This window comes from Paenibacillus sp. FSL R5-0527 (genome assembly GCF_038008055.1).
Classification (GTDB): Bacteria; Bacillota; Bacilli; order Paenibacillales; family Paenibacillaceae; genus Fontibacillus; species Fontibacillus macerans.
In genome coordinates this window covers 1,060,687-1,176,029 of sequence record NZ_JBBOYI010000001.1, presented here as the reverse complement: position 1 = coordinate 1,176,029, position 115,343 = coordinate 1,060,687, and the positions used below count along the sequence as shown (strand labels likewise).

Sequence of the window (115,343 nt, the reverse complement as noted above, 5' to 3'; positions counted from 1 at the left end):
CGGAACTTGTCCCGGTGGCACTTGTCCCGGCGGCAACCGCTCCGGCAATGTTCAATCCGCCGGCGCCTGTCCCGCCGCCGCCCTGGCCGCCTCTTTCGCGGGTGCCCGCGGCGTTCAGGCGGTAATCGTTGAACCCGTCGCTCCGGGTGTCCTCGAACAGCTTCTTCCGCTCCTCGATGGTCCGGAACACAAACAGCATGAATTGCTGGATAAGCGATTCCTGCTCCAGCGTCATCACGCCGCCGCAATGCGGAAGCTGCTCCAGCGCCCGGAACGAAGAGCCGCCGAAATCCATCACGTAGAGATGAACGTCCTCCGGCGAATATTTATGCGCCAGGGACAGGCACAGCGTTTTCAGCAGATACGTTTTTCCCGTACCGGGAGCGCCGTACACAAACAGATTGCCGTCTTGGGCGAAATCGATGTGCAGCGGCTCCTGGCGCTGGCCCCGCGGATCGTCCAGCAGGCCGATCGGCACGCTGAGCAGATCGCCGCTTGAGGCCCAACGGCCGAGGTCCGCCCGGAAGCCTTCCTCAGGACCGTAAATATCGTCCAGATAAACGGTATCCGGCAGCGGCGGCAGCCACGGCCCTTTGAGCGGCTCGATTCCGTTCGCGCCGGACACCGCGATGATATGATCGACCATCGCCTTCAGTTGGGTCGGCATTTCCTTTTTGGCAATTTTCTCTTCTTCACGCGGATAAATCTGCTCCGCCCGGCCATGCAGCGATACTTCGTAAATGCGCTTGGCCCGGTTTTCCCGTTTGAGCAATTCGCCCTCCGGGTCATAATCCGCGCCGGAATACGCCGACTGGAACAGCTCGAAAATTTCGTCGTGCCCGACCTGGATATACGCCCGGCCCGGCTCCTTGATCATCGCCGCGTCCGGGCGCTTGATCACGTCTTTGCTGTCCGTCTCGTCCTGCACCTTGAGACAAATCTTGAACTTGGAGTTGCTCCAGATCTGATCGTCGACAACGCCGGCCGGTTTTTGCGTGGCCAAAATCAGATGCACGCCAAGGCTTCGGCCGACCCGGGCCGCACTGACCAGCTCCTTCATGAAATCGGGCTGATCCTGCTTCAGCTCGGCGAACTCGTCGGCGATCATGATCAGGTGCGGTATCGCCGGCATGCTCGCCTGCTCGGAGCGGCTCCGGCTGTAGTACAGCTTCTGATACCGGTCGATGTTGTTGACCCCATATTCCGAGAACACGCGCTGCCTGCGCATCAATTCGCTTTTGATCGACAGCAGCGCCCGCGTCGTCTCGTTCCCGCCGAGGTTGGTGATCGTCCCGACGAGATGGGGCATCCCTTTGAAAACGTCGGCCATCCCGCCGCCTTTATAGTCGATCAGCACGAACACAACGTCATGCGGATGATAGTTCAGCGCCAGCGAGATGATGATGCTTTGCAAAAGTTCGCTTTTCCCCGAGCCGGTCGTGCCGGCGACAAGCCCGTGCGGGCCGTGTCCGGTTTCGTGCATGTCCAGGTAAAACAGGTTCCCCCCGGCTTTGACGCCGATCGGCACGCTCATCCCCTTAAACGGCTTGTTGCGAATCCAGCGCGAGGCCACGTCGACTTCGCCCGCCGCTCTCGCGCCAAGCAGCTCGAGCAGCGTCAGCGAGACGGGCAGCGAAAACTGGGCGGCCGTGTTTTTGATGCGCAGCGGCGCCAGCTTCCGGGCAGCCTGGTCCAACTGGGCGAAGTCGGCCTTGTCGGGAAGGAACGTGGATTTCTCCCCGGTTTCCCGATCCGCCAGCTCCCCGGTTTTGCCCTGCAGCAGCACGACCTGACGGCAGTTCATCGGCAGGTAGGCCGCGCCCTGGGCGATAAACACCGACGACACGCCCAATGAAGCGCATTTGTTGTATAAATACTTATGGATCGGTTCGTTTTCAAGCAAGCCGGGATCCTGAACGATAAATACGTAATGCGGAAGCATCGCCCCGCCTACCGTTTTCAGCTCGCGATCCTTGAGGACTTGGTACAGCTCGCCAAGCACCTGGTGCGCGATCGCCGGCCCGCACAGCAGGTACCGCGAATCGAAGCCGCCGGACCAGACGTGCGGCAAAGGCTTAAGCCAGCTCCAGCGGTCCAGCGTCTCCTCGGAGGCGAGCACGACAACCCGCACGTCGTCATATCCGTGATGAGTCACCAGCTGCAGCACCAGCTTGGTCACCAAGTCCAAAGCCAACTCTTCTTCGCCGGCGATACCGCATATTTCCGCCTTCATCAGATTGACGGAAACCGGCACGTCGGGCACGCGTTCGAACTCCAGCGCCAACCGCTGCGGCTCCATCAGGAGCGGATCGCTCTCCAGAATAATCGCCTGCTTCGTGTACTGGATCCGCCGCGCCGCCGGCACGCTGCCTACGCCGAGGCGCAGGGACAGAAAATCCGGATACGACGGCGTCCGTTCCCACAGCCGGCGGTCGAGCTGCTGAATGCGCTCCAGGCAGGCGGCCGGCTCCGGATTCAGCTCGTTCATCGCCTTGATCTGCTGCTCGCGGGCCAGCGTCAGCTCGCTCCGGCAGTCGGCAATGAACTGCAGGTACTTTTTCTCCCGTTCCTTCTTCTTGTTTTTGTATTTGCGGATCTGCGCCGTGGCGCTCGTGAGCGACACGATCAGCGTCATGACCGTCATGGCGATCGACAGCATCATAAACATCGATTGCGATGTGAGCGCCAGCAGGCCCGTGATCACCAGCATGACGGCCGGCGGCGCCAGCAGCGTAAACCAGGAAATTTCCGGCTTCTCATAGGCGTGCGGCGGCCCCGGAATCTCCAGCTCCCCGCCCGGCATTTCCGGCAGGAACCGGGGCTGGCGGTTAAACAAATGGTTTTCATTCATCATATTGGCCTCGCGAATTCGTTATGACTTTGGCAGCCTGTCCGCCCGACAAAAACATCTTGTGCCATTCGAAGCGGCTGCTGAAATACATTTCCCCGCCGATCACGTGCAGATGATCCGCGCTGTCGCCGCAAATCCGGATTTTGCTCCCCAATTCCAAATCGATACGGTAGATCGTATCGGCATGCATCCGGTTGCTGCAGTACAGGTAACGCCCATCCGTGCACAAGCTGCCGGGGACAAGATCGTCATACGCCCGCGCACTCCCCGTACGCAGGTCGAACACGGTCAGCAGGCGCCGGTTTTTCTTGTCGGCGTAAACCAGCTTCTCCCCAAGCAGAAACAGCCCGGCGGCGGCCGCGTCGGACACGATCTCCCGCTCGCTGCCGTCGGCGCGGCAGGTCCGAATCCCCAGACCCGTCGCGTAATAAATTTCGTCCCCGTCCATGGCAAAAGCCTCGACCGCCTCGTCGGCAATCCGGCTCTCTTCCCGTCCGTCCATCCGGAGGCGGTACAGCTTCCGGTCCTCTTCGTTGATATAGTAAAGCCAATCTCCCTGGCGGATCAGCCCCCCGCAAGGGGCCTGCGACACCGGCTCCACGGCCCCCGTCCGGGGATCAATCCGGCAGAGCCGATGGCCGCGCTGCTGGTCGCTTGCGTATATGCCGTCATCGGCCGGGTTCATAAACCAAAAAACGCCGTCCAGCAGCTTCGTTTCCCCGCTTGCGGGATCGAGCCAAAACGTGCCGGAGTAATGGCAAATGTCCGTCAGCAGCAGCTTGCCTCCTGCCGCGAGCACAAGCCCGCTGCCGCCAAAATGATCGCCCATCGATACTCCCCCTTTCTACACCAGCGTCAGCAGCGCCCCGGCCGCCACGCCTTCCTCCTCCAGCGTCCGGACCGGGTCCAGAATACGCCCGAGCGGCTCGGCCTGCAAACGATGCCCCGGCGAAACCGCAAGTCCGTAAGCGTCCGCCAGCATCTCCAGCAGCTCCGCCGAGGTCACGAACGGCGGAACCCACAGCTCCTTGCGGAGATGGGGCGCCTGAAAGGTTACCAGCATTATTTCATCCATCCGAAGCCCTTCCTCCCCGTCAGTTTGTGATCGTCAGCACCAACACCCGTTCCTCTTTGAGCTGGTAATCGACATCCTCCCCGGCCGCCGCCGCCAGCTTCAAGTATTTGGTCTTGAATTTATAATCGGAAACGGCCTCCAGCGTGACCTTGGTCACGACTTGCTCGCGCTCCGGGTCGGTCTCCTCGTCGAAATCGAGCTTAACGGTAAAATCGTTGTACTTGCCGTCGTTGGATCTAAACTCCAGTTCCGTGTTGCTTGCCCCCGGATTTTTTCGGGTGACGTTCATCGCCGCTTCAAACGCATCGGAGAAATACTCCGCAAATTTATCCTCGTTCACCTTCGCATCCAAATTCCGCTGGAATTCATATTCCAGGCTGCGGTCCCTGGCGGAGCGGGCCGAGTTGGACAGCGCCGTGCCAAGGATGATGTTTTCCCGGCCCAAATTGAGCAGTTCTACCAGCGGTTCGAGCAAAATCGAAGCGAGGATCACGACGAGCACGCCGATCGCTATGTTTTTCATGGCTCATCGCCCCACTGATCGAGGTATTCGTAATATTCCAGGTCCTTGTAATGCTTCAGTCCCGTCGCCGTCAGCGAAAACGAAACCGGAATTTCCCGCTCGTATTTTTTGCCCCAAAGCTCGATGCTGAGCGGATACACCGCCTCGATCGTCACTTTGACCGGCTTTCCCCGCTGGCGGTAAGGTTTTTCGTATTCCGTTAGGTCCTCGTAATAGGACGCATCGTCGTTGCCGATAGCATCATCACCGTCCGCGTTCACGGCGAGAATCTCAACGTCCTCGGCTTTCAGCCTGTAAATCGGGCGTTCCCGCAGCCGCTCCAGCGCATCGTCATAGTACGTTTGCTTCAAATAATTGTCGCTCGCCGCCACCTGGGACACGTTAAACGTCTCGATCACCAGCGTCATGTACCAGGGAAAAAAGTAGATCAGGTTCGTGAACAGCAGGATGCAGACGGTAACCAGTATGGATACGAGGATCGACTTGGCAAAAGCTCGCATGTCAGTTCTCCTGTCTGTCCGAAATTGAGATTATGCCGAGGCTCCCGTCATTTCATTGATCAGCCTCATAAAGAAATCCCATGTATCGTTCACCCAATTGGGCAGGTTTCCTCTAACGATGCCGACGATTATTCCGATGATAATGATGACAGCCACGGTAGCAGCAATCTGCTTTATGCCGAATTCCCCGGCCTCATCCTCCCAAAACGCACGGATTCCTTTCTTTGGACTCGCTTGTTTTTCCACCTGTTTCATCGTGACAACCTCCCCTTAACTCCTCATTTTTAGATGTTTATTGAAACATTTGAATGGAATCCATGATCGTAAACAGATAGTAGATGCCGATATACAACGCGAGAATCCCGATCAGCACGAACTGAATCCGGCCGTTGGTCCGCTCCCGCCGCTCCAGCTCCTCCTCCAAAAAACGAATCCGGAAGCTGTCGATTTCGTTTTTGAGATACACCATCTGCGAAATGTTGTCATACCCCTTTAGCCGGGTTTCCATCAAATCGCAAAACTTGATGATATAGTGAATCGGCACCCGCCGCTTTAGCTGCTTCAGCGCGAATTCCTCGCCGTATTCGATATTGTCCAGCATCACCCCAAGCTCCTCGGCCATGTCGGCGTTGGCGTTCGGCAGGTAATCGCGGATCACGTCGGCCAAATAGATGTTGATCGACTTCGAATACTGGTAGTACACCATGCTGTAAAACCCCGGGAAATCGCGGGCGATGTTGCGGTTTTTGCGCTCGATTTTTTTCTCCATCTCCGACACCGGGTACAGCCAGCCCAAAATGATAAAGATCGCCGCCACGCAGCCGAGCAGCCGGTTGGCGCTCAGGACGACCGCGGTCACCAGCACCGCGCCGCCGGTGTACAAAATCTGCTCGAGCCGCAGTTCCTCCGGCGTCATCGCCAGATCGAGCCTGTCCAGCATTTTTTTGAACCGCAGCCGCTCCGCGCCGCCTAGCAGGGGCCTGACGTATTTTACCGCGGCGTTTTTCTTCCATGTCCGCAGCTTCTCCCGGAACCGGGCGTGTTTGCGCTCCTTCAAATACTTGCGGTTGCGCTTCTTCTGCTTGGCCTGCACCGGCTTGAAAATCGGGTAAGCGAACACCTTGACCAGGTAAATGATCGACACCAGCGCGGCCAGCTTCGCCAAAAGCGTCATTTCAGCTCACCGCCAATCCCCAGATCCCCCTGCAAAGTCTGCGTCCGGGCAAAGCTGAGGCAGATGATGCTGATCATCACCGTATTGATGACCTTTCCGTAGCTGGCGTAGAGCATAAATTCGCGAAAGTCTTTGACGGACAAGGCATATATGAAAAACAACACGATAATCGCGGTTTTCAGCAGAAAATCCCGGTTCATCTTGCGGAAAATCCGGTCCTTGCGCGCGTTGATCTCCCGCAGCACCGCGTTTTCGTCCACGATGTCGAGGAAGATGTCGGCCATCCCTTTGCGCTCGTTGTATTCGAACACGATGGCTTTTTTCGTGAAGTTGTCGAATTTCGGACCAAGCTGCCGGTTCAGCACGGTGATCGCCTGCTTGAAGGAATAGCCGTTGTTTTCACAGTTGTCGATAAACTGCTGAAAGTAGGGCCGGATGCTCGGGCGGATGTATTCGTCGCTTTCCATCACTTTTTTGATTGCGACCAGCACCCCTTCCCGGGCGAGCGGGCAGATGATGTCCTCGGCATCCATGATGCTCTCCAGCTTCTCCGCCTTGATCGCCTTCGACTGCATGGTGAAATACGTGAGCAGGCCAACGAATATGGCGATCGTAATAACGACCGACAAGGTGACGTTCTCCATAAAAAGAATGATCACCAGCACCATGACGGCAAACGCGATGCACAAAAGGGAGGTGAAGCTTTCGAGCGTCAGCGGCAAGTTGAAGTCGAGAATAAGCCCTTCCACCAGCCGGTTGTATTTGGCGTAGATGTTCTCCTTCCGCTTAACGATCCGCTCTTTTTTGATCCGCTCCACATAACGTTTGGTGTTGTACCTGCCGAGGTATTCCGCCAGCGTATCCAGCATCCCGAGGAAAAAACGCCCCGTGCCTTCAAAAAAACGCACCTCAAACACGGCGTTGAATACGATGAAAGCGGCGATGCCGAGCAGCAGGCTAATGGCTGAAATCGTATCCATTGGGCGCATACTCCTCTATTTCGTCGTCTTCCGGCGGCCGGGTCAAAAACGCGAACCGGCTGCGCTTGATCCCGGCTTTGATCATCGTCTGCTGCACCTTTTCCGACAGCTGTCCCACGCGCTTGTGCTTGCCGACGATTTTCAGCACCCGGTGCGTACCCTCTTCTTCCAGCACGTCCTCGGAAATAAATTTGTAGATCGGGTTCACGATCGGCTCCAGCCCTTCGGAGCCCAGCACCTCCGAGATCGAGGTCACCTTCCGGGTACCGTCGGCCAGCTTTTCCTGAAAAATAATAAACTTGACCGCGCTGCAGATGTTCCGCAAAGCCAGCTCCGCCGGCTCGTTGGAGGCCATCAGGTAGGCGGTCAGGAAGCGGTAAATCGCTTCCCGGTCCCCTTCCGCGTGCAGCGTCGTGAAGAAGAAGTGCCCCGTCTGCGCCGCCCGCAGCGCGGTGGCGAATTCCCCCGGCGTCCGCAGCTCGCCCGGGCCGATCCAGTGCGGCGACTGGCGCATCGCATTGATCAGCAGGTTCTCCATCGTCGCCGGGCTGGCATCGTCCTCGTCGGGAACGGATTCGTACTGCAGCACGTCGTTGATGACCCGGCCGTGCTCGCCGCCGCCTTCCCGGCGCAGCAGCCGCATTTCGGAAGGATTTTCGATCGTAATGATCCGCGACAGCGGGTTGATCTCCTTGACCAGAATCTCGTTCAGGGTCGTCTTCCCGCTCCCCGTCGGGCCGACGGTAATCCAGGACAAATCGGCCTTCGGCAGCAGGGACAGCAGCTTGAACATATTGACCGAAAACGACTCGTTTTTGATCATCGTTTCCGGGGTGATGCTCTTCTTGCTGAATTTCCGGATCACCACGGCCGGCATGTCGTACGGCGAAATGTCCGCATGGGTGGCGTTTACCCGGTACCCTTCGATCGTCCGGGCGTTGACCATCGGCACCTTCGGGGTCAGCCGGACCTTAGAGACGCCAAGCAGCTTGGAAATGATCCGCTCCAGATGCTCGCGGTCGATAAAGTGCGGCTCCCAGGGCAACGTTTTTCCGCCGGTTTCGACAAAAATCTGCTCCGGTCCGTTGATGCGGATCTCGTCGATCGCCGGATCTTCCATCGCCTTCGTGATCGGGCCGTAATGGGTGATTTCGTCGGTCAGCGCGTGCTTCAGCGCGGCAAGCTCGTAATACCCTTCCACGACCGGCTTTTGCGAATCGACGAATTCGTTGATGAAGGCTTTGGTCATTTCCCGCTTGCGGGCCGGGTCGGTTTCCCGCCGGAAGGCGTGGGTGGCGACCTTCGTGATGTATTTCTGGCAAAGCTCCAGCGCCTCTTCGAATTGAATGGTCGTATATTTGTTTTTCAATTCTTCCAAATCTTCTTTTTTGCCGCCGCTCTGCTGCGACACTTTTTGCTGCATTTCGCTGATTTTGGCGCGCGTAAGCATCCTTCCACCCCCTTACTGCTTGCCCAGAATATCCGCGAGCCGCTTCAATTCCTTCATGAAGTACTTGTTCACCAGGGCGCTGTCCCTGACGTACAGCTTGCCTTCGAGCGACGCGGCATAAGCGGCTTTCACCAGCGGCATCGCCGCGGCGATGTTAAAGCCGTATTCGCGCAGGCCCTTGTAATCGTATTTGAGATCCTGCATGTTCATCAGGATGACACTTGTGAATTTGGCGGTGCTGATCCCGACCGAAGCCGCGAAATCGAGCAGCCGGACCATGTTGCTCAAGGCCTCAACCCGTTCGGACGCGGTGAAAAAGCCGATATGCGAGCTTTTCATCGCTCCAAGGCACAGCTCAAGCGGCGGATTGTTCGGGATGTCGAGCAGAATAATGTCGAACATCCCTTTCAAGGTGCCGATCACCCGCTCCAAATGCTCGAATTCGAAATCGAGATACTCCTCGATCAGATCATGGGGACTGGGGGCCAGCAGGTACAGCCGCTCATATTTCGTGCTTGTCATTTCCTCGCGAAAATCGACCTTGTCGCTTTTTAAGACCCGCAGCAATCCTCTCCCCTGCTTGGGCGGCTCCACGTCCAGGTAATGAAACAGGTTCGGCTGAAAAGCTTTTAAGTCGACGATGCACGTATTCAGCCCCTTCTGCGCCAGCAAATATCCCAAATTGCTGATCAGGATCGCGTTGTCGGCGAGATCGCAGGCCGGAATGAAGCCGATGACGCTGTAGATGAGCTTGCTCTCCTGGAGCTCCGCCCCGCCAAGGTAGTCCTTCGGCGAAATTTTTTGCAAAATCCGGTCAAGCTTTAGTTCTTCTCTTTGATCCATGACTCCACCTCATTTTGCAGCGTCGGCAGCTGATCCAGGATCACATCGCTGTTTTTGCGGCTTAGGATCGTGATGAGGTATTTCTTCCCGTCATAGCCGTTATATTTGGCAAAGTTGTCGATCTGCTCCTTGGAGCCCTCTAGCAAAAGCGCCCGCGGCTGGATGCTTTTCATGAAGTCCTCGCTTTTCATCACTTCCTGCCGTTTGTCCTCGCTTAGCTTGAGCACCTCTTTATACACTTCATAAATCGAGTGGCTGTTCGCATTGAGCATATCCTTCACCGTGATTTGATCGAATAGCACCTCGGTCTTGATCGCCGTGCTCGTTCCCCCAAAATTGGGATTGCCGGAGGACGTGCTTTCCTCCTTCTCATAGGAGACGCGGATTCTGACGGTGTCCCCCGGCATCAGGATGTCGCCGCCGGCTTCCAGGAAGTTGTAGGGCAGGGTCAACACTTCGTGCTTCTCATCGAGCTGGTACAGCCATTCGTTTTTGAGCGGTTTTTCTTCCCGCAGCTGGTCTTTATACAAAATGCCGCCGTCCCGCAAGTAATACTCCGCGTATTTGCCCGCCACCGCTTCCAGATCCGCCGCCAGTACCATATCCTCGGTATATTCCTTGCGGATGAGGGCGTATTTGCGGACCATCTTCTCGGTGATCACCTGATCGGCCGGAATGCCGCCGTCGTGATCGACGCGGAGAATTTCCACCGTGTCCTTGGCCGCCTCGTTGGCGTTGTTGAGCACGATGAACGAGACGATGATCACGGTAACGCTGACGGCCAGGGCCATGATTTTTTTGAAAATTTTGCGGTTCGGCGAAACGCTTTTGATCGTCGTTAAATCCATCGAGTGTTACGCACCTTCCATCAGTCTTAGAAGCATATTGCCGAAAGCTTGCTCGTACTCCGGCGCGAGATTCGTCAAGGCGATCTCCGTCTCGATCTGGGAGTCGAAGCCGTTATTGTACGGGACATGTCCCGCGAGGTTCATTTCGTAACGAAAACACTCGCTAAGTCCGCTGGCCAGCACTTCGCCCACGCGCTCCGGCGCAAACAAAGCGTCCTGGAACCGCGAGCGGTCGTTGTATTTGGTCACGATCACCTTCGACTTGGCGTTGAGATAGGCCGCCTTCTCCGCGTCCAGCACGACCTCGACGTTGCGGATCGTACTGAGCACCGCGTGCAGGTTGTTCGGAACGCACAATCCAAAAATATCGATGTGAATCATCGTTTCCCGGAACTCCCGGAACAAGTCAAGCGGCATATCAAGCAAGACCAGGTTAAACTTCGTCCTTAGCAAAGAGAGCAGGCCTACCAGCTTGTCGCTGGTGTAGAACTGGTCCATCAGCCTGCGGTCCTGGAACGAATAACCGAGCGCGGTCAGCCATAAATTGTCTTTGATGCTGCAAGCCGTCGTCATGTAATCCTGGGGCCGGGCGAGCGTGCGGATCAGGGAGGCGCTCATTTCGTCGTATTTATTGCTTTGTTCGTGGAATCTGCCGAAGTACATGTTCATGCTCCGGTACTCCGCGTCCATGTCGATGATCATCGTGCTCAGCCCGCGTTTGCTGGCTTCATGCGCCAGGTTCACCACGGTGCTGGTCAGTCCGCTGCCGCGGTGTCCGGTAACGGCCACGACCCGGCTCATGCCCCGGCTGATCCCCGCCATCCGTTTCGTCAGAGGATCGGTGGCCTCGGGCTGCGCTTCGCCTTTTTCGGCTTTGGCGCGGAAGCGGCTGAAGAAGGATCTTTTCTTCTCCGGCTTTGCCTCCTCCACAGGCGTGTCCACGGGAGCGCGCTGCGGTTTGGGGGACCGTCCGTGTCGCCCCGCAGCCAGCTCATCCAACACGGAACGGATCAGGCCGAGCGGGATTCGCGGTTCGTCGCAAACGACGATCCGCAGGCCGGCGTACTTCTGCAGGAGCGGCTCCAGTTGCTGGAACCTGAGCGGGTTCCTGGTGAGCCATAAGACCGGAACCTCCGCCCCGCGGCGGTCGCTGAACCAGTTCAAGGCCGCGTTAAGATGGACCAGATCCGGTTCCTGACTCCCTGAAAACGCCTCGTCGGTCAACAGTACGCCATCCACTGCCGGGTTGTTCTCCTGAAGATAGCCAGGCAAATCCTGCAGCGTCAGCGCATCGGCCGGGACAGCTTCAAGCCTGTCCGGCAAATAACCCGACACGATTCGATAAAATCCGCCGGAAACGATGAGAATTACCATAGATTAGTAATATTTTCCTCCCTTGTTTGTCGCTATTTTAGCAACAGCATGGTTTACATACAATACCTAATATGGTCCCCACAGCCTCTTTATGGACTTTTTTCCTATAAAAAAGAGTCTGAAGGCATTAAAGGAAAGCCGCGGGCGCCTTTCGATTGATATAGGTATCCGGAAGGAAGGAATTGGGGGCCGGACATGCCGGCCTCCCTTCCTTTGTCCCATTTCCGTCAGTCGTTCAAATCGTCAAACATGGACCCTACGATCGTGACCTCGATGTTATCGAGCACATCGACGCCCCGCAAAGTACCGAGCTTTTTGTAGGTATGGCCGCCCCCGGAGAGCGGCGCGTCGTCGATCCAAGCTTTGACGTAATACTTGCCGTTTTGCATGTTAGCGTGAGTATAGACCGGAATATTGTCCGGGTTGATTTCGATCGTGACGGTCGTTGTTTCGGTAATTTCGTACATCTTTGGTTGTTTGTCAGCAACGTACTCCCGATACTGGTAGTTGTCCTTGCTGCCTTGCGTATTGGACTCTTTGTAACCTTCGAGCACCCGTTTCCAGTATTGATGCGTTTTGCTTTCGTCCTGATCCTGGGAGTAATAGATTGGCTCAACCACTTTTCTGTATCGCGACTCGTCGTCTTCCCGGTCCAGCACGTTCAGCAGCACTTTGCCATCCACGCCTTTGGGCTGCTCGGCCGTCAGAATTCCGGCTTCCGCTCTGAACCCTCCGCCCTTGGAGGCCAATGGCTCGTTTGCGATATTGACCGCGTCCTTCTTGCTGTTGATATAAATCAGGTTCGTTTCGTAACGGAACGAATCGATCAACGCTTTAACCAGGTCCTTGTGATCCTGCGTATCGTTATCCGACTGTTTGTACATGACGGTTTTAACCGTAAACGTGTACTTTCCGGCCGGGTTGAAATAGTACCCGGATTTGATCGGATACGCGTATTTTTGCAGCTGCCGGTCGGTGGCGAATACCGCCTTGTCGTACAGCGATTTTCTGTTCGTTTTATTGCCGGCCGCTTCCCGGGCCTTCTGGTATTCCTGCGCCATCGTGCTTTCGCTTTTCCAGGTGATGTCCCCGCTGGCCTGCTGGGTGAACGTGCGCCGGAACCGGCCGGGGACGGCCGTCCAGTCGTACGGTTGACCGTTCTCGTCGAGGTGCTTCATCCAGCGGATGACGTCATACTCATAGGGTTCGTTTTCCCAGAACATCTTTTTGGTTTTGGAGTCCGAAGTATTGTTCTCGATCTCGTTCTTGTACGTATGTTTTCCAAGTTCCTTAGTCCCGTTGTAGACGTAGACGTCGTAGATCTCTCTGTCCTCGCCGGAGTCGAAATTGGCATGAGCCGTTTCCCTTCTGATCTCGGTGCGGCATACGCCATTACTGCAGACTACAACCTGATATTCATAGTCCCTTTTGACGGAACCTTCATAGGACACCGTCCCGCTTCTGCGGATCGGCACTTTAGGATTACTGTGAGGCGACCACTTGCGGTTTACCGGATCGTCCCCGAAATCCTCGCGTTTAATGGTGGCGTGAACAATCGGATTCCGCGAAATCCATGCACTTGGTTCATCGACCAATGGATTACCCTCAACTTTGAAATCGCGAAACAAATCCTTCGTATCGTTGTTCACCTTAAGTTCACCCGTCGCATTGCTAACCCAGTTAGCGTCCGGCCGCGGCAACGTCAAGGCGGCGGCAATCGGATTCCCGTTGTTTAATGGAAACTTCACTTTGGTGGACAGCACGTCGTAATTCAGCGGTATCGGCTTCAATAGTTTTATTGCCAGCGGGTTGGAATCGAGCACATTGTTGCCCAGGATCGTTTCTTTGGGCATTTTCCCATCTTCATTGACCTTAAACTGAATGCGGACGTCGCTGTCCGGCATCGTAAAGGTGGCGTAAAGAACAACGCCCGTTCGATTCTTGATTTCGAAAGCGCCGGATTCCTGATTGGCATGACCGGAAAACGACAGGTTGTCGTCCTGTGCGGTCAGCTTTGTTCCGTTTTTCTGCGTCAAAGTCCACGAATAGTTGGTCGTTACCGGATCGGCGAAGGTAGAATTCACCCTTACAGCCACCTGGACTTGTTCGCCCTTGGCCGCTTCATGCGGCAATTTCTCAAACGATGCCGACAAATCGGACTCCAACAAAGCGTAAGGGGCGATCGGGATGTCCAAATACGTCACGCCGATAGTGCTGTCCATATAGACGGTACCAAACCCCCAAGAAAACATGGTCGGGGGCTGCAAGACATGGACATAATCGATCCAGTTGCCGCCCTTACTCGGTTTGGCGCCCTCTTTATATACGTTTACTTTTGCATAATTAGAGTCTTTATTGTCGTACATAAATTCGGAGTAAGGTATTCCCCTGTACTCCGTATTTAGTCCTTGAATGATCAGTTGTTCAAAAGTTCCGTCGCTAAGATATTTGTTGGCGGGGTCTTTGTATTTGTCAAAGCGATTTGGCCGAATCCCATACTTTTCCGTAACCCTCGTTTTATTCCAAGGTTCAGGAATTAAATCAAAATCCTGAATTTGGGTCCCGCTCCAACCAGCATCCCAAGGAAAATCGTCGGAAGAAACGGATTGCCCGTTTACGCTGAACCCGCTGTACCGAACGACCAGTCTGCCTTTATGGACCAATTTGTCTCCATGATCCGCACCGTAAACCATTTGAAACGTGTTGTTTTTTCGTGCTTCTCTTTCAGTTTGTACCGGCGGCGGATTCAATCTTTTTTCGATCAAATCCTTTCGTAACTTGAGCGTCTGTCCGTCCTTCGGTATACTCTCGGGAAAGTAATTATCGAGGCCATAGTACTCCTTCATATCCCGATTAATTCTTTGAATCGCTTCCTCAACCGTCGTCGGTCGCGTATTCTCCGCTTCCGTGTTATCCGCAGCTTGAGCAGGCGGAAAGGGAAACGTTGCCGTCAGAAGTATTAAAACTAATATCAAACCAAACCATTTCACGCTTTTTTTCATATTCGATACCCGCTTTTTATTCAACTATATAATTCTTGGTTTCGTAGACTTGTACCGCAATCGGATCGGAGGTATTCGACCCGACCGAAATGACATAATTGCTGTCTTTGAACACCTTACCCTCAAGTTCTTCTCTCCAATTGGTTTTCTTTTGAATGTGCTGCATAATGGCTTCAACGGTTTTTTTATCCACCTTCTGCAAGAGAATTTCTTCCACTTCCTTGACCTGCATTTTATAATCGGCCCCCCTCATCTCCGGGAACGATATTAATAATGACAATACAGGCGTTTCCGGCTCATTTGTTCCCTTATCTATAAAAAGTTGAGATCCCGTATTATGCTTCACGATAAAGCCGTGCATGTTTTCTTCCACGACCTTGTTGCCGCCCGGCTCCTTCTCATCCTTTGGATCGAACGCGGTATCGCTGATGTACACCGTACGCACCGCGCCATCCCACTTGGTATAGGCGCCCAGCCCTTCGCTGACAAAGCGGATCGGCACGAACGTTCGGCCATTGATCCGGCGCGCAGCCGTGTCCATCTGTTTGGCTTCCCCGTTAACGTTATACACTGTCTGGCCGATCACCAAAGTGATTTCGTTGTTTTCCAGCCGGATCGTCACCGTTTTGCTCTCCGGAGCCCACTTTACATCGGCCCCTAACGCCTCGCTGACAAAACGGACCGGGACCTGCACCCGTTGCGCCTTATCCATAAACGGCTTCGCATCCGGAAAGTCGAGAAGCTTCCCCTGATATTCCACACGAAGCGGTAATTCCACCGCCGCCGAAGCCGCGCCCGGCACCCATGCCAGCGCAGAAATAAAACATGCCAATACCCCTATCGTTTTTTTCATATTGCTGAATTTCATTTTGCATAACCCTCCTAAAGCTTAAAATACGTGTATAACCGCGCTAAATTTATTCCTTGCATCCTAAGGGGCATGACTATAATACCAACATATTCCAGCTACCTGAGCTACCAAAATTATACACGGCAAAAAATACCTCCGGTGAGGGCTGGAAGTCTTGATTTATTGGTGCCTTTGCGCTAGTTCTGGAGAAATTCACTAAGCCCTAAGACTTAAAAATGCGAATATTTATGCAAAATGAAATTTTTTGACATGTTTCTAATTAAGAAAAACGCCTGACGGCGTCCTTTAATGGCTCTGACTTCTACTTTGGAGCGATTAGTGGCTCTCCCTAAACTTTGGACGCCGCTCTAACGGACACCAGCGACCTTATCCGCCCATTTCCCGGGTATTTCCCGACCTAACGGACACACACGACCCTATTTCGCTCTAAACCCGTTCATCCAGACCGATTTGTAGTAAATAACGTCATCTGTGTCCGTTACAATCTGCAAACCTCCGTTTTTTCGCAAATAACGGCTCTGGTGTCCCTTAGCCCCAGGTCCCTCTTCTTCTCCCCTCTCTACCGGCGCATCGCCCTCTACCATGCCCGAAATTTTATAAATTCTGGCGTGTAAATAAAAGCCGCCCCGAAAGCAGCTTCGCATAAAACAAATTGCCTTCGGGACGGCCCGGAATGGTTTATTAAATTTTGGCGGCAAGGATTGCGTTTACTCCGCAATAACCTCCTGATTTTTCAATACATTGATTTTATAATTCATGCCCCATTCATACATGGACTCCAAGATCGGCATCAGGCTTTGACCGTGTTCGGTGAGCGTATATTCCACTTTGGGCGGAACTACGGGATACACCTCGCGATGGACGATGAGATCCTCCTCCAGCTCCCGCAGCTGATTGACGAGCATGCGCTGGGTAATTCCGGGAATGAGGGAACGGAGCTCGTTGAACCGTTTGGTTCCCTCCTTGCCAAGATGCCACATGATGAGCATTTTCCACTTCCCGCCAATGATATGCAGGGTCAGCTCCTTTTCGCAGTTAAACGTTCTTTCATCAAATCTTCCCACGTTATCTCACCTCCAATCCCATCCTACCACAAAAAGGGGAGTACAGTATACTTTAGGACAATAGGTGCTAATCAAGTACATATAGGCATTTTCAAGTAACTATATGTTTTTAAAGTGCGTACTTACATCGTTTGCAGTTCACGGTTATGATGGGCTTACGTTCACCACATTCTAAATCATCGGGAGTGATAATCATGGAATTGCAGTTGGCGCTTGATCTTGTCAACATCCCTGAAGCTAAACAAATTGTCGCCGAGGTGCAGGAGCATATCGATATTGTGGAAATCGGAACCCCCGTGGTCATTAACGAAGGTCTCCGCGCGGTCAAAGAAATCAAGGAACAGTTTCCGTCATTAAAAGTGCTGGCCGATTTGAAAGTAATGGATGCAGGGGCATACGAAGTGATGAAAGCTGCGGAAGCCGGCGCGGATATCGTAACCATTCTGGGGGCGACGGACGACGCCACGATTCGAGGCGCTGTGGAAGAGGCCAAAAAACATAACACGAAAATATTGGTGGATATGATCAACGTAAAAGATATCGAAACCCGGGCCCGGGAAATCGACGCATTGGGCGTGGACTACATCTGCGTTCATACCGGTTACGATTTGCAGGCGGAAGGCCAAAGTCCGTTTGAGCAATTGCGGATCATCAAGAACGTCGTGAAAAACTCTAAAACGGCGGTGGCCGGGGGAATCAAGCTGGGTACCTTGCCCGACGTAGTCAAGGCGAAGCCCGATCTTGTTATCGTCGGCGGAGGCATTACCGGACAAGCCGACAAAAAAGCCGTGGCCGCAGAAATGCAAAGATTGGTCGCTCAAGGGTAATAAGCGGATGGATACGGTGCAATACGCCGCTAAAATTATCGAAGAGCTGCAGCATTCCGTCTCTTTTATTCAGGAAGCCGAAGCCGATCGGTTGGCGGACCGGCTGCTCCAGGCCGATAAAGTGTTTGTGGCCGGCGCGGGACGTTCCGGGTTCATGGCCAAATCGTTTGCCATGCGGCTGATGCAAATGGGCCTTAACGCCTACGTCGTCGGTGAAACGGTGACCCCCAGCATCGGCAAGGGCGACTTGCTTGTCATCGGTTCCGGCTCCGGAGAGACGAAAGCGCTGGTCAGCATGGCGCAAAAAGCGAAAACGCTGGATGCCGGGGTAGCGCTCGTCACCATATTCCCCGAATCCGCCATCGGGAAATCGGCCGACGTGATCGTACGCCTGCCCGGTTCTCCGAAGGACAAGGAGCTAAGCCGTTACAATACGATTCAGCCCATGGCTTCCTTGTTCGAACAAACGTTGTTGATTTTTTATGACGCGATCATTCTGAAATGCATGGAACGCAAAGGAATCACGGGCAGCGAGATGTACGGCAGGCATGCAAATTTGGAATAGCGCGTAGACCTGGAATAACACTAAACTTGGACTACACTAAACTTGGACTACACTAAACCTGAACTACACTAAACTTGGACTACACTAAACCTGAACTACACTAAGCCTGGACTAATAAGCCTGGAGTATCGCCGCAAAGCAGGCTGGACCTTTGGACGGCCTGCTTCTTTGCTTTACACTTTGTAGTTCATTTGGCATGGCATCAATAGCGCAACACAACTTTGCCATATCTTGCTTTTATTATGATTCAAGTGTCATAGGACTGCCTGAACCAGAGTTTCCATATTCGTGACTAAAGTCGTGATTTTACGAAAACTCGTTATCAAACCTTCTCCCCTCATCTATCAAAGCGGTTATATGTATCCCATCCATCAGCCCCTGCCTATACATGATCGAATAAACTTTGGAAATTCTTTCATTTTGCAGTTCCTCGTATTGATACAACTTGGATTGCTTGTCCTTAGGCAAACATTGAAGCATTTCATTGAATAACAATTGCAGTCTCTTTGATTTAGCACGATACTCATCCTGGATCGACACGCCATTCCCAATTTCATCAGTCCGCAGCTCTATCAGCTCATTCAAATAACTTCTTATCGTTTCCATGGACCATCACGCCCCATCCCCAAGTGATGCCAATATTATAACAATGTGAATAAATTTTTTATACGATCACATTGACATCAAAGTGATGTCACCATACTCATATTGCGCTTAAAACAAGGGAATTTTGAAAAAAATATATTCATAGACAATAAAAATAAACTCAAATCGGCAAAGCAAATTGAACTCTTAGTTGAACAACATTTCAAAGATTATGAAACGAAACATGGAACATACTCTTTCCGTGAACCTGCTTAGCGGACTTCCTCGCTTACTTAAGTTTCGACCGACTGGCAAAAATGTGCTTGATTGGCTTTACGGCGACGATTAATTGCAATTTGCACAGCTAACTTTATACCCTCTACCCCGTCATTCATTTTAGTTGCATTTCATACAATAACATTCCTGTTTCTTTACCCTTCCTTCAAATAGAGCGGGGTAATTGCAGGATTTGTACTTAATCAAATAATGGTATTGTTATCACATACTTAATATATATGGTAAGATTAGGGAGTATTATTGGTGAAAAAAGTGGGTTTATTCTCGATGATGCAGATAATAAGACTCTAATGGAATGGCGTTTAAATTTGATCTTAAAAATCGATATTATAATAAAGATAACGGTATTGATTATGTTGTCAAAAAAAACAGAGGATATATGATCTATGGAACTTTAAGAGCAAGTGATCAATATACAACAGGGGCTGCGAAAGTAACAAATATGACTGATACTGGTGTTACCTTTACTTATCAGGAATAAATAATTATAGAAGGGGAGGGCACTAGCTTCTTCTCCCTCTATATATTTTTCAGCAGGCGGTGAATAAAAAATTGGATACCCTTTTAATGTTCGGTTTACCGGTGGTAGCGGCAATTTTATATGTAACGACAATGAATATCATTAAGAAAACGATTAAGGGAGAAGAGGCAACTGGTTTAATAGGTATGGGTGCTTTGCTCCTCGCATTAATTCTTTTCGGAACTGTGCTTCTCATACGAACAGCAATTTGGCAATAAACGAATATATTCTCTTACTTAAAAGCCAAGCTATTTTGGGGATCCCTCCGCGCACCACCCACGAAACGGCCAAGCGACCCGGGAAAGCACCGGTTCCATTGGCCGTTTTGCTCTGAAAAAGAACATCGACAATATCGTTTGGACAAACACAAGTAAGTACGCTAACCCCCCTGCCGCCGCTCACGCGAAGCGGCTATTTTCTTTTCACGTTTATCGCGGCGGCAAAAAGAAAACCACATGGAGTTGTTGCACTCGCATGTGGTTAATTCTTAATTATTTCTCCAAGTTCATAAATGAGTTTCCAACTATTTCTAACAATTCTGCTTTTGAAACATACACTTTAGGATAACACTCTAAGGAAAACGCGTACAACACACAAATCGGATGGAGTATCCGCTTGATGGCGGTTCCATTGACGATTCATGGCGTGTACAGGTTGGAAACGCTAATATTTGCATTCGTGGAGAGCCATCGTAGGCAGAGATGGCATCATCAAACTGAATCCACGCACTCTCATTTTTTTCCTCCAGGTAAGCAATAATCAGATCGTCTTTTGAAGGAAAGTGACGATATAACGTACCTTTGCTCACTCCGGATACTTCCACAATTTTATCAACGCCTACGGCGCGAACAGTTCTTTATACCCAATCGGAGGTGCCGTGCGGTGCCGTCATCGCGGAATTGATCAGTATGGAAAAACCACATTGTCCCGCCACAATTTTGCCATGATTTAAAAGTGCTCCAATGGCCTGCATCCAGATGAAAAAAGAACGGCGCTATGCTACAATACTTGAATGTGTTAACGGGAAATTGCTTAGGAGGGTATTTGAATCGCCATGCTGATTATAGGTATCGCCGGCGGAACCGGCTCCGGGAAGACCACGGTAGCCCGCTCGGTAATAGAGCAGCTTGATACGGATAAAGTGACATTCATCTCGCAGGATAATTACTATAAAGATCAAACGCATCTAACGATGTCCGAACGGGAAAAGACCAACTACGACCACCCTTTCGCCTTCGACAACGAACTGCTCGTGGAGCATCTCACCCTGCTGAAAAACGGACAAGCCGCTTACGCGCCGGTATACGACTTTACGATCCATACCCGGTCCGACAAAACGATCATGCTGCAGCCGAACAATATCGTTATCGTCGAGGGACTGTTCGTGCTGTACGACGAAAAGCTGCGGGGCCTGCTCGACATTAAAGTGTTCGTGGACACCGATTCCGACGTCCGCATCCTTCGCCGTGTGTTGCGGGATATCGAGGAGCGCGGCCGTTCGATCCATTCCATCCACCAGCAGTACCTTGCCACTGTAAAACCGATGCACGAAGCCTTCATCGAGCCGTCCAAAAAATACGCCGACCTCATCATCCCCGAAGGCGGGCATAACGAAGTCGGCATCCAAATGCTGACGATCCTGACCGAAAAATATTTATCCGGAGACGGCCGTTAAATACGGACCGTCTTTATTTTTGCAGGCGCCGGGAGCTATGTAAATGGACTCCGCCCCAATAAGAAGATTTGCAGCGGGCCGCGGTTTGATGGGCGGGACATTTAGGCGTATGATAAAATGGCTATAAATCATTAGGGGGAGGACGGGATGTTTCGTGCGGGGAAAAACTTTACTGCTTCATCACATCAAATTGCATTTGCCGTTTTACCTGACGGCCATCGTGTTTCTGGCGGTTGCCAACATCACGTATTCGTATTTCCCGAAAGTGCTGGGGGAGTTTACCGATCACCTTCAGACGGGCAATTTGACGAGAAACGGCGTCGTTTACCACGCCTTGATCCTCGCCTTGATCGCGCTCGTTTACGGAGGCTGCTTTGGAATCGGCCAATACATCAACCATCGCCTCGGCCGCATCTTCGAATTCCGGGCCCGCCAGCAGTTGTTCGGGCACTTTACCCGCTTAAGCGAATCTTTCTTTTCCAAAAACGGCATCGGCAAGCTGCTGAGTTACGTGATGAACGACGTGACCGGCGTGCGCGAATCAATTGCTAATGGATTAAATCAAATGACCAATGCGTCGGTTTTGCTGATTTCCGTCATCGTGATGATGGCGGTGAGCGACATTCCGGCGCTTTTGATCGTGGTCAGCGTTTTGCCGCTGGTCGCCATCCCGTTTATGGTCGTCCGCATCGGCCCGCTGATTCGCGACCGCTCGCGGAAGGTGCAGGAGTCGCTGGCGGCCATGACCGAATCGGCGGAAGAGCAGTTTGAGGGCGTCAAGGTGACCAAAAGCTTCGCCGCCGAAGACACCGCCTACCGCCGGTTCGGCGAAACCGTCGACCGGATATTGGGCAATCAGCTGTCGCTCGTCCGTATCACTTCTCTGTTTCAGGTGCTGCTGCCGTTCACCGGCGCGGTGTCGATGGCCGTCGCCATCGCCTACGGCGGCATGCTGGTGACGCGCGGGGAGCTCTCGCTCGGCAATTTCGTGGCGCTGACGCTCTATTTGCGCATGATCATGAACCCGCTGCGTTTGATCGGCAACGTCATCAATGCGATGCAGCGCTCCAGGGCCTCGCTCGACCGGCTGAACCGGCTGCTTGCCGTGAAGCCGGACATCCGCGAAGCCGAAGGGGCGCTGCAGCTTGAGGACCGGCCGCTGAGCATCGAAATCCGGGATTTGACCTTTTCGTATCCCGAAGCCGCCAGACCGTCGCTTAAGGATATCCGCCTCCGCTTGAAGCCGGGCCAGACTTTGGGCATCGTCGGACGGACGGGCAGCGGCAAAACGACGCTGGTCAAGCTGCTGCTGCGGATTTACGATCCGCCGCGGGGCACGGTGTTGATCGGCGGCGCGGACGTCCTCGACTTGTCGCTGGAGAGCCTGCGCTCGCAGATTGCCTACGTACCGCAGGACGGATTCCTGTTCAGCACGACGATCCGCGACAACATCGCCTTTTTCGACCGGGATTCAGAGCTGAGAAAAGTCGTGGAAGCGTCAAAGCTCGCCGACCTGTACGACAACATCGCCGCCTTCCCCGACAAGTTCGAAACTAAGCTGGGGGAACGCGGGCTGACCTTGTCGGGCGGGCAACGCCAGCGCACCAGTCTGGCGCGGGGGCTGATCAAGGACGCCCCGATCCTGCTGCTGGACGACAGCGTCAGCGCGGTGGACGCTGTGACCGAGACAAAAATCCTGGCCAATCTGCGCCAGGCGCGCGAGGGCAAAACGACGGTGATCATCGCCCACCGCATCAGCGCCGTCAAACACGCCGACCATATCCTCGTGCTCGAGGACGGCCGGATCGCCGAGCAGGGCACGCATGACCAATTGCTGAATGCCGGCGGGTTATACGCCGCGCTGCACGCCATTCAGGAAGGAGGGGAAAGCGATGCCGGCTAAAACGATCGAACAAAGTCCGAAAAAATACGAGGTGTCCCCGGAAAACCGGCGCAAGGCGTTCGCCGCTCTTTTCGCTTACGCCAAGCCTCACCGCAAGGCGTTCCTCGGCGTGTTCGCCTTCGCGTTTCTGGCGATCGCCGCCGACCTTCTGCAGCCGGTGCTGATCAAATACGCCATCGACGAAAAAGTGTTGTTCGGAGCGCACGGGGCCAGCATCTTGTTAGCGCTCGCCATCACGTATTTGCTGTTGGAGGCCGTCAGCGGCGTGTTTTCTTATTTCCAGGCCAATATGCTGCAGCGCGCCGGCCAAAGCATTGTCGCCCGCTTGCGCAAAGACCTGTTCCGCCACATCACCGGCCAGTCCATGTCCTTCTTTGACCGCAGCTCCGCGGGAGGACTTGTCACCAACGAGTCCAGCGACACGGAGACGATCAACCAATTTTTCACCCAGGTGCTGCTAAGCCTCATTCGCGACGGGTTGTCGCTCATTTTGATCGTCGTTTTCATGTTCGCTCTGGACGCTCGCCTTGCCTTGTACTGCATGATCCTGTTTCCGATTATTACGGCCATTTCCCTGGCCTTCCGCAAATATTTGCGCACCTGCTACCAGCAGGCCCGCGCCCTGCTGTCCCGGCTGATCGCCTTTACCGCGGAAAACTTGACCGGGATGAGCTTGATCCAGTCCTTCCATCAGGAAAAGGAGCAGGCGTCGCGGTTTACGCAGCGCAACACCGTCTACCTGCAGGCCAACCTGCAGGAGGTGCGGGCTTCGGTGCTGTTCAACCGCTCCTTCGATATTTTGGGCAACCTGTCCATCGCCTTTGTCGTATGGATCGGAGGAAACGCGGTGCTGGGCCAGCGCATCGAATTCGGCGTGCTGTACGCGTTCATCAGCTATATCCGCCAGTTTTTCCAGCCGATCAACGCCATCACCCAGCAGTGGAACACCCTGCAATCGACGATGGTATCAATGGACCGGCTGTGGCGCATCTTCTTGGCCAGGCCGGATGTTCAGGGGCCAAAGCCGGAGGATGCCGTGCCCGTCGACCTCGCCTCCGTTCGCGGCCGGATCGATTTCAACCGTATCCGGTTTTCATACGCCGAAGGCCAAGAGGTGCTGCACGGCCTGGATTTGCATATCCGCGCAGGCGAGTTCATCGGCATCGTCGGCACGACCGGCGCGGGCAAAAGCTCGCTGGTCAACCTGCTGACCCGTTTTTATGACGTGGGCGAGGGCAGCGTCGAGATTGACGGCATCGACATCCGGCGCCTGCCGTTGGAGTCCCTGCACCGCATGGTCGGACTGGTCCAGCAGGACCCGTTCCTGTTCTCCGGCACCATCATCGACAACGTCCGCCTGTTCCGGCAAGAGATCAGCCGGGAAGAGGTCATTGAGGCGTGCCGCCGGGTCGGCGCCCATCCGATGATCGAGCGGCTTAAAAACGGATACGATACGCTGCTGTCCAACCGGGGCAGCGGGCTGTCCGCCGGGGAGCGGCAGCTGATTTCTTTTGCCCGTATCCTTACGTTTAAGCCAAAGATCTTGATTCTCGACGAGGCGACCGCTAACCTCGATTCTCAAACGGAGCTGCTGATCCAAAACGCGCTGCACGTCGTTGCCGAGGGACGGACCACCCTGGTGATCGCCCACCGCCTGTCCACCGTCCAGCACGCCGACCGCATCATCGTCATCCAAAGCGGACGCATCGCCGAGCAGGGAACGCATGAACAGCTCCTGGCGCAAACCGGCTATTACGCCGAGCTCATCCGCCACTCGCGGGGCGAACCGGGCGTGACGGCTTGAGTTGGCGTGAAGACCATCACGCTACCCTTGCCCCCTGAACGGAAGGGATAATCGTGCTAAGCAGTATGCAAGGGGCACCAGGACACGAACGCTAAAGAGCCGCCTCAGCCACTTGCTTTCACATATAGAAGACAACGTCACATTACAATTTGTTTCATACCCTGCGCACTGAAATGCCCGCACACCCGCTAGGCGATTGCCATATGATACGGTAAGACTAACGTCGGGTGGGTGACACAAAGATGATTTATACCGCGCTCGGGGATTCGATTACGTTCGGAGAAAATGCCACCTCTCCGGCCAAAGCCTATCCCCAGCTTGTCGTATCGTCGCTGAATGCCGCGAACTCCCGCAAGGTCAGCGGATTTGTGCTGGCCCGGCCGGGTTGGAGCAGCCATGAGCTGCTGGACGCCGTCTTATGGCGGGATTCGTCCATGATCAGTATGTCCGATGCCGTATCCGTATGGATCGGCGGGGTGGATTTGGCCAGCACGGCGATTTCTTCGCTTCTGACCGGAAAGCTGCAGCCGGACGAACGGCTTTTGAGCTCTTATCGGGCAAATTTGAACGGGATTTTGCAACAGATTCGCCATCTATGCCGTGCAAACCTGGTGTGCTGCACGCAGTACAACCCGTTTCCGAACAGCCCCGCCGCGGAGGAGTGGATCGGGCGGCTGAACCGGGTCACGAGAGAAGTCGCGGCTCGGCACGGGGCCAGGGTCGCGCCTGCGCATAAGTGGTTCGAAGGCAGGCAAGCGGAGTTCATTGCCGGTTATAAAACGGGGAGACTTCAGGATGTGTTAAGCGGATCGCTGCCCATTCATCCAAACGACCTGGGGCATCGGGCGATTGCCGAAGGTCTGGCGCCTTACATCCATCCTGTCCCCAAGCCTGTGAAGCGCCACAGCGTGAAGCGTCATAGCATAAAGCGCCGCAAACGGTAATTGTTCAAAAAAATATCCCCTTCCGGGTCTGCCTTTGCCGCACGGACTTATTGGCCACCCGACCGAAGGGGATTTTTTTCACATATTGCTCCATGGCGAACGATTATCTGGAAACGCGATCCTCGCTCACATCATTAAAGAATTTCAGCGAATACAGCGCGCAAATTCCAACGATAACGTAAATGATCCGGGACAAAGCGGAATTTTGCCCGCCGAAAATGCCCGCCACCAGATCGTATTGGAACAGCCCCACCAACAGCCAATTGATCCCGCCGATAATCAGCAGAGCCAGCGCAATAATATTCAATGTTTTCATGAACGGCAACTCCTTGTCAAAATCGTTTTTATTAACAAAATTCCCAAAACTCCCTGATATTATGCAATACTGGAAATTAACAGAAACCAAGGAGCTTGTATGCATACTTAAAAACATCCCGGAGCACAATTAAGGGGGAATGACAAATTTTGCTTGGAGGGAATTGAAACGATGAATAAGCTTGGCGCACATGAAGTTATGGAAGTCCACGAGATTTTAAGCAACGAAATCTCCGGATTGAATGCGATGATGCTTTACCGCCCTTACGTAAAAGACCAACAGCTGCAAATGATGATGAATCATCAAATGCAAGCCTGTACCATGGATTACAATCAACTTGTACAGCTGGCCCAGCAAACGGGGGCATCCCAAGCCGTACCGGCCCGCGGCCAAAAAACGGCGGCACACGCCAGCGGAGCGATGGCAACTTCCGGCGCGACCATGCCGACTGGGGGTGGGACTATGTCAACTTCCGGCGGAACGATGGGGGCTCATGAAACCATGCCGAACTATGCAAGCTCTTCGTATCAACCGATGTATGGCCTGCGTCAACCGGAAACGCAAACGCCGGCTCAAAACGCGGATCAACTTGACGATGCGGACGTAGCCCTGGCTCTCTTAAACTGCCATAAGCAGTCGGCCGCCTTAAAAATGAAAGCCGCGCTTGAAATGGCCAACCCCTCGCTGCGTCATTTTGTGCAAGCCAGCGCCAATAGATGCGCGGACATGGCTTACGAATGCTTCCAATACGCCAACCAAAAAGGGTACTACCAAGTGCCTACGCTGCAGGAAAATACAACCGATACTTTTGTACACGCCTACGGCACGGTTTCCCCGGGAAATCCGCAGCCGACCGGCGGCATGTTCATGTAGAACGGACGGCGGCCATTTCTCTGCTACTGTAGCCGAGAAATGGCCGCTTCCGTTTTGTAAATTACACTTGCTTTAAATTACACTTGCTTAAACTCGATCCAACCGATCTGCAGACCCGGCTTGGCGAATTCCAGCTTCAGCTCGTAAATTCCCGCTCCCAGCCCGATCTTCACCAGCTTTTGCCGAATCCAATTGCCGTCCGTTCCGTTCGTTTGCACCGTCGTCACGAGTTGACCGCCCAGCATAAGGTTGCAGGCGCTTTGGGCCAAATTGGTGTCCGCGTACATTAAGTTGACGATGATCCGGTATTGGCCGGCGCGGTCCACCTTGATGAAGGTCGATCCGTGAGCAGCCGGTTCAACCTGCGGGTTCACGGACAGATCCTGAACCTGCCCCGGAATCCGCTCCGAAACCAGCGCCGGATCCGCCTTGAAGTTATGAACGGTTTCCACGATCTCCTGTTTCCGCGAAAATACCGGCGCGTTCATCAGGAACCGGCAAATATTCATGGCGCAGCGCTGCAGTTCCCCTCGCGTCAATGACCCGTTCCCCAGCGATTCGATGGTGTTGTCGTCCATGGCGTTGACCTCCGCGCCGTAGTTGCTGACGACCATGTACAGATCGTTTTGCGCCCGGACCATAAAATTCGTATATTTCTTATCCGCCGGACCGCCGTTCGCCACATCGTTCATCATCGCCCACCAGTCCGTCATCACGATGCCCGTAAAGCCCCATTCTCCGCGAAGAATCGTCGTGTTCAGGTCGTAATTCGACGCCGCCCAATGCCCGTTCAGCGGATTGTACGCGGTCATGACCGAGCTGGCCCCGCCCCGCTTCACCGCCATTTCGAAGCCTTTGAGATACACCTCCCGGAGCGCGCGTTCGGAAACGACCGCATCGACCTTGCTGCGGTGCTGCTCCTGGTTGTTGCAGGCGAAATGCTTGAGCGTTGCATGGGAGCCGCCTTTCTTTATGCCGGCAGTGCAGGCCGTCGCAAAAATCCCGGTAATCAGCGGATCCTCGGAAAAATACTCGAAGTTCCGCCCGTTCAGCGGGCTGCGCCGGATATTGAGGCCCGGTCCGAGCAGCGTGTCGATGTTGTTTCTCAGCAGCTCCTTGCCTTCCAGCACATACAGCTCTTCGACCAGCTCCGGATCCCAAGTCGCCGCAAGCAGGGTGCCGATCGCCACCTGGGTCGCCTTTTCCCCGGTATCCATGCGGATTCCGGACGGGCCGTCCGCTGAACATCCGATCGGGATGCCGAAGCGGAACAAGCTGTCGCTCACTCCCCCAAACGCCGAAGCCGTGCCCGGGGTCACCAGCGGGCTGCTCATCCCTTCGCCGCGGACGATCGCGGCCAGGTCCTCGTCGCCAAGCTGGGCGACGAAGGTTTCCAGGCTGATTTTGCCGTCATGCACGTCCTTCAGTTTATAGCCGCGGTCCCCCGTTTGCTCCAGCGTTTCAGGAAGTCTTTGTTCAATCCGCTTCGCTAAGGATACGGTTCGTTTCGGCACCTCCACGTAGGTGATTTCGTAAGCTCCGTCCTCCTTGCGAGCCCCCGGCTTCATGCGGGTGAAGTCTTCCGTCGGCGCCAGCGCTTCTTCCAGCTGCTCCACAACCCGCAGCTCCGGCACCTCGTACCCGCTTTGTCCGTCCACGCCGACTTTTACGGTGTTTTTCACGCTGTTCCCCACATGAAAATAATAAGTCCCGGCTTCAAGCACGTAAGCGGAACGGTGACCGGTATAGCCGCCGTCGTCGTAGGAAGCCAGGGCATTGACCGGGAAGCTTATGGTTAGCCGCTGCAACTCTCCCGGCTTCAGCTCCTGCGTTTTGGCGAAGGCCACGAGCGCTCTGGCCGGTTTGCCCAGCTGGCCTTGGGGCGCTTCAACGTAAACCTGAACCACCTCTTTGCCGGGATAGGTCACGCCGGTGTTTTGCACGGTCACGCCGATTTCAAGCTGCTCCTCGCCATTTTTGACGACCCGCTTCGCCTCTTCCGGCTTGATGCCGAACTCCGTATAAGTCAATCCATAGCCGAATTCAAACCGCACCTTGTCCGGGCAAAACGTCTCAAAATACCGGTACCCCACATAAATATCCTCCTGGTACAGGTTTTTGAATTCGTTGCCGTAGTTGCGGGTAGACGGGTAGTCCTCGATCGAATAGGCGATCGTATCGGTCAATTTGCCGCCCGGACGGACGTCCCCGGCCAGCACGTCGGCGATGGCGTTGCCGCCTTCCATCCCGCCGTGCCAGGCGTAAATGACGCAAGGGATCGGGTGCGCGTACGCTTCATCGTCGAGCCAGCTCATGTCGATGATATTGGAGACGTTCAGGACGACGATCGTCTGTTCAAAATGATCCGTAACCCGCCGCAGCATCGCAATTTCATCGTCCGTCAACCGGTAGCTGCCGGGCGCGTCGGCGTTGTCCTGGTCTTCGCCGGCGGTGCGCCCGATCACCACGATCGCCTTGTCCGACTTGGCCCTCGCCGCGGCCACCAGCTCATCGGTGAGCGGCATTTCCTTCTGGTGCCAAGGTTCCGCGGCCCAGCCGCCTCCGCCGTTGTCGAACGGGTTTTGCGCGATCCACTTTTCATAAACGGACGCCAGTTCTTCGTTCACCCGAATTTGCTTTTTGCTCCGCAGGCCGTCCAATAAATGGGTCGTGTAGGCCACGTTGACGCTGCCGCCCGAGCCCGTGCCGCTGCGGTAATAGTCCACTTGAATTCTCCCGAAAATCGAAACGCTTTCACCGCTTCGCAGCGGCAGCGCTTGTCCTTCATTTTTCAGCAGCACCGCGCCTTCCGCGGCCACCTTTCTGCTGAATTCCGCAAACCCTTCCAAAGGTACTCCCACTTTTGAACTCAATGCCTTCTCTCCCCACTTGGTTTTTATCCAGTTAGTAATAACGTAACCGATTCCCCTTGAAATTTCCATGGCATTATTGCAGATAAAATAGCCGGAACATTAGAGGTTTGGGAGGAGCAGATATAAAGGAAAAAATGTCTCTATTCTAGCGATATCACTCACTTTGAGAGAAATAGAGGAAATTTATGTCGTTATTTTTGCGAATCGCAGAAAAATGGCCATAATCCGCACCACTCACTGGAAAATAAGGCCAAAAAATACCGCTAATGGGGATGAACATGCCAGACTCCGGAAAATAAGACCATAAAGTTCCGCTATTTGGGGAAGTTGGTTTGCCGACAATCTAAGACCGCCCCATACGGAGCGGCCTTGGAATTTTAGCCTGCAAGCGATTATTGGCCGTAGCCGAGTCCGTTCAGTTGTTCGACGGCGGAGTCGACGTACGTTTTGTAATTGAACGTTTTCTCCAAGGTCTGCAGGAATTTGTCGTAATCCTCGAGTTTGTTTTTGCCGTAGACGAACTTGATCATCTCCTCCTCGATGAAGCGGTTGGCGTCGGCCGGATTGTATCCCGCCGGGCTTTGCACGAAGCCGTCCAGCGTCTCGATCCGCGGAATCGAAGCCTCGAAATCGATATATTCGACGAGATCGGCGAATTTCGTTTTCAGGTATTCCGTCTCCGGGCGACCGGAGAACTGGTACAGCCAGGTAAAAGACGCCTCCTCGCGGCCCTTGTCCGTAATCGTCACCTTGTCGCCGTCCAGCGTGTAATGGGTATTTTCGATCCCGAACTGCACCAGGCGGTTGCCTTCCGGTGTTGACGTGTAATTAAACAGCTCCAACACCTTGTTTAATTTCTCCGGTTCGTTTTCAAGCCGTTTCGGCACCACCCAAAGCCCGCCGGAAGCGCCGATATTGATCGATTTGCCGAATTTCTGCCCGTCTGGCCCCGCCGGGGGCGGTAATTGCACCCATTCCGCGTCCGGATTGGCGCCTTTCCACGCTTCGACGTCGGCCGGCTTCATCATCTGCGCCCATTCCGTGTGAATGATGCCGACTTTCCCTTGGAACGCTTTGTCCTTCGCCATCGTGCCTTTGTTGTTCACCACTTCCGGATCGACGACGCCCGCGTCGAGGAAACGCTTGATCGCCGTCAACGCTTCTTTCATCTCCGGCTGATAAAATGTATTGGCCACTTTTCCGCCGCGGACATAAAATTGCGATGTATCCATAATATTCGTGATGCCGTAGGCGCCGAAGATCGGCTCGAAGGCGTCAAAATTCGTTCCGCTCAGGCCAAACGTATCCGGTTTGCCGTTGCCGTCCGGGTCCTGCTCGGTGAACGCTTTAGCCACGTCAAACAGTTCGTCCACCGTCGTTGGCACAGGCAGATTCAAGCGGTCCAGCCAATCCTTGCGGATCCAATACGTGTAGGACAGCGCTTGCCCGGCCTTCGGCAAGGCGTACTGCTTCCCGCCGATTCTTCCCTTCTTGAGGACATCCTCACCGGTAAAACTTTGATATTCCGGCATTTTGTCCAAATACTCGGACAGATCGAGCAGCGAACCCGACTCGACCAGCTTCTGCAGCTGCGGTTTTCCGGTAACCATAAACAGGTCCGGCAGGTTGTTGGAAGCGGCGCGGACGTTAATCTGGTTCTCATAGTCCCCTTGATCGCCGACCAGCGTCATTTCCAGCGAAACGTTCAGCTTCTCGTCGAGCGCTTTTTTCATAAAATCGTCCGCCGGCGGTGTCGTGCCCCAACTGATTTGCGCGACCTCAAGCTTCACCGGCGACCCGGCTCCGTTTCCCTCCTTCGCGCCTTGGGGGCCGTTTGCCCCCGCCGCGGGATTGCCGCCTTTCCCGCCGCCGCAGCCCGCGAGCATTCCGGCCAGCAGCAGCGCCGCCAGCGCCCCAAACCCGATTCTTTTTGCTGACTTCATCTTGTCCCCTTCTTTCCGATGAAATGAAATATAATTGGTCAAGCCGGGCGGCCGCCAAAGTTATCCCTTGATCGCGCCCAGCAGCATCCCTTTCGTGAAATGCTTCTGGATAAACGGATACACCGCAATGATCGGCAGGCTGCCCAGAATAACCGCCGCCATCTGCATCGCCGCGGTAGGTACGGTCACCTCGGCCTGCAGCTCGCTGGACTGCGACAATAGCAGCATGTTGCGGATCACGACCTGCAGCGGATAGAGATCGGTATCCGTAATGTACAGCACCGCCGAGAAAAACGAATTCCAATGGCCTACCATATAAAACAGCCCTACCGTCATCACGGACGGGATGGACAGCGGGAGCACGATCCGCCATAAAATCCGGAACTCCTTGGCGCCGTCGATCCGAGCCGATTCAAACAGCTCTTCCGGGAGATTTTCAAAAAAACTTTTCATCACCAGCACGTTAAACGTAGCGATCGCCCCGGGGACGATCAAGGCCCAAACAGAGTTAAGCAGACCCATCGACTGCACCACCAGATAAGTAGGGATGAGTCCCCCGCTGAACAGCATGGTAAAGACGATATACAGCAGGAAAAAAGTGCGTCCCTTCAGTTTTTTGCGGCTTAACGGATAGGCGGCCAGTGTATTGAGCGCCAAGTTGACGGCCGTCCCTACGATCGTCACAAACAAGGTGACCAGCATCGACCTGCCAAGCGCCGGATCGGCCAGAATCCGGTTGTATGCCTCAAACGACAGGCTGCGCGGCACCACGACGAATCCGCCGTTTTTGATCACTTCGCTGTAGGGGGTCAGAGACATCGAGACCACGTACAGCAACGGAAACAGCGAGATGGCGGCAACGGCAACCAAAATCAGGTACACGGCGGCATTAAAGACTTTGTCGGACCGGCCTGTCACCATATGCTTCCCCCCCATCTTTTTGCCAGCTTGTTCGCGCCGGTAATCAGCACAATGCCGATCACGGATTTAAACAATCCAACCGTCGTCGCCAGGCTAAAGCTCATTTGCTCCAGGCCTGTGCGGTATACCCACGTATCGATAATGTCGCCCACCTCATAGACGCGCGGATTGTAAAACACGAATATTTGCTCGAACCCGGCGTCCATAATGCTCCCAATTTTCAGAATCAGCAGCAAAATAATCACGTTGCGGATACCCGGCAGGGTCACGTGCCAAATCATCCTTAGCCGGCCGGCTCCATCCACGCGGGCGGCTTCATATAAGGTCGGGTCGATCGAGCTGATCGCGGCCAAATAAATAATCGCCCCCCAGCCGAGGTCCTTCCAGATTTCGGTGGAAACGAGCACGCTCCGGAACCACTCCGTGGAGTTCAGAAACGGAATCGAACCGCCTCCCGCCTCCGTGATCCAGCGATTGAACAACCCCGTCGTCTCCGAGAGAAACGCGACGGATATGCCGTAAACGATGATCCAGGACAAAAAATGCGGCATATAGCTCAGCGTCTGCACCCATCTTTTCAGCCAGCCAATACGGCACTCATGCAGCAGAATCGCCAGCGCGATTGAAGGGACGACGCCAAACAGGAGCTTATACAGGCTGATGAGCAGCGTGTTCGTCAACAGCTGGGTGAAATAAGGCGACTCAAAAAACTGCCTGAAATGCTTATACCAGGGATCGGCCCACGGACTATGCAGGATGCCTTCGGCGAAGTTGTAGTCTTTAAACGAAATAATGATGCCGTACATGGGCAAATACTTGAAAACGAAATACCACACAAGGCAGGGCAGGAGCATCATATAGAGCGCTTTCATTTGCCAAATGCCTGACAGCGTCCGGCTTGCCGTGCGGTGCGGGGTTTGTTTGGGCGGTAGCGCGGAGCGCTTTGGCGGTAGCGCGGAGCGCTTTGGCGGTAGCGCGGGTTGCTCTGGCGGTAGCACGGAGCGCTTTGGCGGTAGCGCGGGTTGCTCTGGCGGTAGTACGGAGTGCTTTGGCGGTAGCGCAGGTTGCTTTGGCAGTGTCGCGGAGTGCTCAGACGGTATCGCGGGTTGCTCTGGCGATGTTGTGGAGTGCTCTGGCAGTGTCGCGGAGTGCTCTGGCGGTGTCGCGGATTGCGGCTTCATGGCTTCAACCTCTCTATCTCGAAGTTTCTTGATCCGCTTTTATCTTAACGAACCCTCGGGCCGGACAATAGCACCGAATCTGTGGGATCGGATGCACATTTCTCATCTTTTGCCGCAGGATTTCCGCTGAAGCTCCGGTTTTGGGAGCCAGAGCCGGTTCTAGTGCCCGCCGCCGGAATTCTAACGGTTGCAGCAGCAGCTATTTGGCGAAAAAAGCCCTTTTCCAAATTCTAACGGTTGTTATCGCCGTTATTTGCTTGGTTCCAGGTAAAAACAGCCGGGTTTCAGCAAAATAAGCGCCATGGCAACCGTTACGATTTGAAATCAGCGTTTTTGGGGCAAATAGCGCTTGTGGCAACCGTTAGAACCGTTTGGCGGTTAACTCATGGCCAAGCGGAAACGACAAAGGCCCCGAACACCCCTTTCGTGCTCCGGGCCGGCCCCAGATTTTCCGGTTTTTCCGCCTTTCGGTTTTCCGGTTTCCGGTTTTCCGATTTTTCGGGTTTCCGGGGTTTCCGGGGTTTCCGGGGTTTCCGGGGTTTCGGTTCTACCGGTTATTTAGCTTTCCATTCAGGCCATCCGGTATTCATTTGGCGTAAGTCCGGTCCAGCGCTTGAAAATCTTGAAAAAATAGCTGGGGTTGGCGAACCCGCACCGCTCCCCGATCTCCGCAACGGTAAGCTCCGTTTCTTTCAAATAAAACTTCGCTTCGTCGACCCTGAGCTTTTGCAAGTAGTTGATGAACGTGTCGCCCGTCTTTTTCTTGAACAGCCCGCTTAAGTAATTCTCGTCCATACTGACGTACTTCGCCATCGCCTGCAGAGAGATATCCCGCTCATAATGCTGCTGCAAATAATCAAGAATCGCGTTGATTTCCGGATGGTCCGTCTCGGCCGGCTTGCGGTGCCGGCTCCCCTTGGCATAACGGCGCATCCGCCAGTCCAGCTTCTCCAGCAGCGCGGCGTGGCGCCTGCAGTTCAGCAGCACCCCCGCGTCCTCCGGCGGTTTCCGGCTGATGCGGGCGAACAGCTTATCCAGCCGCTCGGCCGTCTCCTTGACGAGCACCATCGGCAGCGCCTGCTGCGCCAAGTAGTCCCACAGCCCGCGGAGCAGCTCGCCGCACTCCCCGGGCTGGTTCCGCTCAAACGCCCGGATGACCGCCTGCTCCATCTCCCATGGAACGGCTGCCGATAACGCGCCGCCGCCTTCGAACGCGCGGTCGGGCGTTGGCCGCTCATAATAGAAACGGTCCAGCCAGCGCAAATTTTCAAACCATGCCCGCTCCAGAGCTCCGGCGGAAGCGGAAGTGGAAGTGGAGGCGGAGACGGTGCGGCAAATCATCGGCAGCTCCCGGCTGTTATGCTTCAGCAAACCGGGCGCGCTGCCGGTCCAGCGGATGAACAACGTCGTCAGCCCCATCTGCACATGGGAATGAACCAGCCTTCCCTGTCCCGGGGACACTCCGAGCAGCGTGCAGCAGCGATCGTAATCAAACGGCAGCGCTCCGGTCAGCCCGGTGACGATCAGCGGCCGATCTCCTCCCCAGTCGTACTGCTTTAGCTCCTCCAGTTTTTCTTTTTCGTCCCCGCTAAGCTCCTTGCCCAGCATGCTGCGCCACAGATAACCCACCCGGTCGCTTAACGCCAGCTCCTGCTGCCGTGCCAGCTTCTCCAGCTCCGCCTTGGCTTTGCCGAGCGCCCCGAGCAGCCCCGCGTCTTCCATCGAAAGCTTCAGAATGTAGCCGGTGGCGCCATATTCCAGCGCGGCCCGCGCATACTCGAATTCGCCGGCGCAGGTCAGCATGATGAAGCGCGCTTCACTGCCCCGAGACCGGGCGGCTTTCAGCAGCTCAATGCCGTCCATGTAAGGCATAAAAATATCCGAGATCACGATATCCGGAGCCAACGTCTCCAACTGCTCCAGCGCTTCCCGGCCATGCGCGGCCTCCCCGGCAATGGCAAAGCCGTGCTCCTCCCAGGGAATGGCCTGGCGGATCGAGCGGCGGACGAAAGGCTCATCTTCCACGAGCAGGATTTTCCACATCGGTCTGTCCCTCCTCAAAGTTTTGTGAGCATTACTTCCTGAATCAGCTTCGAACAAAACTCACTTCGAAAGCGGGGGCTTCTGGTATGGCGAAGCGATCAATAGCGGCATCTCCAGCACGGCCATCGTCCCCTGCTCCAGCGGGACCAGCGTCAGTGAGGATTCCCGCCTGAACAAGAGCTCCAGCCGTTCGCGCAGGTTGCCGATCCCGATGCCTTTCCGCTTGCGGCCTTGTTCCGGCCGGGCGCCCGCAAGGCCCTGGCCGTTGTCGCGGATCTCCAGCCGCAGCTTCTGGCCCGCCCGCATGGCGGCGATGCGGATCGCCCCACCTTCGCGCACATGAACGAGGCCGTGCTGGATCGCATTTTCAACCAGGGGCTGCAAGCTGAGCTTGGGCACCAGCGCGTACTGCAGCTCCTCGCCGATCTCGTATTCGGCCGTAAACGCATGGTCGTAACGGAACGATTGAATGTAAACGTAAGCTTTGACCAGCTCGATTTCCTCTTTGAGGTGGACAAGGTCCACCTCGGTATTCAGGCTGGATTCCAAGAGTCGGCCGAGATTCTGGCAAATCTCGAACGTGCCCATATCGCCGTGGTTCCGGGCGTTCCACTTGACCGTGTTCAGCGTGTTCAAGAGAAAATGGGGATTCATTTGCGACATCAGCATTTGAAAATGAAAGGCTTCCTTTTGCCGCTCCTCGGTCCTCAGCCGGGAAATCAGGCCGCGGATGTCGCCGATCATGCCGTTAAAGGTTCTGGCCAGCACCAGCAGTTCGCCCTTGAACTTCCGTTCGGGAATACGGACGTCGAGGTCCCGGTGAACCAGTTCCTTCATCGTTCGCTGCAGCGTACGCAGCGGGCGGAGCACAGACGCAACGATGGCGTAGGTAACGGCGATAAACACGACAACCGTGAGGGAAAAGGAGACGAGCACCTGGTTTTTCATCGCCCGGATATTTCCCGAGAGCGCTTCCAAAGGAAATCGCGTCACCAGCGTCCAATCAAGATTGGGCAAGTAGATGCCATTGTATATGAACATATTGTTCGCGTCGGAGACATAACGGGAAGGCTCGTTCGCAAACACCCCGTCCAGCTCCGCCAATTGAGCCGCCGTATGCGCATCCTGCGGAAGCAAAATCGGCCGCCGCGCACCGTCGAACAAATAGTAGGTCTGCTTCACTTGAAAACCGTTCGTGATCGACTGCAGCCAGGTGCGGATATCGAGGCTGATGCGCAGATAGCCGAAGGTCCGGCCGTTCATCTCCTGCAGCCTGGCGTAAAGCGAATACAGCTCCGCCTGCGGAAAAATGTCCTGCAGCACGTCCCGGGATTCATGGACCGCCCAGGCGTAGGATTGGCCCGTATTCGACAGCTGCTTGAATTCCGGCTGGCCGGTGATTTCCGAACCCGTGACACTGCGAACGGAAACGCCTTCCTCGGTGGTCGTGTAGACATGGCCGTAATTATCCGCCAGCGTAATATGGACCGGAATAAGCGCGTTGCCAAGCCCTTGCTTGAGCTCCAGCAATTGATTGCCGATCTGCAGGGTACGTTCCGCCTCATCAAAATCGTCCGGCCGCAGCAGCAGCGTTTTTAGCCCCGGCTCGCGCTCCAGCTGCAGCATCGCGCCCAAAACGCTGATCCGGATGTCCTCCATGCCGTTTTTCAGCAAATTCAGCTGCGACACGTTCTGCTGCGAAATATTCGCCTTCATGTTCGTTTCCAACTGGTTGATGCTCCTCAGCTGCAGGAAGCTGGAAGGGACCAGTACGAACAACAGGATCGACAAGAACAGCCGGTTTTTGATGCCGGACGGCCATAAGGACTTCAAGCCCGCCACGCCGCTCGCCTCCTCTTCCATCGTAAGGTTGTTCAAAAACCGCCTTCTGCAGATCACTTTTGAACCCGCATTAAAGGCAGTATATCACAGGAGTTCCGGGACCGGAACAGGCCGCTCCCGGCATCCGGAGACGCCGAAAGCGGCTAGTAGACGATTCTGGAAATAACATTAGCATGATGGCAAGTGAAGACTTGAGAAAATGGCAAAATTAGTCAATTGAAGCTCTCCGGTGACAACATGAAGGAAAAAAAGTTTAGAAGGAAACGTCCGATAGCCTGGCTCCGTCAACTTTCATAACAGCGGATTTCCGCGATGGCCGCCGAAGGATCGCCATTCGTGGCATGGATCACGATCCGCAGCCGGGAGGCGGTGACCCCGCCGGGAAGATCATGCGTGCGCCGCCGCTGATAGTTGCCCTGCACCCGCAGCAGCTCGCGCCATTCGCCGTCCGCGAAGACCTCGATGGCGTAATCTTTCGGGCACTGCGGGTCACGGTAGAACGGCTCGTAAGCGTGATATTCCCGGAACAGGTGGCCGGGAAAAGTAAGCTCGACGCGGCCGATCCGCTGCGGCTCCGCCCACTCCAGCACGACCCACTGAGGCAGCGGCTCCGCCGGGTTCGAGCGCCAAACGTTGGTGTAGTCGTACGGGCGGGTCACCCCGGACAACACGCCCGCGGCTCCATAAGCCGGCTGCGGCGGATCGATGCGGAAGCTGAGCGTGCCGCCGTCGCGGTAGCGGCGCATCCGCCCGCCGCCCATCTCGTACGCCGAGACATGCCCGGGCAGCACGGTGCCGGCCATATGCCACTCGACGGCGGGATTGGCGAGCAGATCGAGCCGCACATACGTGCCCGGTTCAAGTCCGTCCGCAGCCGTCAGATTGACGGGCCATTCGATCCAGCGCCTGCACCCTGGCGGCACGATCAGCTTGCCCTTGGCCAGCGGCTGGCCGGGATCGGTCCGGTAATCCCAAATATGCCGGACCGGCAGCAGCTCGGCTTCAACCGTCTGCGGCTGATCCGTGCCGTTGCTGAGGCAGACGGACAAGCTGCGGATTTCGGCCGTGCCGACGGCGATCCACTGTCCTCTACGATGCTCCAGCGGCTCCGCAGCTTCCATAAATCCCTTCTCCGCCTTGCGGAATCCGCCCGTCCGATCCCGGCTTTCCGGCCCCGCGCCGTACACAAGCTCCGCGCTGCTCGCCGCCGCTTTTGCGCTTCTGGCCAAATCGGCCGGGTCCTCGTTGCGCACGTTCGGCAGGAAGCAGCCGTCCCGCAGCAGCCGCTGCTGCACTTCCTTGATGCAGACGTCGGGCACGTCGGCCACCTCGATGCCTTTTTGCAGCGCCAACGCCGCGGCCGTCCCCGCCGCCTGGCCCATCAGCGCGGTCGTCGCCATCACCCGCACGGTGCCGAGCGCCGCGTGGCTGACGCTGACGTTGCGGCCGGCCATCATCAGGTTGCCGGCATCCTTGGCCAGCATGATCCGCAGCGGGATACCGTAAGGACCGCAGTAGCTTTTGACCGCGTATTCCGTCGTTTCGGCATATCCTTCCGCACTGGCCGGCTCCGCCGTCGGCGCCAGCAGCCCGCCCGCGGTATGCAGATCGATGAACCAGCCGCCGTAAGCCACCTCGTCCGGGAAAACGGTCAGGTTCAATAGATCGTGCTCGGTCATGAAATACCGCCCCATGATCCGCCGGCTTTCCCGTTTTCCCGGCACCTGGCCGATCCAGTCGAGCGCCAGATTAGCCGATCTTTGCTTTAGCTCGGGGTCGCCGTTTTTGATCCAGTCCCATATCCCCAGCGCATGCCGGGTCAGCTCATGGCGGATATCCTCATTACCGTAAATCGTATGCCACGGCACGCCGATCTCGATCCACCAGAACCCCGCCATCAAATCGTAAAAATGCCGCCCCTGATTATAAAAATAAGCCGGATCTTCATGCTTCACCGCCCATTCCGGGGCGCGAAACGGAACCGGGCGGCCCATATCCTTGGCCTTAAGCTGGATCGAGCTGCCCATCGTATCGCCGCTGGCCTCAAGCGGAGCATGGGGCTCGCCGAATTCGCCGCGGCTTTCCGTGCCCAGGCGCCATTCGCAGCCGGCCATATCGGCGACGACGCCGTCGCCGGTGCAATCGATAAACACCCGGCCCCGGATCGTCAGCTCCGTCTCGGCGTTCGCCACCCGGACCTTGACCGCGCGGATCGACCGCCGACCGTCCGTCTCCATCTCCACCTCCGTCACCGATGTGTTCAAGTGGAACGCAAGATTCGGCGTCGACACCATCATGTCATAGAGCGTCATGTCCCAGACGCTGTTGGTCCACCCGTTTTCGCGGATCGGTTCGTGGTTGGCGGCCCGCTCCTCGATCAGGAGCTCGGAGATGATCCCCGTCTCCCTGGCATAGGCGTGAAACTGAGCCGCGCCATGCGTCGTGACCCGCACCTCCGACGAGCTGTTGCCGCCAAATACCGGGCGGTCCTGAATAATGCAGACGCTCGCCCCCAGCCTGGCCGCCGCCACCGCCGCGCACACCCCGGCCAACCCGCCGCCGCAGACGACGATGTCGTATGATTCCGTGCTCGATTTATTCACTGTGCTTCCCCCTAAGGACCTCGTTTTTTCCATTGTAAATCCGGGCCATCCTTAGGAGCGATCAACATATCTTGGGGATGCACTGCACAAATCCTTGTTCTGCTGTTCAATTTCCCGATAGTATTTTCTTAGCTTCCCGAAGATCAATTCTCGCATGATGCCCATGTTTCTCTAGCAGGTGCAGCAAGTTTGATCCATTTAATAGGGTCAGGGGTTTATCTTTAGCGAATTCGTATGAATCAGGACCGTAGTCTGCGGTGGAAACGAGAATCCCTTTGGTCGCCCCTTCATTCACCACTGTCCCATACAAATCCCGAACCGCCGAAACACTAACAACATTCGTATATCTTTTTGCCTGTATTACAATCTTGCCGCCTCTGATCGGATCCGGATCGAAAGCAACCGCATCAACGCCTCCATCTCTACTGGCTCTTGTTACTTTAACTTCCCCGCCACTGCTCTTAAATTCCTTTTCAAATAATTCACGAATCAGATGTTCAAAATCTTCCCAATCCATCGCGGCCAAATTCGTTGATTCATCTAACTGGTCCGCAACATCGTAACTATCAACGAACCTCTTATCGGATTTACTAATTTGCTGAATCGGCTTGACCGGACTTAATGCACTTAGCTTACTGCCGGCTATGCCCTTTAAACTCTTAAAACATGTTTTGGGATCAACGTTCGCCAGATCAATCGCTGCAAACTGCTCCTTTTTCACTTGAATCGTCAAAATGCAATTATTCTCTTCCTTGCCGGTCGCTTTATTGATTGCGTTAACCCAACCATTAAAAGAAACCGCCTCAATGGCCTTCGCCCGATCCGCCTCAAAAAGCTCATGCATGGTTCTAAGAGCTATTTTATACATTGCTTCATCAAACATTTTAGTGACCTGATTTTCCGTAAGATGGGTTTCCTTTAACTCTTTCTTGGATGTTAAATATTTCACTTCTTTTAAGGTTGGAAAACACTCGATCGACGGTAATTGATACTCTACAATAAGTATTTTAGTTTCACTGCTGTACTCTAACTCAAAGCTTTTGGGAAAAGACTCGGGATACCGCGAATTTTCCAACACCATTTCGCAATATTCTACAACGGAATCTTCATTTAGATTGAAATAGGCTTCCTTCATCTCATCAATTTTTTTGTTATATTCATCTTGTTCTTTAAGAAAAATCTTCTTCCTTTCTTCCCATTGAACAACGTTTTCTTTCCAAATTTGCACTTCCGTTTCGAATTCTTGCTCCAACGTCTGATTGTAGTTATCTATCTCAAACTTTTGATTTTCCCACGTTACCATTGAGCAAGTGTACCTATTCTCGTACTCTCTAATTTTTTGTTCTTTTTTCGCCTTGAATATTTTTTCTATAAAAGTGAAAACAGGTTCCTCTTTCCTAGGTTGGTCCGGGTACTCCCTTTTTGCTTTTGGGTTTGGCTTGGGCGGAATTTTTTCGGGAAATTCCTCGTTCTTCTTTAACACATCCCAATTCACGGTGTCATCGATAGAAAGCGTATGGGTCAATAAATTATCAATTATGCTGATGGCCTCTTGCGCTTCTAAGGTCATTCTTGCTGCTTCTTCAATACTCGCTTCCTGTTCCGCAACCATCATACGTCTGGTCTCAAGCTTACTCCATTTTTCTTCCCACTTTAAAATCTGGATATCAATTTTATTTCGCAGGATATCCATCCCTGGCGCAGATATAACCTTATGCTCGTTTAAACCGCTGTCATACATCTCTACAGAGTATTTCAATATGCGAGTACCTGCTTGATTCCAATGTGCCTGTGTATTTCCAACCTTTATACGATTGTTTCTCACCGAAATGAACCCCCATTTATTAAAATTAAGCGATACAATATTACATATTTCTCCACAAAATACAAAATTCCTTGTCTTCACAACGGTTTTGATTACCTGGAATTGACAAACCAAAAACCGGCATGTAGGATAATACTTAAAACGACGAGTTAGTTATTTGACTAACTTACTATAAAGGAGGGAAAAGAAGCCTATGGCAAAACCCAATGTGGTGACCCGTGAGGAGCTTTTGCGGGCCGCCCAGGAATGCGTCGTACAAAAAGGGATTGAAAAAACGACGCTGAAGGCGGTCGCCGACCAGGCGAAGGTGAGCCAGGGAACCGTCTTTTATCATTTTCGGACGAAGGAACAGTTAATGATCGAGCTGGTACAGAGCCTGTGCGATTCCTCCTGGGAGGCTCTGCGGCAGAGCCATGCCAGTGTGGAAGAGGCGCTGCAATCGGCCAAGGAAAGGTGCGGGTACGACTCCACCTATCACCGGTTGTTTTTCGCTTCGCTGGCGGCCAGTCTGCATCTGGAGCCCAACCGCCGGCGGTTGGGCGAGATGATCCGCGAAGAAAACAAACACCTCGCCGGAATTCTTGAGGACCGCTGGGGAAGCTCTCCCGTGGAGCAAATCTCGATGGACCAATGGGGCATGCTGATGAACGCGATCATTGACGGGCTGGCCGTGCAAGCTTTGCTGGACGAGGATTTTCCTAAAGAAAAAGCATTTGATGCGCTTCAGTCCATGTTCCACTTTATTTCTATAGGAGTGAGCAAATGAAAACCGGAACAACAACCAGGACGGGGAACAAGGTTTTCCTGCTGTGGGGATTCCTCCTCTGGCTCGCGGCCACCCTTGTTTTTCACTTTTTCGGAGGCTTGTTAATCGATGTGGAGAAGCCGCTTATTACGGGGATTTGTTTCATTGCCGCGATCCCTTTGATTTGGGGGTGCATGACGCCATTGTACACCATGGTTCGCCTTTCGCCGGCGGAGCGCTTGCTTCCCGCTGTCTGTACGGCCTTGCCCGGGATGCTGCTTGACGTGGTATCGCTCCCCTTCCATCGCTTCGTTTTCCCGGGGATAACCGACAGCAGCATGCCGTTGTTGGCGGCTTGGCTGCTTTGGGCCTACGCACTGATTATTCTAACGGGAATACGTACAAAAGGACACTCGGCGTGAGCCGGTGTCCTTTGACGAAATATTCATTGTTCCTTAATGCTGACAGCATCCCTTCCGGCATTTGGCAAACTCCCGATCTTGTTCGGAGCGCCCCCGTTCTTCTTAACGGCATAAACCCCGTCTGCGAACGTGTAATATACGTAATTCCCCAACGCTTTGACGTTTCTAATCCGCAGCCAGCCGGAATCAAAATCGAGGTCCACGGTCACCAGCCGTTTTTTCGCACCTGTCAATACATCGACCTTCCATAAGGATTGCGTCCACTTCAACTGATTTTCTTCAGTGTAATAAAGCGCTCCCCCCACCATGTCGAAAATCTCCGCCCCGGGATCGTCCAGCCTGGCGACCGCCCTTTTGCCGGACCCGTCGAGGTTCATTTCGCGCAGTGTTTTAGTACGGTTGTCCAGATAATAGATTTTGTTGTTGAAGATGATCGAATCGTTTACGTCGGCATCTCCGGACAGTTTCTTTTGATGGCTTCCGTCCATACTCATGCGGTACAACGCCCAGCGTTTGTTTTCGTAATGGTCATAATAAATCCAATTATTGTATACATAACGGATGAAGCTTTTTGCCTTGGACAATTTCGTCTTTTTTCCGTTCTGCAGCTTGTAAATGGCATAATTGGCTTGGCCGTCGGTAAACCAAATAACATCGTTTTTGATATAGGCGTTGTCTTTTATTAAATAGCCCTTGCCGATCACATGGCGTGCGCCCGTATCGTCGTCATAGTTGATCTTCACGATGTCGCCGTTCGGCCGATTAAAATAGAGATCCCCGTCCTGGCCCATCACGAGACCCAACTGTTCATGCTGGGGAAAATGGAAAGTTTTCAGGTTGCCGTTGAGATCGGTCCGGTAGAAATAATTTTTATCCACTGTCCCCAAATAATCCTGTATGTAAAAAAAGCGTCCATCCGTATATTGCACCCGATTCATTTCCTGCGACCGGATCTCCGAGGAAGAGCGGGTGTCAATGTCGATTTTCTCGACCGTCCCGTCGCTGTACATATAATACATCATTAATTCGCCGGCATAGATGGCCCTGGGCTGCAAACTTTTCTTTAAAGATGCCAGCACATCACCGGAAATGCTTTTTTCGCCGTCGCTGATCACAATGATCCCGTCTTTAAAAAACAGCTTCTTCTGAAAAAGATCTTCGACCGCGTTCCGCAGCGGCAAATAAGTCGTGCCGTTCACCGCTTGGCCCGGGGCGCTCATGACGATCTTCCGGTCATTGATGTAGAGCGCCCGTTCACCGATACGCGTTTTGGCCGTCTGGCCGCCAGCCGTAATCGTGATGTCCCCTGTCTTTGCGTTGAACGACATTTTCGCCCCCACCTGATCCGCCAAAAAGCGTAATGGGACCAAAGTACTTCCTTTCTCCACAAAAGGGGCGACCCCGGAATTCATTCCATCGATTCGGGTCATTTGGCCCTTGACGTAAGCCTTGGAGCTGTCGACCGATAAAACGATGGCATCGTTCAGAGCCAATTCGGGGCGGCCATCCGATGCTTGGCCCGATGCTTGGCCCGATGCTTGGCCCGTCGTTCCGCCGCTTTCTTCCGCTGTAGTATCGCCGCCCGTTTCCGTTACGATTACGCCCCCCTCTTCCGCAGCCGGGATTTGCGCAGCCAGGGTTTGTGCAGCCGAGGTTTGCGCTGCCGCCGCCAGGCCGCCGCTCATACAACCCAATAGCAAACTCAAGATCACGATCGTTTTTTTGAACAACTTGCGTTTCCTCCCTTTTCAATCCATGCGTTCTGCAAACGGTTACACCTTCTTGGGGAAATGTCCATGTATAATTTCGAACATTGATCCACTTTTAAAGCGGTTGATTGCCAAAGTTAGGATACTATACGTTCCCATGAAATTCCATAGTTCTAATGGAGGTCTGAGGGAGCATTGAACTGCCTCTCTAACGTTGGTAGAATATACCTTTAAAGAGTATTTTCACTCACGAAGGAGAGGAATGAATGAAATCCCAACAGCAGGCGGCCACGGCATCAATGGTGAGTTGGCTGGCACATGAAAACGAACTTGGCCGGGAACCCGGAAAAATCGAAATCGCCGGGGAATTTGATTTGCACGGCATGCACTACTACATGTTCAAGTACAAAAAGAACTTGCTCGGCAAGTGGCTCCTGGGCGTATGCGGAGGTTATGAAGATCCGTCCGACACCGAGCATTGCGGCCATGTTTTCAGTGAAATGCAGCCCTATGATCCGGCCACGGCCGAGCAGGAAGCGATCGCCATGGTCGAAATGATCCGCGAGTACTGGATGAAGCGGGCGGCGGAACTGGAGGCCGCGGAAGCGCAGGCTCAGACTCAGACTCAGACTCAGGCGGACGGCTCTGCCGGCAATGAAGAAGACGGGAAATCCTCCGGGATTTTTAACGGGTTCGTGCTGCTCAATACCCATGAATGCGACCTGGAGTTGATTAAGGCCAACCTGCTGCAGGATTGGAATATCGCCTACTCACGGGACGAGGATGAACAAGAAAACCCCGGAGAAGAAAAGGAAAGCATCCTGGTTTTTGAAGCGGAGGGCTGCACCTTGGCCGTCAGCTTTGTCGACGCTCCCGTGCCGGACGGAGAAGCCGAGTTCCATGCCCAAGGCAACTATCTGTGGCGCGAGGCGGTGGAGGTGACCAAAACGCATGTGGCCCAAATCATCGTGGCTACATTTCCCCGCTCCGGCTCCCCGCTCGATAGCGGTAAGATGTACGCCAAACTGGCGGCAAGCTGCTTGAAGCTGCCGAACGCGGTTGGCATCTACATGTCCGGGACCGTTTTTCAGCCGGAGTTCTTTGTGGAGTTGGCGGAAGTGATGAAGTCGGAGGACATCGTTCCTTTGCTTAATTTGATTCATTTCGGACTGGTCGGAAGCGAAGCGGGAGTCAGCGGTTACACGAACGGGCTGGCATCGTTCGGCAAGGATGAGATCGAAGTGCTGGACAGCCAGGCCTCGCCCGCCGAGCTGCGCGATTTCCTGATCGACATCACCGGGTATGTGATCGACCGGGATGTCACGCTTAGGGACGGAGAAACGATCGGCTTTACGGCGGAGCAGAAGCTGCCGATAACCCGCTCCGAAGGCGTGTATGTCGAAGGCGACAGCCTGAAGATCCAATTTTAACAGCGGTTGCTCAAGGCAGGGGGGGAAGGCCCCCTGCTTTTTTTTATGGAAATGTGGGGTCCTGCTTCGAGCCTAGGGGTGTGGTGCTGAATAGTTACAAAAGATACATTTATTGATCGGAAAATGGAGCGGGGCGCTTGTTTAATTGCGAATCCTGCAATTAAACCCGCACGGTTCGAAGGACTGGCGCAGATAGTTTTTCTTATTTCTCCTTGCCGCGTTCGGAAGCGGACGTCCGCAGGGACCACATCCCGGAGACGGCCCGGTCCAGTCTTTCCTTGATCAGGATCGCCGCAGCGTATCGGGCCGGAATCGCTTCGTAGCCGTAGTAAATCCCGGCCAGTCCCCCGGCGATGGCGCCAATCGTATCGGAATCCCCGCCCAAATTGGCCGCCCGCTGCACTACTTCGCTAAAGTCCGCGCTATGCAGCAAAATATGGAGAACCCACCGGAACGTATGCACGACAAAACCGCTCGGCTCGCAGTCGGGGACCGCTTCAAAAAGGCCTTCATATTCCGTTCCGGCCGTCTCATCGAAGATGGCGGACCTTAAATCTTCACCGCGGAGCAGGCGGGCGGCAATCCGGTTATAGATCAGGCAGGCCTCGCCGCAGCGCGGATCGTAGTGCGTCATCTTCGACTGCATGAGCGTCGCCCGCTCCATGTCGGCGCTGTCCCCGTAAGCCAAAGCTGCGGGCAGGCAGCGCATCAGGGAACCGTTCCCGGCGCTTTGCCCCAGATCAGCGTGTGCGTAAAAAGCGGCCTCAAACCATTGGCCCTCGTAACCCTCGAAGACGTGGCGGATAATGTTGCCGATGTCTTTCGGCCTCGAATTGTACCATTCCAGGAACAGACGCCCGATGGGCTCCATCGGTTCGGCCGGATTTTCCAGAATCCCTTCGGCCACGCAAAGCGTCATCATCGTATCGTCGGTCACTTCCCCCGGCGCAAGCCGCCACACCCCGCCGCCGATGATCTCCCGCAAATAACCGTACTGCGCCTTGATCTCCCTCGGGCTCATAAACTCCGTCGTCCCGCCGAGCGCATCGCCCACGGCCACGCCGTACAGCCCGCCTTTGATTTTGCTGTACAAAATCTCTTCGTTCACGGCAATTCCCCCAATTTTTTTCGAGTTTAAACTGAAACATTTCGCGATCACACACGTCAACTGACGCCGTCATAGGCGAAAAAATTCCCGCACGGTTTGCGTGGTCATCTCGGCGATTTCCGCCGCGGTTCTGCCCGTGCAGCGGGCGATCGTCTCCGCAATATGCGGCAGAAAAGCGGGTTCGTTCCGCCGGTCCGCCGGCTTGTCCTTCATATCCCGCGGGGTCAGGAACGGCGCATCCGTCTCGATCATCAGCCGGTCCGGCGGAATGATGGCGACGAGGTTCTGCAAATGGCGTCCTCTCCGCTCATCGCAAATCCAGCCGGTGATCCCGATATGGAAACCCATCGCAAGATACGTTTTAAGCTCCGCTTCAGTTCCCGTAAAGCAGTGGACCACCGCTCTTTTTACCCCATGCTCCTTCAAGATCGAGGTGAAATCGCCGGAGGCTTCCCGCTCATGCAGGAACAGCGGCAGGTTCAGGTCGAGCGCCAAGCGGATCTGCTCGGCAAACCATTTGCGCTGCACGTCGCGCGGGGAGAAATCCCGGTTGTAATCGAGCCCGCACTCCCCGATAGCGACCACCTGGGGAAGCTGCGCCAATTCCCTAAGCTTGCCTATCGTCTCTTCGTTGCACTCCTTGGCATCATGCGGATGAACGCCCGCCGTAGCGTACAGTTTCCCCGGAAAGTCTCCGGCATAACGCGCCGCTTCCGCACTGCTTCGCAGGCTCGTCCCGGTAATGATCAAAGGCGAGACGCCCCTGGCGGCCGCCCGCTCCACCACCTGCTCCCGGTCGCGCTGAAACGAACGGTGCAGCAAATTCACGCCAATATCGATCATTGTCATCGATGGGTTCATAGTTAACCCCTCCTTCTTTCTTATCTTAAGGCCGATCAGCTCATGGTTTCCCGCTGCTTCGGCGTTTGCTCTACGATTCATTCCCTGCTGTCATTTTTCACTCTGTCTGTGGCTTCCAAACGGAACAGCATTCCGGCGGCACCCGGTCGGCCAGCCATACTTCATTGCCGGCATAATAAAAAGTAACCCCGAGCCGCCCCGCTTCTCTTGTGTCTATTTTAAGAATAACCAGCTCGCCTCTGCGGCTGCCCGCAAGCGTGGCGAAATGGGTCCCTTCCGACAAATGCACGTACTGCCGGCTCATCGGATGAAGCCCTTCTTTCAGTATAGACGGGAGAGCAATCTTGTTGGTTCCATGGTACAGTACAGCAGGAGGCTCACCCGGGGTGTAAGTTACCCGGTCATGACTATGGCCGTATCTTGCTCTAATCCGGCCGTCCTCGATCACAAAACGCTGCTTATCCGAGTTGCGGACCACCTGTTCGATATCTTCGCGGCTTACCCGTGACCACTTCGCCTGTCCCCGGATGGCTTTCAGAAGGGAATCCACCGGACATGAACCGTCCGCAGGATCGAGGACAAGCCTGAAATCCTCGGGGGTATGGCGCAGCATTTTGCTCATCAGCTTGCTTAAGCTTTTTTCCGTTGCCGGATTTAACATCGTTATCACTTCACTTTCTAGCCGTTTCCATTTATTGCATTATAACCTTTCCAGGACGGTTTGGTCAGGAAAGTTTGGTTTAACACAACATTCCCACGAGGAAGTCAGGCAGGTGACACCAAGATCATCGCGTAAAACGTACGCTAAGAAAAATCAAAGCATAATGGCATGAACCTGCGTAAGCTAAGAAATATTTTGAAACGAATCTACATAGCGGGTATAATAAAACTCATCAACTGGGCGTATGCGATAGCTCAATATAGTCCAAAAGAAGCAATCTCCCTGCTTTGCGAGGGCCGAAGAGATTGCTTCTTTCACTTTTTGTGGCGAAACATCTCGTCAAGCCGCTAATCGCGGGACAAATACGCAAACGAAACGTGGGACCTTCGGAGATAGAAGTAGTGCTGTGATGTAGAAATATTTTGTGAGATTGCGATACACTGTAAACAGGAGGGATTTTTATGATATCTAACCGGAGCGTCCAGATCGGCCCGCCGCGTTTCGGCATTGCCGTACATGCCCTGATCTTGCTTGCCAAATGCGAAGGAACGCTATCCAGCGCGGCCATTGCCGGCAACGTCCAATCGCATGCCACGTTCCTCCGCAGGGTATTGGCACAGCTCACGCACAACGGTATTGTCGAAGCGAGAGAAGGACGGAATGGGGGCTATTATCTGAAGCGCCGTCCGGATCAAATTACGCTGGCGGATATATTTTTAGCTGTAAAATCGGATTGCTGCGAACAAGAGGTCCAAGAGGAATGCACCTCGGGCCAACAAAAGCTCGAAGCGATTATGGGAGAAGTGCAAAAGCAGGCTGTCGAACTGCTCAAGCAGCATACGTTAGCCGATTTGATGCAAGAATAATTACCGGATTGCAATGTGAGCCGGAACGTTATATACTGTACTCAGTTAAGTTGCAGTTGATAATTCGACTGCATTTTATTTTAAGAAATACTGTGCCTGAATTGAGCACATTATTTATAAGGAGGAGAGAAGCATGTCCGTTTCACAATCGTCCCAAACGGTGGAGCAGCAGCAGTTTTTCAACGTTATTCAGGATCGGCGGTCCGTCCGCAGCTATGATCCCGAGGTAAAGATTCCGCGGGAGGAAATGAACGAAATCTTGCAGCAAGCTACGCTGGCTCCTTCAGGCGCCAATCTGCAGCCGTGGCGTTTTCTCGTAATCGATTCGCAGGAGCTGAAGCAAAAACTGCTTCCGATCGCCTTCAATCAGCAGCAAGTGATCGAGGCTTCGGCTGTCATTGCGGTACTCGGAGATTTGGAGTGCTATAAATTGGCCGAGAAAATCTACGGAATGGCGGTCGATGCGGGTTACATGCCTGCAGAGACAGCTAAATCGTTTGTGGAACGCTATCAAGGAATGTTCGCGAGCATGCCTCCGGAGGCTATCCGCCGAAACGTATTTATTGACAGCGGATTGGTATCCATGCAGCTTATGCTGGTCGCCCGCGCTAAAGGCTATGATACGGTCCCGATGGGCGGCTATGACCAGGCTAAATTTGTAGAAGCGTTCGATATTCCGGAGAAATACGCTCCTGTTATGCTTATCGCCATCGGTAAAGCGGCGAAGCCCGGACACCCGACGGTAAGATTGCCGATTGAGGATGTCGCTTTCTTCAACGAAATGCCTAAGGCATGAAAAGGGCTTTTTTCGTAAAATAGCGGCGGCTGCATCCGTTAGATTTCCGGCGGGCGATCGTATCCGCTCGAAACCTGGGCTTTGGCGGGAAATCTCGAAAGTATCCGGGCTGCAAAGTGTCTTGTGCTGGACAATCTCTCGCCCCCTCATGGTATACTGCCTGTAATACGCGAAAAAGGGTGGTTTGGTAACCATGTGGAAAGAATTTAAAGCCTTTGCCCTGAAGGGCAACGTGCTGGATCTGGCCATCGGGGTCATCGTCGGCGCGGCTTTCGGAAAAATCGTGACCTCCCTGGTAGAAGACATGCTGATGCCCGTGATCGGTCTTCTGATGGGCGGCATCGACCTCAAAGGACTGCAGTTCCAATATGGCGACACGATCGTGAAATACGGCGCGTTCCTTCAGACCATCATCGACTTCTTTATCGTCTCTTTCTCGATTTTCCTGTTTGTCAAAGGCATCAATAAACTGAAACGCAAAGAAGATCCGAAGCCCGAAGCCCCGCCCGCGCCGTCCAAAGAAGAGCTGCTGCTCACGGAAATCCGGGATTTGCTGAAACAGCGACAGGTCGAATAGAAACAGCTGCAGCCAAACCAACTGCATGGTCGACCGCCGTCATGCAGCGCAACACCGCGCGCTGGTGAAATGAAAGCAGCCGAAGCCGCAAAAGAGTGCCTTGAGCCGCAACCACCTGTCGCGCTCGGGCACTCTTTTGTCATAGCTATAACCGCGGATCGATCTCCCGCTCCTGCGCCACCTCAAACAGCAGATTGGCGGCGATTTCCTTATACGCCGTATGATCAGGCGCAACTTCGGCAAAAGGCACGCCGAGCATCTGCATCCCGAGCCGGTACTCGCTTAGCGAAGCGCGCAGCTTTTGACCGACGTTCTTTTGCTTCAGCAGCTTGCGATACTTATGGGGGAACTTGTAGTCATACCCGTAGATGATGGACAGGTACTCGGGATTACGCACCTTCATATATGGCACGGTCTTACCGTTCCATACCTCCGGCTTGATCACGACCCCCTCCATATGCTGCTCCAGCGTCAGCTTGGCGAAGTACCGCTCCGCCCGCGCCAAGCAATCCGGATCGGACAAATCGAGCAAAAGCGCTTCGTCCTCGGAAAGAAAACCGTACATCTCGGACGTTTTCCACTCCGGCGCTTGTTCCCGGCCGTCTTCATAGACGATTTTCAGCACGGCAAACGGCTTATACTCCAACGCCCCGTCCTCCGCATAAAGCTCCAGCTGCCGCTTGTAAGTCGCGTAAGCCTCCAAATGATCCGCCAGCGGAACATAAGACTCGCGGATATCATGCATGGGCTTATAGTTCTGGTATACGCTCGCTCCATACTTCTCGCTGAGGTCGTTCTTCGCCATGCGGAACTGATCCCGTTCAAAACCGCTCGCCTCATACTCCGCGTTCAGCTTGGCAAAAGCCTGTTCAAACCCGGTTTGCGCCAGGAACGCAAGCTCCGTTTCCAAGGCCTTCTCGATCGGCTTAAACTGCCGCTCGATCAGCCCTTCGCCCAGCGCTTTCCACGGCAAAAGCTCGCCGTCCAGGATCAGCATGACGATCCCCTGCTCTTCCATATACCCGCCGAATTTATCCAGCAGCTTAGCGTAAATGGACGAGAGGTCCGCCTTGTTCACCTTGTAGCCGTTCCGGCTGACGGCAAAGCATTGTTCCGGGTCTTTATGCAAATAAACATTGCACCGCGAACCCATATATTTGGGCTGCAGGACAACCTGCCCCACGCCGCGCTCCCTGAAATAATCCAGTCCGCGGGCCAGGGATTCGAGCTCGTTCGCCGCTTCGTCCTTGTCCGCCGGGGACATCGTGCCGGAGATGAAATTGATTTTGTGCCGCGAGCAGTAGTCCAGCCGGCGCAATTCCTCTTCCCCAAGCTCCCCGACCGACACCTTCCGCTCTTCCTTAAACAACGTCGGAAGCTCTTCGGCGATCGCCGCCCGCCCCGACTTCCGCGACTTCAAAAACGGCTTATACGAGATGCTGACGGAAGTCAGCAGGTTGCCGTGCACGCTGCCGGTGTCGATATGGATTTTGTTGCGGATGCGGAAAGGCTGTTTAGCCGCCACATGCCCGAATATATGGTAAGGGTGGTTGTTCACCGCTTCCTCCTGCAAAAAAGCCAGCTGCCCTTCCAGCGGCGCCTCCCGGTCAATCCGGAAATTCCGTTGATGCCGGGCGGAGTTCGTGTCCAGCTTGCCGATATACTTGTTCCTGCAAGGCGCATGAGTAACGTAGAAGGATGATCCCTTGTTCCCCACATACCGGTAAAACGGCTGCGCCATCGACACCAGCTCCCTGAATCGCTCCAACAGCTCCGCATCCTGCCGCAGCGTCTGAACCGAATCGAAATACGTCTGCAGCAGCTCCTGATCAACGCCGCTGATTTCGCCTTTCAAGTACTTGTCGACGAAGTTCTCATGGTTCCCCAGCACAAAGTAAAAATACTCCCGGTTCTCGTACAGAAACCGGATGATTTCCTCTGTTTGCTTGCCCTTGTCGATCCAGTCGCCCGCTAGAATAAGCTTCGTATGCCGCAGCTTCTCCGTCGCCGCCAGCTTACCGTCCTCCAGACGGTACCCGTGATCGCGCAGCAGCCCCCGCAGATCGTCCACGCATTCGTGCACATCGCCGATGATGATGTACTGCTGGTCCTGCGGGAGTACGGTGCTCAAGTAATCGTCAAGGTTCTCGATCACGATGCGGTACTCCGGATTCGCTTTGCCTTCCTCCGGAAGGTAGAAATCTTTAGCTCGAACCTTGTGAACTTTGCCGTAGCCTTCGCGGGCCAGCGAGCCAAGGACATCTTTTTTCAGGCGGTTGATGTGGTTGGTGATCAGCTTCTTGGAGCGCTCCGAAGCATAATAGTCCTCGCGCCGGCGGTAATCGAAGACGATAACCTCCAGGTTGTAATTGTTCTGAACGGCGATGTCCTTCACTTTCGCCCGGAAATCCTCGGACAGCCCGGTCGTGTCGACCACCACAAACTCCGCGTTGATCGGAAAAGAGGCCGCCAGCTTCAGTCTTTCAAACAGCAGGCGAAAAGCCTGTTCGCTCGCTTCCAGCATCACTTGATCGTATTTATCGTATTCGTATCCAAGGAGCTCCTGGCGGATCTGGTCGGAGGACAGATACTGCACGTTGGCCTTGATATTCCGGCCCCTGTCCTCGAAACGCAGCCCCGGCATCAGCACCTCCTTGGCGAAGGTGGTTTTACCGCACTCGGTCGAACCGACCAGCATAAAAATCGTATGGACCTTCGTTTGGATTTCCATCGCTTTAGGCCCCCTTTTTCTTAAGAATGACGCCCTGCGTCGTCTTGATATGGTCGACCCCGTCCCCAACGGCCACAAATTCGAAGTGCATCTCCGTATCCCGCAGCACCTCGCCGATCCACTGCCGGAACGAGTCCTCCCCCATCTCCCATTTATGGTCGTCATGCCGGAATTCGCTCAGCTCGTAAAACCGGTTGAAATCCGCGTTCGGCGTCGTGATGATGAAACGCTCAAAGTCGACTTTGGCGCAGATTTGCCGGATCAGCCGCCCCGCCTCGTCCTGGCTCATATGCTCAATCACTTCGGTGAGGATGACATCGACCTGCTCCCCATTATAGCTTTCCAGGAAGTGATCGATCGAGGCGAACGTGACGAGATTATCCAGCTCTTTTCGCGCGGCCTTGCGTTTGACCTGCTCCAGCAGTTCCTCGTTGATATCGACCGCGTAGTAGGTTCCCTCGATTTTTCCGGCAAAAGGAATCGCATAGAATCCTTCCCCGCACCCCACGTCCAAAATCGACTTGTCGAAGGACAGCGCATTTCCGATATAGTTCCGCCGCTGCAGCGCCGTGCCGCCGTAGGCGAACTGGATATCGTAACGATCCGTCTTCTCCAGCTCCGCCTTGTACCTGTTGAAGCGGTCCCTGGAAGAAAGAAAGTTCCGTACGAACAAACTGCGGATGTAGAAGGGCGCGTCGATCACATTTAAGCTTTTGATGTACTTATCCAAAATGCTGTCCGAGATATCGATATACTCATTGCCGAACATGGACAGGAACAAGCACAATACGCTGACGGTGTGCAGCAGCAGGTACAGGCTTTTCTCCGTCTTCACGGTGAGCGAGTAGCTCTTATCGGCCTGATGGGTGATCTCAAACGTAAATTCCTTCAGGTGCTTGGCAAAAAATTCGATGTACCGGACCCGCTCGATATGAATCATATTGATGAAAAAAGTATGCTCATACCCTTCCGTATCCCGTGCATCCTGCGCTTTTAACGGGGCGGAAAAAAACTCGCCGATCGCGTTCAGCGGAAACAACGGGGTGTTGTACCGCGATACGTTCAAATACTCAAAGTTCTCCTGTTCGTGCTGCTTATATGAAATGTCGTTGTCGGCATCTTTAAAGTACACGTTAAAGGCGTGCTCGCCGGTATACCAGCCGTACGCCATGCCTTTGCGGATGGAGCGAAGCAGCATCCCGGAGTGTGGATTTTTTTTGATCAAAAAAGAAAATTGCGGATTCGTGGATCTCACCTGGATGATCGCCATGGGAATCCCTCCTGACTTCAATAAATTGCGCTATATAAGTTGAACTATTGATTGTACGTGATAGGGCAGCCGTGTGAAATGTTCTTACGATCGCTGTTGTTCGCGGATTTCTCAAATTGAACTAAATTCAGATGTTGTAGAAATCTGCTCACAAAGGCGACCACTGCCGTTTCTTCAGAATCATTTCACACTCTTGCCTATTCCTACATTTCTTTAGTTCAACTTATATAGCAGCCCCCTACCCCCATACATCATGCAGGGCGGAGCGGAAGATTTCGTTCAGTTGTTCAACGTCGGGCTGGGCTTGCCGGGCCTGCAACTTGGCCGCCGCTTGCTCGAAATAAGCCAAACGCTCCTCCAAGTACTTGTGGATCGGCTGCAGCTTCGGCTCCATATCAAGCTCATCACCGGCCTTCTTGCGAGCCAGCAGGTGCTGGATCGTGTCCATTAACTCGCTATTCGCGGGGACCAAGTCCCGAACCAGTTCCTCAAACTGCACCGGCGGCATCGTATCGTATTTCTCGATCCAGGCGCAGGCCAACACCGGCCGCAGGACGTAGAAATATTTCTTGAGCTTCACCCGCTCCCCTTGCAGGTAACCCCGGAAGTTCCCTTTTGCCATTTGGAGATAGTGGTACATACAGGATTTGGGCGAAAAGGTTAACGGGGAAATTCGGCGAATTTGTTCGGCGGCGGAATATTGCTCCATATACTGTATCGGCGAATGCAGCCATTCCAGTAACGGCGGGTTCGATTTGTGAAACAGAACCAGTGCCTTTTTTAAATCCCAACCGTTGATATCGAGCTGGTCGCTGATCGGGCGCTCGATCACGTCCCGGCCTTCGTAGATCGACAAATACCAATCGGCCGGCCGGATATAGAGGAAGCGAACGTCATAATCGCTGTCCCGCGAAGGAAAACCCCAAGCCCGGCTCCCCGATTCGCAGGCGTACAGGATGCGCACTCCTTCCTCCCGTTCAATGTTATGCAGCTCGTTTAGGATCAGTCGGACGGGTTGGTCATGGGAGGTCACTCTCCTTACTATTACTGATATGTATGACCATGGACTTCCTCGTCCATGGCCGTTTTACAGATACGGTCCGTTCTACTGGTACGGTTACTTATTTATTATGTTTGTTCAAAGCGTCCAAATCCAGCGCAGCGACCTGCTCAGTCATCGAGGCATATCCTTGCACGGATTGGGCGATATAGGACAACACCGTGTCGCTCCAGCCGTAAATGTAGAACGTATTGCGGTCCGTCTGCGGGACCAGGGCATGGCGGTACGGGGCGATGTCGACGATAAACGCCTTCACTTCCGGGTTCACCTTCGCCCGGTACTGAGCCAGTTCCAGATAAAACGGACTGCCGCTGTTCTGCTGTTCGTCCGTGATGATGATGATCTGCTCCACGCGCTTGCGCTCCTGCAGCAGCTTGCGGACCGGCGCACCGGTATCCGTCCCGCCGCTCGCGCGGATGTGCTCCGCTTGCCCGAGGATGCTGTCGCGCTTCGAAGGTTTCGCGTCGTGGACCTCGTGGTTGAACAGCCAGAACAGCGAGTTACCCCGCGTCTTCTTATACAGCGCCAAGGCAAAAACCGCGCCAATCTCCAGATACTGTCCTTGCATCGAGCCGGAGATATCTAAAAAGATCGCGGTGTTGTCGCCCAGCTCCGGCAGGTTGCCGAAGGTCAGATCGGCCGCGTCCCGCAACGCCTCGCGCAGCTCGGGATGCTCGATTTGGCGGAACGCCGTAGCGAAGCGAAACGGCAGGATGCGCGCTTTGTGCAGCGCCTCCTCGTTGGTCAGCCGCGCGATCACGTAATCTAGGTGCCGCTGCTCATCCAGCACGCCCGCCCGGTCTAGCGTATTCAAATGGCGGAGCAGCGCAAAGGTCGGCATCTGGTACAGCAGCGCCTCCCAGACAGCCTTCGACGGCTTGATCGCGCCGGTCACCGTTTCGTACGGCAGTTTGCCGCGTTCGATCCAGGCGATCTGCTCGCTTTCGCCTGCGGCCTGCTTCAAACGCTCCAGCGCCTCCACCTGCGGCAGCAGGCCAAGGTTGGCCTCCAGCCCGCGCAGGTAACGAAACAACGCCTGCTGCTTCAGGTCCGCCGGCTTCGGATGGGCGGTGGCGATCACGTCGCCCAGGCTGTAGCCCCGGCCCCGGCCGTTGTACTTCAGCGCCCAATATTCGCTCACCCCGGCGAGGAAGCGGTTCACCTGGCGCTTGACGGCGCGGCCGCCTTCGCCCCGGCCCTGTCCCTTCAGGATTGTCAAGAAGTCGGACAGGTCGGATGGGATGCGCACCACCTGAAGGAATATCCCCGCGAACAGGTCCGGGCGGTAGGCGGACAACACGGCCAGGCCAAACAACGGCTGCAATCGCATCAAACCCCCGGTGCGCGCATACACGATCGCTTTTGCCATAAAGGTCGGGTTAGCCGCCGCCATCTCGTGATGCAGTTGCTCCGCATCGCTTAGCAGTTCGTTTTGATCGGCATAAAACGTGTTGCTCATTGTATTGGTCAGCAGGATCTGCAGGTATTGCTCTTCGGCAGACCGCGTATAAGCCGGGTAATGGTCTTTGTTGCGTGTCGTCGGTCTCATGGAACCAAACAATTTTTGCGCGAAACTCATGGTTAAAACCTCCTGCCCGTTTTCATAGGAAAACGGCAAATCAAAATGGATAACACCGGTGAAGAATTGGTGGAATAGGTCGGTGCAGGAGTCGAACCTGCCGTAATGCCCGAGTTTTCCAATGGTCGCTTTGGAGGCGAAGTAACCCATTCCGGCGCCTCACCGGCGTTATGCGGTTTTGGCAAAATGCACGCAAGGGAAACTGCTTTTCGAAAAGGTTGCCTTGTGCCGCTTGGCACAATCGGATACTAATTCCCTAAACTAGTCGAAGTAACCCTTTCTGGCGCCTCGCGTTTGTTTTTGCCCGTTTGGTTAAAGCTCGCTCGAGGAATAAGGCGGACAGGCACATAAACTGCTCTACCCCTGAGCTATTCCGCCAACCGGCGGAAGTTGGATTCGAACCAACGACCAGTCGCTTAACAGGCGAAGTATCCCGTCCAGGCGCCTCGGCGATCTTTAACCTACCGGCCTTCGCCTTGCGGCGATGACCTTGTGTACCTATCTTCGCTCATTTTACGGCCCGCGAACATGGCGAAAGTATTACGACAAAGAAAAAATTGCCCAATGGATGTCAACGACGATGCCGTCGGTACCGTAGATAAGGGAAAAAAATGTCGCTATTGGGGCGGTATCACCCCTTTTGAGTGAAATAGAGGTAATTTATGTCGCTATTTTCTCGAACCGTAGGGGAAATGGTGCTTTTCATAACGTTCATTGGAAAGTAAGTACAAAAAATGTCGCTAATGACCACGTACAGGTTTAACTCGGGAAAATAAGACCATAAAATGCCGCTATTTTGAGGGGAGCGTTAGATGGGGCATGAGAGGGGAGTATGAGAGGGGGGAGTGAGATGGGATCATGAAATGGGGCATAAGTCGGGGACATGAGGGAGTTTATTAAGCGGGGTCAGCCAGCAACACTACTACAGATATTTCGCCAGCGGCTCCGCTGGAAAAGGCCGCCCCCTGCCTTATCCCGCCGATCAGCTCCTTTCCCCCTTTCCCATCCCCTGCTACAATTAGGAAACAGCATCTTTTGGGAAACGGGTGGATGGAACAGCTATGGCCAAGGAAAGCTTTGATAAGGAAATCCAGTTTCTGCGCATGCTTGTGCTGACCAGCGGAGCTTACAGCAGGCAGCAGTTTGCGAAGCGTCTCGGCATCTCCGTGCATACGTTCGACAAGACGATCCGCCGGCTGAAGGAGATCGTCAGCACCATGCATCAGCATTTGCCGGAGGAGCAGGGGAAGGAGCTCGCCGAGGCGATTCGCTTCAATTACTATGAATCAACTGATCCGATGCTGCTTTTCCTGTTCCGCGCCAAGTCGCTGAAGGAGTCCGAATCGCAAAGGATTTCGCTGCTTCTTGCCGCGCTGAACGAGCAGGCGCTGACGGCGATGGAGCTGATGGACATTTGCTGCGGCAGCCTGCCTGCGAACGTTCCGCTCCCCGATGAGAAAACGATCCGGTCAGACCTGAAATATTTGGAGGAGGTCGGCGTCATCAAGAAGGAATCCGCCTCCCGCCCCTACCGGTACCGGATGGACAACGACCTGGTGCAGGAACTGTCGGAGGAGGAGCTGTACGATCTGTACGATTTTGTCGACGTGATGGCCAGCACGCAGGTTCCCTCCGTCCAAGGCTACCTGCTCCGGGACGGACTGAAGAAGCACTTGCTGCGGGGGCAGGCCGAGCCGCAAGCGATCGAGCCTTTTTTATACAAATACCACTATTATTCGCGGATTCTGGACGAAGCGCATTTGTTCACGCTGCTGGAGGCCATCCGGCACCGCCGGAAGGTGCGGTTTCTGTACTTTTCGCCCAAAGCCGACAAGAGCTACGCCTCGCAAAATACAAATCCCTTGTTCGAGCGGGAAACAGCGGGCAAGGCCGAGCAAACGCTGCCTTTAAAGGTCGTTTACGACCATCAGTACGGGCGCTGGTACCTGCTGGGGAACGGCAGGGAAGGCATCCGCAAATACCGCATGGAGGGCATGACGCAAATTGAGGAAGCGGACGCGGTGCCCGAGGCTTTATTCGAAGAGAAGACAGCCGAGCTGGAGGAGAAAATGAAATACAGCTGGCTGATCGATACGGGCGCGCCGGTGACTGTGCGGGCAAGGTTTTTTAACCCGGGGCCGTCCGAACCGAATTTTGTCAAAGAACGCGTGCTGCTGCAGGGGCAGTGGGGGCGGATCGTGTCCGAAGACGAGGAAGCCTTCATTTACGAAATCACGGTGAACGGAACGACCGAAATCAAACCTTGGCTGCGGAGCTTCGGTTCGAGCTGCGAAGTGCTGGAGCCGCGTTATTTGCGCCGGGAAATGATTGCCGAATGGAAGGAGATCCGGGCGTACTATGAATCCGTTTGAGAAAATTTTCAACTATCAGATCATCTCCCGGCTGGACGATGCCGGCACGTTTATGATCACCGCACACGAGCGGGCCTGGCTGAAAAAGATGCTGGAACATCCCGCGGCGGCCGAAGCTTTTACGACGGAAACCCGGGACAAATTGCTTTCGCTCCTGGAAAAAGACCCGGCTATGGACACCTCCGGCCACCTAACCGAAAAGGCCAAAAGCGTGGAGAAGCAGGTATATCACCCGCTGCTGCGCCCTTTACGCCGCTGTATCGCGGACGGAAGCGGAATTCGCATCACTTATAGGGTAAAAGGAGGACGCATTCACGAAGACCATTCCGGCGTGCCTTACAAATTGGAGTATTCCATGGTCAAGCGGGAATGGTATTTGCTCTGGTACAATCTGCGGCATCATGCGCTGATGAGCACCCGGCTGGCCAACATCATCGCCGTCGCGGCCGAACCGGCCGCGCCTTCCGCTTTGGAACGGGCGCACGCCGGAATCAAGCGGACGCTGGAGGCGCGGAGGACGGTGGCGTTGATCGAAGTCGGCCGGGAGTATCATATGGAGTTGTCCCGCATCCTCTACGCCTTCTCGTGTTTCGAGAAGACCGTCGACTATGACGAAAACCGCGGCACGTACCGCATCCGGGTATGCTTTTTGGGCGATGAAGCCGAATACCTGCTCTCCAAAATCCGCTTCCTCGGGAAGCGCGTCCGGGTCATCGAAGGCGGCTATTTAAAGCGCAGAATGCTAGAGGCCTCCTCTAAGGCGCTGGAGAGATACGGCGCCCTCGATCTCGATCCGGCGAAGGATGAGGATATTCCGGGAGAGTTGTCTTCGTAAAAAACTTAAGCGCGAGCCAAGATTTTTCCCGGTCTCGCGCCTACCTTTTCCGGATTACTTCCGCCGATTTTTCGTAAACCGCGTAAATGTAATGATGGCCGCAATCATCATGGCGATGAAGCCGAGGTTGCTCGCCCAATCCTTGGTCATTCCCAGCAACATGCAAAGGTTGGTCACAAGGCTGTTCGTCAGCAGCGCGATCAGAATCAAAAAGACCGGTCTCCATAAGTTATATCCTCTCATCCAACACTCTCCTTTTTTCGGTTTAGACAGCGCTTTCATATCGGAACAATTCTATTACCCCTACTTTATCATAAAGCCCCGGCGAAATATATTTTTAAGTGACAGGTTCTATTTGCAGTAGAGAGGCGACATCACGGTAGATAAGCGCGTGCTTCTCCTCAAGCTCCAGCGCCCCGTCGACCACACGCATGTTTTCCTTTTGGGCCAGCTCCTGGAACTTTTCCGCAACGGCGCGGACATTTTGCAGATTTCCCATCAAGGGGCTCCGTCCGTCGATGCGCTGCCGGTTTCTTTCATAACTCACATCCGGGGGCGTATTTAAAAAAACAGCCAGGTCCGGCGCAGGAATCGAGCGGTACAGCATACGAACGACAGCCTCATCGACCCAGAAACTTCTGTACACGATATCGTCGTACCAGTATCTGTCCACGACCAAATGAACGCCTGCCTCTATCAGCGGCTTCAGACATTCGTGGTAGACCTGCAGGCACCCGCCGGCAAACACGGACGTGACGGCCAGGGCGTTTCCGGCATTTTGCAGCGTTTCCGTATATACAAAATCATGCATTAACGGAAAGCGGTTGCTCCAATCGATGCACAGTCTGGTAAAAACCGCGTCGAACGGCTTGAGTTCTTCTACTTTTTGCCGGGCCCGTTCTCCATAATCCTCCGCTTCAAACTGCAGACTGGCGCATTTCATCCCGTTCCGTTCCAGCTTTTCCTGCAAGAGCGTAAGCTGCGTGCTCTTTCCGGCCCCGTCGAGCCCGCTGATGCTTATGATTTTTCCTCTCATCGCATAGCCCTCCTTCAGATGATTGTTCAGCAACGGATTAATATCCACTATAACCGTTACTACGGGCCGGGCTCTGTAAAGATTCATACAGTTGGCATAAAACCACCAGGTTCCCTCGGATTGCAGTTCTTATTATGAACAAGCCCCCTCAACGGCGTGTTGGGGGGGCTTCTACTTAGCTTTCTTTACGTTTCCTCCGCAAAATAGACGGAAATGCCTTTGTCGGCGCAGTACTTTTCGTATTCCTCCGGAATCCCTTGCGAGGTGATGATCGCGTCCAGCTTGTCCAGCGGCGAATAGGTCAGCAGCGTGGAACGGCCGAATTTGGAAGCGTCGGCCAGCAGGTAAACCTGCTTCGCCTTCTCGGCCACCCGCTTCTTGATCTCGTATTCCATCACGTCGGAGTTTGTCAAGCCGCTGGCAACGGAAACCCCGGTCGCGGCCATAAACGCCTTGTTGATATTGTATTTGTCCAGCAGGAACAGTTCATCGCTGCCGACAAAAGACTTCGTATCCCGCTTATAGATATTCCCCAGAACGAGCAGGGATACATTCTCCAAGTGGGAAGCGGCGTTAATGACATCCAGGCTGGTGGTCATGATCGTCAGTTTGCCCGTACGCGGCAAATATTCGACGATACTCCGGGTCGTGGTTCCGGAATCGATGAAAATCAGCTCATTGCCTTCCACGAATTGCGCCGCCCTCTTCGCGATGGCCCGTTTCACCGCTTGATTGGTAATATCTCTGCTTTCAAAAGGGATCAGTTCCTGGGACAGCGAAGTTACGCCTCCGTATACTTTTTGGATGGTCCCCTTCTCCAGCAAAACCTGAATGTCCCGGCGGATCGTATTCTTCGACACATTGAAATGTTCGCACAATTCATCCAGCGATGTCGTTCCCAGAGCATGAATATACTCCTCCAGTTCCTGCAAACGTCTCTCCCTCATCCGATTCTACTCCGTTCCTTAATAAGTCATCTCTCAAAAAATATAACGCATAACCAAAAATTTATCAATAAATCGGCAAAATTTACAATAAATAAACAAATATATGATTAAAAATCAATCATTCAAGTCTTCCGCCGGGTTCAACCGGGACAACTTCCGTTAGCAGCCGCTGAGACCGTAGTTAGCTTTGTCCTTGACATATCCGGTAACGGAGCCTTTATAATCATAAGGCTAAATGAAAGGAGATTTTCAGCATGTGGTTTATGTTTGCTTTACTCACTGCGTTCGCTTGGGGCTGCGCGGATCTGTTCTATAAAAAAGGCAGCGACAGCCATGACCGGTTTAGCCATATTAAAATCGTCATCATGGTTGGCCTGGTAATGGGAATTCACGGCACAGCTTACCTGCTGATCAAAGGGCTGCGCTTCGATCCTGCCGACATGATCCGGTATTTGCCGGTGTCCGCGCTGTATATCCTGTCGATGGCGATCGGCTATTTTGGCCTCAGATACATTGAGCTGTCGATTTCCTCGCCGGTGCAGAATTCTTCCGGCGCGGTCACGGCCATTTTGCTGTACCTGTTTTTTCCCCATGACCTCGGCATCTTTGAAGTGATGGGCGTAGCGATCATTACCTGCGGCGTGGTCGGCCTGGCCGTGTTGGAAAAAAGGGCGGAACGCCAAGCCCTCCAGGCCAGCTTCGCGAAGGTCGATGTCAAATACCAAATCGGCGTGATGGCGATTACGTTCCCGATTCTTTACTGTATCCTCGACGGTCTCGGCACCTTTGCCGACGGGATTTATCTGGACGAGCTCAAGCTGATCGGCGAAGACGCCGCCCTGCTCGCCTATGAGTTTACCTTTTTTATTTGCGCCGTGATCGCCTATGCTTACCTTGTTTTTGTCAAAAAGCAGCGGTTTAACCTTTTCCGCGAGCGCGTCAAAGGGTATGCCGCCATCTTCGAAACGACCGGCCAGTTCTTCTACGTGTTCGCCATGTCCGGCAACGCCATCATCTCGGCGCCGCTGATCGCTTCTTACAGCATTTTTTCCGTGATTCTGTCGCGGATCTTCCTCAAAGAGCGGCTCGGCAAGCTGCAGTACGGCGTGATCGTCCTCGTGATGATCGGAATCGCTCTGTTGGGGTTGGCGGATGAATTGTAAAAAAGGGGTCCGACCTTAGCGGAAAGGGCCTTAGCGGAAAGGACCTTGGCGGTAAAGGGCCTTAGCGGCAATTTTTGCCGCTATTTTGCCGTTTCGGCCCTTTGCCCGAGAAATAGCGGACATTGATGTCCCTATTCCCCGGCATCGCCCGGGAAACCGGACTTTTTGCCGCCTTCACGGGACAATAACGCCATAAAATGTCTCTATTTCGGCCGGATTGCCTGAAGCGGCAAGGATAGCGGCCTTTTTTGCCGCTATCCGGCGAACGACCCACAAAAAGAGGCCTGGCGCACATGGCACCAAGCCGTTGACGCGCGGAGGCAGGCAGGTTATAGCAGCAACGCCCGTCCCCAGCGCGCCAAACCCTAAATCAAGCAAGCTTCTGCCCGCAGTTCGGACAAAAGTTCGCGCCCTCGTTTTTCGTGCCGCAATTCGGGCAGAAGTTGGGGCGTTTGCCGCCTTCCGGCGCGGACGGGGCGGGCGACGTCGACGGGACGGGCGGCGCGGACGGCGCAGATGGAGCCGCGGATGGGGCGGGCGGCGCAGACTGGGCGGAGGGAGCTGCCGGTTCAAGCCCCTTTCCGGCCGCAGACGGCGCCGCGGATTCCCCATGATTCCCGGCTGCCGGCTTTGAACTCGGATTCCCCGCTTGATTCTGATTCTGATTCTGACTTTGACTCTGTTTTTGGTTCATATTTTTCAGCATTTCATTCGCCAGGTTCATCCCCATCATCATGCTCGCCATGTCCGCAGCGGCCCCGCCGCCCTGCACCTTGCCGGAAGCGATGCCGTCCGTCAGGCTGATCTGCTGGTATTTGGAGAGATTCCCGATCATTTCATGCGACGCTGTTTTGGTGATCATATCCTGGATTTCTTTCGGGTAATTGAAGCTCATCACTTGAAAACCCGTAATCGTAAGCCCGTCGTCCATCACCTGCATATCGAGGTCCTCGCGGATGCCTCTGGCGATGTCGGCGGCGTTGGCCTGCAGATTAAACATATCCTTGCCTTCCCGGCTGATCCACTTCATCAGCAATTGGTCCAGCACCGACGTAATCCGCAGCTTCACATCCTCCACGAGATAGCTCGGCTTGATCCCGGCAATCTTGTCGATCAGCGTCACGTAATCGTTCACTTTAAAGTTGAACGTGCCGTTGGCGCGAATCGGCATGCCGCCCGGCAGCTGAGGCGTCGGAATGAGCACCGGATTTTGCGTTCCCCATTTCACGGTGAATTCCTTCGTATTGACGAAAAGCACCTCGACCCGCATGCCGCTGTTGAAGCCGAACTTAAACCCTTTTAACGTCGATAAAAAAGGAACGATATCCGATTCGATATTAAATTCCCCTTCATCCTTAAAGATCCCCTCAATCTTCCCGTTGTTGATGAAAATGGCGTCCTGGCCGGAGCGGATGATCAGTTTGCTTCCTTTTTTGATCTCGCGGTTGCTCCACTTCCAAAAAATCATGTCGTCTCTGAACTCTTCCCATTCCACTACGTTCGCAAATTGATTTCTAAAGAACCCCATCGTTGTCCCTCGTCCCTTCCCTTAAAATGATCCCCGACTGCCGCTGTGCGAATGCCCGCCGCCGGTCCGTCCGCCTCCGCCGCCGGAACTGCTGCTCTTCTGGATTTTCCGTTTCGTAACCGTCGTGCGGATGTACCGGTCCTGCCGCTGCAGAACGCCTGAGGTTCCGGCGTCCTCATAGGTTCTGCCGGTGACCGTCACCCGGCCGCCGGAGCGGTAAGCCATGATGCCGACGGTTATGCCGCCGATCGCCAAAGCTGCGCCCAGTTGGAACCAGAGGCTGAACAAAATATTGTCCGGGTTGACGCCGGGCTCGTAGCCCATGTACCGGTTTGCCGTTTTTATATATTTCTCGAAAGCCTGGCGGTAATCGCCTTCCGTCAAATCGGGCGTGATTTTGTCCCTGATCTTATCCAGCCTTGCATCATCAAGGTATTCCTCGGCTTTATAGAAACCGGCCAAATAAATGTCGCGGTTTCGCATATCCACCGTCAGGATGACGGCATTGCCGAAAGGCTTATCGTAACCCGGAGCTTGTTTATCGTAAAAATCCTCGGTTATTTTGACGACGTCCTCATTTTCCGGATTATCGGTCGTGATGATCATAATATCGGTCTCGCGTTCGGCCCCGTATTCATTGGCCATGGCGTTCAGCTCATCGTAGTCGGCCTGGCCGAGCAGATGGGCGCCGTCATAAATCAAAGTTTTGGGCTCCGCTGCCGCTGCGGCCTTTATGGCCGGGACAGGCACTATGAGGCAGAAGGCCGCCAACAGGCAGAGCGTGACGAACCAAAAGCGTTTTTTCATAGGAATCCGCCTCCCATCAGCCATGCCACGATTTTCAACGACAGGAAGGAGATTCCGGAAATCCCGGCAAACCACGCCGCTACCTTCGCTTTGCTGATCGGCGGCTTGCCGACCACCTTGCCCGTCTGCCCGTTCATGGCGAAGGTGTACTGCTTGCGGTTGTAGTCGTAATACACCATCCATACCGGCAGCAGCACGTAATCCGCCCGTTTTACGGTCGTATCGATTTGTTTGTCCGTATAGCTTACCGTGGCATACCCGGAAACCGTTGAAGATATATAAGAGTCGATATAAGGTCGCGTTTTCTCTTTGGCCCGGGGGGTGAGTTCCGCATCGGTGTAGCTGTATTTTTCGGCAATGTATCCGGCCAGGTAGGGCGTCTTGAACGCTTTGAGCTGTTCGTAAGGAAAAGGCTCCAGCTTATCCATCAGCTCATCGTTCATTTTCACCGAAGCGTCGATCGGCAGCCGGACATAATCGAGCCGGATTTTCCGGTAAATCTCGAAATGGTCCGTTTCCGTATACTGATAATCGCCGCGCGTGTAGCTTCGCACCTTCGTCCCGTGGCCGTGAACCTCGACCCGGTTGTGCAGATCATATAACCAAAACGGTACGTAGATCCCCGTGATGCTTTGGATGCGGTCCGCGGTCATGAAGCCTCTCGGCGTGAGCAGCCCTTTTCCGCACCATTTCTTAAAAGCGGCCATCGCTTCTTCCTTGCTGATCGTAAAAGGAATCACCTGCGCCGGAGCCAGTTTGCCCGTCAGGCGGTCGCTGAGCACCACGGCGGAGCCGCAAAAGCTGCAGGTGGTCGCGCTGGTCTCCGGCTCGGTGACGATGACGGCGCCGCAGCTTTCGCAGTGGTACTCCCTAACCTCATCTTCCGAGAACACCTGCTGCTTCAGCGGATCGGGAATTTGCTCGATATCGTCTTTTCTGCCGCAGCTCGGACAGGCCAGCATCCCCGTCTCGCTGTCAAACGTCATGCCGCTGCCGCAGTTCGGACATTTGTATTCAATCACCGGCATTGTCGTCTTTTCCTTTCTCCAACTGCGCGATAAGTTCATCCAGATCGTCTTTCCGCGCGCCGGCCCGCAGCTCGGCGAGAGCCTGCGCTTCGTTCAAGGCGCGGTCGGCCTGCTCCTCCGCCGCGCGGAACGCCGCCTCCACCCCGCCGGCTGACGCGCCCGCATGGGTCTGTTGCAGCCGCCCCGCTTCCGCGAGCTTGGCTTTTAGCGCGGCGCGCCGCGCTTCCAGCTCGCTTAGGTCAGAGGCCAGCTTATCCTGCATCTGCTTCATTTGGGCGGCGTTCGCGGCGGATTGCTCATAAGCGGCTTGCAATTCGCCGAGCCGCTCCGCCTGCTTCGCTTTTTGCTCCAGAAACCCCAGCGCCCGCTCTTCGTCGCCCGACTCCGCGGCCTTCTCCGCATACCGCTGCAGCTTCCGGACCTCCGCGCCGCATTCGTCAAGCGCCCGCTTCGCCCGGCTCTCTTCCGCCTGCACCGAAGCCGTCTCCGCCTTCACCTGTCCCAAATCGCGATTCATTTGGCGCATGTATTCATCAATCGTTTTCTCCGGGTCCTCCGCCCGTTCCAGCAAACTGCCGATATTTGCCCGCATCACATCCCGAAACCTCGCCAAGATTCCCATGCCCTGCTCCTCCTTCGCTCGATCCATATGTACTTATAATACATGAAAAGCGGGTCATTGGTTTCAAAGTCGTCAACCGGAAAAAATGCCCAAAACAAAAAAAGACGCCTCCCTCACGGGATTTGTCCTGATTTTCGCCGTTAAGCAGTTATATTGTTGTGTTTAAAGATTGACGATATGGGAGCTTGAGCTTCTTCCGGCGCTCTGCGCGAAGCCTACAGCGCCTGTAGGACTGCCCCTCAGCACTACCGAATCCAAAAAGCCTGTGCTGTTGACATAATGAATGACCAGGAAAGTTCCGGCCGTGTTTGAAGGGATCGCAACGTTGGCATGCCCCATCCCCCTTTGGGTCTGCACGTACTCATTATATGACATGGCAACAACGTTCTTTATCTGCCCAGCTTTGATCTCGCCCGTAAAACCTTTGCCGACAAATATAATGGCGTCGGTTAACAAGTTGGCCCGCACGGAATGGCCGCTTGATAGAGGAAGACCGCGTATGTGCCTTCCCGAGAAGCTGGCGATGATCCCCATGGCCGCTTCTTTCTTCTTTTTATTGGATTGCTTGAAGCCGATGATAATTATTGTGATAACAAAAATCAATACTGCCGGAGCCAGCTCTCCAATCCATCTCCCGATAAATCCCACCACCAAACAAGCGACAATTACCCAAAACCATGCTTTCTTATAAAAATCTTTCAAGAACCAAAACCTCATTCCTGTAGGTAATTTGTACCATAAATATATCAGAAGTTTTGTTTTGATTCTATCCATCCGCTTCCTAAAATCACATATACATTTTGCAAAATTATGAACAATTACAAAGTCCCGAAAATAGCCCATTCCGTCAAATGCAAAAGTGCATTTCATTCCCCCCGAAACCGGGCCATTTTCGCGATTCAAATGCAAAAGGGCAGGCCGTTTTCGCCATTTCGCTCAAAATCGCCTCCAATCCTCATTTTCAACTGCACTTTTGCATCTCATCGCTCTAACTGCTCGAATTCGGCCCCACTCCAACTGCACTTTTGCACTTGGTTCAGTGACGCCGGCATTTTTTTCAAAGGAACATGTACGGAATCCGCTCAGCCCTCCGGCTTCGCATTCTTGTGGGAATAGGCGATCAGGTTCACCTTTTCCCCCGTAGACTGCTCCAGCTTGTCCTCCAGCTTACGGATCTCCTCAACAAGATGTTCCTTGCCTTCCAAGTCGGTAAAAACATAATCCTGCCGCATGACGCACGCTCCTCGCCGTTTTTACCCAGTGTTTGTGGGGAAGCCCGTTTTTATGCAGTTTGTTGGCGTCATTGGCGCTTGAGCTTGTTACTCTTCTACCAAACTAATGAGCAGCCCCTTTGCCAGCGCCTCATTCTCTTCAGAAAGCCATACTCTGATCGTAGGATCGGTATCTCCGGATTTCCCCAAAGTCTCTTTCAACTCCGGCCAAGTCCCTTCTTCATACCGGTTAATGACCTGATTTCCATCGGAGCGAATATGTCTAATGAAGATTTTCGTCGAGGCATCCACTTGAACATGGACATCCCCCGCTTCCACTTCCTTTTCCTCTTCCGCCGGCGCAGCCGTGAGCGTAACCTTAGCGTTCGGGCTTACCGTGATCCCGTCCGTCCCCATCGCCGCCAGTTTCCCGGACAGATCCGTCTTCACTTCATCCCATCCCGCCAGAATCTTCGCATTTTCCTCGATGAACACCACCTTGGAATGGGTAAACGGCAATAACCCCGGGTCAACCCAAGCGACCGCCGTGAATCCGCAAATCCCCATAAGCAAATAAGCGCCTACCATAGCCCTAAGCAGCGCATTCCCGGAGCGCGTTAGCTTACGCAGCTGCGCAACAAGGCTTATACCGATGACCCCTCCTGTCACATTTAGCAAAATATCATCGATATCGCTGCTGCCCAAGGCCAGGGCATACTGAATGACTTCCAACGATAAAGAGATGGCCAGCAGCCAGAGGACCTGAAGCCGCAAAGGCTTCCGTTCCGCCATAAAAGCCGCGAACATGCCCAGGGGAATAAAGATGGCGATGTTCCCGCCGATATTCGCGAGCACTCTGGCGAATTCAATGGCTTCATTCGTGAAATATTCCATAATGGTTCGGAAAGGAATCACATTCAAGCTTCTTAATGGCATAAACTTGCCCCGAAGTATCGCCGACAATGGGATGGTTTTGAACAATATGATTTTGAGCAAGAACACGGTGTAAACCGTAAACATCAAGTAAAATAAGCCACGCAGAAAGCTGCCGGCATTCCCCGGTTCACCCAGTCTGGCGTCCCGGGCTTCCTTCCCTTGGAACTCCATGCGCTATCCCGCCTTTCGAAAATTCTCTTTTGGAATACATTGTTCCACTAGCAAAAAAACGTTTACTTGAGCCAATCAGTTACACTTGCTTATTTTACGCTTGGCAAACAAAAAAAGCCCGCAAGGCCAAAAGCCTCCCGGGCATCGTAAAACCGTTTAAAACGATATTTTGCCTTCCTCTTAATTACTCTGCTTTACGCCCTTCTCGAAAATCGGCACCATTCGCCGCTCTCCTTTTCTGAATACCGCCAGCTCCGTATAACCCAGCTCTATCGCATCGGCCAAAGCGCTATCCAGTAACGTTCCAATATCGTCCGGAAAGTGGGCGTCCGAGGATAACGTCAGCGGAACCTGATATTCGGCCAACACGGACAGAAATAAGGGGCTCGGACAGCTCTCCGCAATCGGGTACCGGTAGGCCAAACCGGTATTAATCTCGGTAATGACCCCGCTCTGCACCATGGTCCCGGCGATTTGCCGGTAATACGGAAGCAGCTCCGTCTCATCGGCCGGACGGAAGCCGAATACCTTCAGGTTGTCCGGGTGGGCGATAATATGGAATAAACCCGACTCACAGGCTAGCCTCAACAATTCATAATAGGCCGCATAAGTTTGTACAGGATCTCTCCCGTCAAATCCAGCTTTTGCCTCGGGATTGTCAAAACCCCAGCCATCCAGGAAATGCACCGATCCGATGACGTAATCCCATTCGTACTGCGCCAGCAACGCGCCAAGCTCCGCCTCGCAGCCGGGGAAAAAATCCGCCTCAATACCAAGCGCCAGCTCCGGCCTTGTTTTCTTCGCTTCCGTGACAAAGTCCACGAAGTCCGCAAGCGACGCGACACAAACCTGATCAAGCCACGTGCGCTGCAGCTTACCGACGGGACTGTCGTCCAGCAACATGTGTTTTTCATAGTAGGACCGGCATTCCCGAAAACGATATAAATGATCCACGACCCCAAACTCTTGAATGCCTCGCTCGCGCCCTGTCGTTAAATAGCGGTCCAGCCATTCCTCGCTATAGCAACCCTGCCGCATTCTGCGTGACAGCAGCTGCGCCATTTCCTCCGCAAACGGAAGCGTATGATGCCCCAGCGCCCGATCCGGCTTCGGTTCCGTCGCAGACAACCCCTGCAAAGTGCGCGATAACCAGCGTAACGAATACGGGCCTTCCTCCAAATGAAAATGCAAATCAACCTTCATCCGCCTATCCTCCCTTGTCTAATCCCATTTCACCATGGCCTCGGAAGGCTTGATTCCCAAATAATGGCACATTAACGGGGCAAGCAGCAGCTGCGACAACCCCCGCGCGTCATCAAGCATGGAAGCGGGGATCGGCAGCTCGCCAAAAACATAAAGCGGAACATTCCGTTCCTCCGGCTCCGTTCCCCCATGCTGCCCCATCGCATTCATCCCGTGGTCCGACGTGACGACGACCTGATATCCCTGCGATCTCCACAGCGGAACCAACGTGGCCAGCATCCCGTCAACCACGCGTACGGCACCTTCATATTGCTTGCTTTCCCCGCCGTGCTTGTGGCCCATATCGTCGATATTCATCGAGTGGATATATAAAAAATGCGGATCATACGCCAAACGCAAATGCTCGGCATCGCTAAACAGATGGCTGTCCGGATAGTGATCCTCGTAATAAAAAATACCGTGCTGGATCGGCTTGCCCTCATCATGCTGATGGCGGTCGGTCACGGGGTTGAATGGAGCGCTGTTATACAATTCGCTAACCCAATGATACGCGGCCGCCGCCGTCCTTAAGCCCGCCCCCACCGCGAGCTGAAACACGCTACGTTCATAGCTTAGCCGGGCGATATGATTGGCCGTGATGCCGTTTTTCGCGGCCGGCGTACCGGTCAGCAACACTTCATAGAGCGGACGCGACAGGCTGGGCAGCTGCGATTGAACCTGATAACAGGCGGCCTCCCCCTGCTCCACCAAATGCTCTATGTAACCCAAATACTTGCGGGCGGCATCATATCTTAATCCGTCCAAAACAACGACAACAAGCTTAGCTTCTGTGCCAGTCATCCTGTTTCTCCCCCTTCATTTTGCTTCGATCCACTGGATATGTTTATTCCGGAGCGTCTGCACCCATTCCTTCGGCAGAGCCGCGTCGCTAACGATCGCGTGAACCTTGCCGAGCGGGGCAATCTCCACAAAAGCTTCCTTATCCAGCTTGGATTCATCAGCCAACACAATCGTCCGGTAAGCGGCCTCGATCATCCGCCGCGACATCCCCGTTTCGTTGATATCGTAATCGCTGATCCCCCGTTCCAAGGAAATCCCCCCGATTGAGATAAAAGCTTTGTCGACCCGGAATTGCGACATGACGCTCTCGCCGATCGTTCCCGACATTGACTGCTGCTCGGGATTCAGTTCCCCGCCGACGACGAAAATTTTCCCGGAAAACCGACCGCTGGTGAGCGATTCCATTAAATGATAGGCCACAGCCAGCGAGTTCGTCAGAATCGTCAGCCGTTCCCGTCCGGCGATGGCTTTGGCCAGCTCCAGCGTCGTCGTGCCGATGTCGATCGCGATTGTGTCGCCGGATTCGATCATTTCCGCGGCCGCGCGGCCGATCCGTTCTTTTTCCTCCGCCTTCACCTTCTGGCGCTGAAGATAAGGGGGCTCGTAGCTCGTCAGTTTGGGGAGCAGCGCGCCGCCGTAGACTCTTTTCGCCAGACCTTCTTTTTCCAATAAAATCAGATCACGGCGAACGGTCTCCTCCGAAACGGTAAACCGCTGCGATAATTCCGGCACCTTCACCTGACCCTCTTGCTTTAATTGCTCCACGATGACGCGTTTGCGTTCCTCGGATGAAATCGACAAATCCTTAAGCCCCTTCCTTCTCAAGCTGCAGCAGCTGCGAGCGATCCAAAGCCAGGTTAACCGGGCTATTGTCGCCGAGCCGCGGGGAACGGCCGTCATTCAGCGCGTCGACCGTCAGCCTGATCCCTGCGGCGTCGATGGTATAACGGATCACGTTGCCCAAAATGGACGCCGAATGAACGGTCCCCTCCACGATCTGTTTGTCCGTATCTGCTTGTTCGTCCCCGTCCCCCCGATCCTTGCTTGCCAGGACCAGCGATTCCGGGCGGATAGCGAAGCTCTCCGCCTCACCCTCGACGGTCCCGAACAGCCGCAGTGCCTCGGCACGGGACAGCACATTGTAACTGCCCATGAACCGGGCAACAAACTCCGTTTTTGGCGTGGAATACAGTTCCTCCGGCGTCCCCTGCTGCACGATGCTTCCTTTATTCATCAAACATACCCGATCGGATAAGGTTAAGGCCTCTTCCTGATCATGGGTCACAAAGATCGTGGTCATGTTGAATCTTTTCTGGATCTCGCGAATTTCGGTGCGCAGGTTTTTGCGGATTTTCGCGTCAAGCGCGCTGAGCGGTTCATCCAAGAGCAGAACCTTGGGCTGTACGGCCAGGGAACGGGCGAGCGCCACGCGCTGCTGCTGCCCTCCCGACAGATGCTGGGGATACGCATCCCGCTTGTCCGCCATATCGATGAGCTCCAGCAATTCCTCGGCTCTTTGGCGTCTGGCCTCCTTGGCGGCTCCGCGCATTTTCATCCCGTACCCGATATTTTCACTAACCGTCATGTTGGGAAACAGGGCGTAAGATTGAAACACCATGCCAATCTCCCGGCTGCGCGGGGGCAAGTTGACGATATCCTTATCGTCCAGCCAAATCTGCCCGTCATTTAGTTCCGTCAGCCCGGCGATGCAGCGCAGCAGCGTGCTTTTTCCACAGCCGGAGGGCCCCAGCAGGGTGACAAGCTCCCCTTCGCGGATATTCAAATTCACCTGGTTCAGCACCGTCGTATCTCCAAACTGCTTGCGGATTCCTGCCAGCTTTAAATAAGGTTTCATTCCGCTATCCCCCTGTTCACTTTTTTGCCGAGCTTCATCAGGACCATGGACAGCGCCAGAATAAACAGAAAGTAGGAAATGGCAATCGCGCTGGCCAAATGTCCGCTTTCATTCATCCTGCGGGCCAAATATACCTGAATGGTCTGAATATGTCCCCCCACCAGCATATTCGTTAAGACGAATTCGCCAAACAGGACGGAGAAGGATAATAAAGTCGAAGTCATGACCCCAGGCCAGATATTCGGCAAAATCACGCTAACAAAGGCCTTGCTGCGGCTGGCGCCCAGCATCTCCGCGGCATTCAGCAGCTCCACCGCCGAAACGGTCAACAAGCTGTTGCGGATGCCCTGATACATATACGGCAAAATAACGATGAAATACGCGCCGATCAAAATATAGGCGGTGCCTGAAATGTTAAGCGGTCCGGAAGAATAGGCGCGAATCAGTCCTACGGCGGCGACGACCCCGGGCACGGCATAAGGGAGTACGACGATCCCTTTCATGAAGCTTTCCAGCCGTGGCAAATAAACCGTAATGATAAACACGGCCGGCAGCATAACCGCAAGGCTGAGCGCCACGCTGATCAGGCATAAATAGAAAGATTTCCACAGCGCATCCAGAAATCGCGTATCCCGAAACATCTCACCGAACCATTCCAGTGTCCAGCTCTCCGGCAGGATGGTGGCCTGCCATTCCTTGGCAAATGCGTAAATGAGCGTGGCCAGTAGAGGAAGGAGCAAGTAGACCATCAGCAACAGCATGAGCGAACGATGCCCCCAGCCGGCTTTTCTGCTTGGTGCCTCCATCACAATTCCTCCTTCAAGGCCGAGGATTTCAGCTTGGGCCATTTCCGCGGGCTGCGGGCTTTTGGCGTAACGAAGCCGGATTGAAACCGATTCGAACGCTGGGTCATCTTATGATTTAAAAAGACCGCCAGCAGGGTCGATAACGCCATAATCACCGCGAGCGCGTTCCCGAGTTGCGGTTCGTTCACCACGTCGCCCGAGACCAGGTTGCCGATCCGCACGGCGAGCAAATTGAAATTGCTTCCGACCAGGGCATAAGCCGTCGCGTACGCCCCCATGCTGTTGGCGAACAAAATCCCCAACGTTCCGAATACGGCCGGCATAAGCACCGGGATGCCGATCGTCCGCCAAAATTGCCACGTACTGGCGCCGAGGAGCGCCGCCGCCTCCTTCCACTGCTCGCGAATCCCGTAAAAGGAAGGGTACAGCAGCAATAAAGCAAGGGGGACCTGAAAATAAATATAAACCAGCACCAGCCCCGACCAGCTGTATAAATTGAAACCGTCGAACACATTCCAGCCCCACTGCTTAAACAGCAAAGTAAACACCCCGTTGCTGCCCAGCAGAATAATATAAGCGAAGGCCAGCGGAACGCCGGCAAAATTCGAGGTCATATTGGACAACATGATCAGGCGATCCCGCATCCTGGGCGCAAAGCGCGTCACGGAATAAGCGCAAACGAGCCCCACGGCAACCCCGATCACGCTGGAAAACACCGAAATCAGCAGACTGTTTTTGATGGCTTTGAGATAATAATCGCTTTGCAGAATTCTGGCATAATAATCGAACGTAAAACCTGAGCCGTCCCCTTGACTAATGCTTCCCGTCAGCATGGACAGGATGGGGACCAGTTGGAACAGGGCGATCATCACGGCAAAAGGAACCAGCCCGAGCAAAAACCAGCGATTTTTACGCTTCACGCCTCTCCCTCCCCTATTGGAAATAACCCCAAAAACCTATAAATTCTATAAGGAGCGCCATTCGTACAGGACGATGACGCTCCACCTAGGACTTCAATCGTTCTTCGAGCTAGGAGTGCTGCTGCTAGTTCATGTGCACAAGCACGCGCTCTTGCCACAGTTGGGGAAGCTGCTTCGCTGTTTCTTCCCAGGCCTTGTAATCGCTAACCGGCTTGACGTTGGCATAGGCTTCGGCAGGCAGCAGCTTGGCCGCCACATCTTCAGGAAGCTGGACGCTTTCGCGGATCGGTCTGGCGTAACCTTTTGCCAGGTTGATTTGACCCGCATCGCTCAGAATATACTCGCGGGCCAATTTGGCGGCGTTCGGATGCGGAGCGTATTTGTTGATGATCGTGGCATAGCCGCTGACGACGCTGCCTTCCTTGGGAATGGTGACGTTGAACTTATCCACGCCGCCCAGTTGATCTCTATAGTTCAGCGCGTTGAAGTCCCAGAACAGGGTCACTTGCACTTCGCCCTTCTCGATGTTGGCCAGCGAAGCTTCGGCATTGGACAGGCGTCCTTTTTTGGCCAGATCTTCAAAATAAGCGATCCCCGGCTCGATGTTCGTTTCATCGCCGCCGTAAGCCATTGCGGCCGCCAACACGGCCATTTGTGCTTGCGCTGCTTTCGTGACGTCGCCAACGATGATTTTATAGTCGCCGTTCTTTAGATCTTCCCAGCTTTGCGGCGCCTGCTTGACCAGATCCGTGTTGGTGAAGAACGCGATCGAGCCCGTATAACCTACGACCCAGTGCCCGTCCTGATCCTTGGCCCAATCCGGAATCTCATCCCAATACGAAGTTTTGTAGGGTTGAGTTACCCCCTTATCCACCGCTACCGGCCCAAAGGCGATCCCCACGTCGCCGATATCCGCCGTCGGCTTGTCCTTCTCGGCCTCGAATTTGTTGATTTCATCGGCGCTCGACATATCCGTGTCCGTATGCGTCAGTCCGTACTTGGTTTGCAGGTCCGCCCACGTATCTTTCCAGTTCGCCCACGAATCCGGCATGCCAACGCTGACTACGGAGCCTTCCTCCTTCGCCTTCTTCTCCAGATCGGCCAATGAGATTTCCTCGGCCGGAGCTCCGGCGCCGGAATTGCCACCTGCATTGGCACCTGAATTGGCGGCAGCATTTCCGCTTGCGTTGGAGCTTCCTGCTTTACTGCCGCCGGTTCCACAAGCCGCAAGCATCAAAACAAACAAGGACAGAACAAGGCCAAACGCCAGTTGCTTCTTTAACCATGATTTCATGTTTTCTTCGCACTCCCTGTGGATTATTGTGGGTTTCATATGTATTTCTGTTGGTTTCAACCCAATTAGAGTATAGGTAGGGACTGTTTGCGCTGGATTAAATGAATTGTTCAAGTTTATTAAAATCGCAGACATGGCGGGAACGGGCTCTGACGAATGAATAGTTGCAAAACGTACAACTAGATTTCAACGAAGCGGCAGGTTAACACGTTTTAATTGCATTTCCTGCAACTACACCCCAACCTCTGCGCCTGCCCTACGAATAAGGCAGATTTAATTGCATGATTTACATTTTAAAAGCGCCTCACTTCGTTTTCCGATGAGTAACTGTATCTTTTGCAACTATTCAACGGCGCACCCATAGACCAGATGTTCAAAGAAAAACCGCCAGGGAGATCACCCTGACGGTCCTTTTAGATTTTCTGATCCTAGCTCACAACCCGCTCGATATGAATGGTCAAATACAGCATCTCTTCATTCGTCAGTTCACGATGGTAAGTTTTGCGGATGTAGACCTTGATTCGCTCCACGCAGGCAAAGGCCTCCCTGTACTGCTCCTTGACCATCCCAAACAGGGCGTTGTCCGTACTGGTGATGTCGGTCCCGTTGATCAGCCGCTGGGCAAAAAATTTCAGATGCGTAATGAAGCGGAAATAGGCCAATGACTCCTCGTCGTATTCGATGCCGAAATGCTTGCGGACGATGCTCAGAACATCATGCATCACTTTGGTGATATCGACCATATTGCCCATGTTCTCATTCAGCTCGGCATTCACCAGATGAAGGGCGATCTGCGCCGCTTCGTCCTCGGGGAGCACGACGCCAAGATCCTGGCGCAACATTTTCAACGCCTCAAGTCCGACCTCGAACTCTTCCTTATAGAAACGTTTGACCTCCCATAAGAGCGGATTTTTAATATCCATGCCCTTGAAGGCGCGCTTGATGGCAAAACTGATATGATCCGTAAGCGTGACGTAAATGCTGTCATGCAGGATTTTTCCCAGGTGCAGCTTGGCATATTGGATGATCTTCTCGGATGCTTCCATATGCTCCATCGGAATCTCGGCCAACAGGGCCTGAAGCTTCTCGGACAATCCCTTGTTGTCCAAAGTGAACATTTTTTCGATCTTGTCCTTGTCGACCTGGTCTCCGGCCTTCTTTTGGAAGGCGATTCCCTTCCCTATAATGACCGATTCCTTGCGGTTTTCGTTCACGACGATGATCACATTATTGTTCAGTACTCGCTCTATTCGCATCCGAATCATCCTTTGCCTTTAGGAGGATTTCTCCGTTCGTAGCAATGATTTGCCGATACCAGTCAAAACTTTTCTTCTTCATTCTCCGTAATGTGCCCCGGCCTTCATTGTCTTTATCCACATAGATGAAGCCGTACCGCTTGTTCATTTCGCCGGTGCCCGCGCTGACGATGTCGATCGGCCCCCACCAGGTGTAGCCCATAATCTCGCATCCGTCTTGGATCGCCTGATGGAGTTCGAGCAGATGCTGATTCAAATATTTCATGCGGCTGTCATCGGCGATCGTGCCGTCCGCACCGATCTCATCCCGGTCGCCAAACCCGTTCTCCACGATGAAAATCGGCTTCCGGTAGCGGTCGTAGATTTCATTGCAGACATACCGCAGCCCTTTGGGATCGATGGGCCAGCCCCACGAGGTTTTGGTGAGATGGGGGTTGTCCAGGCCCATAATCCCGCCGGTGTTGCCCAGGATAGGCATCCCCGCCTTATGGGTCGTGCTGCGGTAGTAGCTGAATCCGATATAATCGGCCGGATAGGCTCGAATCAGCTCCAAATCGCCCGGTTCGATAGCAAGCTCTATGCCATGTTCTCTAAAAATCCGCTCCGCATAGCTTGGATATTCCCCGCGCAGCAGCACGTCCGAATAGAACAGCGAGCGGCGTCTCAGCTCATAGGTCTCAAACACATCATCCGGATGGCAAGAGTTCGGATAGATGATGCTCAAGGAAAGCATGCAGCCCATGCGGGCGCCGGGGATGATCTCGCGCAGCAGCTTGGCGGCGGCGGCGCTGGCTACGAACAGATGGTGGCTCGCCTGATAAATATCCTGCAGCTTCCGCTCCGGGTTGCGCAGCTCGATCGCCCCCGCCGCCAGCGGGATCGTATGCATATGATTGATTTCGTTGAAGCCCATCCAATACTTGACCTTATTTTTGTAGCGCTTGAAGATGACTTCGCAATAACGCGTAAAAAAAGCCACGAGCTTCCGGTTCGTCCAGCCGCCGTATTCCCGCACCAGATGCAGCGGAGTCTCAAAGTGGGAAATGGTAATGACCGGCTCGATACCATGCTTGAGCAGTTCGTCGAACAGATTGTCGTAAAATTGCAGGCCCGCTTCGTTAGGCTGCTGTTCATCACCGTTGGGGAAAATCCGCGACCAGGCAATCGAAGTGCGCAGGCACTTGAAACCCATTTCCGCGAACAGGGCCACGTCTTCTTTATAGCGATGGTAGAAGTCGATGGCCTCATGGCTTGGATAATAGGCGTTCGGATCAATCGCATCATCCAGCACGCCGTTGACGATCCCATGCCTTAACGCATCGTTGATCGAGGGCCCTCTCCCGTCTTCATTCCAGGCGCCTTCGGCCTGATTGGCGGCGATAGCGCCGCCCCATAGAAAATGTTCCGGAAACGATGTTGTCGAGATCATATATATTTTCCTCCGTTTCAGTTTGAATGGTAAGGTTCAACTATAGCTGTTCGCCATGGCTGGCGATGACCTGTTTGTACCAATAAAAGCTATCCTTCTTGATCCGGCGCAGCTCTTTGGCGTCCGTCTCGTCCCGGTCCACGTATACGAAGCCATAACGCTTCTGATAACCGTTCAGCCAGCTCAAAAGGTCCGTGAATGACCAGGAGCAGTAGCCGATAACCTCCACTCCGTCCGTAATCGCATCCTGAATCGCGGAGATATGGCTGCGGAGATAATCGATGCGGTAATCGTCATGAATGACATCGCCCTGTTCCAGTTTGTCGAATTCGCCGAGGCCGTTTTCGGTAATAAAAACCGGCAGCCGGTAGCGGCTCGCGATTCTGCGCAAACCGACCCGCAGCCCCTGGGGATCGATGTCCCAGTCCCAATTGGTGGTCTCCACGTAGGGATTGGCGGTGGTTTTGTACATGCCCGGGATGCCGGTCGGCTTGGTCGAACCCTTTGCCCCGGTCGTATTTTTGTGTCCAAGCTCCAACCGCTGCTGCAGTCCGTACTGCTCAACCGTCGTGGTCCGATAATAATTGACGCCCATAAAATCAGGCTTGGCCGAGGCCAGCAGCTCGAAATCGCCATCGTGAATCGCCGGAGCGAGTTCATTATCCTCCAGGTACGCCCAAGCGGCGGCCGGGTAGCGTCCCCACGCGTAGATGTCCATCCAGAAGTAATTGTTCAGCTCCTCGCTGTTTTCGTAAGCCAACATGTTCGCCGGATCGGAATTGACCGGATAATAAGGCTTGTAGGCAAAGCTGGGTCCGATCAACCCGCCCGGCACGATCTCACGGAACGAACGAATCACGGTGGCATTGGCCAGATTGGCAATATGATTCACTTCGTACATGCGTTTGCGGTCCCGCACACCCGGTGGGTGCAGCCCGGTCTCGTAGCCGTAGCTGACAAAATAATTTTGCTCATTGAGCGACACCCAGTACTTTACCCGGTCCCCGTAGCGCTTGAAAAGAGTAACGGCATAGTGGTTGAAATCCTCAATAATCCGCCGCGATTCCCAGCCGCCGTATTCATCCATCAGCGCCTGGGGCAGGTCCCAATGATACAAGGTCAGAACCGGCTCAATCCCGTGCGCGATCAGTTCATTAATCAGGTCGTCATAAAAAGCTAGCCCCCGTTCGTTGGCTTCCCCCCGTCCAGCCGGATAAATGCGGCTCCAGGCAACGGAGAAGCGGTACGCCTTCAGCCCCTGCTCGGCCATCAGCGCAATATCTTCCTTGTAGCGATGATAGTGATCGACGGCGACATCGCCGTTCGAGCCCTTGAACGTGGTCCCTTCCTGTTTCGTAAAAACATCCCACACGGAAGGCCCTTTTCCATCGGCATCCCAGGCCCCTTCGACCTGGTAAGCCGCCGAAGCCGAGCCCCATAAAAAGCCGGCAGGAAACGGAGCTTTACTGCGATGTTCCATACGTTGAACCTCCTCCTAAGCGTAAATTTGCTGCGGTTTTGATAAGTTTTAATAAGTCTTGATAAGTCTTAATAAGTGTTCAAAAGTCAGGTTTTCAGCACCGAGAAGGTTACTGCCTCTTAACGGAGCTCCAGCAGCGGCTCGCGGTACAGCACTTGCCGCTTGGCGGTGACCTCGACGGTATTGAATGTGTTCATATTCGTGATAATGATCGGCGTGGTCAGTTCCAAGCCTGCTTCCCGAATCGCTTCAGGGTCAAATTCCAGCAGTAAATCGCCTTCACGGACCTGCTGGTTTTCAGCGACTTTCACCTCGAACGGCGCTCCTTTGAGTTTCACGGTGTTTAATCCTACATGGATCAGCAGCTCAAAGCCATCCTCCGCCGTAATGCCGACGGCATGTTTGCTTTTGGCGATTGAGGTGATGGTACCGGATACCGGGGCATAAATTTTGCCTTCCTCGGGAAGGATGGCTACCCCGTCTCCCATCGCTCCGGACGAGAAGACCTGATCGGACACCTCTTGAAGCGGGATGATTTGGCCGCTGACCGGTGCGGATACGCCGGAAACATCGTTTGCTGCCGCCGGCACCGCCGGGCTTGGGTTATTTTTACTCTCCTCAGCCGCCGCCGGGCTCTTGGACGTACCTTCATCAATCTGCTCTTCAAAGCCCAAAATGTAAGTCAGCACCGCCGTGATGACAAAAGAAGCCGTAATGCCGATCAGGAAATACACGAACGTATCCGTCGCAAAAGCGGGCAGCGTGGTCACCGCCGGGAAAACATAGGCCAGCACGGTCGTATGGAACGCGCCGATGATCGCCCCGCCGATGACGCCGCCGATGATTTGCGCGATCAAGGGACGCTTCAGCTTGACGGAGATTCCATAAACGATCGGCTCCGTGACCCCGGCCAGGATCGACGGCATCAGCGCCGACAAAGCGTAAGCCTTCAGCTTTTTGTCCTTGGCCTTGAGGAATACCCCCAACGCCGCGCCGGAAGAAGCGAAGGTGGCGGCTGCGGACGGCGGCTTGATCGTATCGAAGCCGTGAAGGCTGAGATTGTTCAGCATGGCCGGGACGATGCCCCAATGCAGGCCGAACATGACAAGGAGCGTCCAGCCTCCTCCGATCAGGGCGCCCATGACCAATCCGCTGGAGTTGCTCAGATAGTTAATGCCGGAAGCGATGCCGTTCCCCAGATAGACGCCGACCGGACCGATCGCCGCGGCGGCGAGCGGCACCATGATCAGCAGCGACACTAATGGTACGGCAAACATCTGGATGTTGGCCGGGATGATTTTTTTCAGATACCGTTCCATATGGGAATAAACCCAGATCGTCAGCATAGCCGGAATCAGCGTGCCGGTATAGGACATCAGCACGACCGGAATGTTGAGGAAGCGGGTGACATCCCCGATGTTCTCCATCAGTCCGGTAAAATTCGGCTCCAGCAAAGCGCCCATAATGGTCAGGGACACAAACATGTTTGCGCCGAAGTAGCGGGCCGTGGAAATCGCCAGCAGCAACGGCAGGAAATAAAACACACTGTTGCCGGCGGCGGCCAGAATTTTGTAAGTGCTGCTGTCCTGCGCCAAAATCCCCAAGGTCGTGCTGAGGATGACAAGCACCGCTTTCAGCATTCCCGCACCGGCCAATGCGGGGACGATCGGCGTCATGATGCCGGACATCGTGTTGAAGAAGCGCGTGATGAGGTTGCCTGTTTTTTCACTTTTGGCATCCTCTTTGGCTTCTCCCGCCGGCTTGATGTCATGGTTCGCGATAATTTCTTTGTAAACGGCATTCACCTCATTTCCAATCACGACCTGAAGCTGTCCATTCCCTTGAACCACCGTAATGACTCCATCCAACCGCTCCAGTTGCTGCTTGTCCGCCTTGCCGAAATCTTTCAACTTGAAACGCAGCCGTGTCATGCAATGATACAGCTCGGTAACGTTCTTTTCTCCGCCCACATGCTCCACGATGCGGTTGGATAGCTCCGTAAACTTGCCCATCGTTCATCCCCCTTAACATTCATTGTTGTCCTTGGAAGTGCCCCGGAAAACACAAAAAGACCTAAATCGTAAGAGTCCCCGGAATACACCTACGTATCCCAAGCTCTACAATTTAGGTCTTGCCTGCATCACCAGTAACAATCCCGTATTCGGTTAAGTTGTTGCACCATCAAGTTAGCATAGAATCATTTTCATGTCAACGCTTTCTTTTTTGTTCCTTTTTTCGCCTCTTGTAAGATCGTCATAGATTGGGATAAGATAGCTTTACATTTTAGGGGTTGTTCAAAAAGTCATCTTTTGATCACGAAGCAGGTCATGAAGTGGATTCGGCATCGAATCTTGAATTCAGCCGGGCCTTCCGGTGCTCACGTACCCAAAACGTACGCTCCGCTCCTCAGTCCCTAGCTTCATTCAACCTTCTCGGTGCTGAAAACCTGACTTTTTGAACACGCATTTTTAGACTTCAAGGGGGCGCAACGAGAGAGAGTTTACCTCTTCACAACACTATGAAAATCATTCACTTCTTCTTGCAAATTGCCGTACTCACTGGATTCTACGGTGTGGGAGCGCTGGTCCAGACGCTCAGCAAGGCCCCGATTCCGGGGAGCATCTTTGGACTTGTGCTGCTGTTTCTGGCACTGAAGCTGCGGATCGTTCCCGCCGGATGGCTGGAACATGGAGCCACTTTTATGCAAAAATACATTCCCTTATTCCTGGTACCGGCGACGGTTGGTGTCATGGACTATTTTCACGTGTTCACCGGAGGCGGACAATGGCTGATTGCGATTGTCGTGCTCAGCACGCTGCTGACCATGATTCTGGCCGGAGCGGTTGCACAGGCGGCGGGCAGGATCACAGCAAAAAACAAGGAGGCGGCTGCATGCGTGAAGTCCTTTTCGAAGCAGGCGTAGCCTTAGGGATCGTCCTGTTGTTCCTGCTGATGAGCGCTCTGTACCGCCGGCTAAAATGGGCCATTCTCGTCCCGACCTTAACCTGTTCGGCGCTCGTGATCGCCTTATTGATGGGGACGCGAACCTCCTACGAAACGTTCATGAGGGGCGGACAATGGCTGCAGTACTGCCTTGGACCCGCCGTAGTGGCGCTCGCCTATCCGATGTACAAGCAGCTTGACGCGCTGCTGAAAGAATGGAAAGCGGTGCTCGCCGGAGCAGTCGTAGGTATCGCGGCTGGGATGATCAGCGGAATCTGGTTTGCTTTATGGCTGGGATATCCCAGGGAACTGCTGATCTCGCTTCTGCCCAAATCGATCACAACGCCGGTAGCGATGGAAATCTCCGGGAGCTTGGGGGGCAATGCGCCGATTACCTCCGCTTTTGTGATGATTGCCGGAATTACCGGCGTGGTGCTGGGGCCCATCATCTTCAAATGCTGCGGAATCACCAGCGACATCGGGCGGGGGATCGGCTTCGGCGCCGCTTCCCATGCCCTCGGAACGAGCAAAGCCGCAGAATTCGGCCCGGTCGTCGTATCCACCAGCACGGTGGCCCTGACCCTTAGCGCCGTGTGCGGCTCCGTGCTGGCCCCGGTGGTCGTGTGGCTGATGTTGTGAAGGGGGGCGGGCGGAACCGCCAATCATCGCAAAAGTAACTTAATCAGCAAATTGGCGTTGTCGCCGCCGCCCAGACGCAAAGCAAATTGCCGGAAACCTTGACGGACCGGCTAGTACGGCCGGAAGTTTGTATAGCGCAAAACCGATCCGCTACTTGGAAGAGGCGACGATAGGAGGAACGGGAAAATCTAACGGTTGTCAGCGCCGCTAATTGGGCAAAAACGGGGTTCTGCAAAATGTAACGGTTGCCGGTGAGCTTATTTGCCTTTTTTTGTCGGGAAAGGGGCTGTTCCGCCCAAATAAGCGCGATCACAACCGTTAGATATGAAGCCTCTGCTTTTTCGGCAAAATAAGCGCAGTGGCAACCGTTAGCTGAGAAATGTTCCGGACAGATCGATCACTGGTAGCAAACTCGTTAAAATAAAGGAAAAAAATGCCGTTATTCCAGCGATATCCGTTCATTTGAGAGAAATAGAAGCAATTTATGTCGTTATTTCCCCCCGCCGCAAGGAAATCTCCGCGTTCCAGACCATTCATAGAGAAATAAGTACATAAAATGTCGCTAATGGAGATGAACATCCCTGGATCCGGAAAATAAGTACATAAAGTGCCGCTACTTTGTAGGCTGGCGGCCTGCCATGGGCCTGCTGGCAGCTTGCTGGAGGCGCTGCCGACGGGTCTACTGGCGGCTTACTGGAGGCGCTGCCGCTGGGCCTACTGGCGGCTTGCTGACGTCGATGCCGCTGGGCCTGCCGACTGCCTGCTGGCTGCCTGCCGACCGGCAGTTCTAGCTGTAGTTGTTCCAACAGCCGATTATCACGCGCCGATTTCAAGGTTGTGCTATAGAATAGCGGTAGTTTTTCTACACCTTCACCCCTTGATCGATCCGATCATCACGCCTTTCTCGAAGTATTTCTGGATAAACGGATAGATGATCAGGATCGGCAGGGTGGACACGATGATGACGCCGTATTTGATCTGGTCGGCATACCGTTGGGCGTACCCGCCGGCGTCGCCGCCGGTGCCGGCCCCGCTGGCAAACACTTGATTGGACAGCAGGATGTCGCGAAGTACGATCTGCAGCGGCTGCAGGTCGTTGTCGCGGATATAGATCAGCGCGGTGAAAAAATCGTTCCAATGTCCGACCAGGTAGTACAGGCCGATCACGGAGACCAGCGCCTTCGACAGCGGCAATGCCACCTTCACGAAGAAGGTGAAATGCGAGCAGCCGTCCATCACCGCGGCCTCGTGCAGCTCCTGCGGCAGCGAGGTTTCAAAGAAAGTGCGGGCGATGATCAAATAAAACACGTTGACGCAAAACGGGAGAATGAACACCCAGATCGTGTTGGTCAGATGCAGGTCTTTCATCAGTAAGTAAGTCGGAATCAGTCCCCCGTTAAAAAACATCGTCACCACAAACAGGAACATGATCACCCGTCTCGCCCGAAATTCCCGCCTGGACAACACGTAGGCGGCCGGCAGCGTAAACACCAGATTGACCAGGGTACCGAACAGGGTGTAGAACACCGTGTTGCGGTAACCGGTCCAGATCCGCGCGTCCTTGAAAATCTCCTGATACCCGAACAAGCTGACGTTTTTCGGCCAAAACAGCACTTTACCCGTGGAAACAAGTGTGGAATCGCTGAACGAAGCGATCACGATAAAATACAGCGGATAAACGATCAGCAGAAAGATGACCGTACACACCAACGCTAGAGCCGTTTTAAACGCCAGCTCCTTGCCGTCCGGCCGCACGCCGGCCGCTTTGAACACAAACTCCTTCCCCGGAGTCGGTATTCCGGTTCGCCCCATATCCATCCCCCTCCTTCCATATAGTTTTTAGAACAGGCTCGTTTGCGACGCTCGTTTCGAGATGGCGTTCATGGCATACAGGAACACGAAGTTGATGACCGTATTAAACAAGCCGATCGCCGAGGCCAAGCTGAACTGGTTGGAGACGATCCCGATTTTGTACACATAGGTGGCAATGACTTCGGAGACCGGAAGATTGAGCGAATTTTGCATCAGGAAAATTTTCTCGAACCCCGTGCTGAGGATGCTCCCCATGCTGAGAATGAACAAAATGATAATCGTCGGCACGAGCGCCGGGAAATCGACGTACCGGATCGTCTGCCAGCGGCTGGCGCCGTCGATTTTGGCGGCATCGTAAAGCTGGGGGTCCACCGTCGACAAAGCGGCCAGATAAATGATGCTGTTCCAGCCGCAGTGCTGCCAAATATCCGAAAGCACATACACCGGAATAAAGGTGGAGGTGGACGCCAGCAGATTGATGTGCCCAAGCCCCAGCGATTTCAGCAAATGGCCAACGACCCCGGTTTCCGGGGACAACAGCACGTTGAGCATGCCGACCAGTACAATGACCGAGATAAAATGCGGCAAATACACCGTCGTTTGCATCAGCTGCTTCATTTTTTTGCGCCGGATCTGATTAAGAATTAACGCCAGCGCAATCGGCGCCGGAAAGCCGAGCACAATGCTCGCCAAACTGATCAAAAACGTGTTCCGCATGAGGTCGGTGAACAGATAGCTGTCGATGAACTGCTGAAAATACGCCAGCCCCCGCCACGTTCCCCCGGTCAGCCCTTTGCTGAAGTCGTAGTCGCGGAAAGCGAGCTGAATCCCGTACAGCGGAATATAGTTGAAAATCAGAATCACGATAATCGCCGGCAGGATCATAATCCACAATTGATAGTCGCGTACGATGGCCTGAAGTCCCTTGCGAGCCTGCATGTATCTCCCGCCTCCTTACTGCTTGCTTTTGTATTCGTCGTAGTATTTCTGCATGATTTCCAGGTTTTTCGTGATCCCGGCCTTTTCGGCCTCCTTGACGTAAGCGTCCCATTCCGCCTCGACGCCGCCCTTGGTGACCCACTTGGCAAAGCTGGAATTGGCCAGGTTCATAATGTTCGTATTGTTCAGGCTAAGCGTGTTGTTGTCCATGGTAGAATACTTAATAAACATTGCCGGAAAAATATCGTTCGCCAGGTCCGCCTGCAGCGCTTCCTCCAAAGGTTTGGACTGTCCGATTACTTCCTGCATGTCTTTGCCCAGCGTGAGCTGAAGGTCGTCGGAGATATAAAAAGCGCCGTTGTCCGCCATCGTCGACGTCCATTTCCACGTGCCCGGGTCCATTTTCGGGTCCGCCGGCGGCAGTACGCTGTAGGTGCCGTCCCCGTTGTCCTTAATGTTGGGGCCAAGCGAGCCGAACAGCACCTGCATGCCCACCTTCGGATCATACATCTCGTTGATGAAGCGCATGGCCGCCTCTTTGTTTTTGCTCTTCGCCGACATGACGATATGGTTCACGCCATAGTTCAAATTGTAATAATCATAGGTCCAGGCCAGCTTGCCCGTATAATCGGCGGACACCTTCAGCGGCGGCATGGACGCATATTGCGGCGCGAGCTGCTCCCCGAACCGGTCCGACGCCACCCAGCCCCAGGTGAAGCCGACCTTTGCCGTATCGCCTTCCCCGCGGGCGGTCGATTGAAATTTCGTATAGTCATGGGTAAACACTTCCTTATTGATCACCCCGGCCTGGTACAGCTTGCTGAGAAAAGCGACCATCGTTTTGTAACGTTCGTCGATCAGGAAGTTTTTCACCTGGCCGTCTTCGACGAAATAGCCTTCCGCGTTCCCGTCCGATAAAGTGACGCCCATACTGCCCATCAGTACCGCCGGGTTAAAATAGCCGCCGATGCCGCCCGGCCAGTCCAGCGGGATTTCATCGTTCGGGTCGCCGTTGCCGTTGGCGTCCTTCTCCTTAAACGCCACAAGCACGTCGTACAGCTCATCCCAGGTCGTCGGCATGTCAAGGCCAAGCTCATCCAGCCATTGCTTGTTAATGTACTGCCGGGTCGAGGCCGCCGGCCAGAACCGCTGGTATTTCGGGAGGCCGTAAATTTTGCCGTCCGGCTGGGTGGCGATCAGCTTCGTCTCCGGTTTCGCGCTAAACATAGCCTGTACATTCGGAGCCTGATCCAGCATCGCCGACAAGTCTTGGAACAGTCCCTGGAACTGGGCGAAGTCCGCATCCGTAATGACGTTGGGGCCGATAAACAGATCCGGGATATCGCCGCTCGCCAGCATCGTGCCTTTTTTCTGCCCCCAATCGGCGGTGATCTCCTGCCACTCGATGTCCACGCCGGCGGCATCCTCCACTTGCTGCAGCCACTCCATTTCCGCCAGCGGCTTGGTCAGCGGATGCTTCGTCATAATCGCCGTCAGCTTCACTTTTTCTCCGGACGTATTTCCGGCCCCCGGCGCATTCGCGGTTTCCCCGCTGTTCCCCCCTGAACCGCACCCTGCCAGCAGTATGGCTGTAATCAAGACGAGCGATGTGAAAACGGTTACCTTTTTGCGCATTTCCATACCTCCAAATGTTAGATTTGGACACCGTTCATGCTGGCGCCTCGTTTCTGCGGACCGCTGCCGCAGCTTTGCCTGGCCGAACCAGGTACTATTGACTTTAAAGGGAGGCGTAAGGCCGCGTAAACAGGCAGTTTTGGCGCGGTAATCATTTTTTGAAAGCGCTTATTTTTTTGGCGGATGGGGTAATATCTTTCCGTCTTTATATGCGGAATTCAAATTTTGTAGATTTTCAAAAACTGTGTCTTCGAACAAAGCAAAAACCGCAGGTGCCCGTCATCTTACGGTTATCTGCGGTTCGAAATCAGCTTTTTTGGTACTCGATGGCCTGATCCGTTCGAGCAGCCATTAGGAACTCAGTCACTTTCGTCATTGTTAACAATTTAGACAATAACAATTATGGAAAATAATTGTAAATTATGGTATAATTTATTCATCTGGATAATCAATCTCTTTAAGGTTAAATTTTGTAGAATTAGAATAAATAGATTCATAAGTGGCGAAGTAAATTTTATTAAGCAAAAGTAAATTCCAAGTGTTTTTATCTTTAATTAGAATAGAGATTTCCTTGGATCGTGAATCGTATGGATTAACAGCAATAATCCAGTAATTATTTTTGGATGACTCTTTTTCTAAGATTTTGATGTATGAAGTAACACTACTTTTAGAAGTAGAGCAGCCTGTTAAAAATATTATTAATGCGATAATAAACAGAAAAGGTACCCTCTTTTTATACATAACATCAAGCTCCTTTCTGTCTTATTATAAATAAAATAGAAGATGGAGGTAAAGAATGAAAAAAACGTTTAAAACACTAGTTGTTATGTTGGTTTGTTCTTTAGCTTTCTCTGGGTTGACTTTTGCTGAAGATAGTAAGTATTCAGAAGCCGAGTTAAATCAGATTCTATTAGATTCAGGTATGCCTCAGGATGTGTTGAATTCTTTAGATTTTAATGAAAAATCACTAATTGTTACAGAATCCGGTGAGGATCTAAAGTACAAAGGTTCATCTCAAAGTGCGTATAGGGTGAATGCTACAACAGGAGAACTTGAACTTTTAAGTACTGATTCACGTGTATCACCGTATAGTATTTCATCTGCGGATTTAACCCTTGGAATCCAACATTTTTCTGTAAGTATTAATGGAGTAGCCATGGATGAAATTTATGCTTCTTTTGAGTGGAAAAATCCCCCTGCGGACAGTCCAACGGGTATTCAAAAGGATAGTATAGCTATTGCTGTCCCAGAAGGTTGGGAAATCCAATCCGGGAGATACGCAGGAGCTATACAAAGATGGGAAACATATGCTAATGGCTCTAGATGGAGTAGTGTAACCAGCTCTGGAGTGGGCAATAGTGGTAATCCTTCAGGTTACTCATTATATGGAGCTTCGTGGGATTTTTCAGGCGATTTTGCTTCAACTTGGTTCTCAAAATATAAGGGCACAGTTAAATTAACTATGAAAAAGAAAAGTTCCAGTGCAGTTAATAGAGTAGTTGCTAAATATATACAAGCCAAAAATAACACCTGGGGAAATTATTCTGTATCTGTAGCTTGGGGGCCACTTAGTGTAACATTTACTCCTAAGGCAGGATCAAACGATGACGCAAGCGTAGATTTATCTTGGAAATAGTTCCAAAAAATATAATATTTATAAGGCCGAGTAAAAGCTTCGGGCCCCCATAACTTTATACTTCCTTAAGTAAGTGAAATATGATAACTATTTTATTACTAAGCCGACATTGGAGTGTCGGCTCTTTCTCTTTACGATTTTATACACTCGAGTCCATGAAACAGGTAAAAAAAGCCCTTCTAATCTTCAAGTGGCCTGATTTGCAGATTTTCAAAAACTGCAGAGCAGTGAATAGAAATATCTCCACCCCCGACCGTTCCCTCCCTCAATGAAAGCGTTGACATGATATTCCAACTGTTTTATACTCGATTTAATCTTACTTAGGATTGTTACTGATCGGCAGGCAAAACCTAAGAAATGATATGTTGGCATCGACATATTATTTTTCTTGGGTTTTTTTGTGTCCGGCCAATTGACGAACTAGGGGGGAACTTATTGGAACATAAATACGAACTGGTGCAGACGGATACCTCGTTTCCGCTAAAAATCATCGTCCATTCTTCGAATGAACCTGTCAACATTGCCGCTCATTGGCACGATAGCGTAGAGATCTCCTACGTGTTGTCGGGCATGATCGACAATATTTATGTGGATGGAGCCACTTATCGCTCAAAAGCGGGGGATATCGTGCTGATCAATTCCAATGCCATCCATTCCTTTTCCTTAAACAAAGCGGAGGGGATGGAGAGAAAAGCACTTACAGTGCTGATTCCTTATGAATTTATCAAAGAAAATGATCCCGGCAATAGCTTGATTTCATTTGATTGCCTATCTACTTTGGAAACAAATGAACAGCGTTTGCGCCATTTTGCCAAGCTGCGCAAATTGCTGAACGACTCGGCGGCGGCTTACCTAAAGCGGGATCAAGACTTTTTTGCCCCTGTCCATTTAACCGCATTATCCTACAAGCTCGTATACGTTTTATTAAAGTATTTTAAAACAACCAATGAGCGTGCTCCTGTTATAGATTCGCATAAGTATTCGGAGCGGCTGTCATTCATTGTGGATTATATTAAAGCCAATTATGACCAGAACCTGTCTTTAAATGCAATTGCCGAGGTTCTCGGATTATCTTCCGAGTATTTGGCCCGTTTTTTTGTCAAGCATACGGGGGTGACCTTGTTTCAGTACATTAATGCCATCCGTTTGGAGCGGGCGTTTCGCGACTTGATGAGCACGGATCAGCCTGTCATCCAAATTGCCCTTCATCACGGGTTTCCGAATGAGAAATCTTTTACCCGAGTGTTTAGGCAGGTTTTTCAAACCACACCGCATCAATATCGAAAGGAGAACAAGACACACGCGAAGTAAGACGTCAGTAAATGACCGCAAATTGGTTAATAAATGACAGGCAGGAGATGAAATGAATCATTAGAATAATATGTAAGCGTTTTAATTACCAGTGTGGGAGGTATCATGATGATCACAAGCTTCAAAAAAGCGGCCAGAACAACGGCATTGCTGGCGCTGGCCGTCACGACAACCCTTACCTTCAGCTCGGGGGCGTGGGCCGCGGAGACAAGCGCTGCCCTCTCTTATCGGACGGTTGTAGAGGTCGAGGATTTTGGCGCGCAAATTACAAAACTCATTGTTGATCTGGGGCAACCAATACCTAAAAACGCGGTAACCGAGGAGACATTTACGGTACATGTAAAAAGAAGCGACAGCCGGTTGGACGATCCTTTGATTGCGGAAGGCGACCGGAAGGTAACCAAGGCCTATGTGGCGGATCAAAACGGCAATCCCGCCAAAGAAACCGGAAGATATGCGGTCCTGGAAATGGAGATCGGTCCGGAAATAAAATTAAGCCCTGCCATGAATTATGTGGATGTAGGCGTATGGAATGACAACAAATACACCGTTACCCAGCAAAAGGATATTACCACCGAATCCGGGGTGATTTCCGGCCTGGTTATCGACAACTCCGCAGGAGAAATCAGAGAGCTGGTGGATGAGTTTAACACGGGGAAAGCCGCTTATGAAGGAGTTACGTTAACGTATGCGGACTATACACCCGCAAAAGACAAAAAGAAAAATCCGCTGGTGATTTGGCTGCACGGCATGGGCGAAGGGGGCACCGACCCGACGATTGCCATCGCCGGAAACAAAGCGGTGAATTTTGCTTCCGAGGACATTCAATCCTATTTTGGCGGCGCATATGTATTGGCCCCTCAGACCCCAACCTACTGGATGGATGGTTTTAACGGCTTTGGGGACGGAACCTCGAAATATGAAAAAGCCTTGATGTCCTTGATCCGCGACTATGTTGCCAAAAACAAGGATATCGATCCCAAGCGGATTTACATTGGCGGAGATTCCAACGGCGGGTATATGACCATGCTGATGATCCGTGATTATAAAGACTATTTTGCCGCGGCGTTTGTGGCCTGCGAAGCCTTAAAGGACAGTCTGATTACCGACAAGCAAATCAAAGAGATGAAGGACTTGCCGATCTGGTTTGTCGCCGCCAAGACGGATACCGTCGTTCCCCCCATCGATTACACGGTTTCAACGTATAGCCGCTTGGTGAACGCCGGGGCAAAGGATGTCCATATGTCATTATTCAACAATGTATCGGACACCTCCGGTTTGTACAAAAAAAGCGATGGGACACCTTATGAATACAATGGCCACTGGTCCTGGATTTATGTGTACAACAACGATGTCTCCAAGGTGATCAATGGAAAGAACACAACATTAATGGAGTGGCTGGCTTCTAAGAAAAAATAAGAAAAAGTACAAACCCATAAGTGGGCGCGCGGAAGGGATAGGTACGGGGGCTCCCCCTATACCATCCCTTCTTCGGTTCTACCCCTTCGCCTGCTTTCATAATCAGCAGCACTGCGTACATCGGCCTTTTCTAAGCTGGGGACGCTGCTCTAACGGACCCCAGCGACCTTATCCTCCCATTTCCCGGGTATTTCCCTGCCTAACGGACTCAGCTGACGCTATTTCGCTCTAAACGAGCCCACCCGGGCCGATTTGAGGGAAATAAGGCCTTCTCGGTCCGTTATATTTTGCAAACCTTCGTTTTTCCGCAAATAGAGCCTTTGGAGTCCCTTAGCTTCCAGTCCCCTCCTCTCCTTCCCTCCCTACCTGCGCATCGCCCCCCTCCCCCGCATCTTAAGGCCCCCGAGGCTCGGCGGCCGGCAGACACTGGAAGGAGCTTCCAACATCTGTCCGCTTCCGACCGCAGCGGTTCGGGGCTCAGCCCTTGTAGGTCTGGCGGTACTGGCCCGGAGTCGTCCCGACGATTTTTTTGAAGGAGCGAATGAAACTCGAAGTATTGGTGTACCCCGTTTGAGCGGCGATCGCTTCCAGCGTGTCGCCACTTTCGCGCAGCAACTGGGTTGACTTCTGAATCCGCAGCCGGTCGAGGTACTCCTTGAAATTCTGCCCCATCTCCTTCTTGAAGTGGTGGCTGAAATTCGAGACCGACATGCCGAAGTGATCGGCCATGAGCTGCAGCGAGCAGTTCGGGTCCATGCCCTTCGCTTCGATCACCGCGAGAATCTCCTCCCGCGCCGCCGGGCGGGCTTTGGGCAGCGTCTCCCGGATCATCTCGCACAGCTTGGCGCCGCTGTCCCGGAGAATTCCGGACATCTGCTCCAGCGTATACCGGGGTCTGAACGCGGCGTCCGTCAGCCGCAGCAGGCTTTGATCGTCCTGGCGGAACCGCTGCAGCCCGTTAAAAACAACGCTGGCCGTGTTCAGATACACGCTGCGCACCATATGCGGGGCCAACCCGTCGCTGCCCAGGTACCCGATGATCCGCTCGATCAGGGACTCCACTTGGGCGGCTTCGTTTTTCAGGATGGCCCATTCCAGCGACTGCAGCAGCTCGGCAAAATAAGAAACCGCGCCGGACGAGGGCACCTCGATTTCGCCGAAGCTTAAGATGGAGCAGGTGCCCCGGAGCCGCAGCTGCTCCACCGTGCGCAGCGCCTGCAAGTAGGACATGTGCGCGGATTTTGGGTCTCCGGTGTCTCCGGTGTCTCGGGGGTTTCCGGCTTCCCCGGGTTCGCCGATGCCGACGATCGTCCTCCAGCCCGCTTCCGCCTGCAGCTCCTCCTGAAGCCGGGCCAGCGCCTCCTTGACCGCAAAACCTTCCGCATGGGAGCAGACAAACACCAGTTCATGATGATACGTGCTTTTAAAAAAATAGCCGCGCGCCCCTTCTTTAGGAAGCTCCTCCTCCTTGCGTTTGCAAAATCCGAGAACCCAATCCGTCTCCGCGTCTTCGGTTTCGCAGGAAAGCACGGCCACCGTCAGGCGCGGGCCGGTCAGATCGATCCCCGTTTTCGCCGCCTCCCGCTCAATCGACTCCCACGTAAAGAAATGCCCGTTCACCAATTCCAGCAAGACGCGGTCCCGCTTGATCGGCAGGGTTTCCTTCACTTCCTCATCCAGCCGGCTGTTGGTTGCAAAAAGTCCGCTTAACGTATAGCGGATCGTATCGATCTCGTTCATCGGGCGCTGCTCCTGCGGTTCGAAAAGCGCGGCGGCAAAGTCGACCAGCCGTTTGATCGGATGGTAGTTCTTGCGGATCGACGCGTAAATCACGATCACTTCCAGCAGCAGGATAACTCCGACCAGAAGGATCGTATTCCGTTGAACCGTGCGGATGCCCTGCAAAGAGTCGGATACCGGGAGCAGACTGACGTATTTCCAGCCGTTTTTATCGGATACCGTTTGCGAGACGATATAGGAGACCCCGCCCACCCGGTGAATGCCGGAAATCGGCCCGTTTGCCCCGTTGGCACCCTTCGCACCGTCCGCACCATTCGTCCCCTTCGCTCCGTCCATCTCCTTTGCACTGTTCGTCTCCTTTGCTCCGTTCGTCTCCTTCGCTCCGTCCGCCTGGCCCATCCGTTCCACCAGCGCCGCCAAATCGCCGGAAGCTTGGTACAACGCGGCATTCGAGGCCACCAGCGGCCGCCCCCGCTCATCAAAAATAAAAATATCCCCGTTATACGCTTCCGAAACCGACCGCATCATGCGCAGGATCGTATCCTCCCGGACCATGATCATAACGACGCCGGGGGAATTCGCCCCGCCCGCCGGCAGCGGCTGCAGGAAGGTCAGCACCCGGACCCGGTTGTTGCCGGGGATGACGACCTCCTCCACGGGCCGAACCATGGGGGAGTTCAGCGTATTCAAGGTCTCCTTCAAGTAAGCGTGCTGCCAGTTCTCATAATAAAAGCCGATTCCGGGCGTGGCCATATCATCCATACTGTATGCGCTTCCACTTTTGGAGAAAAAAACACCGATGTTCCTCACATACAGCAGCGTATTGTAAATGAAAGCATCGGTCGCGTTGTATTTTTTCATTTCGTTCGCAATCAGCACCCGCTGGTAATCGCTCTCCCCTGCCTGATACAGCCGGAATTCCCGGTTCTGCACGAGCTCGAACGGGAGGTTGTACACGTACCGCGTGAACGTGTCCATCGAGGTCATGAACTGCTCGGTGATATGGGCGTTCCAATCCATTTCCTTGTCCTTGACCGCTTTCGCCGAATAGGGGTAATAATAGAGCAAAATAATCAGGATCGGAAACAGCAGCACCAGCAAATAGGAAATCAACAGCTTTGTCAGCAGATTGGCTTTGTTTTTGCCCAAGGCCGGTTCACCTTCCCTTTCAATGTCCCCATGGATGGAGGCCGCCATCTGTTCTAAGATAGGATTCCACGAAAAAAACGCCGCCAGCCGCGGTCACGGCTTCTTTAAAGTACGTCGATCTTATCGTAACGTTGACCTTCGTCATTTGGCAACCCCTTTCGTTGCCGGAAATGGGCCGGGCGGCGGCCCACTTCGCGGACACTGGGCGGTGCGGCGGCTCGCTACGGGGGCACCGGGCGGAGCGGCGGCTCACTTCGGGGGCACCGGGCGGAGCGGCGGCTCACTTCGGGGGCACCGGGCGGAGCGGCGGCTCACTTCGGGGGCACCGGGCGGTACGGCGGCTCACTTCGGGGGCACCGGGCGGAGCGGCGGCTCACTTCGGGGGCACCGGGCGGAGCGGCGGCTATTCTCTCACGGCCGGCTCCGTCACGGACAGGAGGTTATGTTATGCTAAGCTAGTCTATGTTAGAACTATGTTAGGCTATGAGCAAAGCCCATGAAATGCAAAAGTGCAGGCGATTTTCGCACGAATGCCCCGAAAACGGCTCGTCAAATGCAAAAGTGCAGTCTATGAGCCTCTTTTTAATCGGATAGCCCCTAAAGAGATGCACTTTTGCATTTGAATCGCCCAAAACCGTCATTTTAAGAAAAATCAAATGCAGTTTTGCATTCTATATCACTAGTGTCGCATTCACTTTTATTCAAGAAGCCCCGCAACATGCTATCCCAGAATTACTGCTTGGAACTGCTACCCAAAACTGACTCCTACCACGCAACTGCTGCTCGGAACTGTAACCCAAAACTGACTCCTACCACGCAACTGCTGCTCGGAACTGTAACCCGGAACTGACTGCTACCACGCAACTGCTGCTCGGAACTGCTACCCGGAACTGCTACCATGTAACTGCTGCTCAAAGCTGGTACCCGGAACTCTAACGGTTGTATCAGCGGCTATTTTGCGAAAAAGCCCTTTTCGAAATTCTAGCTATGATGAACGTAAACAAAAGACAGCCCTCCATATTGCTACATCTCGTAGGTTAAAATGGATAGTGAAAACCAAACCATTTCAGAGCTACATAGCAAAGGAGAGCTGATACTATGCAGTCTACCACAAAATTCGTCGGTTTAGATGTATCCAAAGAAAAAATTTCGGTTGCTATTGCAGATGCAAGCGGTGAAACTCCTCGCTATTACGGGAGCATTCCTCACACTCCGGCGGCGCTGCGCAAGCTGATCAAAGAACTGGGACCGGCCGAAACGCTATCGTTTTGTTATGAGGCAGGTCCGACAGGTTACGAAACCTATCGCTGGATCACCTCCATGGGAGCCCATTGCGTTGTCATTGCTCCGTCGCTTATTCCCAAACGCCCTGGTGATCACGTGAAGACGGATCGACGGGACGCCGAGCAGCTTGCCCGTCTGTTTCGTGCAGGAGAATTGACTCCTGTCTACGTCCCGGAGCGGGAAGACGAGGCTTTGCGGGAGTTGGTTCGCGCCCGGGAGGCCGCCAAAGAGGACGCGCATCGGGCACGCCAGCGGATATTGAAGTTCCTGCTCCGCCATCAAATCGAACCGCCGGCTACGATAAAGCGTCGTTGGACCCGGAAGTACCGTTCCTGGCTGGAGCAACTGACATTCCCTTATGAGCCCATGCAAGTAGCCTTCGACGAGATGCTCCATACCTTAAATGAGATCGAGCAGCGGATGGGGCGTTTGGAAAAAGCCTTGGTTCAGCAAGCCACGGTCGGCTCCAAGGCAACTCTGATTCGGGTGCTTCAGTCCCTGCGTGGGATTGGACTACTGACGGCCGTCACTCTAGCTGCTGAGATCGGTTCATTTACTCGCTTCCGCTCCCCGGCCCAACTCATGGCGTATTTAGGGTTGGTTCCTCGTGAGAGTTCAACCGGCCTGAGTACTCGGCGCGGAAGTATGACCAAAGCCGGTAACGGGCGCTTGCGCCGATCCTTGGTGGAATCCGCCTGGAGCTACCGTCATCGGCCTGCGGTGAAAGGAGATCTCGCCAAGCGTTTGGATGGCATGCCGGCCGATATACAACTGTTGTCGTGGAAAGCGCAAGAAAGATTGCATTACAAATACCGTCATCTCATTTTTGGAAAGAACAAACACAAAAATGTGGCCGTAGGCGCGGTGGCCAGGGAGCTAACCGGGTTCATATGGGCTGTTGCTCGAACGGTGGAACAACCGGTGGCTAACTAACGCCCCTTCCGTCCCCTTTGGGGAGACGCAGGGAGCGTTGCCCCCTGCACCCCCACACTCGCCGTGAGGCGTTCCTCATTTCCAATGAGGAATAGGAAAAGTGTTGATTTGAACCTAACCGCTTGTCAAGAAAAGCGCTTGACAAGCTCACGCCTGAGCACGAGGCCCGGGAGCAAACGAAGGTTCCGGGAGAGAATTTGCGTCAACCGTTTGCACTAGGTGAGTAACTGAACGTGCGCTTCTAGCTTGCAAGAGCTCTCCTTGACGAAGGCATAACATGTGGTACCAACCCACGGATAGCAGCGTGCCGACCGTCGCTCGCATTTTTGCTCTCGCGCCACGTGCTCAGGCACCTCTCACACGGAGGGCTTGACAAAAACGTTCATAGCAACGGTTGTGATCGCCGTTATTGGCCTGATTTTAAGCAAAATTGCCGGTTTTCAGGGAAATAAGCGCCAGGGCGACTTTGAAATCAACGTTCTTGGGACAAATAGCGCTTGTGGCAACCGTTAGAAAATTTGTGTGGCTAGAAAGTGTATCTTGTCAGATCAGATAGAGGTGCCCCGTCAGCGGCAAAGCTCGGAAATGTATTCCGCGTCCCGGCCGACCCCGCCGATCAGCGCCGAACCTCGGCGATACTGCCACGGCAGCCCCAGGAAATACAGACCTCGGACAGGCGAAACGCCGCGATGATGGAGCGGCTTTCCCTTGTCGTCCAGCACGTGCGGAATTTGAATCCAGCCATAATCCGGCCTGAACCCGGTGGCCCATATGACGTTTTGGACGGTGAGCTTGCTGCGGTCCTGGAACGTAATTTCACGACCCTGCGCGTTTATGGTCTTTGGTTTGAGCTTGATTTTACCTTGTTTGATCAGCGCTTTTAATTCATACCCGAAGATCGGGTCGCCTTGACGGCTCAAGAATCGGCCCGCCTTGCCGTCGACACTGGCTTTCATCACGCCAAGCTTGTCTCCCCACCAGAAGATGCTTTTCCCGAAAAGCCGGAGCGGGAGGAACTTCATCTTATGACCCCCGGAAAGATAAACTTCCCGGTCCCCGGCCAGCTCCGCCGCTATTTGCGCGCCCGAATTTCCCGCGCCGACAACCAAAACCGCCCCCTCTTTCAAGGATAAAGGATTCAAATATTGCGACGTATGGACTTGGTGGACATCGCTCGCCAGCGCCTCCCGGAATTTAGGAACAAACGGCTTATGAAAAGGTCCGGTAGCTACAATGACGTTGCTCGCCAAATACTCCCCTGTGCGGGTTTGAATTTTAAATTTCCCCTGCTCTTTAGCAAGGGAGAGGACCTCCGTGTCCAATTGAACAGGCAAGTCGAAGTGGGCTGCATACCGCTCCAGATAGTCCACGATTTCATCTTTGGCCGCATACCCGTTTGGATCGCCCGTGAGCGGAAGCCCCGGCAAAGAACTATGCGATCTCGGAGTAAAAAGAACCAGGGAGTCGTAGCGGTTCCTCCATACGTCCCCGATTCTTTTTTCCTGGCCGATGATCCGAAAATCCGCATTCTTTTTCTTCAAATAGTACCCTGCGGCCAATCCCGCCTGGCTTGCCCCGATGATGAGCACGTCCGTTTTCGTTGTTGTCATCGCTGTCCCTTCCCCTACACTTTCATGACTTCATGATGAATCTCCGGCGTTTCGATCTGAATGGTGGTGTGCTGGATTTTGAATTTCTCCTGGATCAAGCGGATCGCTTGCTGGAGAATGCGTTGATTGTCCTGATTGTCCTTGATCAAAATATGGCAGCTCAGCGAATCCAAGCCGGAAGTGATCGTCCAAATGTGCAGGTCATGCACGTCCACTACGCCTTCAATGCGCTCCAGCGTCTCTTTGACCTCCGCCTGGTTGATAGTGACCGGAGTTCCCTCCATGAGAATATGAACGGTATGTTTGATCACGCCCCAAGCGCCTTTTAGAATCAGGAGGGCAACGAGCACGCTGATAATCGGGTCCGCGATATACCAGCCGAAGATCATCATGATCAAACCGGCCACGATCGCGCCCACCGAACCCAAGGCATCGCCGAGAATATGAAGGTACGCGCTGCGCAGGTTGATGTTGTTTTTCACGTCGCCTTTTCTCATGAGCGACCATGCGCTGAGTATATTTGCGAGCAGACCGATGCAAGCGATCAGCATCATCGAGCCGCTGGCCACCGTGCGGGGTTCCAGAAGCCGCTCATAGGCTTCCCAGAGAATAAACCCGGCCACGACAAACAAGGTGATTCCGTTAAAAAGCGCCGCCAGGATCTCGAAGCGGTAGAAGCCGTACGTTTTGTTGGGCGAAGCCGGTTTGGCCGCAAACCAGACGGCAACCAGGCTTAGAACGAGCGAGCTGGCATCGTTCAGCATATGTCCGCTGTCCGACAAAAGCGCGAGACTGCCCGTGACCAGCCCGCCGAAAAATTCCAAAAACATAATGCCGACGGTAATGATTAAGGCGATAGTCAGGCCCTTTTTATTCCCATTGGGATCAAAATGGTGATGGTGGCCGTGGTGACCATGGCCGTGATGATCGTGGCCGTGGCTGTGGTCGTGATCGTGCTCATGTTCATGTTCGCCGTGTTCGTGATTGTGAACGTGTTTATTACTCATTTCAAAAACCTCCTGTCCAGGTCTAGCTTGGTTAAAAACTGGAACGATCTTTGGCAGTTATGGCGAAACCCGCTCCAGCTATGTAAGTTTAATATATGAGCATATGCTCATATATAGATTATAAGCCGACCTTCGTTTTTGTCAAGGTTTGAATGAAAAAATCCGCTACGCCAGCAATAGAAATTCCAAAATGACAAGAGGCGCGTCTATAGGATGCCGAAAAATTATTGCTTCGAACGCAACATTCTTGCTATAAAGAATATGGTACAACGTGGAATATTGAGGCAAAAAGGGGGAATCCCTGATGAATCCAACGGAAGAAAGAACATTGCCGCAATTGGTCATGCGCAGGAGCGACTTGTCCGGTCTGCCGGACCTGACGGACAGCCAGCTGCCGTCCGGATTTCACTTAAGAAGCTACGAGGCGGGCGACGACGCGGCATGGGAGTCGATCATTCGCCGGGCATTCGGCTGGGAAAGAAACTTTGGGCGGGAGATTGCCGGACATGCTTGCTTTAAGCCCGAGCGGGTGCTGTTTATTTGCGCCGGGGCCGCGCCGGTTGCAACAGCCTGCGCCTGGCATGAACCGGGCTGGGGAGCGGACAGCGGTTATCTGCACATGGTTGCGGTGGACCCCGATTATGCCGGGATGGGGCTGGGCTATGCGGTGAGCCTGGCGGCGCTGCGGCAGATGAGAGCAGAGGGCCGGCGGCAGGCGGTTCTTGAAACGGACGACTTCCTCCTGCCGGCGATCGTCACTTATTTTAAGCTGGGCTTTCAGCCGGAAGCCCGGGATGAAGTGCAGCGGGAAAGATGGAAAAAAGTCTGTCAAACCTTGAATTATCCGTTTATGCAGGCTGAAACGCGCCCGGGAAATCCGGCGATTCCCAATGAAGACGCGCTGGTGATCCATCCTAGCGGACGTGTTTACGGTGTCATTGACGGTGTATCCGCCATCGACGCCTATCGCGGTGAATCGGAGCAAAGCGGCGGTTACATTGCTTCCAGGCTGCTGGCGGCGGAGCTGCTTGCCGCCGATCCGCGTGCGGACCTCAGGGAAACGGTGCTGCGGGCCAATTCCCTGCTGCTTGAGCGGATGCGGGAGGCCGGGGTTGAGACTGCAAACGCCGCGGCGAGATGGGGGGCCGTCTTTGCCGTGGTGAAGGTCCATAGCGGCTATTTTGAATTTGTGCAAAGCGGCGACTGCATGATTCTCGTCCGCTACCGGGATGGAAGCGTCCGCACCGTCACCCGGAATCAAGTCGCCGGACTGGATCTCGAGACTTTACACGCCAAGCGGGAGCTTGAAGAAGCGGGGACTTGGACCAAGGCGGAAATCAGCCAAATGCTGCGTCCGTACTCCGAGCGCAACCGCCAAAAAGCCAACACCCTGGAAGGATATTCGGTCATGAACGGAGATCCCGCGCTGGAGTCTTTTATGGAATCCGGTCGTATTTCGCTGGCGGGGGTCCTGAAAATTTACCTGGTGTCGGACGGCATGTATCATTTCATCGAGAACTCCCCGGACCCGGAGAAATGGCGGAAATTGGCTGATCGTTTGGACGCGTTGGGCATCGGACCGTACATAAACGATCTATGCGCCCAGGAAGCGCTGGACCCCTCCTGCGAGCGGCATCCCCGCCATAAAGTGTCGGACGACAAATCGGCGGTTATTTTGGATGTCGTCTAAGCAGTCCGCCACAATAAAAAAAGAGGGCCCCAACGCTTCCGTAAGCTTGGAGTCCTCTTTTTTAAATATAAGAAACTCAACTTTCGCAAATCCTTTACGGATTTGACGCTGAACCAGAGCGGAAAGTTTTTTCTATCGTCGAATTGAATAGTTGCAAAAAATACAGTTACTTATCCGGGAATCTGCCACGGCGCTTGTTTAAGTGCAAATCATGCAATTAATCTACCTTCTTTCGAAAGAAAGGCAAAGAGACGGGGATATAATTGCATGAAATGCAATTATATCGAATGCTTTGGCAGATTGTTAGAAAGTTAGTTGTATCATTTGCAGCTAATCGTCAGAGCCAAGCCGATCACGCATAATCTTACCAGTCGGTCGAAACCTAGGGGTGCTTTTAAGCTTAGCAAGGTTGTCTTCTTACTTACTCACTGTAATGGTTGTCAACGAATGTGTTATACTGCACCGATATAAAATAGGTGATTTCAGGCGCGTATAAGTACAGATTTAGCGCATCCGGCGTATAGGGTCCGGCTTCGACATGAAACTTGCCTTCATTGTCGAAGGTGACATTTACATCTTCAATATGCTTGGAGATGCCGCCTTGTTTCTCCTGAACCTTGAGCACCATGCTTTGCCCGGTAAATTCCTTGAATTTGCCTTCTACAATCAGCTTGCGTTCCTCGCGAAACTCGGCGTACAAGCTCCGGTCCTCCAGTTCGGCAGGCTTTGCGTACAATTTTCTCTGCGGCAGCTCGGGCAGCGAAGACGCCGGCGTTTCATTCAGCGGACGCCCGCGAAGTTCGCCCAGCGTTTGCCGCAAATGCTGCAAAATTTGCAGGGCTTCGCCCCGCGTCAGCTGCTTAGAGCTTTCAAAGCCCGATATGGACAATTCCGTAACGCCTTGAACGTAGTCTTGGGCCAAAACATACGTGATCGCGTTGGAACCTTTCGCGTTTACGCCATCCGCCGCCGCGACGATCTCGGCAACCTGCCTCCGGGTGATCGGATTGCTGCGGGCGGCCGCGTTCGCGATGCCGGCGAGCGGGTAATTGCGGCTTTTTGCGATCGCGTAGGCGCCATCGGCCCAATGGGTGGCTTTGGCCGGCTGGTACGCATCAATATTAACGCTGTACGATTTAAGCAGCATCGTCCAAAATTCCGCTTCGCTGACCGTCTCTTCGGGATGAAGCAGCCCGTCTTTCGCCGGGGATATCATGCCGCCCTTTAGCCCCCATTCCAGGCTGGCCTGCAAAGGGTGGCCGGAGATGTCGGAAGGTAAATTCGCCGCGGCTGCGCTGTACGTTTTGGTTTTCCATTTCGGATAAACTTTTACTTTAAGCTGTGTGGTATTTCCGTCCAGGGTTGCCTTTATCTTATAATCGCCGGCTTTAAGCCCGGTCAAGACGCCATCCGCGGAAATTTGCAGGCCCTTGGGATCGCTGCTCACGAATGTGATGCCGCTCTCTACCGCCTCCGATCTCCCGTCATCGAGTACAGCTTGGAAGCTTGACCGGTACGGACCGCCTTCATTCAGCGTGATTTCGCGGAACTCCGGCTTGAGAGCGATCAAGGCGGACCCTTTTCCGGTCGTAAAAGACCAGGTTTGGGTTTGATTCCCCGAGGATGCCTCGGTCCGGTAGTTCAAAGTTACCGTGTATGTATGATTCCCTTTTAAAACCTTCTTGGGGAACAAAAACAAAGTTTTTTCCGAATACAGTTCATCAAAATAAGCGACTTCTTCTCCGTTTTCATCCTTGATCGCGGCTTCATAAGAAGTGATCTTCGTTGCCGCGGTCGCGGATACGATGTAACCCGAGTACTCCGCGCCAAACTGATCGAGCGGGTTCGGAATTTCATTGCCATAGAACCCCACCGGCACCCCGGTCTGCCCGTCATAGGGGTAAACGGATATGCCGCCGGAAATCGCGGAAGCGAATCCCTTTCCCGCCATGTCAACCACGGCCGTTCCGTCCGCCAAACCGATGCCGATTTCACTATAGCGCGGACTTAAAATAATATCCCGATGGTAGGCCGAATCGAGCCAGCCCTGGATCGCGGAGGAACTGCTGTTTTGCTTAAAATGCATAACCTCGCCAAAAGCGGCTCCATTACTCCCGGAACTCCACCCTGCGGCCCGAATTCTTTCCTTCACGGAGGCTCCGGTAAACCCCTCGTTCCCTTCCTTCTCCGAGTGAGCGTCTAAACCGGGATGACCCTCCTTATTCGCATTATAGTATTTGGCGTGGGCTTCCGCCGCCTGCGTAACCTCCCGATTGAGCGTTACCGGCTGAACCCCTATCTTGGCGCGCACTTCATTGAGAAAATCCGCAGCTTCCAATTGGTCGCTCGTATACCCCGATTTCCCGCTATCCGCCGCGTACGCGTACGGCGCCGCGCCAAAAGCTCCTCCTCCAAACCATCCCGTCAGCAATAACAAAAGAGCCCCCGCGCCCGCGATCACGCTCCTCCCGCAAATACGAGCGGCAAACAGGCCCTTCCTGTTATCCAATTTCATGCCATGACCTCCTTTTTGTCAGGAATTGAATTCGACAAAGTTCGGCGCTTTCCTGCAAAATCACTAGTAAACGCTACTCTATTAAAAGGGGCGGTCCCATAAAAATAGCCAGTAGTGTCCCCCGCAAGCAGTAGGTTCCAAGCCCACACGGCAATGTGAATGGAATAGTTGCAAATTGTACAGTTACTTATCCGGAAATGCTGCCACAACGCTTGATTAAGTGCAAAACCCGCAATTGATCCGCTATTTTTGGAAGAAAAGGCAAAGGGCCGGAGAACAAGTTGTACGAAATGCAGTTAAACGCATGATGAGGTAAATGGATGGAAAGTTGGTTGTATGATTTGCAACTAATGGTCAAAGCCAAACTCTTCTTGTACTCGGATAAATAGAATTAAAAGATATAATTGTAATAGAGGAGTGAATTATATGAACCTTTATGATAAAAAATTTCAATTTGCAGTGACATGTATCTATCCTATTGCCGTATTCTGCCTGCTAAGTTTTGGGGAAATGCTGCATTCTTGGACGTTGCCTATCGTTGTTACTATCCTCTTTTGCTTATTATGGAGTAAATTGAGTTATTTATTTGCGGGAACTATTGTAGCCTGGGCGGTCACAGTACCCATTTGGTGGATCATCATGAAGAACACAAGCGAAAGCCAGAGTGCTGCCATATTTATCTCTTCATTGGTCCTTTTATCATCATTTCGTTTATCTTTGCGGTGCTGATTCCTGAAATGTTGTTGATTATCATGAAGAATCGAATTGTAAGATATTTTGCAAATAGAAAACCTTAGTGCTTCTTCTCGAGATTTATCCCCCAAACGCAAAAAAACAACCGCCGGCTCCTTGGGCCTGGCGGCTGTTCCCCTGCTCCTTATTTCACTTCGTTCAAGCGCTCTTCCAGACGGTCCCAGGTTTCGGTGATACCCTGCAGCATGCCCATGTCCATAACGGTTTTGAGGGCTTCCGCCGATACGTATTCGCTGCGGCTGACCAGTTTCGTCTTCCCGCCAAGATCAATGAATTCCATCGCGACCACGGTTGCCGGCAGCTCCTCGTTCACATTGCCTTCGGCATCCGAGAAGTAATCGGTGTAGACGAAGCGATCCGGCTCGTCGATTTCCTTATATACGCCTTTGCCCCAGGATTCCATGCCGTAAAATTCACCTTGATTCCGATCCATACACTTCATGCAATAGTGCCAAACGCCCCCCGGCCGGAAATCGATGTTGCACACCGTAACCTCCCAGCCTCTCGGTCCCCACCAGTGCTTTAAATGCTCCGCCTCTTTAAACATCGAGAACACCAGCTCACGCGGCGCGTTGAAGACCCGCTCCAGTACCAATACCTTATCATTCTCTACTCTCGACACCATTGCCTGGTTTGCCATTCTAACATCCTCCTAAATTGATTTTATGATTTTTCCTTATTCTGCCGTTCCCTCAAATAGCTATCCAGATTGTCGAACCTGTCTTCCATCACGCGCCGGAAAGAGTTCACCCAAACATCCAGCTCTTGGAAGGGCTCGGGCCGGAGCTTGCAGGTCCGGCGATTGCCTTCGGCCTTCATTTCCAATATTCCGCCTTCGCTAAGTATCTTCAAATGCTTCGAGGTTTGGGGCTGACGAAGTCCCAGCCGGCCAGCGATTTCGCCCACGGTCAGGGGACCTTCGCGCAACAGTTCGACGATCGCCAAACGATTCGGTTCGGCCAACACGCTTATCATCATCGTCCTGTCCATGCCCGGATTGTTTTTCCTCGACATGCCGCTCACCTCATTAAGGGATACTTACTTGATATCGCTCACTCCTTTATCGCCCAGGTTTTCTTCCGGTGATTCAAATATACACCATGAGGAATATTCCTGTAAAGGAATATTTAAAAATTTTTGACCAGTATCAATTGGAACTTTTTACGGATACAACCGTCAGTTAGGATGTGATCGTGGCTAGGGAGCTAATACCAATCGGGAGCTTACATATAAGCACTTGGAAGGAAGTGTTTTCAATCATGGCGACAGGTAAATCATTATTTAAAACACTTGCCGGTGTTGTGTTGGGAGCGGCTCTCGCATGGAGCATAACGGCATGTGGTTCCAGCGAACCGGAACGTATCGTCAGTCAACCCGACTACAAGGTGCATAGCGATGTAAAAGAAGCGGTTAGAGACGCGGACATAATTGTAGTGGGGAGAGTGAACAAGGTTCATCCTCCGCAGGAATGGAACATCAATTTGGACAAATCGGCGGCGCCGTGAATGAAGTGTACACCCTCTCCGACATTGAAGTGATCGATTCGGTCAAAGGCCCGGCTCCGGGAGCGACGATGACCATCAAGCAGGCGGGCGGCAGCTACAAGGAGGCGATTTATGAAGAAGCGGGCACACAGTTTGTGGAAACGGGAAAAGAATACCTGTTCTTTCTGGACAGCTTCGATGATGTGGCGCCAGGCGAACCGTATACGCTGATTAACCCGTCGCAAGGGATGATTAAGGTGAACAACAACGCGATCCAGCCGCAAAATCAGACGGCGTTCTGGCAAAACGGCGTTTCAACCACACAGGCCATAGAGGAACTTAAAGCGGTTAGCGCAACCGTGCCACCGAAAAAGCGGATTACGATCAAGAACTGACCGATTTACGATTCTAGAATCGCTCAGCGAGAGGGAAATCCGGAAATCTGGACAGCCCTAAATGAGATGCACTTTTGCATTTCAATCGCTCTAGAATGATAATTTGCGGAAAATAAAATGCACTTTTGCAGTTGATCCCATCTGGCCGTCCTTCTTCCCATAAAAAAACGATAAACTCGGCTGCAGGCCTTAACCAATATGGCTGGCGTAACCCGACGTAACCCCTAACGGACCTGAATGACCTTAATCGTCCATTTCCCGGATATTTCCCGCGCTAATGGACTCAACAGTCGCTATCTGGCTCCAAATGAGGTCATTGAGGCTAATTGGGCAGAAATAAAGTCATCTCGGTCCGTTACCATTTTTGCTCCCTTGTTTTGGAACAAATAGCATTCCTCAGGTCCGTTGGCACCGTGTCCGTAGCACCGTGTTCGTTAGCACCGCTGATAAAGCCGATCGACGTACGCTCCATGGAAAAACGTGCCTAATCGGCAAGCTTGCATTCAACGGTAATCTACGCTTCCCTTCTCTCCGAGGAAACGCCGGTTTACTCCGTAACCTGAAGCTGCTTCGCATCCTTCTCGTTGAAGTTGGCTTGGTTTTCCGCATCATGCTTCTCAATGGCTTTGTTTGCCGCGTCATGCTTCTCATTCTCCATATAATAGTCCTGCAATTCATCTTCGGTTGTCCCCTCCGCCAAAGGCACCTGGTTGCGGTAGGCGGACCGGCAGAGCACATGGGCAGCCACCGGGGCGGTCAAGAATACAAAGAAGATTCCCAAGATGAGGCGGATGCTGAAGTAGCCGTCGGTAATAATGAAATACAGCAAGGTGCCGACGAGCGCGCACAGCACGCCAAGGGTAGAACTTTTAGATGCAGCATGAGACCTGGTATACACATCGGGCAAGCGAACAATGCCAATCGCGCTGATCAAGCTGACCACCGCCCCGAATAGAATAAGAACCGCTCCGACGACTTCACCGCTTCCGCTCAATAACAACACCTCTTTCTATAAACCGGGCAAAAGCAACGGTGCCGATAAACGACAGAATCCCGATTAGCAAAATAAGATCAAAAAAGGCATGGGTGTGCATTAATACGGAGAACACGCCGATACTGGCAATGAGATTAATCCCAATAGTATCCAACGCTTGAACGCGATCCGCACCGGACGGTCCCTTCACCACCCGATATAAATTGGCCAGGATCGCCAGCATTAAGATACATAGGGCGATGACCATCATCGTCTCGAAGATCATTTTCTCGTCACATCCTTTATCGCTTTTTCAAACACGGATTTTGACTTTAAGACGGCCTCTTTGGACTCCGGCATATTCAGCCCGTGAATGTACAGCACCTTGGAATCGGAGCTCAGTTCCATCACGACCGAGCCTGGCGTGAGGCAAATCAGCAAGGAAAGGAGCGTAATCTCCAAATCCCCCTCCAAATCCGTCTCCACCTTGAAAATTCCCGGCTTCACATCGAGTTTGGGACGAAGAACATGCTTCACGACCATCATCGAAGAAATAATCAACTCATTGATAAACAGCACAAACAGCTTGCCGATCGCAGCCAGCGTAAACACATAAAACGGGCTTTTAAAGAAGCGGCGCATGCACAGTAAAATAAACATGCCGACAAAGTAACCGCTGATAAAGTTCAATACGCTCACTTCATCCTGCAGAAACATCCATAAGCAAGCGATAAATATGTTGAGAAGCACCTGAACGGGCATGGCTGTCTCCCCCCTTTATTCAAACACGGCATCAATATACAGATTTGGATTCAGCAATTCCTCCGCAGCTTGAGCCACATAACCTGCAAGCCCTTCGGCGCCGATTCCCAGGGCAAGACTGGCGATAGTCAACAGAGCAATCGGCAACAGCAAGCCCTTCGCCGTCCCCTTCTCCTCCTCTTCACTTAAGAGCCGGTCGCCCCAAAAAGCGTTCATGAACATTTTGATCATGGAATATAGAATGCACAAGCTGGCCAGCAGCCCGACCGCCCCCAGCCAGAAATAACCGGACGCAAAGGCGCCTTGCGTAATGAACACTTTGCCAAGAAAGCCGCTTAACGGCGGAATGCCGACCATGGACAGCGCGGCGATAAAGAACATCCAGCCGAGCTGGGGATGAAGGCGGATCACCCCACCGGAATCTTTTAGATTACTTGTTCCGGTCAGATGAATAATCGTGCCGCCGATCAAAAAGACGAGCGCCTTGATCACCATATCGTGAATCAAATAATAGATGGAACCCATCATGCCGGTGTGTGTGAATGAGACGAGCCCGAGCATAATAAACCCGACACTTAGGACCACATTGTAGGTTAATATTTTGCGCAAATCCCAATAACCGATCGCTCCGAGTCCGCCCAGAACCATCGTGGCGGCAGCGAGTATCCCTATAAACAGATGGGTGATCTGCGGCTCATGATAAAAGATCAGCGTAAACATCCGAAAAATCGCATAGATCCCCACCTTGGTGAGCAGGGCCGCAAAGATAGCCGCGATGGCCGTCGGCGGCACACTGTAGGAGCCCGGCAGCCAGAAATAAAGCAGCAGCCCCGCCTTTAAAGCGAAGACAATCAGGAACAGAAACGCAACCGTTGTAATAAGTCCATCCTGGCCGACCTCAGCGATCCGGATCGAGATGTGGGCGAGGTTCAATGTGCCCGTGATCGAGTATAAATAGGCAACGCCCATTAGGAAAAAGGCGGATGAAATGATGTTCGTAAAAATATATTTGAGCGACTCGCGCAGCTGCCTTTTGGTGCCGCCCAAGCTGATCATGACATAAGAAGCAAACAGAAACACTTCAAAAAAGACATATAAATTAAACAAGTCGCCCGTTAAAAACGAGCCATTGACCCCCGTGACCAAAAACAAAACCAGCGGATAAAAATAAAGCTTCTCCTGTCTTCGGCCAATCGACGGAAAGGCGTAGAGCAGACAGCCTGCCGAGACCACCGAGGTAGCGAGCAGCAGCAAAGCGCTGAACATGTCGCCAACGAAGCTGATGCCATACGGCGCTTCCCAACCGCCCAGCTGCAGGGTTTGAATCCCGTCATTTCTGATCTGATTTATCAATAGGAAGGAGACGACCCCCGTAGCCAGCAATGCAGCCAGACTAAGAACCTTTTGAAGCTGAATATTTTTCTGAAAAATAATGAGCACCATTCCCGTGAGCAGAGGTATGACCACCGGCGTAATTAATAAGTTATTCATCCTCATTTCCCCTTAATCGTTCCATGTCATCCGTCCCGTAGTTTTGATAGGCGCGGTAACATAAAACTAATACTAGCGCGGTGACCGCAAAATTAATGACGATCGCCGTTAAAATCAAGGCTTGGGGAATCGCATCCGTGAAACCTGCTGTTGTTTTCTCATGCAGAAGGGGAGGCGCCCCGGTTTTTAGACCGCCGGAAGTAATCAGCAATAAATTCACGGCATGGCCAATAATCGATGACCCCAGCACAATCCGCAGCAGCCGCCGCGATAAAATCAAATAGGTTCCGATGGATACCAAAATGCCGACCAGGATAACGATTAGTGTCTCCATATTAGCGGTCCTCGCTTATGCCCAAAATAATAACGACCGCGGTACCTATCACAGCCAAGGCAACTCCCGTATCGAAAATCATCGCGGAAGCAAGCTCGGTATCCCCGAAAATCGGCAGGTCGACATGGCCGAAGATCTGGAATAGAAACGGTTTGCCAAATATGGCTCCCGCCATCCCCGTTCCGACAGCAATCAACACGCCGATGGCCGCGAGCTTCTTGAAATCGATGCGGATATTTTCCCGCACCTTCTCGATGCCAAAAGAAAGATACAGCAGAACAATCGCCGCCGCCGTGCTCAGCCCCCCGATGAATCCGCCGCCCGGCTGATGATGACCATTCAGAAACAGATAGATCGAAAAGGTAAAAATGATGACCACCGCTACCCGGGTTACACTTTTCAGGATCACATTATTCGGTTTCATCTTGCCCCCTCCTAAATGTTTGGTGAGCGCTGCTTCTTGAATCGGCTTCAAGCAAACTCGCTTCGGAAGCATCGGCTCTTTTGGAACGCTGATGGATCAGGATATATACCCCTAATCCGGCAATGGTTAATACGGATATTTCCAGCATCGTATCGAAGCCGCGGAAATCCACTAAGATCGCGTTGACGATATTTTTGGCCCCTGCCAGTTCATAGGCATTTTCGAAAAATGAGGTAATCGACTCGAACAATTTATGACCGTTTGCGGATAACGCCAAAACCGTCACCGTTAGCCCGACAGCCGCCGAGATGAGCAGATTCGTTAATTTGAAAGGAATGCGTTCGATGTCCTTCGCAAGCTTCGGCAGATGATAGAAGCACAGCAAGAACAGCACCGTGGTCACGGTCTCCACCACCATTTGCGTCAAGGCCAGATCGGGCGCCCGGAAGATGACAAAAAACATGGAAACCATATAACCTAACGCGCCCAAGGCCACGATCGCCACGATCCGATGGCTGGTTAACAGCACGGTTAACGCAGCGATGATCATCCCGATCACCAGCCCGGCATCAAAAACACTAACACTAGCGTTATTGGCGAAATCGAACCGGATGCCGTAGAACAGCAGCAGCGAGCCCATTAGCAAAATGGCAAAAAAGGCAAAAATGTAGATCAGATAATGCCGCAGCGAACCTGTCATATAGCGGTTAGTCAGCGCGGCCGAAAGCCTTTCCGTGCCTCGTAAGGTTTGATTGTATAAATGATTCAGCGTCAGCCGCTGCGGATAATTTCGCACCGCCTTGATCCACCGCTTCGCGGTTTTGAACAGCAAGATGCCGACGACCACGACCCCAATCGTCATGAGCAATTCCATGTTCAGTCCATGCCACGCGCTGATTTTCAGATCGTAGGCGGAAACGGACATCATCGGCAGAACCGCGGTTAGGGCGGGGGCAAGAATATATTTCGCCAAAACATTCGGGAAGAAGAAAATGAGGATCACCAGCAAACCTAAAACAATGGGTGAAATCAGCATACCCAGCGGGGCCTCATGCACTTCTCGCGTCAGCTTTTCCGAGCGGAATCTTCCGCCAAACGTCTTGAATACGAAAATCATGCAGTAGACGAAAGTAAAAATGCTGGCCACCCAAGCGATGATCGGGAACGCCATGCCGATGTTGCCCAGACCGAAAATACCGGCATGGGATACTTCCGTCACGGCCCCAAAGAACATTTCCTTGCTCAAAAAACCGTTAAACGGCGGCAGCCCCGCCATCGAAAAGGCGCCGATCAAAGCGATCGTAAACGTAATCGGCATCACCTGCATCAACCCGCCCAAATAGCGGATATCCCGTCTGCCTGTCTCGTGGTCAATAATGCCGACGACCATAAACAAGCTTCCTTTAAAGGTGGAGTGATTAAACAGATGGAATAAGGCGGCAAATGTGGCCACCGTAAAGACGGTACCGCTCTCGCCGGGTCCAAAATAGACCGCTAAAGAACCGACCCCAAGCAGGCTCATGATCATTCCCAATTGGCTGATGGTCGAGTAAGCCAACAGCGCCTTGAGATCAGTCTGTTTTAGCGCCGTCAAAGAACCGTAAAGCAGCGTAATGATGCCGATTCCGGCTACTAACCAAAACCACACGGCACTGCCGCCAAAAATCGGAGTCATCCGGGCCACCAAATAAATGCCGGCTTTGACCATCGTGGCGGAGTGGAGGTAACTGCTCACCGGAGTTGGCGCCTCCATCGCATCCGGGAGCCAAATGCCAAACGGGAATTGCGCCGATTTCGTAAAGGCTCCCAGCAAAATACATAACATGGCGGGAATAAACAAGGCATGGCCTTGGATCATGTTCATATTCGCCATGAGTTCCCGAATGCTGTAGGTATCCCCGATGATGATCAGCATAATAAATCCGGCCAGCATGCCAAATCCGCCAAGGACGGTAATCAATAACGACTTTAAGGCGCCTTGCCGGGAGCTCTGGCGCTCGTACCAATAGGAAATCAATAAGAAGGAAGAGACACTGGTCAATTCCCAAAATCCATACAGGACTAATAGGTGATCAGAGAATACCAATCCCAGCATGGCCCCCATAAACATAAGCAAGTAAACGTAGAAATTATGGAGCGCCTCACGGATTTTGGACATATAAAAAATAGAATAAATAATGACTAAGGTACCGACACCGGAAATGAGCAGGCCAAACAATAAACCAAGCCCATCCACATACGAGGTAATATTGATGTTGAAGGACGGGATCCAGGACAATGTGTATTTGTAGGTTTCCCCGGCGGCAACATGGGGTATATATTGTAATAAATAGATAAAGATAGTTAGAGGCACGAGCAGAACGAACCAGCCCGTATGCACTTGACGATTCAAATACTTATACAGAAAGGGAACCGCAAGTGCACTGATCAACGGAAGAAACATGAAGATAAAGAATGTAGCCAAACGCACCCCTCCTCATATACGAATCTTGCGGTCTTCAACGATTTGACTCTTTCCGCGACATCCATTATAGTCTTACATAGTTTAGCCCGGCTCTACTATTTAACCTTGAGGTGAAATGCTTAACATGGACAACGTAAATAATGAATGCATTTTAGTCTGCGTTTATTATGGACCGAACGGCGAAAGACTAATCAAACGCGGTTGTAAAATCGCCAATATGATGAAGGCCCCGCTTTATATATTGACCATTGACTCCAAGCCGTTTGATGAATTGGACGCCGAGAAGACTTTTTACATTGAACAATGGAAAGAATGGGCCAACTCCAATCCGTCGGCTCAGTTTATTATGAAG

Annotated in this window: 102 protein-coding genes and 1 tRNA gene (2 of these 103 only partly in view); 30 read left to right on the top strand and 73 right to left on the bottom strand. The window is 53.3% G+C overall.

The genetic code is table 11. The features are described 5' to 3' along the window. The 15 genes from essC to NYE69_RS05290 all read right to left on the bottom strand — a co-directional run. Positions 1-2,851: the 5' portion of a type VII secretion protein EssC gene (gene essC / locus NYE69_RS05360; protein ID WP_340924845.1), read on the bottom strand. Its footprint begins 1,277 nt before the window's first position; 2,851 of the gene's 4,128 nt are visible here — the first part of the coding sequence; its start codon is at positions 2,849-2,851; its stop codon lies beyond the left edge, outside the window. Beyond that, entirely contained in the window at positions 2,844-3,680 is an 837-nt protein-coding gene (locus tag NYE69_RS05355; RefSeq protein WP_340924840.1) for a DUF5050 domain-containing protein, read from the bottom strand. The genes essC and NYE69_RS05355 overlap by 8 nt, the downstream gene beginning before the upstream one ends. Positions 3,681-3,695: 15 nt before the next feature. After that, entirely contained in the window at positions 3,696-3,926 is a 231-nt protein-coding gene (locus tag NYE69_RS05350) for an EsaB/YukD family protein (protein ID WP_326044171.1), read from the bottom strand. A gap of 19 nt (positions 3,927-3,945) precedes the next feature. Next, on the bottom strand, positions 3,946-4,449 hold the full coding sequence (locus NYE69_RS05345) for a hypothetical protein (protein ID WP_340924835.1): 504 nt from the start codon (positions 4,447-4,449) through the stop codon (positions 3,946-3,948). Beyond that, complete coding sequence (locus tag NYE69_RS05340) at positions 4,446-4,949, bottom strand: hypothetical protein (RefSeq protein ID WP_328271554.1); 504 nt, start codon at positions 4,947-4,949, stop codon at positions 4,446-4,448. The genes NYE69_RS05345 and NYE69_RS05340 overlap by 4 nt, the downstream gene beginning before the upstream one ends. 30 nt (positions 4,950-4,979) lie before the next feature. Then, positions 4,980-5,204 carry a hypothetical protein gene (locus tag NYE69_RS05335; protein WP_340924833.1) on the bottom strand — a complete coding sequence of 75 codons (225 nt, stop codon included), beginning with the start codon at positions 5,202-5,204 and terminating at the stop codon, positions 4,980-4,982. Between the two features lie 37 nt (positions 5,205-5,241). Continuing rightward, positions 5,242-6,123 (bottom strand): hypothetical protein, encoded by an 882-nt coding sequence (locus tag NYE69_RS05330; RefSeq protein ID WP_340924830.1) that lies wholly within the window; start codon positions 6,121-6,123, stop codon positions 5,242-5,244. Continuing rightward, on the bottom strand, positions 6,120-7,103 hold the full coding sequence (locus NYE69_RS05325) for a hypothetical protein (protein ID WP_036626782.1): 984 nt from the start codon (positions 7,101-7,103) through the stop codon (positions 6,120-6,122). Before NYE69_RS05325 ends, NYE69_RS05330 begins: the two co-directional genes overlap by 4 nt. Next, positions 7,081-8,553 (bottom strand): CpaF family protein, encoded by a 1,473-nt coding sequence (locus NYE69_RS05320; RefSeq protein ID WP_340924823.1) that lies wholly within the window; start codon positions 8,551-8,553, stop codon positions 7,081-7,083. The genes NYE69_RS05325 and NYE69_RS05320 overlap by 23 nt, the downstream gene beginning before the upstream one ends. A 12-nt stretch (positions 8,554-8,565) precedes the next feature. Continuing rightward, complete coding sequence (locus NYE69_RS05315; RefSeq protein WP_340924820.1) at positions 8,566-9,396, bottom strand: hypothetical protein; 831 nt, start codon at positions 9,394-9,396, stop codon at positions 8,566-8,568. Continuing rightward, complete coding sequence (locus NYE69_RS05310; protein WP_036626788.1) at positions 9,375-10,244, bottom strand: hypothetical protein; 870 nt, start codon at positions 10,242-10,244, stop codon at positions 9,375-9,377. The genes NYE69_RS05315 and NYE69_RS05310 overlap by 22 nt, the downstream gene beginning before the upstream one ends. 6 nt (positions 10,245-10,250) lie before the next feature. Further along, positions 10,251-11,618: a hypothetical protein gene (locus tag NYE69_RS05305; protein WP_340924815.1), complete on the bottom strand. Its 1,368-nt coding sequence runs from the start codon at positions 11,616-11,618 to the stop codon at positions 10,251-10,253. A 227-nt stretch (positions 11,619-11,845) separates the two neighbouring features. Then, positions 11,846-14,620 carry a hypothetical protein gene (locus NYE69_RS05300; protein ID WP_340924812.1) on the bottom strand — a complete coding sequence of 925 codons (2,775 nt, stop codon included), beginning with the start codon at positions 14,618-14,620 and terminating at the stop codon, positions 11,846-11,848. A gap of 16 nt (positions 14,621-14,636) precedes the next feature. After that, a complete protein-coding gene (locus NYE69_RS05295; protein ID WP_340924810.1) occupies positions 14,637-15,488 on the bottom strand; it encodes a copper amine oxidase N-terminal domain-containing protein in 852 nt (283 codons plus the stop codon). Between the two features lie 710 nt (positions 15,489-16,198). Continuing rightward, on the bottom strand, positions 16,199-16,555 hold the full coding sequence (locus NYE69_RS05290) for a winged helix-turn-helix transcriptional regulator (protein WP_068786320.1): 357 nt from the start codon (positions 16,553-16,555) through the stop codon (positions 16,199-16,201). 194 nt (positions 16,556-16,749) lie between these two features. Here NYE69_RS05290 and hxlA point away from each other — a divergent pair, with 194 nt between their 5' ends. Together hxlA and hxlB are read left to right on the top strand one after the other, a co-directional pair. Then, positions 16,750-17,382 carry a 3-hexulose-6-phosphate synthase gene (gene hxlA / locus NYE69_RS05285; protein ID WP_340924803.1) on the top strand — a complete coding sequence of 211 codons (633 nt, stop codon included), beginning with the start codon at positions 16,750-16,752 and terminating at the stop codon, positions 17,380-17,382. Between the two features lie 7 nt (positions 17,383-17,389). Continuing rightward, positions 17,390-17,947, top strand: a complete 558-nt coding sequence (gene hxlB / locus NYE69_RS05280) for a 6-phospho-3-hexuloisomerase (protein ID WP_340924800.1) — start codon at positions 17,390-17,392, stop codon at positions 17,945-17,947. Between the two features lie 306 nt (positions 17,948-18,253). Here the strand turns inward: hxlB and NYE69_RS05275 are convergent, their stop codons facing one another. Further along, on the bottom strand, positions 18,254-18,553 hold the full coding sequence (locus tag NYE69_RS05275; RefSeq protein WP_340924797.1) for a hypothetical protein: 300 nt from the start codon (positions 18,551-18,553) through the stop codon (positions 18,254-18,256). A 571-nt stretch (positions 18,554-19,124) separates the two neighbouring features. Between NYE69_RS05275 and NYE69_RS05270 the strand changes: the two genes are divergently transcribed. Both NYE69_RS05270 and NYE69_RS05265 read left to right on the top strand, forming a co-directional pair. After that, entirely contained in the window at positions 19,125-19,310 is a 186-nt protein-coding gene (locus tag NYE69_RS05270) for a hypothetical protein (RefSeq protein ID WP_340924794.1), read from the top strand. 59 nt (positions 19,311-19,369) lie between these two features. Further along, the gene (locus NYE69_RS05265; protein WP_340924790.1) at positions 19,370-19,567 is read left to right on the top strand and encodes a hypothetical protein; all 198 of its coding nucleotides are present in this window, start codon (positions 19,370-19,372) and stop codon (positions 19,565-19,567) included. Between the two features lie 353 nt (positions 19,568-19,920). Here NYE69_RS05265 and NYE69_RS05260 read toward each other — a convergent pair whose 3' ends face one another. Further along, complete coding sequence (locus tag NYE69_RS05260) at positions 19,921-20,157, bottom strand: TetR/AcrR family transcriptional regulator (RefSeq protein WP_445744748.1); 237 nt, start codon at positions 20,155-20,157, stop codon at positions 19,921-19,923. A gap of 246 nt (positions 20,158-20,403) precedes the next feature. Between NYE69_RS05260 and udk the strand changes: the two genes are divergently transcribed. The 4 genes from udk (at position 20,404) to NYE69_RS05240 (ending at position 25,675) form a co-directional block, all read left to right on the top strand. Beyond that, positions 20,404-21,024 (top strand): uridine kinase, encoded by a 621-nt coding sequence (udk, locus tag NYE69_RS05255; protein ID WP_328271028.1) that lies wholly within the window; start codon positions 20,404-20,406, stop codon positions 21,022-21,024. 154 nt (positions 21,025-21,178) lie between these two features. Further along, positions 21,179-22,927 (top strand): ABC transporter ATP-binding protein, encoded by a 1,749-nt coding sequence (locus NYE69_RS05250; protein WP_340924785.1) that lies wholly within the window; start codon positions 21,179-21,181, stop codon positions 22,925-22,927. Next, positions 22,917-24,731, top strand: a complete 1,815-nt coding sequence (locus NYE69_RS05245) for an ABC transporter ATP-binding protein (protein ID WP_340924781.1) — start codon at positions 22,917-22,919, stop codon at positions 24,729-24,731. Before NYE69_RS05250 ends, NYE69_RS05245 begins: the two co-directional genes overlap by 11 nt. A 242-nt stretch (positions 24,732-24,973) precedes the next feature. Continuing rightward, positions 24,974-25,675, top strand: a complete 702-nt coding sequence (locus NYE69_RS05240; RefSeq protein ID WP_340924778.1) for an SGNH/GDSL hydrolase family protein — start codon at positions 24,974-24,976, stop codon at positions 25,673-25,675. Positions 25,676-25,778: 103 nt separating this feature from the next. Here NYE69_RS05240 and NYE69_RS05235 read toward each other — a convergent pair whose 3' ends face one another. Next, positions 25,779-25,991: a DUF378 domain-containing protein gene (locus NYE69_RS05235; protein WP_036626814.1), complete on the bottom strand. Its 213-nt coding sequence runs from the start codon at positions 25,989-25,991 to the stop codon at positions 25,779-25,781. Between the two features lie 171 nt (positions 25,992-26,162). On the opposite strand from NYE69_RS05235, the gene NYE69_RS05230 reads away from it, so the two are divergent. Beyond that, entirely contained in the window at positions 26,163-26,864 is a 702-nt protein-coding gene (locus NYE69_RS05230; protein ID WP_340924774.1) for a spore coat protein, read from the top strand. Between the two features lie 77 nt (positions 26,865-26,941). Here the strand turns inward: NYE69_RS05230 and NYE69_RS05225 are convergent, their stop codons facing one another. The 8 genes from NYE69_RS05225 to NYE69_RS05190 form a co-directional block, all read right to left on the bottom strand. Beyond that, positions 26,942-29,737, bottom strand: coding sequence for a glycoside hydrolase family 3 C-terminal domain-containing protein (locus NYE69_RS05225; protein ID WP_340924772.1), 2,796 nt, complete (start codon positions 29,735-29,737; stop codon positions 26,942-26,944). Positions 29,738-30,129: 392 nt separating this feature from the next. Continuing rightward, positions 30,130-31,680, bottom strand: a complete 1,551-nt coding sequence (locus NYE69_RS05220) for an extracellular solute-binding protein (RefSeq protein WP_340924769.1) — start codon at positions 31,678-31,680, stop codon at positions 30,130-30,132. 60 nt (positions 31,681-31,740) lie between these two features. Beyond that, a complete protein-coding gene (locus tag NYE69_RS05215) occupies positions 31,741-32,601 on the bottom strand; it encodes a carbohydrate ABC transporter permease (RefSeq protein WP_340924766.1) in 861 nt (286 codons plus the stop codon). Then, positions 32,595-33,473: an ABC transporter permease gene (locus tag NYE69_RS05210; protein WP_328273283.1), complete on the bottom strand. Its 879-nt coding sequence runs from the start codon at positions 33,471-33,473 to the stop codon at positions 32,595-32,597. The genes NYE69_RS05215 and NYE69_RS05210 overlap by 7 nt, the downstream gene beginning before the upstream one ends. Before the next feature lie 879 nt (positions 33,474-34,352). Beyond that, positions 34,353-35,825 carry a response regulator transcription factor gene (locus NYE69_RS05205; RefSeq protein WP_340924757.1) on the bottom strand — a complete coding sequence of 491 codons (1,473 nt, stop codon included), beginning with the start codon at positions 35,823-35,825 and terminating at the stop codon, positions 34,353-34,355. 60 nt (positions 35,826-35,885) lie between these two features. Then, positions 35,886-37,703 (bottom strand): sensor histidine kinase, encoded by a 1,818-nt coding sequence (locus NYE69_RS05200; protein ID WP_340924753.1) that lies wholly within the window; start codon positions 37,701-37,703, stop codon positions 35,886-35,888. A gap of 248 nt (positions 37,704-37,951) precedes the next feature. Continuing rightward, complete coding sequence (locus tag NYE69_RS05195; protein WP_340924750.1) at positions 37,952-40,270, bottom strand: FAD-dependent oxidoreductase; 2,319 nt, start codon at positions 40,268-40,270, stop codon at positions 37,952-37,954. A gap of 106 nt (positions 40,271-40,376) precedes the next feature. Then, entirely contained in the window at positions 40,377-42,095 is a 1,719-nt protein-coding gene (locus NYE69_RS05190) for a restriction endonuclease (RefSeq protein WP_340924747.1), read from the bottom strand. Between the two features lie 193 nt (positions 42,096-42,288). Here NYE69_RS05190 and NYE69_RS05185 point away from each other — a divergent pair, with 193 nt between their 5' ends. Next, positions 42,289-42,861: a TetR/AcrR family transcriptional regulator gene (locus NYE69_RS05185; protein ID WP_340924745.1), complete on the top strand. Its 573-nt coding sequence runs from the start codon at positions 42,289-42,291 to the stop codon at positions 42,859-42,861. Beyond that, on the top strand, positions 42,858-43,262 hold the full coding sequence (locus NYE69_RS05180; RefSeq protein WP_340924742.1) for a DUF5367 family protein: 405 nt from the start codon (positions 42,858-42,860) through the stop codon (positions 43,260-43,262). Before NYE69_RS05185 ends, NYE69_RS05180 begins: the two co-directional genes overlap by 4 nt. A 23-nt stretch (positions 43,263-43,285) precedes the next feature. On the opposite strand, the gene NYE69_RS05175 is transcribed toward NYE69_RS05180, so the two are convergent. Next, the gene (locus NYE69_RS05175; protein ID WP_340924740.1) at positions 43,286-44,992 is read right to left on the bottom strand and encodes a DUF5050 domain-containing protein; all 1,707 of its coding nucleotides are present in this window, start codon (positions 44,990-44,992) and stop codon (positions 43,286-43,288) included. Positions 44,993-45,237: 245 nt separating this feature from the next. On the opposite strand from NYE69_RS05175, the gene NYE69_RS05170 reads away from it, so the two are divergent. After that, positions 45,238-46,401 (top strand): DUF4261 domain-containing protein, encoded by a 1,164-nt coding sequence (locus NYE69_RS05170; protein ID WP_340924737.1) that lies wholly within the window; start codon positions 45,238-45,240, stop codon positions 46,399-46,401. A gap of 202 nt (positions 46,402-46,603) precedes the next feature. On the opposite strand, the gene NYE69_RS05165 is transcribed toward NYE69_RS05170, so the two are convergent. From NYE69_RS05165 to NYE69_RS05155, 3 genes are all read right to left on the bottom strand, one after another. Then, positions 46,604-47,509, bottom strand: a complete 906-nt coding sequence (locus NYE69_RS05165; RefSeq protein WP_340924734.1) for an ADP-ribosylglycohydrolase family protein — start codon at positions 47,507-47,509, stop codon at positions 46,604-46,606. Positions 47,510-47,578: 69 nt separating this feature from the next. Next, positions 47,579-48,370, bottom strand: coding sequence for a TatD family hydrolase (locus NYE69_RS05160; RefSeq protein WP_340924731.1), 792 nt, complete (start codon positions 48,368-48,370; stop codon positions 47,579-47,581). 97 nt (positions 48,371-48,467) lie between these two features. After that, positions 48,468-49,031, bottom strand: a complete 564-nt coding sequence (locus NYE69_RS05155; protein ID WP_155619799.1) for an RNA 2'-phosphotransferase — start codon at positions 49,029-49,031, stop codon at positions 48,468-48,470. 461 nt (positions 49,032-49,492) lie between these two features. On the opposite strand from NYE69_RS05155, the gene NYE69_RS05150 reads away from it, so the two are divergent. From NYE69_RS05150 to mscL, 3 genes are all read left to right on the top strand, one after another. Further along, positions 49,493-49,897, top strand: a complete 405-nt coding sequence (locus NYE69_RS05150) for an RrF2 family transcriptional regulator (RefSeq protein ID WP_155619764.1) — start codon at positions 49,493-49,495, stop codon at positions 49,895-49,897. A 133-nt stretch (positions 49,898-50,030) separates the two neighbouring features. Further along, entirely contained in the window at positions 50,031-50,693 is a 663-nt protein-coding gene (locus NYE69_RS05145; protein WP_155619763.1) for a nitroreductase family protein, read from the top strand. 193 nt (positions 50,694-50,886) lie between these two features. Beyond that, positions 50,887-51,270 (top strand): large conductance mechanosensitive channel protein MscL, encoded by a 384-nt coding sequence (mscL, locus tag NYE69_RS05140; RefSeq protein ID WP_155619762.1) that lies wholly within the window; start codon positions 50,887-50,889, stop codon positions 51,268-51,270. Between the two features lie 145 nt (positions 51,271-51,415). Here the strand turns inward: mscL and NYE69_RS05135 are convergent, their stop codons facing one another. From NYE69_RS05135 to NYE69_RS05115, 5 genes are all read right to left on the bottom strand, one after another. Further along, positions 51,416-54,001, bottom strand: a complete 2,586-nt coding sequence (locus NYE69_RS05135) for a metallophosphoesterase (RefSeq protein ID WP_340924723.1) — start codon at positions 53,999-54,001, stop codon at positions 51,416-51,418. A 4-nt stretch (positions 54,002-54,005) separates the two neighbouring features. Next, entirely contained in the window at positions 54,006-55,271 is a 1,266-nt protein-coding gene (locus tag NYE69_RS05130) for a class I SAM-dependent methyltransferase (RefSeq protein WP_155619760.1), read from the bottom strand. A gap of 238 nt (positions 55,272-55,509) precedes the next feature. After that, positions 55,510-56,304, bottom strand: coding sequence for a nucleotidyltransferase domain-containing protein (locus tag NYE69_RS05125; RefSeq protein WP_340924720.1), 795 nt, complete (start codon positions 56,302-56,304; stop codon positions 55,510-55,512). 88 nt (positions 56,305-56,392) lie between these two features. Beyond that, positions 56,393-57,910, bottom strand: a complete 1,518-nt coding sequence (locus tag NYE69_RS05120; protein ID WP_155619758.1) for a TROVE domain-containing protein — start codon at positions 57,908-57,910, stop codon at positions 56,393-56,395. A 381-nt stretch (positions 57,911-58,291) separates the two neighbouring features. Beyond that, positions 58,292-58,386 (bottom strand) — tRNA-Ser (locus tag NYE69_RS05115). A 585-nt stretch (positions 58,387-58,971) separates the two neighbouring features. Between NYE69_RS05115 and NYE69_RS05110 the strand changes: the two genes are divergently transcribed. Beyond that, positions 58,972-60,282: a helix-turn-helix transcriptional regulator gene (locus tag NYE69_RS05110; protein WP_340924717.1), complete on the top strand. Its 1,311-nt coding sequence runs from the start codon at positions 58,972-58,974 to the stop codon at positions 60,280-60,282. Continuing rightward, on the top strand, positions 60,269-61,117 hold the full coding sequence (locus tag NYE69_RS05105; protein WP_340924714.1) for a WYL domain-containing protein: 849 nt from the start codon (positions 60,269-60,271) through the stop codon (positions 61,115-61,117). Before NYE69_RS05110 ends, NYE69_RS05105 begins: the two co-directional genes overlap by 14 nt. A 54-nt stretch (positions 61,118-61,171) precedes the next feature. Here NYE69_RS05105 and NYE69_RS05100 read toward each other — a convergent pair whose 3' ends face one another. The 3 genes from NYE69_RS05100 to NYE69_RS05090 form a co-directional block, all read right to left on the bottom strand. Further along, entirely contained in the window at positions 61,172-61,360 is a 189-nt protein-coding gene (locus NYE69_RS05100) for a hypothetical protein (RefSeq protein WP_328270152.1), read from the bottom strand. A gap of 94 nt (positions 61,361-61,454) precedes the next feature. After that, on the bottom strand, positions 61,455-62,153 hold the full coding sequence (locus NYE69_RS05095) for a dTMP kinase (protein WP_340924709.1): 699 nt from the start codon (positions 62,151-62,153) through the stop codon (positions 61,455-61,457). A 185-nt stretch (positions 62,154-62,338) separates the two neighbouring features. Further along, a complete protein-coding gene (locus tag NYE69_RS05090) occupies positions 62,339-63,100 on the bottom strand; it encodes a DeoR/GlpR family DNA-binding transcription regulator (RefSeq protein WP_340924706.1) in 762 nt (253 codons plus the stop codon). 254 nt (positions 63,101-63,354) lie between these two features. Here NYE69_RS05090 and NYE69_RS05085 point away from each other — a divergent pair, with 254 nt between their 5' ends. Then, entirely contained in the window at positions 63,355-64,263 is a 909-nt protein-coding gene (locus tag NYE69_RS05085) for an EamA family transporter (protein ID WP_155619757.1), read from the top strand. A gap of 370 nt (positions 64,264-64,633) precedes the next feature. On the opposite strand, the gene NYE69_RS05080 is transcribed toward NYE69_RS05085, so the two are convergent. The 18 genes from NYE69_RS05080 to NYE69_RS04995 form a co-directional block, all read right to left on the bottom strand. Further along, positions 64,634-65,791 (bottom strand): SPFH domain-containing protein, encoded by a 1,158-nt coding sequence (locus tag NYE69_RS05080; protein WP_340924702.1) that lies wholly within the window; start codon positions 65,789-65,791, stop codon positions 64,634-64,636. 21 nt (positions 65,792-65,812) lie between these two features. Beyond that, positions 65,813-66,598, bottom strand: coding sequence for a TPM domain-containing protein (locus NYE69_RS05075; RefSeq protein ID WP_155619755.1), 786 nt, complete (start codon positions 66,596-66,598; stop codon positions 65,813-65,815). Next, positions 66,595-67,626 carry a TFIIB-type zinc ribbon-containing protein gene (locus NYE69_RS05070; protein ID WP_155619754.1) on the bottom strand — a complete coding sequence of 344 codons (1,032 nt, stop codon included), beginning with the start codon at positions 67,624-67,626 and terminating at the stop codon, positions 66,595-66,597. The genes NYE69_RS05075 and NYE69_RS05070 overlap by 4 nt, the downstream gene beginning before the upstream one ends. Beyond that, positions 67,613-68,248 carry a PspA/IM30 family protein gene (locus NYE69_RS05065; RefSeq protein ID WP_155619753.1) on the bottom strand — a complete coding sequence of 212 codons (636 nt, stop codon included), beginning with the start codon at positions 68,246-68,248 and terminating at the stop codon, positions 67,613-67,615. Before NYE69_RS05065 ends, NYE69_RS05070 begins: the two co-directional genes overlap by 14 nt. A 162-nt stretch (positions 68,249-68,410) precedes the next feature. Next, the gene (locus NYE69_RS05060) at positions 68,411-68,950 is read right to left on the bottom strand and encodes a hypothetical protein (RefSeq protein WP_340924695.1); all 540 of its coding nucleotides are present in this window, start codon (positions 68,948-68,950) and stop codon (positions 68,411-68,413) included. A 380-nt stretch (positions 68,951-69,330) separates the two neighbouring features. Beyond that, positions 69,331-69,480, bottom strand: a complete 150-nt coding sequence (locus NYE69_RS05055) for a hypothetical protein (protein ID WP_196427487.1) — start codon at positions 69,478-69,480, stop codon at positions 69,331-69,333. Between the two features lie 87 nt (positions 69,481-69,567). Further along, positions 69,568-70,566, bottom strand: a complete 999-nt coding sequence (locus NYE69_RS05050; RefSeq protein ID WP_155619752.1) for a VanZ family protein — start codon at positions 70,564-70,566, stop codon at positions 69,568-69,570. A gap of 180 nt (positions 70,567-70,746) precedes the next feature. Then, positions 70,747-71,769, bottom strand: coding sequence for a PHP domain-containing protein (locus tag NYE69_RS05045; RefSeq protein WP_340924681.1), 1,023 nt, complete (start codon positions 71,767-71,769; stop codon positions 70,747-70,749). 18 nt (positions 71,770-71,787) lie between these two features. Further along, complete coding sequence (locus tag NYE69_RS05040) at positions 71,788-72,609, bottom strand: alkaline phosphatase family protein (RefSeq protein ID WP_340924678.1); 822 nt, start codon at positions 72,607-72,609, stop codon at positions 71,788-71,790. A 15-nt stretch (positions 72,610-72,624) separates the two neighbouring features. After that, a complete protein-coding gene (locus tag NYE69_RS05035; RefSeq protein WP_340924673.1) occupies positions 72,625-73,410 on the bottom strand; it encodes a DeoR/GlpR family DNA-binding transcription regulator in 786 nt (261 codons plus the stop codon). A gap of 4 nt (positions 73,411-73,414) precedes the next feature. Beyond that, positions 73,415-74,464 carry an ABC transporter ATP-binding protein gene (locus NYE69_RS05030; protein WP_340924670.1) on the bottom strand — a complete coding sequence of 350 codons (1,050 nt, stop codon included), beginning with the start codon at positions 74,462-74,464 and terminating at the stop codon, positions 73,415-73,417. Further along, a complete protein-coding gene (locus NYE69_RS05025; RefSeq protein WP_340924667.1) occupies positions 74,461-75,270 on the bottom strand; it encodes an ABC transporter permease in 810 nt (269 codons plus the stop codon). The genes NYE69_RS05030 and NYE69_RS05025 overlap by 4 nt, the downstream gene beginning before the upstream one ends. Further along, positions 75,270-76,190 carry an ABC transporter permease gene (locus NYE69_RS05020; RefSeq protein ID WP_340924664.1) on the bottom strand — a complete coding sequence of 307 codons (921 nt, stop codon included), beginning with the start codon at positions 76,188-76,190 and terminating at the stop codon, positions 75,270-75,272. The genes NYE69_RS05025 and NYE69_RS05020 overlap by 1 nt, the downstream gene beginning before the upstream one ends. 124 nt (positions 76,191-76,314) lie before the next feature. Then, on the bottom strand, positions 76,315-77,484 hold the full coding sequence (locus NYE69_RS05015; RefSeq protein ID WP_340924660.1) for an ABC transporter substrate-binding protein: 1,170 nt from the start codon (positions 77,482-77,484) through the stop codon (positions 76,315-76,317). A 428-nt stretch (positions 77,485-77,912) separates the two neighbouring features. Next, a complete protein-coding gene (gene licT / locus NYE69_RS05010) occupies positions 77,913-78,740 on the bottom strand; it encodes a BglG family transcription antiterminator LicT (protein ID WP_340924657.1) in 828 nt (275 codons plus the stop codon). Next, the gene (locus tag NYE69_RS05005; protein WP_340924654.1) at positions 78,712-80,169 is read right to left on the bottom strand and encodes a glycoside hydrolase family 1 protein; all 1,458 of its coding nucleotides are present in this window, start codon (positions 80,167-80,169) and stop codon (positions 78,712-78,714) included. The genes licT and NYE69_RS05005 overlap by 29 nt, the downstream gene beginning before the upstream one ends. 40 nt (positions 80,170-80,209) lie before the next feature. Next, complete coding sequence (locus NYE69_RS05000; protein ID WP_340924651.1) at positions 80,210-81,649, bottom strand: glycoside hydrolase family 1 protein; 1,440 nt, start codon at positions 81,647-81,649, stop codon at positions 80,210-80,212. A 119-nt stretch (positions 81,650-81,768) separates the two neighbouring features. Next, positions 81,769-83,661: a beta-glucoside-specific PTS transporter subunit IIABC gene (locus NYE69_RS04995; RefSeq protein WP_340924648.1), complete on the bottom strand. Its 1,893-nt coding sequence runs from the start codon at positions 83,659-83,661 to the stop codon at positions 81,769-81,771. Positions 83,662-84,221: 560 nt separating this feature from the next. Between NYE69_RS04995 and NYE69_RS04990 the strand changes: the two genes are divergently transcribed. Together NYE69_RS04990 and NYE69_RS04985 are read left to right on the top strand one after the other, a co-directional pair. After that, complete coding sequence (locus NYE69_RS04990; protein WP_316560384.1) at positions 84,222-84,572, top strand: CidA/LrgA family protein; 351 nt, start codon at positions 84,222-84,224, stop codon at positions 84,570-84,572. After that, positions 84,542-85,231, top strand: coding sequence for an LrgB family protein (locus tag NYE69_RS04985; RefSeq protein WP_316560383.1), 690 nt, complete (start codon positions 84,542-84,544; stop codon positions 85,229-85,231). The genes NYE69_RS04990 and NYE69_RS04985 overlap by 31 nt, the downstream gene beginning before the upstream one ends. 870 nt (positions 85,232-86,101) lie before the next feature. On the opposite strand, the gene NYE69_RS04980 is transcribed toward NYE69_RS04985, so the two are convergent. From NYE69_RS04980 to NYE69_RS04965, 4 genes are all read right to left on the bottom strand, one after another. Continuing rightward, positions 86,102-87,043: a carbohydrate ABC transporter permease gene (locus NYE69_RS04980; RefSeq protein ID WP_316560382.1), complete on the bottom strand. Its 942-nt coding sequence runs from the start codon at positions 87,041-87,043 to the stop codon at positions 86,102-86,104. 27 nt (positions 87,044-87,070) lie between these two features. Continuing rightward, the gene (locus NYE69_RS04975; protein WP_340924640.1) at positions 87,071-87,982 is read right to left on the bottom strand and encodes an ABC transporter permease; all 912 of its coding nucleotides are present in this window, start codon (positions 87,980-87,982) and stop codon (positions 87,071-87,073) included. A gap of 15 nt (positions 87,983-87,997) precedes the next feature. Then, positions 87,998-89,617, bottom strand: coding sequence for an ABC transporter substrate-binding protein (locus NYE69_RS04970; RefSeq protein WP_340924637.1), 1,620 nt, complete (start codon positions 89,615-89,617; stop codon positions 87,998-88,000). A 432-nt stretch (positions 89,618-90,049) separates the two neighbouring features. Beyond that, positions 90,050-90,358 carry a hypothetical protein gene (locus NYE69_RS04965; protein WP_278738508.1) on the bottom strand — a complete coding sequence of 103 codons (309 nt, stop codon included), beginning with the start codon at positions 90,356-90,358 and terminating at the stop codon, positions 90,050-90,052. A 55-nt stretch (positions 90,359-90,413) separates the two neighbouring features. Here NYE69_RS04965 and NYE69_RS04960 point away from each other — a divergent pair, with 55 nt between their 5' ends. The 3 genes from NYE69_RS04960 (at position 90,414) to NYE69_RS04950 (ending at position 93,983) form a co-directional block, all read left to right on the top strand. Continuing rightward, complete coding sequence (locus tag NYE69_RS04960; protein ID WP_340924630.1) at positions 90,414-91,253, top strand: hypothetical protein; 840 nt, start codon at positions 90,414-90,416, stop codon at positions 91,251-91,253. A gap of 435 nt (positions 91,254-91,688) precedes the next feature. Continuing rightward, complete coding sequence (locus NYE69_RS04955) at positions 91,689-92,564, top strand: AraC family transcriptional regulator (RefSeq protein WP_340924627.1); 876 nt, start codon at positions 91,689-91,691, stop codon at positions 92,562-92,564. A gap of 108 nt (positions 92,565-92,672) precedes the next feature. Continuing rightward, positions 92,673-93,983, top strand: a complete 1,311-nt coding sequence (locus tag NYE69_RS04950) for a prolyl oligopeptidase family serine peptidase (RefSeq protein ID WP_340930284.1) — start codon at positions 92,673-92,675, stop codon at positions 93,981-93,983. Between the two features lie 477 nt (positions 93,984-94,460). Here the strand turns inward: NYE69_RS04950 and NYE69_RS04945 are convergent, their stop codons facing one another. Next, a complete protein-coding gene (locus NYE69_RS04945; RefSeq protein WP_340924624.1) occupies positions 94,461-96,872 on the bottom strand; it encodes a helix-turn-helix domain-containing protein in 2,412 nt (803 codons plus the stop codon). A 145-nt stretch (positions 96,873-97,017) separates the two neighbouring features. Between NYE69_RS04945 and NYE69_RS04940 the strand changes: the two genes are divergently transcribed. The 3 genes from NYE69_RS04940 to NYE69_RS04930 all read left to right on the top strand — a co-directional run bounded on the left by NYE69_RS04940 (position 97,018) and on the right by NYE69_RS04930 (position 99,602). Beyond that, the gene (locus NYE69_RS04940; RefSeq protein WP_340924621.1) at positions 97,018-97,326 is read left to right on the top strand and encodes a hypothetical protein; all 309 of its coding nucleotides are present in this window, start codon (positions 97,018-97,020) and stop codon (positions 97,324-97,326) included. 644 nt (positions 97,327-97,970) lie between these two features. Next, positions 97,971-99,089, top strand: coding sequence for an IS110 family transposase (locus tag NYE69_RS04935; protein ID WP_036623922.1), 1,119 nt, complete (start codon positions 97,971-97,973; stop codon positions 99,087-99,089). 369 nt (positions 99,090-99,458) lie between these two features. Beyond that, the gene (locus NYE69_RS04930; RefSeq protein ID WP_340924618.1) at positions 99,459-99,602 is read left to right on the top strand and encodes a hypothetical protein; all 144 of its coding nucleotides are present in this window, start codon (positions 99,459-99,461) and stop codon (positions 99,600-99,602) included. Between the two features lie 53 nt (positions 99,603-99,655). On the opposite strand, the gene NYE69_RS04925 is transcribed toward NYE69_RS04930, so the two are convergent. Both NYE69_RS04925 and NYE69_RS04920 read right to left on the bottom strand, forming a co-directional pair. Further along, positions 99,656-100,699 carry a flavin-containing monooxygenase gene (locus NYE69_RS04925; protein ID WP_340924615.1) on the bottom strand — a complete coding sequence of 348 codons (1,044 nt, stop codon included), beginning with the start codon at positions 100,697-100,699 and terminating at the stop codon, positions 99,656-99,658. 14 nt (positions 100,700-100,713) lie between these two features. Continuing rightward, positions 100,714-101,706 (bottom strand): cation diffusion facilitator family transporter, encoded by a 993-nt coding sequence (locus tag NYE69_RS04920; protein ID WP_340924613.1) that lies wholly within the window; start codon positions 101,704-101,706, stop codon positions 100,714-100,716. 304 nt (positions 101,707-102,010) lie between these two features. Between NYE69_RS04920 and NYE69_RS04915 the strand changes: the two genes are divergently transcribed. Beyond that, the gene (locus NYE69_RS04915) at positions 102,011-103,396 is read left to right on the top strand and encodes a GNAT family N-acetyltransferase (protein WP_340924610.1); all 1,386 of its coding nucleotides are present in this window, start codon (positions 102,011-102,013) and stop codon (positions 103,394-103,396) included. A 421-nt stretch (positions 103,397-103,817) separates the two neighbouring features. Here the strand turns inward: NYE69_RS04915 and NYE69_RS04910 are convergent, their stop codons facing one another. From NYE69_RS04910 to NYE69_RS04900, 3 genes are all read right to left on the bottom strand, one after another. Continuing rightward, positions 103,818-105,911 (bottom strand): CAP domain-containing protein, encoded by a 2,094-nt coding sequence (locus NYE69_RS04910; protein ID WP_340924607.1) that lies wholly within the window; start codon positions 105,909-105,911, stop codon positions 103,818-103,820. A gap of 877 nt (positions 105,912-106,788) precedes the next feature. Next, positions 106,789-107,304 (bottom strand): SRPBCC domain-containing protein, encoded by a 516-nt coding sequence (locus NYE69_RS04905; protein ID WP_340924604.1) that lies wholly within the window; start codon positions 107,302-107,304, stop codon positions 106,789-106,791. 23 nt (positions 107,305-107,327) lie between these two features. Then, a complete protein-coding gene (locus NYE69_RS04900) occupies positions 107,328-107,678 on the bottom strand; it encodes an ArsR/SmtB family transcription factor (RefSeq protein ID WP_340924599.1) in 351 nt (116 codons plus the stop codon). A 245-nt stretch (positions 107,679-107,923) separates the two neighbouring features. Between NYE69_RS04900 and NYE69_RS04895 the strand changes: the two genes are divergently transcribed. Together NYE69_RS04895 and NYE69_RS04890 are read left to right on the top strand one after the other, a co-directional pair. Continuing rightward, entirely contained in the window at positions 107,924-108,169 is a 246-nt protein-coding gene (locus NYE69_RS04895; RefSeq protein ID WP_340924597.1) for a hypothetical protein, read from the top strand. Then, complete coding sequence (locus NYE69_RS04890; RefSeq protein ID WP_340924595.1) at positions 108,133-108,543, top strand: hypothetical protein; 411 nt, start codon at positions 108,133-108,135, stop codon at positions 108,541-108,543. The genes NYE69_RS04895 and NYE69_RS04890 overlap by 37 nt, the downstream gene beginning before the upstream one ends. Before the next feature lie 547 nt (positions 108,544-109,090). On the opposite strand, the gene NYE69_RS04885 is transcribed toward NYE69_RS04890, so the two are convergent. The 7 genes from NYE69_RS04885 to NYE69_RS04855 are packed head-to-tail and all read right to left on the bottom strand — an operon-like array spanning position 109,091 to position 114,991. Beyond that, entirely contained in the window at positions 109,091-109,537 is a 447-nt protein-coding gene (locus NYE69_RS04885) for a Na+/H+ antiporter subunit G (protein WP_340924592.1), read from the bottom strand. Further along, positions 109,521-109,802, bottom strand: a complete 282-nt coding sequence (locus NYE69_RS04880) for a Na(+)/H(+) antiporter subunit F1 (RefSeq protein ID WP_036626889.1) — start codon at positions 109,800-109,802, stop codon at positions 109,521-109,523. The genes NYE69_RS04885 and NYE69_RS04880 overlap by 17 nt, the downstream gene beginning before the upstream one ends. Continuing rightward, a complete protein-coding gene (locus tag NYE69_RS04875; RefSeq protein WP_036626890.1) occupies positions 109,799-110,278 on the bottom strand; it encodes a Na+/H+ antiporter subunit E in 480 nt (159 codons plus the stop codon). Before NYE69_RS04875 ends, NYE69_RS04880 begins: the two co-directional genes overlap by 4 nt. Before the next feature lie 15 nt (positions 110,279-110,293). Then, positions 110,294-111,769, bottom strand: coding sequence for a Na+/H+ antiporter subunit D (locus tag NYE69_RS04870; RefSeq protein ID WP_340924583.1), 1,476 nt, complete (start codon positions 111,767-111,769; stop codon positions 110,294-110,296). Further along, positions 111,762-112,103, bottom strand: coding sequence for a Na(+)/H(+) antiporter subunit C (locus NYE69_RS04865; RefSeq protein WP_036626894.1), 342 nt, complete (start codon positions 112,101-112,103; stop codon positions 111,762-111,764). Before NYE69_RS04865 ends, NYE69_RS04870 begins: the two co-directional genes overlap by 8 nt. Position 112,104: 1 nt before the next feature. Continuing rightward, a complete protein-coding gene (locus tag NYE69_RS04860) occupies positions 112,105-112,527 on the bottom strand; it encodes a Na(+)/H(+) antiporter subunit B (RefSeq protein WP_036626895.1) in 423 nt (140 codons plus the stop codon). Continuing rightward, positions 112,514-114,991: a Na+/H+ antiporter subunit A gene (locus tag NYE69_RS04855; RefSeq protein ID WP_445744747.1), complete on the bottom strand. Its 2,478-nt coding sequence runs from the start codon at positions 114,989-114,991 to the stop codon at positions 112,514-112,516. Before NYE69_RS04855 ends, NYE69_RS04860 begins: the two co-directional genes overlap by 14 nt. A 124-nt stretch (positions 114,992-115,115) precedes the next feature. Between NYE69_RS04855 and NYE69_RS04850 the strand changes: the two genes are divergently transcribed. Beyond that, positions 115,116-115,343, top strand: partial view of a universal stress protein gene (locus NYE69_RS04850; RefSeq protein WP_082207973.1) — the 5' end (the start) only. Its footprint extends 456 nt past the window's final position; only the first 228 of its 684 coding nucleotides appear in the window; it begins with the start codon at positions 115,116-115,118; the stop codon falls past the right edge of the window.

Excerpts from the sequence above, each read along its gene's own strand:
- NYE69_RS05355 (WP_340924840.1), bottom strand. The coding sequence starts at position 3,680 with ATGGGCGATCATTTTGGCGGCAGCGGGCTTGTGCTCGCGGCAGGAGGC.
- NYE69_RS05350 (WP_326044171.1), bottom strand. The coding sequence starts at position 3,926 with ATGGATGAAATAATGCTGGTAACCTTTCAGGCGCCCCATCTCCGCAAG.
- NYE69_RS05345 (WP_340924835.1), bottom strand. The coding sequence starts at position 4,449 with ATGAAAAACATAGCGATCGGCGTGCTCGTCGTGATCCTCGCTTCGATT.
- NYE69_RS05340 (WP_328271554.1), bottom strand. The coding sequence starts at position 4,949 with ATGCGAGCTTTTGCCAAGTCGATCCTCGTATCCATACTGGTTACCGTC.
- NYE69_RS05335 (WP_340924833.1), bottom strand. The coding sequence starts at position 5,204 with ATGAAACAGGTGGAAAAACAAGCGAGTCCAAAGAAAGGAATCCGTGCG.
- NYE69_RS05330 (WP_340924830.1), bottom strand. The coding sequence starts at position 6,123 with ATGACGCTTTTGGCGAAGCTGGCCGCGCTGGTGTCGATCATTTACCTG.
- NYE69_RS05325 (WP_036626782.1), bottom strand. The coding sequence starts at position 7,103 with ATGGATACGATTTCAGCCATTAGCCTGCTGCTCGGCATCGCCGCTTTC.
- NYE69_RS05320 (WP_340924823.1), bottom strand. The coding sequence starts at position 8,553 with ATGCTTACGCGCGCCAAAATCAGCGAAATGCAGCAAAAAGTGTCGCAG.
- NYE69_RS05315 (WP_340924820.1), bottom strand. The coding sequence starts at position 9,396 with ATGGATCAAAGAGAAGAACTAAAGCTTGACCGGATTTTGCAAAAAATT.
- NYE69_RS05310 (WP_036626788.1), bottom strand. The coding sequence starts at position 10,244 with ATGGATTTAACGACGATCAAAAGCGTTTCGCCGAACCGCAAAATTTTC.
- NYE69_RS05305 (WP_340924815.1), bottom strand. The coding sequence starts at position 11,618 with ATGGTAATTCTCATCGTTTCCGGCGGATTTTATCGAATCGTGTCGGGT.
- NYE69_RS05300 (WP_340924812.1), bottom strand. The coding sequence starts at position 14,620 with ATGAAAAAAAGCGTGAAATGGTTTGGTTTGATATTAGTTTTAATACTT.
- NYE69_RS05295 (WP_340924810.1), bottom strand. The coding sequence starts at position 15,488 with ATGAAATTCAGCAATATGAAAAAAACGATAGGGGTATTGGCATGTTTT.
- hxlA (WP_340924803.1), top strand. The coding sequence starts at position 16,750 with ATGGAATTGCAGTTGGCGCTTGATCTTGTCAACATCCCTGAAGCTAAA.
- hxlB (WP_340924800.1), top strand. The coding sequence starts at position 17,390 with ATGGATACGGTGCAATACGCCGCTAAAATTATCGAAGAGCTGCAGCAT.
- NYE69_RS05275 (WP_340924797.1), bottom strand. The coding sequence starts at position 18,553 with ATGGAAACGATAAGAAGTTATTTGAATGAGCTGATAGAGCTGCGGACT.
- NYE69_RS05270 (WP_340924794.1), top strand. The coding sequence starts at position 19,125 with ATGGCGTTTAAATTTGATCTTAAAAATCGATATTATAATAAAGATAAC.
- udk (WP_328271028.1), top strand. The coding sequence starts at position 20,404 with ATGCTGATTATAGGTATCGCCGGCGGAACCGGCTCCGGGAAGACCACG.
- NYE69_RS05245 (WP_340924781.1), top strand. The coding sequence starts at position 22,917 with ATGCCGGCTAAAACGATCGAACAAAGTCCGAAAAAATACGAGGTGTCC.
- NYE69_RS05240 (WP_340924778.1), top strand. The coding sequence starts at position 24,974 with ATGATTTATACCGCGCTCGGGGATTCGATTACGTTCGGAGAAAATGCC.
- NYE69_RS05235 (WP_036626814.1), bottom strand. The coding sequence starts at position 25,991 with ATGAAAACATTGAATATTATTGCGCTGGCTCTGCTGATTATCGGCGGG.
- NYE69_RS05230 (WP_340924774.1), top strand. The coding sequence starts at position 26,163 with ATGAATAAGCTTGGCGCACATGAAGTTATGGAAGTCCACGAGATTTTA.
- NYE69_RS05220 (WP_340924769.1), bottom strand. The coding sequence starts at position 31,680 with ATGAAGTCAGCAAAAAGAATCGGGTTTGGGGCGCTGGCGGCGCTGCTG.
- NYE69_RS05215 (WP_340924766.1), bottom strand. The coding sequence starts at position 32,601 with ATGGTGACAGGCCGGTCCGACAAAGTCTTTAATGCCGCCGTGTACCTG.
- NYE69_RS05210 (WP_328273283.1), bottom strand. The coding sequence starts at position 33,473 with ATGAAAGCGCTCTATATGATGCTCCTGCCCTGCCTTGTGTGGTATTTC.
- NYE69_RS05205 (WP_340924757.1), bottom strand. The coding sequence starts at position 35,825 with ATGTGGAAAATCCTGCTCGTGGAAGATGAGCCTTTCGTCCGCCGCTCG.
- NYE69_RS05185 (WP_340924745.1), top strand. The coding sequence starts at position 42,289 with ATGGCAAAACCCAATGTGGTGACCCGTGAGGAGCTTTTGCGGGCCGCC.
- NYE69_RS05180 (WP_340924742.1), top strand. The coding sequence starts at position 42,858 with ATGAAAACCGGAACAACAACCAGGACGGGGAACAAGGTTTTCCTGCTG.
- NYE69_RS05170 (WP_340924737.1), top strand. The coding sequence starts at position 45,238 with ATGAAATCCCAACAGCAGGCGGCCACGGCATCAATGGTGAGTTGGCTG.
- NYE69_RS05160 (WP_340924731.1), bottom strand. The coding sequence starts at position 48,370 with ATGAACCCATCGATGACAATGATCGATATTGGCGTGAATTTGCTGCAC.
- NYE69_RS05155 (WP_155619799.1), bottom strand. The coding sequence starts at position 49,031 with ATGTTAAATCCGGCAACGGAAAAAAGCTTAAGCAAGCTGATGAGCAAA.
- NYE69_RS05150 (WP_155619764.1), top strand. The coding sequence starts at position 49,493 with ATGATATCTAACCGGAGCGTCCAGATCGGCCCGCCGCGTTTCGGCATT.
- NYE69_RS05145 (WP_155619763.1), top strand. The coding sequence starts at position 50,031 with ATGTCCGTTTCACAATCGTCCCAAACGGTGGAGCAGCAGCAGTTTTTC.
- mscL (WP_155619762.1), top strand. The coding sequence starts at position 50,887 with ATGTGGAAAGAATTTAAAGCCTTTGCCCTGAAGGGCAACGTGCTGGAT.
- NYE69_RS05135 (WP_340924723.1), bottom strand. The coding sequence starts at position 54,001 with ATGGAAATCCAAACGAAGGTCCATACGATTTTTATGCTGGTCGGTTCG.
- NYE69_RS05130 (WP_155619760.1), bottom strand. The coding sequence starts at position 55,271 with ATGGCGATCATCCAGGTGAGATCCACGAATCCGCAATTTTCTTTTTTG.
- NYE69_RS05120 (WP_155619758.1), bottom strand. The coding sequence starts at position 57,910 with ATGAGTTTCGCGCAAAAATTGTTTGGTTCCATGAGACCGACGACACGC.
- NYE69_RS05110 (WP_340924717.1), top strand. The coding sequence starts at position 58,972 with ATGGCCAAGGAAAGCTTTGATAAGGAAATCCAGTTTCTGCGCATGCTT.
- NYE69_RS05105 (WP_340924714.1), top strand. The coding sequence starts at position 60,269 with ATGAATCCGTTTGAGAAAATTTTCAACTATCAGATCATCTCCCGGCTG.
- NYE69_RS05100 (WP_328270152.1), bottom strand. The coding sequence starts at position 61,360 with ATGAGAGGATATAACTTATGGAGACCGGTCTTTTTGATTCTGATCGCG.
- NYE69_RS05095 (WP_340924709.1), bottom strand. The coding sequence starts at position 62,153 with ATGAGAGGAAAAATCATAAGCATCAGCGGGCTCGACGGGGCCGGAAAG.
- NYE69_RS05090 (WP_340924706.1), bottom strand. The coding sequence starts at position 63,100 with ATGAGGGAGAGACGTTTGCAGGAACTGGAGGAGTATATTCATGCTCTG.
- NYE69_RS05085 (WP_155619757.1), top strand. The coding sequence starts at position 63,355 with ATGTGGTTTATGTTTGCTTTACTCACTGCGTTCGCTTGGGGCTGCGCG.
- NYE69_RS05080 (WP_340924702.1), bottom strand. The coding sequence starts at position 65,791 with ATGGGGTTCTTTAGAAATCAATTTGCGAACGTAGTGGAATGGGAAGAG.
- NYE69_RS05075 (WP_155619755.1), bottom strand. The coding sequence starts at position 66,598 with ATGAAAAAACGCTTTTGGTTCGTCACGCTCTGCCTGTTGGCGGCCTTC.
- NYE69_RS05070 (WP_155619754.1), bottom strand. The coding sequence starts at position 67,626 with ATGCCGGTGATTGAATACAAATGTCCGAACTGCGGCAGCGGCATGACG.
- NYE69_RS05065 (WP_155619753.1), bottom strand. The coding sequence starts at position 68,248 with ATGGGAATCTTGGCGAGGTTTCGGGATGTGATGCGGGCAAATATCGGC.
- NYE69_RS05055 (WP_196427487.1), bottom strand. The coding sequence starts at position 69,480 with ATGCGGCAGGATTATGTTTTTACCGACTTGGAAGGCAAGGAACATCTT.
- NYE69_RS05050 (WP_155619752.1), bottom strand. The coding sequence starts at position 70,566 with ATGGAGTTCCAAGGGAAGGAAGCCCGGGACGCCAGACTGGGTGAACCG.
- NYE69_RS05045 (WP_340924681.1), bottom strand. The coding sequence starts at position 71,769 with ATGAAGGTTGATTTGCATTTTCATTTGGAGGAAGGCCCGTATTCGTTA.
- NYE69_RS05040 (WP_340924678.1), bottom strand. The coding sequence starts at position 72,609 with ATGACTGGCACAGAAGCTAAGCTTGTTGTCGTTGTTTTGGACGGATTA.
- NYE69_RS05030 (WP_340924670.1), bottom strand. The coding sequence starts at position 74,464 with ATGAAACCTTATTTAAAGCTGGCAGGAATCCGCAAGCAGTTTGGAGAT.
- NYE69_RS05025 (WP_340924667.1), bottom strand. The coding sequence starts at position 75,270 with ATGGAGGCACCAAGCAGAAAAGCCGGCTGGGGGCATCGTTCGCTCATG.
- NYE69_RS05015 (WP_340924660.1), bottom strand. The coding sequence starts at position 77,484 with ATGAAATCATGGTTAAAGAAGCAACTGGCGTTTGGCCTTGTTCTGTCC.
- licT (WP_340924657.1), bottom strand. The coding sequence starts at position 78,740 with ATGCGAATAGAGCGAGTACTGAACAATAATGTGATCATCGTCGTGAAC.
- NYE69_RS05005 (WP_340924654.1), bottom strand. The coding sequence starts at position 80,169 with ATGATCTCGACAACATCGTTTCCGGAACATTTTCTATGGGGCGGCGCT.
- NYE69_RS05000 (WP_340924651.1), bottom strand. The coding sequence starts at position 81,649 with ATGGAACATCGCAGTAAAGCTCCGTTTCCTGCCGGCTTTTTATGGGGC.
- NYE69_RS04995 (WP_340924648.1), bottom strand. The coding sequence starts at position 83,661 with ATGGGCAAGTTTACGGAGCTATCCAACCGCATCGTGGAGCATGTGGGC.
- NYE69_RS04985 (WP_316560383.1), top strand. The coding sequence starts at position 84,542 with ATGCGTGAAGTCCTTTTCGAAGCAGGCGTAGCCTTAGGGATCGTCCTG.
- NYE69_RS04980 (WP_316560382.1), bottom strand. The coding sequence starts at position 87,043 with ATGGGGCGAACCGGAATACCGACTCCGGGGAAGGAGTTTGTGTTCAAA.
- NYE69_RS04975 (WP_340924640.1), bottom strand. The coding sequence starts at position 87,982 with ATGCAGGCTCGCAAGGGACTTCAGGCCATCGTACGCGACTATCAATTG.
- NYE69_RS04970 (WP_340924637.1), bottom strand. The coding sequence starts at position 89,617 with ATGCGCAAAAAGGTAACCGTTTTCACATCGCTCGTCTTGATTACAGCC.
- NYE69_RS04965 (WP_278738508.1), bottom strand. The coding sequence starts at position 90,358 with ATGTATAAAAAGAGGGTACCTTTTCTGTTTATTATCGCATTAATAATA.
- NYE69_RS04960 (WP_340924630.1), top strand. The coding sequence starts at position 90,414 with ATGAAAAAAACGTTTAAAACACTAGTTGTTATGTTGGTTTGTTCTTTA.
- NYE69_RS04950 (WP_340930284.1), top strand. The coding sequence starts at position 92,673 with ATGATCACAAGCTTCAAAAAAGCGGCCAGAACAACGGCATTGCTGGCG.
- NYE69_RS04935 (WP_036623922.1), top strand. The coding sequence starts at position 97,971 with ATGCAGTCTACCACAAAATTCGTCGGTTTAGATGTATCCAAAGAAAAA.
- NYE69_RS04925 (WP_340924615.1), bottom strand. The coding sequence starts at position 100,699 with ATGACAACAACGAAAACGGACGTGCTCATCATCGGGGCAAGCCAGGCG.
- NYE69_RS04920 (WP_340924613.1), bottom strand. The coding sequence starts at position 101,706 with ATGAGTAATAAACACGTTCACAATCACGAACACGGCGAACATGAACAT.
- NYE69_RS04915 (WP_340924610.1), top strand. The coding sequence starts at position 102,011 with ATGAATCCAACGGAAGAAAGAACATTGCCGCAATTGGTCATGCGCAGG.
- NYE69_RS04910 (WP_340924607.1), bottom strand. The coding sequence starts at position 105,911 with ATGAAATTGGATAACAGGAAGGGCCTGTTTGCCGCTCGTATTTGCGGG.
- NYE69_RS04905 (WP_340924604.1), bottom strand. The coding sequence starts at position 107,304 with ATGGCAAACCAGGCAATGGTGTCGAGAGTAGAGAATGATAAGGTATTG.
- NYE69_RS04900 (WP_340924599.1), bottom strand. The coding sequence starts at position 107,678 with ATGTCGAGGAAAAACAATCCGGGCATGGACAGGACGATGATGATAAGC.
- NYE69_RS04895 (WP_340924597.1), top strand. The coding sequence starts at position 107,924 with ATGGCGACAGGTAAATCATTATTTAAAACACTTGCCGGTGTTGTGTTG.
- NYE69_RS04890 (WP_340924595.1), top strand. The coding sequence starts at position 108,133 with ATGGAACATCAATTTGGACAAATCGGCGGCGCCGTGAATGAAGTGTAC.
- NYE69_RS04880 (WP_036626889.1), bottom strand. The coding sequence starts at position 109,802 with ATGATCTTCGAGACGATGATGGTCATCGCCCTATGTATCTTAATGCTG.
- NYE69_RS04875 (WP_036626890.1), bottom strand. The coding sequence starts at position 110,278 with ATGCCCGTTCAGGTGCTTCTCAACATATTTATCGCTTGCTTATGGATG.
- NYE69_RS04870 (WP_340924583.1), bottom strand. The coding sequence starts at position 111,769 with ATGAATAACTTATTAATTACGCCGGTGGTCATACCTCTGCTCACGGGA.
- NYE69_RS04865 (WP_036626894.1), bottom strand. The coding sequence starts at position 112,103 with ATGGAGACACTAATCGTTATCCTGGTCGGCATTTTGGTATCCATCGGA.
- NYE69_RS04860 (WP_036626895.1), bottom strand. The coding sequence starts at position 112,527 with ATGAAACCGAATAATGTGATCCTGAAAAGTGTAACCCGGGTAGCGGTG.